The 115,343-nt window shown below is 35.4% G+C and carries 100 protein-coding genes and 1 tRNA gene (2 of these 101 cut by a window edge); 46 read left to right on the top strand and 55 right to left on the bottom strand.

The genetic code is table 11. From position 1 onward, the window contains the following. The 7 genes from ES676_RS05795 to ES676_RS05825 all read right to left on the bottom strand — a co-directional run. A protein-coding gene (locus ES676_RS05795; RefSeq protein WP_148369274.1) for a TQO small subunit DoxD crosses the window boundary here: on the bottom strand, positions 1-984 show its 5' portion. It extends 48 nt beyond the left edge of the window; only the first 984 of its 1,032 coding nucleotides appear in the window; the start codon lies at positions 982-984; its stop codon lies off the left edge, out of view. Positions 985-1,016: 32 nt separating this feature from the next. Further along, positions 1,017-1,418 (bottom strand): hypothetical protein, encoded by a 402-nt coding sequence (locus ES676_RS05800; RefSeq protein ID WP_148369276.1) that lies wholly within the window; start codon positions 1,416-1,418, stop codon positions 1,017-1,019. A 127-nt stretch (positions 1,419-1,545) separates the two neighbouring features. Then, positions 1,546-2,466 (bottom strand): YeiH family protein, encoded by a 921-nt coding sequence (locus tag ES676_RS05805; protein WP_148369277.1) that lies wholly within the window; start codon positions 2,464-2,466, stop codon positions 1,546-1,548. An 81-nt stretch (positions 2,467-2,547) separates the two neighbouring features. After that, positions 2,548-3,429 (bottom strand): LysR family transcriptional regulator, encoded by an 882-nt coding sequence (locus ES676_RS05810; RefSeq protein WP_148369279.1) that lies wholly within the window; start codon positions 3,427-3,429, stop codon positions 2,548-2,550. A 103-nt stretch (positions 3,430-3,532) separates the two neighbouring features. Further along, positions 3,533-4,111, bottom strand: coding sequence for a nicotinate (nicotinamide) nucleotide adenylyltransferase (gene nadD / locus ES676_RS05815; RefSeq protein WP_148369281.1), 579 nt, complete (start codon positions 4,109-4,111; stop codon positions 3,533-3,535). A 12-nt stretch (positions 4,112-4,123) separates the two neighbouring features. Beyond that, positions 4,124-4,720, bottom strand: a complete 597-nt coding sequence (gene gmk / locus ES676_RS05820) for a guanylate kinase (protein WP_148369283.1) — start codon at positions 4,718-4,720, stop codon at positions 4,124-4,126. Positions 4,721-4,746: 26 nt separating this feature from the next. After that, positions 4,747-5,604: a YicC/YloC family endoribonuclease gene (locus tag ES676_RS05825; protein WP_148369285.1), complete on the bottom strand. Its 858-nt coding sequence runs from the start codon at positions 5,602-5,604 to the stop codon at positions 4,747-4,749. Positions 5,605-5,711: 107 nt separating this feature from the next. Here ES676_RS05825 and ES676_RS05830 point away from each other — a divergent pair, with 107 nt between their 5' ends. Beyond that, the gene (locus tag ES676_RS05830) at positions 5,712-6,200 is read left to right on the top strand and encodes an acyl-CoA thioesterase (RefSeq protein ID WP_394348788.1); all 489 of its coding nucleotides are present in this window, start codon (positions 5,712-5,714) and stop codon (positions 6,198-6,200) included. Position 6,201: 1 nt separating this feature from the next. Here the strand turns inward: ES676_RS05830 and ES676_RS05835 are convergent, their stop codons facing one another. Continuing rightward, the gene (locus tag ES676_RS05835) at positions 6,202-7,104 is read right to left on the bottom strand and encodes a DMT family transporter (protein ID WP_148369289.1); all 903 of its coding nucleotides are present in this window, start codon (positions 7,102-7,104) and stop codon (positions 6,202-6,204) included. Beyond that, positions 7,094-7,450 (bottom strand): arsenate reductase family protein, encoded by a 357-nt coding sequence (locus ES676_RS05840; RefSeq protein ID WP_148369291.1) that lies wholly within the window; start codon positions 7,448-7,450, stop codon positions 7,094-7,096. The genes ES676_RS05835 and ES676_RS05840 overlap by 11 nt, the downstream gene beginning before the upstream one ends. Before the next feature lie 74 nt (positions 7,451-7,524). Here ES676_RS05840 and ES676_RS05845 point away from each other — a divergent pair, with 74 nt between their 5' ends. After that, on the top strand, positions 7,525-7,980 hold the full coding sequence (locus ES676_RS05845; RefSeq protein WP_148369293.1) for a DinB family protein: 456 nt from the start codon (positions 7,525-7,527) through the stop codon (positions 7,978-7,980). Here the strand turns inward: ES676_RS05845 and ES676_RS05850 are convergent. Next, positions 7,977-8,720, bottom strand: coding sequence for a PdaC/SigV domain-containing protein (locus ES676_RS05850; protein WP_148369295.1), 744 nt, complete (start codon positions 8,718-8,720; stop codon positions 7,977-7,979). The two genes, ES676_RS05845 and ES676_RS05850, sit on opposite strands and share 4 nt — an antisense overlap. Positions 8,721-9,116: 396 nt before the next feature. Then, the gene (locus ES676_RS05855; protein WP_148369296.1) at positions 9,117-9,926 is read right to left on the bottom strand and encodes a THC0290_0291 family protein; all 810 of its coding nucleotides are present in this window, start codon (positions 9,924-9,926) and stop codon (positions 9,117-9,119) included. Between the two features lie 226 nt (positions 9,927-10,152). Here ES676_RS05855 and gdhA point away from each other — a divergent pair, with 226 nt between their 5' ends. The 4 genes from gdhA to ES676_RS05875 all read left to right on the top strand — a co-directional run bounded on the left by gdhA (position 10,153) and on the right by ES676_RS05875 (position 17,091). Then, complete coding sequence (gdhA, locus tag ES676_RS05860; protein WP_148369299.1) at positions 10,153-11,496, top strand: NADP-specific glutamate dehydrogenase; 1,344 nt, start codon at positions 10,153-10,155, stop codon at positions 11,494-11,496. 108 nt (positions 11,497-11,604) lie between these two features. Further along, complete coding sequence (porZ, locus tag ES676_RS05865; protein ID WP_246130314.1) at positions 11,605-13,956, top strand: type IX secretion system anionic LPS delivery protein PorZ; 2,352 nt, start codon at positions 11,605-11,607, stop codon at positions 13,954-13,956. Further along, positions 13,956-14,675 (top strand): DNA repair protein RecO, encoded by a 720-nt coding sequence (recO, locus tag ES676_RS05870; protein WP_148369303.1) that lies wholly within the window; start codon positions 13,956-13,958, stop codon positions 14,673-14,675. Before porZ ends, recO begins: the two co-directional genes overlap by 1 nt. Further along, on the top strand, positions 14,659-17,091 hold the full coding sequence (locus ES676_RS05875) for a TonB-dependent receptor plug domain-containing protein (protein WP_148369305.1): 2,433 nt from the start codon (positions 14,659-14,661) through the stop codon (positions 17,089-17,091). The genes recO and ES676_RS05875 overlap by 17 nt, the downstream gene beginning before the upstream one ends. Before the next feature lie 33 nt (positions 17,092-17,124). Here ES676_RS05875 and ES676_RS05880 read toward each other — a convergent pair whose 3' ends face one another. Further along, on the bottom strand, positions 17,125-20,343 hold the full coding sequence (locus ES676_RS05880; RefSeq protein WP_148369307.1) for a lamin tail domain-containing protein: 3,219 nt from the start codon (positions 20,341-20,343) through the stop codon (positions 17,125-17,127). Positions 20,344-20,388: 45 nt separating this feature from the next. On the opposite strand from ES676_RS05880, the gene ES676_RS05885 reads away from it, so the two are divergent. Then, positions 20,389-20,865, top strand: a complete 477-nt coding sequence (locus tag ES676_RS05885; protein ID WP_148369309.1) for a regulatory protein RecX — start codon at positions 20,389-20,391, stop codon at positions 20,863-20,865. A gap of 70 nt (positions 20,866-20,935) precedes the next feature. Here ES676_RS05885 and ES676_RS05890 read toward each other — a convergent pair whose 3' ends face one another. From ES676_RS05890 to ES676_RS05905, 4 genes are all read right to left on the bottom strand, one after another. Beyond that, the gene (locus tag ES676_RS05890) at positions 20,936-21,427 is read right to left on the bottom strand and encodes a DUF6646 family protein (RefSeq protein ID WP_148369311.1); all 492 of its coding nucleotides are present in this window, start codon (positions 21,425-21,427) and stop codon (positions 20,936-20,938) included. A 7-nt stretch (positions 21,428-21,434) separates the two neighbouring features. Next, entirely contained in the window at positions 21,435-22,292 is an 858-nt protein-coding gene (locus tag ES676_RS05895) for a cupin-like domain-containing protein (RefSeq protein WP_148369313.1), read from the bottom strand. A gap of 71 nt (positions 22,293-22,363) precedes the next feature. Continuing rightward, positions 22,364-23,458 (bottom strand): biotin synthase BioB, encoded by a 1,095-nt coding sequence (gene bioB / locus ES676_RS05900; RefSeq protein ID WP_148369315.1) that lies wholly within the window; start codon positions 23,456-23,458, stop codon positions 22,364-22,366. A 185-nt stretch (positions 23,459-23,643) separates the two neighbouring features. Continuing rightward, positions 23,644-25,458, bottom strand: a complete 1,815-nt coding sequence (locus ES676_RS05905) for a TonB-dependent receptor (RefSeq protein ID WP_148369317.1) — start codon at positions 25,456-25,458, stop codon at positions 23,644-23,646. Between the two features lie 78 nt (positions 25,459-25,536). On the opposite strand from ES676_RS05905, the gene ES676_RS05910 reads away from it, so the two are divergent. Continuing rightward, positions 25,537-27,036 carry an aminotransferase-like domain-containing protein gene (locus ES676_RS05910; protein ID WP_148369319.1) on the top strand — a complete coding sequence of 500 codons (1,500 nt, stop codon included), beginning with the start codon at positions 25,537-25,539 and terminating at the stop codon, positions 27,034-27,036. Between the two features lie 9 nt (positions 27,037-27,045). Here the strand turns inward: ES676_RS05910 and ES676_RS05915 are convergent, their stop codons facing one another. After that, complete coding sequence (locus ES676_RS05915; protein WP_148369321.1) at positions 27,046-27,459, bottom strand: putative signal transducing protein; 414 nt, start codon at positions 27,457-27,459, stop codon at positions 27,046-27,048. Between the two features lie 377 nt (positions 27,460-27,836). Between ES676_RS05915 and ES676_RS05920 the strand changes: the two genes are divergently transcribed. The 4 genes from ES676_RS05920 to ES676_RS05935 all read left to right on the top strand — a co-directional run bounded on the left by ES676_RS05920 (position 27,837) and on the right by ES676_RS05935 (position 29,624). Next, a complete protein-coding gene (locus tag ES676_RS05920) occupies positions 27,837-28,100 on the top strand; it encodes a hypothetical protein (protein WP_148369323.1) in 264 nt (87 codons plus the stop codon). Between the two features lie 220 nt (positions 28,101-28,320). Next, positions 28,321-28,827, top strand: coding sequence for a DUF2975 domain-containing protein (locus tag ES676_RS05925; protein ID WP_148369325.1), 507 nt, complete (start codon positions 28,321-28,323; stop codon positions 28,825-28,827). A 2-nt stretch (positions 28,828-28,829) separates the two neighbouring features. Then, positions 28,830-29,036, top strand: coding sequence for a helix-turn-helix domain-containing protein (locus ES676_RS05930; protein WP_148369327.1), 207 nt, complete (start codon positions 28,830-28,832; stop codon positions 29,034-29,036). 147 nt (positions 29,037-29,183) lie between these two features. Next, entirely contained in the window at positions 29,184-29,624 is a 441-nt protein-coding gene (locus tag ES676_RS05935) for a LexA family protein (protein ID WP_148369329.1), read from the top strand. A gap of 96 nt (positions 29,625-29,720) precedes the next feature. On the opposite strand, the gene ES676_RS05940 is transcribed toward ES676_RS05935, so the two are convergent. From ES676_RS05940 to ES676_RS05970, 7 genes are all read right to left on the bottom strand, one after another. Next, on the bottom strand, positions 29,721-30,014 hold the full coding sequence (locus ES676_RS05940) for a F0F1 ATP synthase subunit epsilon (protein WP_148369331.1): 294 nt from the start codon (positions 30,012-30,014) through the stop codon (positions 29,721-29,723). Positions 30,015-30,146: 132 nt separating this feature from the next. Next, positions 30,147-31,655 (bottom strand): F0F1 ATP synthase subunit beta, encoded by a 1,509-nt coding sequence (atpD, locus tag ES676_RS05945; protein ID WP_148369332.1) that lies wholly within the window; start codon positions 31,653-31,655, stop codon positions 30,147-30,149. Positions 31,656-31,835: 180 nt separating this feature from the next. Beyond that, positions 31,836-33,317, bottom strand: coding sequence for an SGNH/GDSL hydrolase family protein (locus ES676_RS05950; RefSeq protein ID WP_148369335.1), 1,482 nt, complete (start codon positions 33,315-33,317; stop codon positions 31,836-31,838). 12 nt (positions 33,318-33,329) lie between these two features. Continuing rightward, positions 33,330-36,131, bottom strand: coding sequence for a TonB-dependent receptor (locus ES676_RS05955; protein ID WP_148369337.1), 2,802 nt, complete (start codon positions 36,129-36,131; stop codon positions 33,330-33,332). Between the two features lie 171 nt (positions 36,132-36,302). Next, a complete protein-coding gene (glmS, locus tag ES676_RS05960; protein WP_148369339.1) occupies positions 36,303-38,150 on the bottom strand; it encodes a glutamine--fructose-6-phosphate transaminase (isomerizing) in 1,848 nt (615 codons plus the stop codon). A 12-nt stretch (positions 38,151-38,162) separates the two neighbouring features. Continuing rightward, on the bottom strand, positions 38,163-39,833 hold the full coding sequence (locus ES676_RS05965; RefSeq protein ID WP_148369341.1) for a DUF4270 domain-containing protein: 1,671 nt from the start codon (positions 39,831-39,833) through the stop codon (positions 38,163-38,165). 18 nt (positions 39,834-39,851) lie between these two features. Beyond that, on the bottom strand, positions 39,852-40,661 hold the full coding sequence (locus tag ES676_RS05970) for a glycogen/starch synthase (protein WP_148369343.1): 810 nt from the start codon (positions 40,659-40,661) through the stop codon (positions 39,852-39,854). Between the two features lie 113 nt (positions 40,662-40,774). On the opposite strand from ES676_RS05970, the gene panC reads away from it, so the two are divergent. Genes panC through radA form a run of 5 tightly spaced genes read left to right on the top strand, consistent with a single transcriptional unit; the run spans position 40,775 to position 45,520 of the window. Further along, positions 40,775-41,623: a pantoate--beta-alanine ligase gene (panC, locus tag ES676_RS05975; protein ID WP_148369344.1), complete on the top strand. Its 849-nt coding sequence runs from the start codon at positions 40,775-40,777 to the stop codon at positions 41,621-41,623. A 13-nt stretch (positions 41,624-41,636) separates the two neighbouring features. Further along, a complete protein-coding gene (panD, locus tag ES676_RS05980; protein WP_148369346.1) occupies positions 41,637-41,987 on the top strand; it encodes an aspartate 1-decarboxylase in 351 nt (116 codons plus the stop codon). Between the two features lie 4 nt (positions 41,988-41,991). Then, complete coding sequence (locus ES676_RS05985) at positions 41,992-42,945, top strand: lysylphosphatidylglycerol synthase transmembrane domain-containing protein (protein WP_148369348.1); 954 nt, start codon at positions 41,992-41,994, stop codon at positions 42,943-42,945. Positions 42,946-42,982: 37 nt separating this feature from the next. After that, a complete protein-coding gene (locus ES676_RS05990; RefSeq protein ID WP_148369350.1) occupies positions 42,983-44,128 on the top strand; it encodes an alpha/beta hydrolase in 1,146 nt (381 codons plus the stop codon). 33 nt (positions 44,129-44,161) lie between these two features. After that, on the top strand, positions 44,162-45,520 hold the full coding sequence (radA, locus tag ES676_RS05995; protein ID WP_148369351.1) for a DNA repair protein RadA: 1,359 nt from the start codon (positions 44,162-44,164) through the stop codon (positions 45,518-45,520). A gap of 50 nt (positions 45,521-45,570) precedes the next feature. On the opposite strand, the gene ES676_RS06000 is transcribed toward radA, so the two are convergent. After that, complete coding sequence (locus ES676_RS06000) at positions 45,571-46,503, bottom strand: mechanosensitive ion channel family protein (protein ID WP_246130316.1); 933 nt, start codon at positions 46,501-46,503, stop codon at positions 45,571-45,573. 240 nt (positions 46,504-46,743) lie between these two features. Here ES676_RS06000 and ES676_RS06005 point away from each other — a divergent pair, with 240 nt between their 5' ends. From ES676_RS06005 to ES676_RS06025, 5 genes are all read left to right on the top strand, one after another. Then, positions 46,744-47,205 (top strand): hypothetical protein, encoded by a 462-nt coding sequence (locus ES676_RS06005; RefSeq protein ID WP_148369353.1) that lies wholly within the window; start codon positions 46,744-46,746, stop codon positions 47,203-47,205. 104 nt (positions 47,206-47,309) lie between these two features. Beyond that, on the top strand, positions 47,310-50,714 hold the full coding sequence (gene ileS / locus ES676_RS06010) for an isoleucine--tRNA ligase (RefSeq protein WP_148369354.1): 3,405 nt from the start codon (positions 47,310-47,312) through the stop codon (positions 50,712-50,714). Positions 50,715-50,719: 5 nt separating this feature from the next. Continuing rightward, on the top strand, positions 50,720-51,103 hold the full coding sequence (locus ES676_RS06015) for a TraR/DksA family transcriptional regulator (RefSeq protein WP_148369356.1): 384 nt from the start codon (positions 50,720-50,722) through the stop codon (positions 51,101-51,103). A gap of 104 nt (positions 51,104-51,207) precedes the next feature. Then, the gene (locus ES676_RS06020) at positions 51,208-51,831 is read left to right on the top strand and encodes a DUF4097 family beta strand repeat-containing protein (protein WP_148369358.1); all 624 of its coding nucleotides are present in this window, start codon (positions 51,208-51,210) and stop codon (positions 51,829-51,831) included. Positions 51,832-51,857: 26 nt separating this feature from the next. Next, positions 51,858-52,487 (top strand): lipoprotein signal peptidase, encoded by a 630-nt coding sequence (locus tag ES676_RS06025; RefSeq protein WP_148369360.1) that lies wholly within the window; start codon positions 51,858-51,860, stop codon positions 52,485-52,487. A 62-nt stretch (positions 52,488-52,549) separates the two neighbouring features. Here ES676_RS06025 and ES676_RS06030 read toward each other — a convergent pair whose 3' ends face one another. From ES676_RS06030 to ES676_RS06045, 4 genes are read right to left on the bottom strand one after another with little or no spacing between them, the layout of a single operon-like run. Beyond that, the gene (locus ES676_RS06030) at positions 52,550-53,113 is read right to left on the bottom strand and encodes a 5-formyltetrahydrofolate cyclo-ligase (protein WP_148369361.1); all 564 of its coding nucleotides are present in this window, start codon (positions 53,111-53,113) and stop codon (positions 52,550-52,552) included. Between the two features lie 7 nt (positions 53,114-53,120). Continuing rightward, positions 53,121-54,092: a succinylglutamate desuccinylase/aspartoacylase family protein gene (locus ES676_RS06035; protein ID WP_148369362.1), complete on the bottom strand. Its 972-nt coding sequence runs from the start codon at positions 54,090-54,092 to the stop codon at positions 53,121-53,123. Then, positions 54,093-54,971, bottom strand: a complete 879-nt coding sequence (gene rimK / locus ES676_RS06040) for a 30S ribosomal protein S6--L-glutamate ligase (protein ID WP_148369363.1) — start codon at positions 54,969-54,971, stop codon at positions 54,093-54,095. Continuing rightward, on the bottom strand, positions 54,968-55,393 hold the full coding sequence (locus tag ES676_RS06045) for an ATP-dependent zinc protease family protein (protein WP_148369364.1): 426 nt from the start codon (positions 55,391-55,393) through the stop codon (positions 54,968-54,970). The genes rimK and ES676_RS06045 overlap by 4 nt, the downstream gene beginning before the upstream one ends. A gap of 130 nt (positions 55,394-55,523) precedes the next feature. Here ES676_RS06045 and uvrC point away from each other — a divergent pair, with 130 nt between their 5' ends. The 10 genes from uvrC to ES676_RS06095 all read left to right on the top strand — a co-directional run bounded on the left by uvrC (position 55,524) and on the right by ES676_RS06095 (position 70,379). After that, the gene (gene uvrC / locus ES676_RS06050; RefSeq protein WP_148369365.1) at positions 55,524-57,323 is read left to right on the top strand and encodes an excinuclease ABC subunit UvrC; all 1,800 of its coding nucleotides are present in this window, start codon (positions 55,524-55,526) and stop codon (positions 57,321-57,323) included. A 3-nt stretch (positions 57,324-57,326) separates the two neighbouring features. Next, positions 57,327-59,567, top strand: coding sequence for a patatin-like phospholipase family protein (locus tag ES676_RS06055; RefSeq protein WP_148369366.1), 2,241 nt, complete (start codon positions 57,327-57,329; stop codon positions 59,565-59,567). 275 nt (positions 59,568-59,842) lie between these two features. Beyond that, complete coding sequence (locus ES676_RS06060; protein ID WP_148369368.1) at positions 59,843-61,000, top strand: homogentisate 1,2-dioxygenase; 1,158 nt, start codon at positions 59,843-59,845, stop codon at positions 60,998-61,000. Between the two features lie 187 nt (positions 61,001-61,187). Further along, positions 61,188-62,351: a 4-hydroxyphenylpyruvate dioxygenase gene (hppD, locus tag ES676_RS06065; RefSeq protein ID WP_148369370.1), complete on the top strand. Its 1,164-nt coding sequence runs from the start codon at positions 61,188-61,190 to the stop codon at positions 62,349-62,351. Positions 62,352-62,487: 136 nt separating this feature from the next. Next, positions 62,488-63,267, top strand: coding sequence for a DUF3108 domain-containing protein (locus ES676_RS06070; protein ID WP_148369372.1), 780 nt, complete (start codon positions 62,488-62,490; stop codon positions 63,265-63,267). Next, the gene (locus ES676_RS06075) at positions 63,267-64,190 is read left to right on the top strand and encodes a tryptophan 2,3-dioxygenase family protein (RefSeq protein WP_148369374.1); all 924 of its coding nucleotides are present in this window, start codon (positions 63,267-63,269) and stop codon (positions 64,188-64,190) included. The genes ES676_RS06070 and ES676_RS06075 overlap by 1 nt, the downstream gene beginning before the upstream one ends. After that, positions 64,148-65,479: a peptidoglycan DD-metalloendopeptidase family protein gene (locus ES676_RS06080; protein WP_148369376.1), complete on the top strand. Its 1,332-nt coding sequence runs from the start codon at positions 64,148-64,150 to the stop codon at positions 65,477-65,479. The genes ES676_RS06075 and ES676_RS06080 overlap by 43 nt, the downstream gene beginning before the upstream one ends. A gap of 6 nt (positions 65,480-65,485) precedes the next feature. Further along, positions 65,486-67,129, top strand: coding sequence for a glucose-6-phosphate isomerase (pgi, locus tag ES676_RS06085; protein ID WP_148369378.1), 1,644 nt, complete (start codon positions 65,486-65,488; stop codon positions 67,127-67,129). A 232-nt stretch (positions 67,130-67,361) separates the two neighbouring features. Beyond that, the gene (locus tag ES676_RS06090) at positions 67,362-69,836 is read left to right on the top strand and encodes a TonB-dependent receptor (RefSeq protein ID WP_246130317.1); all 2,475 of its coding nucleotides are present in this window, start codon (positions 67,362-67,364) and stop codon (positions 69,834-69,836) included. A 108-nt stretch (positions 69,837-69,944) separates the two neighbouring features. Next, the gene (locus ES676_RS06095) at positions 69,945-70,379 is read left to right on the top strand and encodes a hypothetical protein (RefSeq protein WP_148369382.1); all 435 of its coding nucleotides are present in this window, start codon (positions 69,945-69,947) and stop codon (positions 70,377-70,379) included. Between the two features lie 75 nt (positions 70,380-70,454). On the opposite strand, the gene ES676_RS06100 is transcribed toward ES676_RS06095, so the two are convergent. Further along, the gene (locus ES676_RS06100; protein WP_148369384.1) at positions 70,455-71,507 is read right to left on the bottom strand and encodes an endonuclease/exonuclease/phosphatase family protein; all 1,053 of its coding nucleotides are present in this window, start codon (positions 71,505-71,507) and stop codon (positions 70,455-70,457) included. 139 nt (positions 71,508-71,646) lie between these two features. Here ES676_RS06100 and ES676_RS06105 point away from each other — a divergent pair, with 139 nt between their 5' ends. The 3 genes from ES676_RS06105 to ES676_RS06115 all read left to right on the top strand — a co-directional run bounded on the left by ES676_RS06105 (position 71,647) and on the right by ES676_RS06115 (position 76,357). Beyond that, positions 71,647-74,469: a TonB-dependent receptor gene (locus tag ES676_RS06105; RefSeq protein ID WP_148369386.1), complete on the top strand. Its 2,823-nt coding sequence runs from the start codon at positions 71,647-71,649 to the stop codon at positions 74,467-74,469. 29 nt (positions 74,470-74,498) lie between these two features. Next, the gene (locus ES676_RS06110) at positions 74,499-75,905 is read left to right on the top strand and encodes a DUF5689 domain-containing protein (RefSeq protein ID WP_148369388.1); all 1,407 of its coding nucleotides are present in this window, start codon (positions 74,499-74,501) and stop codon (positions 75,903-75,905) included. Positions 75,906-75,979: 74 nt separating this feature from the next. After that, entirely contained in the window at positions 75,980-76,357 is a 378-nt protein-coding gene (locus tag ES676_RS06115) for a hypothetical protein (RefSeq protein WP_148369390.1), read from the top strand. A 9-nt stretch (positions 76,358-76,366) separates the two neighbouring features. On the opposite strand, the gene ES676_RS06120 is transcribed toward ES676_RS06115, so the two are convergent. The 5 genes from ES676_RS06120 to metG form a co-directional block, all read right to left on the bottom strand. Next, the gene (locus ES676_RS06120) at positions 76,367-78,490 is read right to left on the bottom strand and encodes a Tex family protein (RefSeq protein WP_148369392.1); all 2,124 of its coding nucleotides are present in this window, start codon (positions 78,488-78,490) and stop codon (positions 76,367-76,369) included. A gap of 85 nt (positions 78,491-78,575) precedes the next feature. Continuing rightward, entirely contained in the window at positions 78,576-79,283 is a 708-nt protein-coding gene (locus ES676_RS06125; RefSeq protein ID WP_148369394.1) for an OmpA family protein, read from the bottom strand. Positions 79,284-79,291: 8 nt separating this feature from the next. Beyond that, a complete protein-coding gene (locus ES676_RS06130) occupies positions 79,292-79,762 on the bottom strand; it encodes a lipocalin family protein (RefSeq protein WP_148369396.1) in 471 nt (156 codons plus the stop codon). A gap of 213 nt (positions 79,763-79,975) precedes the next feature. Continuing rightward, positions 79,976-80,605: a hypothetical protein gene (locus ES676_RS06135; protein ID WP_148369398.1), complete on the bottom strand. Its 630-nt coding sequence runs from the start codon at positions 80,603-80,605 to the stop codon at positions 79,976-79,978. A 17-nt stretch (positions 80,606-80,622) separates the two neighbouring features. After that, a complete protein-coding gene (gene metG, locus ES676_RS06140; protein ID WP_148369400.1) occupies positions 80,623-82,689 on the bottom strand; it encodes a methionine--tRNA ligase in 2,067 nt (688 codons plus the stop codon). Between the two features lie 75 nt (positions 82,690-82,764). Between metG and ES676_RS06145 the strand changes: the two genes are divergently transcribed. Next, positions 82,765-83,784, top strand: coding sequence for a S66 peptidase family protein (locus tag ES676_RS06145; protein ID WP_148369402.1), 1,020 nt, complete (start codon positions 82,765-82,767; stop codon positions 83,782-83,784). 9 nt (positions 83,785-83,793) lie between these two features. On the opposite strand, the gene ES676_RS06150 is transcribed toward ES676_RS06145, so the two are convergent. Beyond that, positions 83,794-84,147 carry a hypothetical protein gene (locus ES676_RS06150; RefSeq protein WP_148369404.1) on the bottom strand — a complete coding sequence of 118 codons (354 nt, stop codon included), beginning with the start codon at positions 84,145-84,147 and terminating at the stop codon, positions 83,794-83,796. After that, on the bottom strand, positions 84,144-84,449 hold the full coding sequence (locus ES676_RS06155; RefSeq protein WP_148369406.1) for a hypothetical protein: 306 nt from the start codon (positions 84,447-84,449) through the stop codon (positions 84,144-84,146). Before ES676_RS06155 ends, ES676_RS06150 begins: the two co-directional genes overlap by 4 nt. A gap of 235 nt (positions 84,450-84,684) precedes the next feature. On the opposite strand from ES676_RS06155, the gene ES676_RS06160 reads away from it, so the two are divergent. Further along, a complete protein-coding gene (locus ES676_RS06160) occupies positions 84,685-85,044 on the top strand; it encodes a YraN family protein (RefSeq protein WP_148369408.1) in 360 nt (119 codons plus the stop codon). A gap of 22 nt (positions 85,045-85,066) precedes the next feature. Here ES676_RS06160 and ES676_RS06165 read toward each other — a convergent pair whose 3' ends face one another. Further along, complete coding sequence (locus tag ES676_RS06165; RefSeq protein ID WP_148369410.1) at positions 85,067-86,404, bottom strand: TlpA family protein disulfide reductase; 1,338 nt, start codon at positions 86,402-86,404, stop codon at positions 85,067-85,069. 95 nt (positions 86,405-86,499) lie between these two features. Then, on the bottom strand, positions 86,500-89,838 hold the full coding sequence (gene mfd, locus ES676_RS06170) for a transcription-repair coupling factor (protein WP_148369412.1): 3,339 nt from the start codon (positions 89,836-89,838) through the stop codon (positions 86,500-86,502). 281 nt (positions 89,839-90,119) lie between these two features. Between mfd and ES676_RS06175 the strand changes: the two genes are divergently transcribed. After that, on the top strand, positions 90,120-90,551 hold the full coding sequence (locus ES676_RS06175; RefSeq protein ID WP_148369414.1) for a TerB family tellurite resistance protein: 432 nt from the start codon (positions 90,120-90,122) through the stop codon (positions 90,549-90,551). A 99-nt stretch (positions 90,552-90,650) separates the two neighbouring features. On the opposite strand, the gene fbp is transcribed toward ES676_RS06175, so the two are convergent. Next, a complete protein-coding gene (gene fbp / locus ES676_RS06180; protein WP_148369416.1) occupies positions 90,651-91,658 on the bottom strand; it encodes a class 1 fructose-bisphosphatase in 1,008 nt (335 codons plus the stop codon). A gap of 123 nt (positions 91,659-91,781) precedes the next feature. On the opposite strand from fbp, the gene ES676_RS06185 reads away from it, so the two are divergent. Genes ES676_RS06185 through ES676_RS06195 form a run of 3 tightly spaced genes read left to right on the top strand, consistent with a single transcriptional unit; the run spans position 91,782 to position 95,365 of the window. After that, complete coding sequence (locus ES676_RS06185; protein ID WP_148369418.1) at positions 91,782-92,261, top strand: GNAT family N-acetyltransferase; 480 nt, start codon at positions 91,782-91,784, stop codon at positions 92,259-92,261. Then, complete coding sequence (locus ES676_RS06190) at positions 92,261-93,511, top strand: aspartate kinase (RefSeq protein ID WP_148369420.1); 1,251 nt, start codon at positions 92,261-92,263, stop codon at positions 93,509-93,511. The genes ES676_RS06185 and ES676_RS06190 overlap by 1 nt, the downstream gene beginning before the upstream one ends. 42 nt (positions 93,512-93,553) lie before the next feature. Then, on the top strand, positions 93,554-95,365 hold the full coding sequence (locus ES676_RS06195) for a GNAT family N-acyltransferase (RefSeq protein WP_148369422.1): 1,812 nt from the start codon (positions 93,554-93,556) through the stop codon (positions 95,363-95,365). 91 nt (positions 95,366-95,456) lie between these two features. Here the strand turns inward: ES676_RS06195 and ES676_RS06200 are convergent, their stop codons facing one another. The 15 genes from ES676_RS06200 to ES676_RS06270 all read right to left on the bottom strand — a co-directional run bounded on the left by ES676_RS06200 (position 95,457) and on the right by ES676_RS06270 (position 110,857). Further along, positions 95,457-95,792: a TM2 domain-containing protein gene (locus tag ES676_RS06200; RefSeq protein WP_148369424.1), complete on the bottom strand. Its 336-nt coding sequence runs from the start codon at positions 95,790-95,792 to the stop codon at positions 95,457-95,459. 72 nt (positions 95,793-95,864) lie between these two features. Then, on the bottom strand, positions 95,865-96,251 hold the full coding sequence (locus tag ES676_RS06205) for a VOC family protein (RefSeq protein WP_148369426.1): 387 nt from the start codon (positions 96,249-96,251) through the stop codon (positions 95,865-95,867). Positions 96,252-96,253: 2 nt separating this feature from the next. After that, positions 96,254-96,712: a DUF1801 domain-containing protein gene (locus ES676_RS06210; protein ID WP_148369428.1), complete on the bottom strand. Its 459-nt coding sequence runs from the start codon at positions 96,710-96,712 to the stop codon at positions 96,254-96,256. A gap of 81 nt (positions 96,713-96,793) precedes the next feature. Next, positions 96,794-97,729 (bottom strand): 2-hydroxyacid dehydrogenase, encoded by a 936-nt coding sequence (locus ES676_RS06215; protein ID WP_148369430.1) that lies wholly within the window; start codon positions 97,727-97,729, stop codon positions 96,794-96,796. A gap of 117 nt (positions 97,730-97,846) precedes the next feature. Next, positions 97,847-99,220 carry a magnesium transporter gene (gene mgtE, locus ES676_RS06220; protein ID WP_148369431.1) on the bottom strand — a complete coding sequence of 458 codons (1,374 nt, stop codon included), beginning with the start codon at positions 99,218-99,220 and terminating at the stop codon, positions 97,847-97,849. Positions 99,221-99,240: 20 nt separating this feature from the next. Continuing rightward, positions 99,241-100,035, bottom strand: coding sequence for a 16S rRNA (adenine(1518)-N(6)/adenine(1519)-N(6))-dimethyltransferase RsmA (rsmA, locus tag ES676_RS06225; protein ID WP_148369433.1), 795 nt, complete (start codon positions 100,033-100,035; stop codon positions 99,241-99,243). 39 nt (positions 100,036-100,074) lie between these two features. Beyond that, complete coding sequence (locus ES676_RS06230) at positions 100,075-100,398, bottom strand: DUF4286 family protein (RefSeq protein ID WP_148369435.1); 324 nt, start codon at positions 100,396-100,398, stop codon at positions 100,075-100,077. 65 nt (positions 100,399-100,463) lie between these two features. Further along, a complete protein-coding gene (locus ES676_RS06235) occupies positions 100,464-102,245 on the bottom strand; it encodes a tetratricopeptide repeat protein (protein ID WP_148369438.1) in 1,782 nt (593 codons plus the stop codon). A 463-nt stretch (positions 102,246-102,708) separates the two neighbouring features. Beyond that, positions 102,709-103,980, bottom strand: coding sequence for a serine--tRNA ligase (gene serS, locus ES676_RS06240; RefSeq protein ID WP_148369440.1), 1,272 nt, complete (start codon positions 103,978-103,980; stop codon positions 102,709-102,711). A gap of 181 nt (positions 103,981-104,161) precedes the next feature. Next, the gene (locus tag ES676_RS06245) at positions 104,162-105,472 is read right to left on the bottom strand and encodes an HTTM domain-containing protein (RefSeq protein ID WP_148369442.1); all 1,311 of its coding nucleotides are present in this window, start codon (positions 105,470-105,472) and stop codon (positions 104,162-104,164) included. Beyond that, positions 105,465-106,382: a bifunctional riboflavin kinase/FAD synthetase gene (locus tag ES676_RS06250; protein WP_148369444.1), complete on the bottom strand. Its 918-nt coding sequence runs from the start codon at positions 106,380-106,382 to the stop codon at positions 105,465-105,467. The genes ES676_RS06245 and ES676_RS06250 overlap by 8 nt, the downstream gene beginning before the upstream one ends. Before the next feature lie 82 nt (positions 106,383-106,464). Beyond that, a complete protein-coding gene (locus ES676_RS06255; protein ID WP_148369446.1) occupies positions 106,465-108,405 on the bottom strand; it encodes a M43 family zinc metalloprotease in 1,941 nt (646 codons plus the stop codon). A gap of 102 nt (positions 108,406-108,507) precedes the next feature. Beyond that, the gene (pth, locus tag ES676_RS06260) at positions 108,508-109,074 is read right to left on the bottom strand and encodes an aminoacyl-tRNA hydrolase (protein WP_246130319.1); all 567 of its coding nucleotides are present in this window, start codon (positions 109,072-109,074) and stop codon (positions 108,508-108,510) included. Positions 109,075-109,224: 150 nt separating this feature from the next. Next, entirely contained in the window at positions 109,225-109,857 is a 633-nt protein-coding gene (locus tag ES676_RS06265) for a 50S ribosomal protein L25/general stress protein Ctc (RefSeq protein ID WP_148369450.1), read from the bottom strand. A gap of 58 nt (positions 109,858-109,915) precedes the next feature. After that, entirely contained in the window at positions 109,916-110,857 is a 942-nt protein-coding gene (locus tag ES676_RS06270; RefSeq protein WP_148369452.1) for a ribose-phosphate pyrophosphokinase, read from the bottom strand. A gap of 143 nt (positions 110,858-111,000) precedes the next feature. Here ES676_RS06270 and ES676_RS06275 point away from each other — a divergent pair. From ES676_RS06275 to ES676_RS06300, 5 genes are all read left to right on the top strand, one after another. Then, positions 111,001-111,082: transfer RNA gene (locus ES676_RS06275), tRNA-Leu, on the top strand. Positions 111,083-111,461: 379 nt separating this feature from the next. Continuing rightward, positions 111,462-112,322, top strand: coding sequence for a hypothetical protein (locus ES676_RS06280; protein ID WP_148369453.1), 861 nt, complete (start codon positions 111,462-111,464; stop codon positions 112,320-112,322). Positions 112,323-113,748: 1,426 nt separating this feature from the next. Then, complete coding sequence (locus ES676_RS06290; protein WP_148369454.1) at positions 113,749-114,387, top strand: HdeD family acid-resistance protein; 639 nt, start codon at positions 113,749-113,751, stop codon at positions 114,385-114,387. A gap of 386 nt (positions 114,388-114,773) precedes the next feature. After that, the gene (locus ES676_RS06295) at positions 114,774-115,235 is read left to right on the top strand and encodes a hypothetical protein (protein ID WP_148369455.1); all 462 of its coding nucleotides are present in this window, start codon (positions 114,774-114,776) and stop codon (positions 115,233-115,235) included. Positions 115,236-115,318: 83 nt separating this feature from the next. After that, a protein-coding gene (locus ES676_RS06300; protein ID WP_148369456.1) for an amidohydrolase crosses the window boundary here: on the top strand, positions 115,319-115,343 show its 5' end (the start). 1,712 nt of this gene lie beyond the right edge of the window; 25 of the gene's 1,737 nt are visible here — the first part of the coding sequence; it begins with the start codon at positions 115,319-115,321; its stop codon lies beyond the right edge, outside the window.

The following is a 115,343-nucleotide window of genomic DNA, read 5'->3' on the forward strand; positions in this document are numbered from 1 at the left end:
GGTAAGGGACACGGTGTAGTCGCCAGACGGTAAATTTGCTAATGCGTTGTCTTTAATAGATAGCGTCGCTTTTGCGCCTAAAGGAATAATCATACTGTGTTTTCCTGGTTTTACTTTGGTAACATAGACGTTATTAATACTTTCTTTAGGGAATTGCGATAAGCCCGCACCATCTAATTTTATAAGTGTTTCGCCAGCCTTATTTTTTAAATCTATTTGAATTAAAAAAGAACCATATACATCTACACCCTCAACTCTAAATACTTGAAAAGATAGCGTGTTGTCGTTTATGACTCCTTGGCTAAGTTCTATTTTAGGCTTAACAGATTTATTGTGTAACGTTCCCCAAACACCGCCGTGAAAATATTGGTTTGTAAATAGTGTAAGACCTAAAATTAAAAACGAGCCTGCAAATACTATTTTATGTAATACGTTCAATTTAATTGGTAAAACTCCAGAGCCTAACCAGTTAAAGGCTTTCGACGTGGTTATTTTAGATTTGTTTTTAAGTAATAAATAATCTAACGAGTACTTACCACTTCCCGAAAGGAAAATAGTAAATCCAGTTGCGATACCTAATACTCCAATTTGCCACTCATCTAAGCACGTGGTACCAATCCAACCGGAGCCTAATAAAATACCCATAGCGAGGCCAAATACGCCAATACTCATAAGGCGTGTAAACAGTCCAAGCATCATACATAGGCCAACGATAGCCTCAACAATAGTAAAACTTGCCATAGCCCACCATAAGGCTTCCGGGTGTGTTACTAAATATTCAATGATAGGTTTTATACCAAGTGCGTTTGGTAAAAAGTGATTAAATTTTTCTCCAATATAACCAGCGGTTTCAGGGTCTAGTTTGTTGTCTAGAATGAGACGACGCCAGAAGGCTGAAAAATAAGTCCATCCTACAACTAAACGTAGGGACATAGTAAAAAGACCAGCCATATTATACGACTGTAGTATTTTTTGATCTTGCATTTTAATAAATTTTATAGTAAAAGAATAGTGCTTTAAACGAAGGTAAAAGCGTCTAAATCGTAAATTTTAAGTCTTTTATATAAAATGTATAGTGGGGGTTCTAGGTTAAGACCAACAGAATGCTCCACCCAAAATGAGGCTTTACGTTTTGTGTTAGTGTTGAATAAACGATGTGAAAAAGATGTAGAAAGAGTTTTTTTAATGTCTTTTTTCGTCGCTTGTTTTGTTTCTGTTTGTGCTTGGTGCTCCCAAATATTACAAATATTTAATTGAGGTGCTGCCGATTTACTTTTGTGAAGTGATTTTGAAACGTCAACTTCTAGAGCATTTTGTAGTGCGCCTTTCACCGAGCAGGGCGAAAGTAATAACAGCAAAGCTAGTAACGGAAGGGCTACTAGTTTTGATTTACTTATTTTTATGCGTTGCGTTTTCATTTTTTAAATCAAAAACACCCTCTTTTACACTTGTATTTTTTGGTGTTTAAATCCGTTGCCGAATCTCGGTTTTTTTTTCGATGTGTCAAAATCAACGCGTGTTAAAAAATGTTTAAATAATAGACCATTAGTTTAGAATGTAAACTAATGAGAAGATTGCAATAAACAGCCATAATGATACGGCCAATACTATGGGTTTAATTCCCGTTGATTTTAAATCTTTAATTGAAATTGTAGAGCCGACTAAAAATAATGTTAGAATTAAAAGACGCTTAGAAATTACAACAATACTGCCAGTGATAGTCTCAGGAAGAATATGGAAGCTGTTAATGACTATAGCTCCAATAAACAGTAAAATAAAATAAGGGATTTTAATTTTTTCGCCTTTGGTTTTAAACATAAACATTGAGAAAATCGATAATGGAATTATCCAAAGTGTTCTCGATAGTTTAATCGTGGTTGCAATACGGAGCGCATCGTCTCCATAACTTAAAGCCGCACCAACTACCGAGCTCGTGTCGTGAATAGCTATAGCGCACCATAAACCAAATTGTTCTTGTGTTAATTGAAATAAATGCCCTAGTGGAGGGAAAACAAGTAAAGCGATAGAGTTTAGCAAGAAAATGATACCTAATGCAATACTAATAATCTCACTTTTTGCTTTTATTACGGGGGCAATCGCTGCAATGGCACTACCACCGCAAATAGAAGTGCCTGAAGTAATTAAATGCCCCAGTTTTTTGTCTATTTTAAAAGCACGCGTTAAGAATATACCTAGGGTTACCGTTAAAACTATAGAGTAAAAAGTAAGCGCTAGTCCGTCTCTACTGGTTTCTATGGTTTCTTTTAAAAACATCCCGAAACCTAAACCTACTACTGCTATTTTTAATAAATAACTTATTACTTTCTGACTTTCAGCTTTAAAAGGATTCTTACAAATTAAGGTGAATACAAATCCTAATAATAAAGCAATTGGGCTCTCTACTAGTCCTGATAATGTTACAATTCCAAGGAGGAAAAAAATAACTTTTGGTATCTGCGTTTTCATAACTGTTGTAATATAGGCGCAAAGTTACGGCAGAGATATAACTGTTAAGCACATTAAAAAGCTATTGTATATAACTAAAAGTTATGAGTAGTTGTTTCTAATAAACTTTTCGACGCTATCCATTACTTTAGATTGATACCCCGTGCGGCATACAAAATGAAACCAGCGCTCCATTGTTAAATCTGAAATATCTATAATTCTAAGCTTGTTGTTTTTTAAGTCTTCAGTTACCGCGTTAATCGATATTAGCGCGTAATTGTCCGAATTATAAAGATAGTTTTTTATAGCCTCCGTACTGTTTAAAGTCACGACCGTATTTAACGCAGTAATCCCTTTTTTATTTAAAAACTCATATATAATATTACGTGTTCCCGAACCAAATTCGCGTTCAATAATTGGTAACTGTTGTAATATTTCTAGAGTAATAACACCGTTTTTAAACGCGGTATTATTAGCATTGGTAACCAATACAATTTCGTCTTTTAGAAACGGTTTAAACTGAAGCTTTTTATGTGATTCTTTGCCTTCTGTAATCCCAAAATCTAAGTTCTGGTTAAGCAGAAGCACTTCAATATCCTCCGAATTGCCGCTTTTTATTTTAAACCGCGTTTCAGGATAGTGTACTCTAAAATTGGCTATAATTTTAGGAATAATATAAGTTGCTAGTGTGCTGCTTACTCCAAAAGTGATGTCTTTAGGAAGCGCCTCTTTTTCATTTAAAAACTGATTATCGATTTCAGAAAAAATGTTTAAAATCTTATTTACGTACTCCAAAAACACTTTTCCGTTATCGGTGAGTTCTATCGAGTTGCGGTGTCTTAGGAAAAACGTAGTTTTGTAATCGTCTTCTAAATTTCTAATGGCTTTAGAAACGGCAGGCTGAGAAATATACAATTGCTCGGCAGCTTTAGTAAAACTTAAATGATAAGCAACGGTTTTAAAAACATATAACTTCGTTCTCATTTTAGATTTAGTTTAAGCGGTTCACGAACTCTTATTATTCGGCTGAAAGATGCCGTTAACATTTCGTCTTAAGTCTTATAAATTATAATAAATAATTCTCAAATTAGCTGTAAAAATGCATATCATCGACGTACTTCCAAACGTGTTCTGGTAATAATGGCCTGATGTTTTTACCTTCTTTAATTGCTTTACGAATATAGGTTGATGACAATTGCATAATGGGAGCTTCAACCTTGTGAATTTGTGGATGATCGCTAAGTGACGTATCAGTAGTGCCTTCGGCAATTCTCGGGTACACATAGATATTATGATGCTCTAAAATAAGTGCGTAGTTTTTCCATTTATGAAACCCTTTTAAATTGTCTTCACCCATAATCAATGAAAACTGATTATTAGGATGTTTTTCTTTTAAATAGGCGAGTGTATTTATGGTGTAATTAGGCTGCGGCAAATTAAACTCGATAGCGCTAGGCATTAAATTATCGTAGTCTTTGGTGGCTAAATGTACCATTTCTAAACGGTCGTAGTTATCCAGAAGTGAAGTTTTCTTTTTAAAGGGACTGTGTGGTGTCACTACAAACCAGACTTGGTCTAAATCGCTGTTTTCTGCCATTTGGTGTGCTATAATTAAATGCCCAACGTGGATGGGGTTAAAAGAACCAAAAAATAGACCTATATTCATAATACTAGCGTGTTAATTATCGGCGTTTAAAAAATTAGCTACCGTATTTTCTGCTTCGGCAAGCGCTTTTTCTAAATTATCATTTTCTATAATAATATCAAACAGTGGGGCAGTGGCTAATTCTGCCGAGGCTTTTGCAACGCGCATATTTATTTTGTCGTCGGTCTCTGTTTTTCTGTTTTTAAGTCTAATTTTTAGCTCGTCGATACTTGGTGGTTTAACAAAAACAGCTAAAGTTTGTTCAGGAAACTTTCGTTTAATACGCAAACCCCCAGACACATCAATATCGAAAAGAACGTGCTTTCCTAACGCCCAAAGCCTGTCGACTTCCGTCTTTAAAGTCCCATAAAAATTATCGCGATACACTTCTTCCCATTCTAAGAATTCATCGCCTTTAATTTTGTTTTTAAATTCTTTAGCTGATAAAAAGTAGTAGTCTTCTAGGTCTATCTCTTCGCCGCGCTTTTCTCGAGAAGTTGCCGAAATTGAAAACGCCAAATTAAGCGCTTCGTTTTTTAATAAATGTCTTACAATGGTTGTTTTTCCTGAGCCGGAAGGTGCAGAAAACACGATAAGTTTACCTTGTTTTTTAGTGGATACTGTGGTCACAAATATATATTTTGGTTACGCGCTAATTACAGTACGTTTAGTAATTGTTCTTTAATTTTTTCTAACTCGTCTTTCATTTGTACGACCAGTTGTTGCATTGGTGCATAGTTGCTTTTAGAGCCTATGGTATTGATTTCTCTTCCCATTTCTTGAGAGATAAAACCTAATTTCTTTCCGTTAGAATCTTCAGAATGTAAAGCGTCTAAAAAGTAATCTAAGTGATTTTTTAAGCGTACTTTCTCTTCGGTGATATCAAATTTTTCAATGTAATAGACGAGTTCTTGCTCAAAACGGTTTTCGTCGTATTTTTCCTTAAGTTCTTCAACCCCCTTTTTTAAACGGTCTTTAACGCCATCAATACGCTCCGGGTCCATTGCGATTATTTGTTCTAGTAAATCACTTATTATAGCAACGCGATTTTTAAAATCGGTTTCCAGTACTTTACCTTCGTCTAATCTGTAGGTTTTAATGCTTTCAATGGCATTTTTAATTTCAGTTTCTATGATTTGCCATTCGTTTTCGTCAATTTCTTCACGCTCTGTATTTAAAGCATCAGGAAAACGCACCGCCATTTTTAACAGTTCTACTTCATCACCATCTACAACCGCCCTTAATTGCTCGATATATTGTTTAACAACGGGAGTGTTAATCTTTGCCGATGTATCTTCAGCAGTCGTTTCAACATAAATTGAGAAATCGACTTTACCGCGATCTAGTTCTTTTGCAATTAATTTGCGAAGCGGTAATTCTTTTTCTCTATAAATAGAAGGCATTCTGGCGTTTAAATCCAGGTTTTTACTATTTAACGATTTTAGTTCTATCGATATCTTTTTTGTTGGTAACTGTACTACAGATTTACCATAACCTGTCATTGAATGTATCATAAGCTTTCTATATAAAGTTGTGCAAAGGTAATGAAAAGCGTGTGTTTAGAAAACCTTTTAATTTTTTATGCGTGCACAACAATATTATGTAATTTTGAAGTAAAACAATTAAGAATATGTACACAAAACAATTTGAAATACGTTGGAGTGATGTCGATGCTAACAGGCATTTAGCGAATTCTGCTTTTACTAATTTTATGAGTCATACGCGTATGGCCTTTTTAATAGAGCAAGGTTTTACTATGAAAGAATTGGCACTGCACAACATTGGCCCGGTAGTCTTTTACGAGCATATGTCTTATTTTAAGGAAGTGTTTATGGGGCAACCCATTACTGTAAGTTTAGAGGTTTCTGGGTTGAGTGAAGAGGGTTCGTTTTTTAAATTCGATCATAATTTCTATAATCATAAAGGTGAAAATCTAGCATTTTGCGAAATGTTTGGCGCTTGGATAGATTTAAAAGAACGCAAAATAACAGCGCTTCCAAAAGAGTTATTAGATATCGCTGATGAATTCCCGAAAACGGAAGACTATAAGGTCTTAACAAAAGAAGACGCACGAGCGAAAGGCCGAAAACCAGTAAATTTAAATCTGTAATTTAAAGCTGTACCTCGGGTGCTTTTGGCTTTTTAGTCACTAAATACACCCCTGTAAATATTAATGCGGAAGCGATAAGTTTTACACTACTTAAACTGTCGCTTCCCATTATAATGGCAAATATTCCTGCAATTACCGGCTGGATATAAATAAAAATACTTACTGTAGATGCTTTTAAATGGCGCAATGCTAAAGGATTTAAAGTATACGTGCCAAACGTAGCGCCAACAATAACAAACGCAATTGAGAAGTAAATATAAGGTGTAAAAGAGGTGTAATCTATAGCGATAAAATCGTTAATGCCAAATGGCGTAACTAAGAATAAGCCGAATAAAAACACCCATTTTATAAACGTAAACGGATGGTATTTATCAGTTAGTTTTTTTAGAATTATAATATAAATACTATAGGAAATGGCGTTAATTAATACTAATAAATTTCCTAAAGGCACATTATCTCCAACGCGTGAAGATTTGCCGTAAAGCGTTAAAACAATCGCGCCAGAAAATGCCAAAACAACACCTACAACTTTAAGTGTTGTAAACCGTTCTTTCAAATAAAAGGTAGAAAGAATAAGCACTATAATAGGAACTATTGTTGTTATTACTGCCGCGTGAATAGGTGAGGTATATTCTAGCCCTTTAAAAAACATAAGCATATTGGTTGCGACTCCAAAAATAGCAGCGAAAAACAGCGTAATAAAATCTTTTGGTGCTATTTTTTCTTGGGGTCCCATACCGCTAAATACCCAAAATAATAACGTCGCACCTGCTACTCTAAAAATTATAAAAGCAAACGGTGTGACAAAACCGCCTGCAATAACATCTTTAGCCAGCGTAAAGTTTAAACCATAGAGTAACTGTACTACAAAAGCAGCAATTAGTGCCCAGATTCTAAACTTCATTTAAGACGTGTTTAACAGCTTCAACGTTTTTCTTAGAATTCCCTATGTAAATGGCCTTATTAATAATAAAGACAGGACGACTTAGAAATGTGTAATGTTCTAAAATATAGTGTTTATAATCTTTTTCGGTAAGTGATTTATTTTTTAAATCCATCGTTTTATATAACGTTGCGCGCTTGCTAAATAAAGCTTCGTAGCTTTCAGATAGCGCCCTCATTTCTTCTAATTGTTGTGGCGTAATAGGATCGCTTTTAATATCCTGTAAAACAACATTTGAAGGCAGATCTAATTCTTTTAAAATTCTAGAACAGGTGCTACACGTTTTTAAATAGTATACTTTAGTCATTTTACAAGAGTTTTGTGATTGCAAAATAAATTTAATTTCGCAAAAAAAGGTTACTTTTATCTAAAATTATATTTATGAATTTCGCCTTCGAAACCACCTTGAAAAATAGGATCTTATTAAAAAGCTTTTTAGAACACTATAGCTTAGAACAGTTAAATAAAGTACCTGAAGGTTTTAGTAACACTATTATATGGAATGTGGCACATACCATCGTTACCCAACAATTACTTGTTTATAATTTATCTGGGATACCAATGAATGTCTCTGATAAAATGGTAGCAAACTATAGAAAAGGAACAAAAGCTGAGCATTTTGTTTCCCAAATAGAAGTAGATGAGGTTAAAGGGTTGCTGTTTTCAACGGTAGAAAAAATGGAAGAAGATTACAATAACAACTTATTTAAAAATTACACAGAATATACGGTAACTACTGGTAATATTTTACGTAATGTGGAGCACGCTATTGCGTTTAATAATTTTCACGAAGGCATTCACTTGGGGTATATTCTAGCGCTTAAAAAATCACTCTAAAATTTTAAATATTTATTTGCAATCGTATAAGAAATTGTGAATTCTAGAGGGTCGTTAGACAAGCTGCTAGAACGGTCGTAAAATATAATAACACCGTCTTCACTAAAACCCAGATTTTCGGGAAATGAAAACGGCGCGTCGTTTGGCTCTAGGTTGCTAGCTTCGTAGCCCGTTTCTAATTCTTTGTCGTAGTGTTTTTTAACAAGGGTTGTAAAAGCTTCGACATCGGTAATTAAATCTTTTGTTTGTAACTCTTCTCCTGTCGTGGCATCAAAGTTGAAGAATTTTATATTAAAAATCCCTTGTGCGCCGCCAGTATTAATACTCGAGTTCATTACAATACAAATTATAGATTCGTTTTGGAATGAAATTTCTCCATCTACTAATGCCTCCCACGACGGTAAATCGGTTAAAAGTGTTTTCCCTATTTCAGTTTTAAAAGTGCTGTAAGACGCATTAAACGCGGTAATGTTGTCTTCGATTGTTGGTTGCATTGTGTTTGCAGAATCTACGGTTAACGCCATATTAGTGTAGTTTTCTAAGGTTCTGTTAATCGCTTGTGCTGCTTCTGTATTGCCTTCGGCTTTAGGGATATTAACTTCCACAACCGTTTCATTGTCTGTAAGAATGGAAGTGGTAGAAAACGTAAGTGTTGTTTCTTTTTTACAACTAAAAACGGTGACTGAAATAACAAGGATTAAAATAGTTTTTAACGCCTTTATGGAGAAACTGTTAAACATAGTTTAAAGTGATGCTTGGATTTGAATAGAGCTAATTAAGCGTTATTTTAGTTCTAATCAAAAAATATTTGGATGAAATTTAATATAAAAATAATTCGCGTTAAACTATTCAGTAACCCGGGGTAGACGACGGGAATGCTACTAAAATATTAAAGTAAGATCCTTGAAAACAACTGCGTTGGACGATACAGTGCAGGACTATTCATAAAGCGGTCATTGAACGCGTTATATGGTATAAAAGTTCTTAACTAGTAGTTAACAAGTAGCAGATGTGTAAAACACAGTGTGACTTTTATATGTTGTTTGACAGCTATTTAAAACAAGCTTTGGGTTGCATGCTAGCGTATAAAGAGCGGTAACTCTTAGTTCTCTTTTTTTAGGTCAAATTTGCAACGATTACTCTAAGTAATAGATATAGCCGAAGTTAAGCCATACCATCCAATCATTATATTTATTATCTGGTAAGCCGTGATTTAATCCGTCTATCCAGTCATTAAAATAGTATTGCCCGCGTAAATCTAGCATTAAGTCCGACATTACATTCAACTTGTATCGCACACCCACACTACTAACTACAGACCACGTTGTTCCTGGGCTTGCATCGATAGGATCTGGTAAATAAGGAGAGGACCAGGGTGTGTAGAAATTATTAAGATTTTTAATATTTCCAGGATCTCCTTCGCCTAAGTACGCGGTGCTTACTTTAGGATTGAACGCTACAAAATGTGCGCCAGCGCTAATAAATGGTGCCCATCGACTTGAGAAATTTTGAAAATCTCTAATACTAAAGGGATAAAATTCAATTTGCATCCCAACATCAAGATTATTAGCTTCTCCCGTATGATCTCTTAACCGTTGAGCTTCATCGCTAGTTCTAGAAGGGTCGACATACTTGCCAAAGTGTTCTAGCTTTGTTTTGTTGTATGATATTTCTGTTCTTAGTTTAAAGTGATCGTAAATAAAGTTATCTATTGAGTACGAATAACGATTAGATCTATAGGCCAGATCTAAAAAATGTACGATACCTATTCCTACTCCAGTATTTCCTGCATTGGTAGTTAAATTAGTTCGTAATCCATAGTCAGATTTAAATGCAACAGGACCTGCAATAATTCCTATTTCGTGAGAAAAGCCCAATTGAGAAAAAGCAGACTTAGAAATAAAAAATATAAAAAACAGTAAGGATAATTGTTTTGCTGTTAGCATAATTAGGACAATTTTAGAGCCTCTCATTCAACAAATATATCAAATCGCGATTAACTATCAAGCAATATATAAAAAATACAGAAAACTTCGTAAAGGTATAATTTTTTATAATAAAAATCATAAATTGCTATGTAGCGAAATGTATCACAAAAAAGTTAATTTTTTATCTATAACGGTCGTGTTGCTAGTAATCTTTAATAATAATGATTTTATCTCTTAGAATGTAATGCAAACCAAAATTGAAGCTTTTTTTAATTCAGTAAAAGAAAAAAACAGCAATGAAAAGGAATTTCTTCAAGCCGTTTACGAAGTAGCAGAAATTATTATTCCTTTTATAGAAGCCCATCCGAAGTATCAAAACAAAATGCTTTTAGAACGTATAGTCGAACCAGAACGAGCTATTATTTTCAGAGTGCCTTGGCTAGACGATTCTGGAAAGGTTCAAGTAAATCGTGGGTTTAGAGTAGAGTTTAATTCTGCAATTGGGCCTTACAAAGGCGGCTTAAGATTTCATCCTTCGGTTAATCTTAGTATTTTAAAGTTTTTAGGATTTGAACAAGTGTTTAAAAATAGCTTAACGACATTGCCTTTGGGTGGTGGTAAAGGGGGTAGCGATTTTAATCCTAAAGGGAAAAGCGATAATGAAGTGATGCGTTTTTGCCAGTCGTTTATGGGAGAGTTATTTAGGCATATTGGTGCAGATACCGATGTTCCTGCGGGAGATATTGGCGTTGGTAGTCGCGAAATAGGCTATTTATTTGGTTATTATAAAAAAATAAAAAATGAATTTACGGGTGTTTTAACTGGTAAAGACTTGTCTTATGGAGGTTCTTTAATTCGCCCTGAGGCTACGGGCTACGGTTGTGTGTATTTTATACAGAGTATGTTAAAGACCAAAAACGATTCCATAAAAAATAAAAAAGTGGTTATTTCTGGATCTGGAAACGTGGCACAATATGCTTGCCAAAAAATAACAGAGTTAGGTGGTAAGGTTGTCGCGATGTCCGATTCTACTGGATATATTTATGATGAGAAGGGAATAGATGCTGAAAAGCTTCAGGTTATTATGACGATTAAAAATGAAAATAGAGGACGCATTCAAGAGTATCTGGATACTTATAAAAATGCACAGTTTTTTGAAGGCCAACGTCCTTGGGGGGTTGCGTGTGATATTGCTATTCCGTGTGCAACTCAAAATGAATTAAATAAAGGAGAAGCAGAAGAATTAGTAAAAAATAAGGTGCTGGTTGTTGCCGAAGGTGCAAATATGCCAACAACACCTAAGGCAATTGAAATTTTGCAACAAGCAAATGTGTTATTTGCTCCGGGGAAAGCCGCGAATGCAGGAGGTGTGGCAACCTCAGGGTTAGAGATGAGCCAAAACGCATTACGATATAGCTGGAAAAAGGAAAAGGTCGATGAAAAATTACGAGAAATAATGTACCATATTCACGCCTCCTGCGAAGCTTATGGAAAGAACGATGCCGGGGAAATTGATTATGTAAAAGGAGCAAACATTGCTGGATTTGTAAAAGTTGCCGATGCGATGCTTGCTCAAGGTGTCGTTTAAGCAAAACCTACATCGCGTAATAAAAAGCTCCTACTTAGGGGCTTTATTGTTTTTTGTATATACTTTTGTAATAATTAACGTTATAAAGAAATATCGAAAATTAAACAAATGAAAATAAAAGCTTTATTTATACTATTACTTTTAATTCCCGTGCTAAACTATGCTCAAGATTTTACAAATTCGTGGCAAGGGTATTTTAGTTATTTAGATATAAAAGATATTTCTCAAGGCACAAATCGAGTGTTTGGTGCGGCAGAGAATGCCGTTTTTATTTACAATGTACAAACGCGAGAAATGGAGAAGCTATCTACCATAAACGGTTTGTCTGGGGAGCCTATTTCTACTATACAATATGATGAAGCAAGTGGCGTGTTATTAATAGGCTTCGATACTGGATTAATGCAAGTATATAGTGAATCGACTAAGAAAATTACAACTGTTGTAGATATCTTAAATAAACCTTCCATTCCTCCGGTAGATAAAAAAATAAATCATTTTATGGTGTCTAACGGTTTTGCGTATATCGCTACAGATTATGGTATTTCGTTATACGATATTCAAAATTTAGAATTTGGAGACACTTATTTTATAGGTTCTGGCGGAGGGCAGTTAAAAGTAAATCAAACTACTATTAACAATGGTTTTATTTACGCAGCGACAACTACAGGAATGCGAAAGGCAGATGCTTCGAGTCCTAACCTTGTGAATTTTCAAGAGTGGCAACTTATTAACGCTTTCAACTGGGTGGGTGTAGAAGCTATAAATAATACGGTGTATGCTTTGCGAAATGTAAATAAATTGTACGAACTGGTAACTACTAATTTTGTAGAGCGTGCGTCTTATAATACCGCATCTGTTCAAATTAAATCAGAAGAAAACCGATTGCAAGTTACAACTTTAAAGCAATTTTTTGTTTACGATGAAAATTTAACATTACTAGCTTCTTCGGGAGTTATAAGCGAATTTAATACAGATTTCACTTCAGGAACCAGTGTAAACGATGCTGTTTATATCGGCACTAAAGGTGATTTTAATAGTGGGCGTATTGGTTTCGGTATTTTAAAAGCACCTTTTGAAGCGCCTTTAGAGTATGAAGAAATCCATCCAGACAGCCCTATCTCTAATACCGCATTTGCTATTGCGGCAGCAGATAAAAACCTGTGGGTAACGTATGGAGATTATTCGGTAACCTTTAACCCTTATCCCTTAAGGCAAAGAGGTTTTAGTCATTTAAAACAAGAGTCTTGGGTGAATGTGCCGTTCGACAGTGTTTTGGGAGCAGTAAATTTGAACACGATAAATGTTAATCCTTTAAATTATAATCAGGTCTTTATCAACTCTTTTTTGCATGGTTTATTAGAGGTTAATAACGACATCCCCGCGGTGCTGTATGGTGTTAATAATAGTAGTTTTCAATCGTCTAGTTCTGCGGGAATCGATATAAGAAATAGTGCTTCTGTAATCGATAATGACGGTGTTTTATGGTGCACAAATGCGAAAACAGCTAGTCCACTAAAATCTTTTAATATTAGTACGGGGGTTTGGGATAGTTATAATTTTAGTGCTATTCTTCCAACTGCAAACTCCGAGTTTGGTTATAGTTCTTTGGCTGTTGATGACAACGGCGTAAAATGGTTGGGAGGCTATAAAAAAGGAATTATTGGTTTTGATAATACAGGACCGGAAACCTTATTAAAAAGTATTTCATCTGACGATTATAATATGCCAATAGCAGCGGTGTACAGTGTGGCTGTAGATAAAAGTAATACAGTATGGATTGGTACAGGTAAAGGGCTGCGCGTAATTTATAGTGGGGCAGAGTTTTTTAGTAATCCCAGCTTTAATGTGTCTTCAATTATTGTTCTAGATAATGGCACGCCAAGTGAATTACTATACCAGCAATTTATTACGAGTATCAATGTCGATGGCTCTAATAATAAATGGATAGCTACTTTAGGAACCGGTGTTTATTATTTTTCATCAGACGGTCAAAAAACGATTTATCATTTTACAATGGATAATTCTCCGCTACCTTCAAATAACGTTGTCGATGTGGCTCTAGATGAGGTTAACGGAATTGTGTATATGGCCACCGATAAAGGCGTGGTTTCATTTAGAAGCGACACGTCGAAAACCCAAGAAAGCTTAGAAGATGCTTACGTGTATCCAAATCCGGTGCGACCATCGTTTAACCTTAATCAAGAAAAAGTAAAAATAAAAGGGCTGACAGAGAATGTAAATATAAAAATCACAGATATCGAAGGTAATTTGGTAACAGAAGCCGAATCGCAAACCAATACAAAATTTAAAGGGTATAATTTAGAGGTCGATGGCGGAACAGCCTTATGGAATGGTAAAAATTTAGCAGGTAGAACGGTGGCGTCTGGGGTGTATTTAATATTATTATCCGATTTAGATAGCTTCGAAACTAAAGTGCTAAAAGTAATGGTGGTACGTTAATGTTTACGGAGACAAAAGCCATAGTGCTTTCTAAAATCAAGTATAGAGACAGCGATTTAATTGTAAAATGCTACACCCAAAATGACGGAATTGTTAGCTATCTTTTGCGTGGTGTATTTAAATCTAGAAAAGCATATTCTAAAGTAGCTTATTTTCAAGAGTTGTCGCAACTTCATTTGGTAACCGATTATAAAGAGAAAAGAGGATTGCAATACATTAAAGAAGTAAAAATTAGTTACCTCTATGCGACCTTACACACCAACGTTTTAAAAAGTGCTGTTGTTATATTTTTAGCTGAAGTACTTTCTAGTGCGCTACAAGAAGAGGAACAAAACGACACGCTTTTTAATTATTTGGAAGCCACATTGCAGTGGTTAGATACCAACGAAACGTACGCGAATTTTCATCTGCTTTTTCTTTTAAATCTTTCGAAACATCTCGGTTTTTATCCCGATAAAACAGAAATTGATGCGCCTTACTTTAACTTAAACGATGGCGAATTTCAATTTGAGAAAGAAAGTAGGTATGCTATTTCATCAGAAAATTTAGTCTTATTAAAACAGCTGTTGGGCACAAATTTTGATACTTTAGAAGCAGTGAAAATAAATGGGACTCAAAGGCAAGCCTTTTTAGGGATTATGTTGTTGTATTTTGAGTTGCATTTAGGAGCCTTTAAAAAACCAAAATCTCTACAAGTCTTTAATGAAGTATTTAACTAATTGTGCGAATAAAGTAATTTTTAGTGTTCTGTTTTTTGCGTTATTTTCTTTTGCATCGAGGGCTCAAACGATTCAAATAGTAGAAGAAGAGTTAAGCGCACCTATTGTTGGCGTTGCTGTGTTTAATAAAGACAAAACGGTAAGCGAGATTAGCGATTTTAATGGAGAAGTAAATTTGAAGCGCTTTCCATTCGATGAAAAAATATATTTTAAACATTTAGCGTTTCAGCTTAAAAAAATAAAGAAATCAGCAATTAAAAACTCGAGAATCGTTCTTAAAGCAAACAATGAAGCATTAGGCGAAATTGTTATTTCTGCTTCACGATTTAAACAAAACAGAAAAGATATTCCTAATAAAATCATCAGTTTTAATGCGAAATCTATAGCCTTTAGCAACCCGCAAACTAGTGCCGATGCTTTAGAGAATACAGGGCAGGTCTTTATTCAGAAAAGTCAGTTAGGTGGAGGAAGTCCTTTAATTAGAGGTTTTTCGACTAATAGATTGTTGATTACTGTAGATGGTGTGCGTATGAATAATGCTATTTTTAGAGGCGGAAACCTTCAAAATGTAATTGCTATCGATCCCTTTTCGATACAAAAAACAGAGGTGACTTTAGGAGCCGGTTCTATTATTTATGGTAGCGATGCTATTGGTGGCGTAATGAGTTTTTACACACAGAAACCTCAGCTTTCTTATTCAGATGTTTTGTACACAAAAGCTCAAGCAGTGGTAAGGTATGCTAGTGCTAATCAAGAAAAAACAGCCCATTTTGATGTGAATTTCGGCTTAGAAAAATGGGCGTTTTTATCGCATGTAACGTATACCTATTTCGACGATTTGCGAATGGGTAAAAATGGCCCGGACGACTATTTACGACCAAATTACGTCGTAACTACTGCGGGCGTCGATGTAATGGTGAAAAATGATAAACCAAAACTCCAAAAGCACACGGGTTACGACCAGATTAATGCGATGCAGAAAGTGCGTTTTGAACCTAAAGAAAATTTAAGTTTCGATCTTGGTTTGTATTACACTACAACTTCTAATACACCACGATACGATCGATTAATTCGCTATGATGACGCTGTTTTAAAATCAGCAGAATGGTATTACGGTCCGCAACGCTGGTTTATGACCAATGTAAATGTAACTAAATTAAGTAGTAGTTCTAATTTATACGATAAGATTCAGGCAACGGTAGCCTTTCAGAATTTTCAAGAAAGTAGAATAGATAGAAATTTTCAGTCCCTCTCACGATCTATAAAAGAAGAGTCTGTCGCGGCAGTGTCTTTTAATTTAGATTTAGAGAAAAAGTTAAGTGATAACACAATCTTTCATTACGGTGCAGAGTACGTTTATAACCATGTGTCGTCTATAGCCAAGAAAGAGAATCGTATTACTGGCGTCACAGAAAATATAGTATCCAGATATCCTAATGGTTCACGATGGCAATCGGCTGCTTTATATTCCAGTATAAAATATAAGCCGAATCAAAAATTTGTTTTTCAAATGGGTTTGCGTTACAATTATATAACCTCTTTTGCCGATTTCGAAGAAAATAATGTTTATTTAGATTTACCATTTACAACGTCTAAAAATACAGCAGATGCCTTAACAGGGTCAGCGGGAATAAGTTGGTTGCCTAATAATATTATTCATTGGCGATTTAATTTGTCAACGGCCTTTAGAGCGCCAAATATTGATGATATAGGTAAGGTTTTTGACTCGGAACCAGGCGCAGTGGTAGTGCCCAATACTAACTTAAAACCGGAATACGCGTACGGGGGAGAGTTGGGTGTGACTTTAAATTTTAATAATACAGTAGTGTTGGACGCGGCCACCTATTACACTTATTTAGATAATGCATTGGTGCGAAAAGATGGCGATTTAAACGGAGAAACGGCGATTATGTATAATGGCGAGTTGAGTACGGTGCAATCGCTTCAAAATGCCTCTGAGGCACGTGTGTATGGTTTCGAGCTGGGAACAGAAATAAAGTTTACCGAAGAATTTAAGCTTACTTCGCAATATTCGGTTATTGGTGGCTCAGAAACTACAAATACTATTGAAGTTCCGGTACGACACGTGGCACCACATTTTGGAAATACGCATTTCATTTGGCAAAATAACAAATTAAGTGCGGACGCTTATTTAAAATACAATAGCGAATTATCTTTTTATAAGTTAGCACCATCCGAAACAAAAAAAGCGTATCTCTACGCTGTAGACGCTAATGGGCAACCTTATTCGCCAGCGTGGAGTACTTTAAATTTTAGAATCCAGTACCAATTTAATAACGCTGTAGTGCTTACATCTAGTTTAGAAAACATAACTGATAGACGTTATAAAACCTACTCTTCTGGTATTGCTGCTCCAGGTAGAAATCTTATTGTGTCTTTAAAATATACGTTGTAGAAAAACATCTTAAAAGCCATTGAATTTAAATTATTATTTCTTTAGTGCTTTTTTTGTAATTATTTGTCCGTTTCGTAGTGTTACTTTGGCAATATACGCAGCACTGTTTACTTGAGATAAATGATATGTTTCAGAATTATTGACACCTTTTAAGTCATATAAAAGGCGGCCGTAGACATCGTAGATTTTAACGCTATCGATGTTGTGGTTATTAGCAACCTTAAATGTGGTCTCGTTATTTCTATCTTCAAAGATGATTAGGAAGTTTTCAGAAACAATAAACGATTCTGTGGCTAGGCTAGGTTGCGTAAAAACAACTTCAAATCTAGTATTGAACTGTCCTTTCTCAGAGTTAAAGGTATAGCTTTCTGTTGTTAAGTCGTGAAAAATATTAAGTTCATTATCTCTTAGATAAATAGCATTGGCTGTTAAAAAGGCGCCTTCAAAATGATCGATTCCAATAGTGTAAGATGTTAACGAATCAATAGCGGTTGTAAAACCTAGTGAAATAACTTCATTCAAATTTAAAGCATTGGTCTGCTTACCTTGAATAGCTAGAGGTTTATTGCTGTTTTCGGCAAAAGAGACCAGCATCGCAGAACTACCGTTAAAATAGCGTGGAGCATCGTAAATAGCACCATCATCGCCATTGGTAGCATTATCGATATACGCTATCGCCGTCTGGCTAAATATAGTAGTATTACTAAGATTTAACCACAGTCTGTTAGCTTGGTTTGTTGAATGTGCTCTATAGAATTGTTCGTTATTTTCGGGTACTCGCATACTGTTTCTAAATATAACATTTCCATTATTTGAGGCCGCATCATCGTCATACAACACAAAAAAGGCTTGCCCAGACGGAATATAATCATTAGGTATGTATTGGACAGAACTGGGGTGGAGTTCTCCTGCAATATGGGCTCCAGAGCCATTGTAAATGGCGTAGTCCATAGTGTCAAAATTTAAAACTTGATTTCCGTTGTTTGTACTCGATGGCGGTGCGTTTTGCGACCAATAATAGATAGCACCTTCTAACACGCCGTTAGGGCCTAATCCATATTGGTTTTCAGCAAAAAATAAATTAATATCGATAGCCGAGGGATAAGGGTTTCCAATAAGGTTCCAGTTATTATCTTCTGTTATCGTATCATTTCTGTTTACGGGAATACCGATGGTTCCTGTGTTTAAGGTGTTTCCTTTAAACGTTTTTAAAATTCCATTGGTGCCACCACTTGGGCCAGTTAAATCTATAGGACTTAAAGTTGCCGCATAACCTTTTCCAGGAATCATAAAGCCTGATGCGTATTCCCAATCGTTTCCATCGTCGTCTACATCGTCTTGTCCTAGAGTGCTTGTGTCGTTATTGTTTAGAGTTTCTGCATAAACGTCTGCAAATGCGCTACCATTAAATTTGAATTTACGAGATGGTGAAGTGTCTGGTAAAAAAGTTTCTAAAGTTTCTTCTGGAACAGGTGAGCTCCAATAGGTGTACTCATACCAATAGTTTACCGGCGCCGTTCGTTTATGTACCATAACCGGAGAGGCGCTGCTGGTATTATTTATAAAAGGTGCCGAGTTGTTTTCTTGTACAAAACTTCCTTTGTTATGAATTACTAAACTCCCTTTATTAATGACCACATTATTAATTTTTACAGAGGTATTATCCTGAATGGTTAAACTTACACCACTACTAATGGTTAATCGGCACGCTGAAAAGCTTGGTTGGCCTGCAATTCCAGTAGTGTAATTTGCATTTAAAATGGCGCTAGTATTACTGTCTGGAGTAATAGACCAATTTAAACCGTCCCAAATAGTGATTCCCGAACACTGACAATCGTTAAAATAATATCCCAAATTGGTAGTATTATTTGAAGGGGAAGAGGTCCAATCTGAAGGAGAATAAGTTGTTGTTGGTGTCTGTATATTTGTATTTCGGGCTAAATCTACGTTTTGCCCAAACATATTATTTACACCTAAATCTCCAACGGTATCTATATTAATTCCAGCACTATTTTGAAGTGTAATTACATCATTACCGTCAAAGTTCATTACTGAGCTTCCTGTACAGTAATCTGGTGTTCCGCTGCCGCAAAGTATAGAGTTGTTTCTAGCGATTAAATAGGTGGTGTAGGGGGCTATGTTTCCGTTTAGTGTTCTTATAAGCGGCGGCGTGTTGGTTAGTCCATTTTTAAAACGAGCGAGTTGATAATTAGTCAGGTCTATACTTGTATTTGTAGGGTTGTAAAGTTCTAAATATTGTTCGTTAGGTGTTCCAGTTGCTGCTTCGTGATATTCTGAAATAAATAATTCCGTACAATCTCCTGACGGTATATACGGGAATACTTCTCCCGAAACACCAACGGTTTTAGTTGGAGCACCAGTACTTGAAATATTTATAATCTCATTGTGTGTTCCAACAACAGCAGAAAAATTTAACTGGGTATAGATTGTGCTTGTAAAAACTTCTCCAGCAGTCGGTATTAAAGTTATGCTAGGTTGATAGGGGCCATTAAATGTGTCTGAAATTAGGAAATTTGCAGGAGCATTAAGAGTGATATCGTTAGTAAGTGCAGAGCCTTGAACGGTAAAGGTTTCATAAGTTAAAGGCACATTACCTTCCACATTTGTTAATCCCGTAACGCTATTAGAATTTGGATTTATGATGATTGTTGGAGACGTTGGGGCTATACCTTCTATAATAATAGTGTCTAGTCGTATGCGCTCATCATTAGCATTAGTTGAAATACTGACGCGTAATTCTAGAGTAGAACCATTTAAAAATGTGTTATGTGATACTGCGGTGTCTACAAAATCATTTTGGATAGAACCATTATTTCCTGCTAGCGTCCATAAGCCGCCATCTAAACTAAATTCGGTAATAAAAGTGTCGTTATTTTCAAGATTATCTTCTGTAGGAGAGCTCTCACTTGCATCTATTGAAAATTGAATATTTGTAAAGTTGCTAATATCAATTATGGGCGAAAACCAAATGGCCGTGCCGTCTAAATCTCTTCCTTCTATAAATTCTGTGTCGTCATTAACTTTAAACCAGTCGCTTGTCTCGTTTAAGCTTATTGCGCTAACATCTATAGACCATGTTACGCCAGAGAGGTCTATTTCGGTTAACCCCGTGGCGGCGTTGTAAGTAGCTCCTTTATTTAGCTGGTTTGTAAAATTTTCAGTGTAGATAGTGGTTTGACTAATACCTAAACAGCTAAAAAGAAGAGTGATAAAAAGTAATTTGATTTTCATAATCGTGCTGTTTATTGTTGTACATTATTTGTTTATTTTTGATCTATGTTTCAAAACGTTAAAGCATTTACAGTAGATGAAGCTAAAAAAAAGCTTGAGTATTACTGTGCCTATCAAGAACGGTGTCACCAAGAGGTGCGACAAAAGTTAAAAAGTATGAATATGATACCTGAAGCATCAGATGTCATTATCGTTCATCTTTTGGAGCATAACTTTCTCAACGAAGAACGTTTTGCCAAAACATTTGTACGTGGTAAGTTCAATATTAAAAAATGGGGCAAGCATCGCTTAACTCGTGAACTTAAGAGAAAGGATATTTCTAAATATAATGTAAATCAAGCACTTATGGAAATTGAAAATGATGAGTACATCGAAGTTTTCAACTATTTAGCCGAAAAAAAAGCGCTTTTATTAAAAGAGGAGGACATTTATAAAAAAAAGAAGAAGTTAATTGATTATTTATTATATCGCGGTTGGGAATCTTATTTGGTGTATGATAAAGTTAACGAGTTGATAAAATAAAACATAAAAAAAAGTCTTTCAGGATTATCTTGAAAGACTTTTTTGTAAAATGTATGTTGCGTGTTTATTTCTATAAGTTGAAAATAGCGCCTACATTTACTGTAAATTGGTTATGGATTTTCTCTGAGGGTGTTAGCCAATCTGAGTTGTATTTTGCTAAAGCGGTTCCAAATTCTGAATAAATTCCGAAGCCATTAGTAAAAAAGTAACGCATACCCAAATGTCCGCCAAAATTCTTTAAACTCACACTTACTCCAGGGTAAATATCGAAGTTTTCGCTTATGTTTACTACATTTCCTAAATTCGCATTAAACCGGGCTTTTAAATCGAAACGATCGGCAAATGCCTTTTCTACGCCGTTATTTACGTTTATAGCATAGGTAGAATTTACACCAATAGAGAAGTTTTCTCCCAATCCGTAATCGTAACCAACATTAAGACCCGAAGCATTGTCTTGAATATTTGCACCTATAAAAAATTTCTGATCACCTTTACCAGAAAACGATTGGCTATTTGCTAAAAAGGCAGATAATAGCACGGCTACTAATAGTAATTTTTTCATATCTAAATTATGTATTTTTTGTTTTAGTTACTGCTTTTTCGTTTTTCCAGTCTATCCATTCCTGACCTTTTAAACGTCTCATAATATTATCAAAATTACGCATTACAATTATATTATATATCGCTTTTCCTAAATTTTTAGGGCGTCTAGCAATAGCTCGTAAACTCATTGAAAAACCAGGGGTAATATAACGCATATAGTGCCAATAGCCTTCTGGCATATATAGCACTTCTCCGTGATTTAATTCGCAATACCACCCTCTTGCTTTTTTTAAATCGGGCCATTTTTCGAAATCTGGATCCGAAAAGTTAATATCCTCTCTAGTAATTAAAGAATGCGGAACTTTATATAAATACTTGTTCTGCGCTTGGTCGAATAGAATAATTTCTTTTTTACCTTCAAAATGAAAATGAAATATGTTAGCCAAATCAATATCGTAATGCATAAATGTATACGCGTCTTTCCCTCCAAAAAAAAGCATTGGTAAGCCCTTCATTAATCGCAAACCAAAGTCTGGATACGAAAAATCTTTTTGGAGTATTGGCACCTCTTTTAAGACATTCCATAAAAAGATTCTAAATTTTGTAGGCTCTCGATTCAATAAATCGATATAATCGTTCATTTTCATTGTAGCGTGTGGCTCGTTAAAACCATCTTTATAGTCTACAGGTCTATCATCGTAAAGTGGCACCGTTTTTTCGCCGGCCACTTTTTTAATATATGCTAAATTCCATTTAGAATAGGCTGGCCAATCCTCTATAAAACGCTCAATAACTACAGGTTTCTGAGGCTTAAAATATTGACGTATAAAGTCTTCTTTCGAAATGGTTTTTACACGGGGTATATTGCTAAGGTTCAGTTTCAAATGGTTTAAGATTTTAGCTTACAAAGTTAAGAAAACGTTAGTAAACTAGAAATCTTATAATAATATTTTAACTATTGTGATAATTTTCTGTTTTGTTTGGCTAATTCATTTCGTTCAATTTTGTGCTCAGGGCGTGTCCATTTTGGTTTTTCTCCTAAAGCTTCAATTTTAGAATCTGCTGCTTCAACTGTTTGTGGTTGCCCCTTTTTTGTAAAGGGCTTTTGGGGATTTAATCCTAAGGTTTCAAACATTTTCAGGTCTTCACTGACCTCTGGGTTGGGTGTGGTTAGTAATTTATCTCCTGCAAAAATAGAGTTTGCACCGGCAAAAAAGCATAGCGCTTGCCCTTCGCGCGTCATTTGTGTTCGTCCGGCACTTAAACGCACTTGTGTTTCTGGCATTACAATTCTAGTCGTTGCGACCATTCTAATCATATCCCAAATCTCAATAGGCTGTTGGTCTTCTAGTGGTGTGCCTTCAACAGCAACCAAAGCATTAATTGGTGTCGATTCTGGTTGCGGATTTAAAGTGGATAAAGCAACGAGCATTCCTGCCCGGTCTTCTACTTTTTCGCCCATACCAATAATACCACCAGAACATACGGTAACATTAGTTTTACGTACGTTATCTATGGTTTTTAAGCGGTCTTCGAAACCGCGAGTAGAAATAACTTTTTTATAATAGTCTTCAGACGAATCTAAGTTGTGGTTGTAGGCATATAAACCTGCTTCGGCTAAACGCTTTGCTTGGTTTTCTGTCACCATTCCTAAGGTGCAACATACTTCCATATCTAGTTTGTTAATGGTACGAACCATTTCTAAAACTTGATCAAATTCTTCACCATCTTTAACATTTCTCCAGGCAGCCCCCATACAAACACGAGAGCTTCCTCCAGATTTTGCCCGTAAAGCTTGTGCTTTCACGTGTTGTACCGTCATTAAGTCATTACCTTCCACATTGGTGTGGTAACGTGCCGCTTGCGGGCAATACCCGCAATCTTCAGAGCAGCCTCCGGTTTTAATAGATAATAATGTGCTTACTTGTACGGTATTCGGGTCGTGATGTAAACGGTGAATGGTGGCCGCTTCGTAAAGCAACTCCATCATAGGTTTCTTATAAATGTTTAGAATCTCTTGTGTTGTCCAATTGTGTTTTATCTCGCTCATAGGAGTTGAAGTATGCTGAGTTTTTGTTATAAGAGAAGTTTTTGTATTTTAAAAGCCCTCTTTTGCGATAGTTTTTACAGGAAGAATGTTTTCAATATTCAGGTTCAATAGCGTTGGTTTTTAAAGTCTACAGTTTCTAAAACGTTGGGGCTTTAAAATTGGTGCTTCAATTAAGAATTTATTTCTTATTTAAATTTATATTTTAGACCAAAGAGTAGGTTTCCTTTTGGCATAGGCACCAAGTTAGTTTCGGTATAGTCCGTATTAAAAATGTTATTGGCAAGTATAGAAAATTCCATAGTTTTTAGTTTGTAATTTACACTAGCATCTACCACAGTATAGCTTTCCCCAGAAGTTCTTTCGGCATATTTATAAATAATATTTTGAGAAAGGTTTTTTAGAAACTGCGTTTGTAAACCTGCTGTTGCGTGGTGTTTTAAGGAATTGATAGAATATTTAGAAAAGTTGCTTACTTCTTTTAAATTATCTTTTAAAAAGGTGTAACCCCCTTTAATATTTTGGTTGAAACCTCCAAGTGTAAAACCATAAGTAGTATTAAATTCAACGCCTTTTGTGTTTAAATCCCTAATATTGGTGGCTACCCATAAATCGGTTTCGTTTTCCTTAACATAGTCTATTAATTTTTTAGAATCTCTATTAAAAAGAGCAAGTGAAGCGTTGAATCTTCCGGTGTTGAATTTTAACCCTAATTCTTCAGCAATAGCTTCTTCTGGATCTAAATCTTCGTTCCCTAATGTGGTAGGATCACTATAATATAAATCGGTGTAAGTTGGAATTCTATAGGTATAACCAATGTTTCCGTAGATTTTTAAATCGTCATTTAATTTATAACCTAAATCTAAACCTGGGAAGGCGTGGAATTTAAAATCAGAAAAATAGTTGACGGCAACCCCAGGAGTAATATCTAATTTATTATTTAATAGCTTGAATCGGTGTTCTAAAAACAGCGTTGTTGTAAACCGGTTTCTATCTCCTAAATTATTACTTGATAAATACACTTTTGCGACATCCACACCAAAACCGGTAACCCCCATTTTAGAGGTATACGAAGCATTTACGGCAGCACCTACGTTATTAGTTTGATGTAGGTTTCTATATATGGAAGGATTTTCTCTTACAAAAACGTAGGTGTCTTGATTTCTTCTCCAATATAGTTTTGGTTTTAGAGTTAGTTTTTCGGTTCTTATTTCAGTCGAAACCCCTACTAAACTCGCTTGGGTTTCTTGGTATTGATTAATAGCAGAGGGGCTTGAATAGAATCCGTTGGCACCAAATTTCCTTTCTTGAAATGAAGCGATCACGTCAATAGGTGTATTTTTTGTGTTAAAGGAACTTTTAATAAAATAATTCTGATTGTCATATTCTGTGTTATATCTGTAACCTTCGGAAGTGTTTCTAGAAACCTGCACAATATGTGAGGAGTTTTCATACTGACTAGCCACTAAAACAGAGCCGTGAAGCTGACCATAAGAACCCGCTTGAGCGTTTATCGACACTTGATCTCCTGTATTCTTTATGGTGACAATATTTACGGCTCCTGTAAAAGCGTTTTGTCCAAAAACTCTAGCGGCAGGGCCTTTAATGATTTCTATGCGCTCAATAAGTTCTATGGGTAAAGCCATATTTAAAGTGTGATGTCCTGTTTGTGCATCATCTACTTTTATACCGTCTATTAATAACAACGTTTGGTCGAAACCACCACCACGAATGTATAAATCTGCTTGCATACCGCTAGCGCCTCTTCGTCTTACATCTACTCCTGCAAATTGTTGTAATAAATCGGCAACATTGTTTGTTGCACTTTTTTTTATATCGTCTTTAGTAATTACTGTAATGGTTCTAGAGTTTTCTGAAAACGGTAAATCAATTCGTGTAGAGGTAATAATTACCGAGTCTAAAACGTGTTCAAGTTCTAAATTCTGTGCTTGTGTTGCCATAGACAAGAGGACAAGCAAAATAAATAAAGGGGTAAATTTCATAATTAAAAGTATTCTTGTTTTTTTGAGCTACAAAATTAGTAACTTTCCGGATCACTAAAGTAGTCCAGTTCTAAAACAATGAATAGTCCGGTTAATGATATGCTGAAAGCACTAATATATTTTGAAAAGTCGCCAAGCACTTCAATTTATATTCAAATAGCCCAACAAATTATCAATGCCATACAGCGTGGTTATTTACCCGAAGGTACAGTGTTACCAGGGACGAGAAAATTTAGTGCTCTACTTTCTATAAATAGAAACACAGCAGTTGCGGTCTATGAAGAACTTGCATCGCAAGGCTGGGTAGATGTTATAGCCAACAAAGGGACTTTTGTTTTAAAACCAGAAAAGAAAACAGCAGCTATAAAAGGGGCGTCGCAAGGTTTAGATAAACTAAATGCGTACCCAAAAACAGCAGGATTTCCGTTTGAGCCCTCTATTAATTTGGCGTCTACTGAAGAATTTTCAGTATGTAAATATGTGATTAACGATGGCCAGCCCGATTTAAGACTCCATCCTACACATCAATTTTCACGATGGTACAGTGCGTCGATGAAACGCGCCTCATTAATTTCTAAATGGAATCAGAGACAAGAGCAATCGTATACCACTTTTAGTACAGCGTTATGTAATTATTTAAATGCTACGCGCGGTTTTCATATAAAGCCGTATAATATTGTAAGTACTCGAAGTACAGAGATGAGTTTATACATCGTGTCGCAGCTTCTCATACAAAAGAATGATGTTGTACTTGTTGGTCATTTAAGTCATTACAAATCTAATATGATTTTTCAACAAGCGGGAGCCAATATCATAACCATTCCAGTGGATACGCAGGGTATTGATGTTGATTTTATTGAACAGAACTTTACAAAACAGAGTATACGTTGTGTGTATGTATGTGCTCACAGGCAATATCCTACAACTGTCACACTTTCAGCCGAAAGGCGATTAAAATTATTGAAACTAGCGAAATCCTACGGTTTTGCCATAATAGAAGATGATTTCGATTACGACTTTCAGTTTGATGGTTCTGCTATGGTACCAATGGCGAGTGCCGACGGTCAGGGTGTTGTTATTTATCTAGGCAGGTTGGGACAGTCTTTTTTTCCTAGTTTTCAAATAGGGTTTGTAGTGGCGCCAGAAAACATTATTAAGGAAGCCAAAAACTATTTACAAATACTGGATAAACAAGGCGATTTAATTCAGAAGCAAATACTTAAAGAGCTTATTTCTGAAGGTGAAATACATCGATTAATTAAAAAAAACAGTACGGTGTATAAGCAAAGACGCGATCTTTTGTGTGCCTGTTTACAGAGGCATTTTAACGCACACGCAACTTGGCAAGTGCCTGTAGGAGGTTTAGCTGTTTGGTTGTGTTTTGAACCTACAATATCACTTATTAAATTGGCAGAAACAACAAAAAAAAACAACTTGTTTTTACCTAAAACGATACTGTACCAAAATAGAGATATTTGTGCAATACGACTGGGGTTTGGTCATTTAAACATAGATGAGATGGAAACCGTTATTAAAATTTTAAAGACCTCCTTTGATGAGGTCTTACAACAGATTTAAAATAGGTGTTCATTTTAAATCGAATTCTGTGTTACAATCTTCACACCTATATTTATGTTTGGTGTAAAATGGAAGGGCTCCAAATAAAAATCCAAAAATGAAATAGAAAAAGGATTTGGCGTCTTTAATAGTCGAAAATAATTCAATATGCCCCCCTTTACAATTGGGACATACAATAGTGTCGCCCTCGTCGTCTATAGAATATTTACATATCGTTTCTAAAATATGTTGCGCCTCGAGTGCTTGCGTGGCGTACACTTTAAGTTTAACACCACCAATAGCGTTACTTACTAGAGGGTCGGTGTCGATAGTTAAACTGTCACTTAAAAATACTTGAATGCCTTCATATTCCAGTCTACCCTTAATAATTTGGGCTTCCGAGGAGTATTGAAAACGTGCTATAGTTTTAAAAAGATCACTCATAATAGATTGTATTTTAGTCTTGTAACACGCTGATTTAGAAAGGTTACTTTGCAAAGGTAGCTAAGAAGGCTATAACTTATTGGTTTTCTGCTTCCTAATTGTAAGTGTGCCAACAAAAATCCAGACGTTCATCGGCTTTTGGAATGGTTGGTAACAAAAGTAAGTTAAATACTAACTCCGTTTTCTTTTCGGTATTTTGTAGCGGCTTTAACGTGTTTGTTTCCTGAAATAACACAGCGATGAAGTGGCGAATCGTTTTTTATAAATAATTGCTGACAACGGTGTGCTTTTATAATACTTAGATTTTGTTTAAAAAATTATTGTTTTTCAATAATTTTTGTATATTTGTTATCGTTAAACAATACTATTAATTCTTTATGAAAAAAATAAAAACACTTCATTGGTTTATTATTTTTTTAATAATCGTTTATATATTTCATTTTATTACAAATATATATCTGATATTTTTTACTCCTGATTTTATGGATTTTTTAGAAGAAGTTTATGAATATTTTATTTTAGGGTATTACACACAGTTTGTTTTCTTGCCTATTTCGTTAATAGTATTTTTAGCTTTGATCTTCTTAAAAAAAGGGTTGCGCTTAACTATAAAAAATGGTTTTTTAATGAAAATAATTTAACGACATTCAAAGTAGCAGGTCTGTTATTTTTATTGACGGGTGGGTTAAGTTTTCTACGGGACATTATTCTACTCATTCATTCTAAGGGTACAATTCATTTGGTGAGTGCTATATGCTCCGACATTTTAATGTTATTGATTGGTTTTGGGCTTCTTATTATGGTCGATTTTATCGCAAATGGAAATACAATTAAACATGAAAACCAACTAACTATATAATTATGAGAAAGCTTGTTATTTTAAAATCTTTAGTAGATTTCATCTGGTATGTGACGTGTTTGCCGTTAATTCCATTAACACTATTTTTTAGTGTGTATATGTTTTTCGATCCGGATATTCTTAAAATTTTTAATGTATTAGAAGAGGGCGTTATAATTACACCGTGGTATTTAAAGGTGGTAACACTTTTAATTGTGGTATTGCTTTCTGTTTTTGTGTATAGTTTTTACTTATTTAGAAAGACCTTACGTTACTTTCAACAAGTAAAGCCCTTCGATGAATTTGTGATTACTAGTTATAAAAAGATTGGTAATATGTTAGTTGTTTCGGGGGTTCTGAGTGCTATACTGTCGTTTTTATTTCATTTGTTGGTTAAGAGTCAGCTCCAATTACAATTTGGATTCACTTCGAATTTATTTATTATTTGCTTGGGCTTATTCTTTTTAGTTTTGAGTGAGCTATTTAAAATCGCAAAAGTAGCAAAGGAGGAAAACCAACTAACAATTTAATTATGTCCATACTCGTAAACTTAAACCTAATGTTGGAAAAACGTAATATGAAGAGCTATGAGTTAGCCGAACGTATTGGGATTACAACGGCAAACCTTTCTATTTTAAAAACAGGTAAAGCGAAAGCCATTCGGTTTTCAACGCTTGAAGCAATCTGTCAATCTTTAGATTGTCAGCCCGGTGATATTTTAGAATTTGAGGCCGATTAATGTCCGTTTAGAACCTTTTATATCTGCTTACAAACCTGTGCACTTTTGGCGTATATTTGTATGCCATTTACTCTATTATATGTAAATGGAGTAAATTTAAAGAGGCGAGAGATCCGCATTTATTATTAAACCTTAACACTTGTTTTTATGATTGTACACAAATCACAATACCTTACTTTTTATGCTCCAGAACATATTGATGGTCACGGTGCTCATTTTGTAGAGACTGGTATTTCCGCGGGTTTCCCGTCGGTGGCAGATGAGTTTGTTGAGAATAGATTATCTCTAGACGATACGCTTGTTAAAAACAAAGAAACCACTTTCTATGCAAAGGTTAGTGGCCAATCTATGGTTGGTGCTGGATTAGACGATAACGATTTGTTGGTTATAGACCGTAGTTTACAGCCCGAAAACAATAAAATTGCGGTATGTTTTCTCGATGGAGAGTTTACGGTAAAGCGTTTGCGTGTAGATAGAGGAGAGGTGTGGTTACAACCAGAAAATCCTAACTATCCCATTATTAAAATTACAGACGATAACGATTTTGTGATTTGGGGAATAGTGACTAATGTAATAAAAAAGGTGTAATCACAAAGTGCACTAGTAATGATAAGAAAAATATAAAGTATAAAAAAACGCGAAGCTTTTAACTTCGCGTTTTTTTATACTTTATAGTGACTATTATTATTCTACTAAAACAATAATCTTGTTGTCTTTCATTTCTAGTGTTCCCGACTGTATAGCTACGGTAAGCACTTTTTTATCGTCGTTATGAGGAATAACAGTAGCGTGCAACTCATCAAATACCAAATGACTTTGAGAGTGCGTACTAATCTTAATTGTTCCTTGAGCTAACAGCGATACGATAGGAACGTGATTATTCAACATCTGAAATTCGCCATCGATACCTGGTACAGTTACAGAATCTACTTCGCTGCTAAATAATGTTGCTTCTGGTGATACAATTTCTAAATACATAGTAAAACTTGTTTTACTACTCCCTAAAAATAGGGAGTCTTATTATTTTAATTGAGTATTGAGCAATTAGTAGTTATTAAATAATAAGAAAATAATTATTCTCATTACGTGGTACTAATTTCTCACTACTATTTATGCTTCAGCTAACATTTTTTCTCCAGCTTCGATAGCTTCTTCAATAGATCCTTTAAGGTTAAACGCTGCTTCTGGTAAGTGATCTAATTCACCATCCATAATCATATTAAATCCTTTAATCGTTTCCTTGATGTCTACTAAAACTCCTGGTATACCAGTAAATTGCTCAGCTACGTGGAATGGTTGTGATAAGAAACGCTGTACACGTCTTGCTCTATTCACAGCTAATTTATCTTCTTCAGATAATTCTTCCATACCTAAGATGGCAATAATATCTTGTAATTCTTTATAACGTTGTAGTAATTCTTTTACACGAGTTGCACAATCGTAATGCTCATTACCTAAAATATCTGCAGATAAAATTCTTGAAGTAGAATCTAACGGATCTACTGCTGGGTAAATACCTAGCTCGGCAATTTTACGATTTAATACGGTTGTGGCATCTAAGTGTGCAAAGGTTGTTGCTGGAGCTGGATCGGTTAAATCATCTGCAGGTACGTAAACCGCTTGCACAGAAGTAATAGATCCTTTTTTAGTTGAAGTAATACGCTCTTGCATTGCTCCCATCTCGGTTGCTAATGTTGGTTGGTAACCTACAGCAGAAGGCATACGTCCTAATAATGCAGAAACTTCAGAACCAGCTTGTGTAAAACGGAAGATATTATCGACGAAGAAAAGAACATCTTTTCCTTGCCCTTTACCTGCGCCATCACGGAAATATTCGGCAATGGTTAAACCAGATAAAGCTACACGTGCACGTGCTCCAGGTGGCTCGTTCATTTGTCCGAATACGAAAGTAGCTTTAGATTCTTTCATGATTGATTTATCAACCTTTTGAAGATCCCATCCGCCTTCTTCCATAGAATGCATAAAGTCGTCACCATACTTGATAATTCCAGACTCTAACATCTCACGAAGTAAATCGTTTCCTTCACGTGTTCTTTCACCTACTCCTGCAAATACAGAAAGTCCTCCGTGTCCTTTTGCAATATTGTTAATCAACTCTTGAATTAACACTGTTTTACCTACACCAGCACCACCAAATAAACCAATTTTACCACCTTTTGAATACGGCTCGATTAAATCGATTACTTTAATACCCGTGAATAAAACTTCAGTAGAAGTTGATAAATCTTCGAATTTTGGTGCTTGTCTGTGAATTGGTAAACCATTATCTCCAGATTTAGGTAAATTACCTAATCCATCAATGGCATCACCAATAACATTAAATAAACGGCCATAAATATCGTCTCCAATTGGCATTTGTATTGGCGCACCTGTTGTATTGACGTCGGTACCTCTACTTAAACCATCTGAAGAGTCCATTGCAATAGTACGTACTGTGTCTTCACCAATGTGAGACTGTACTTCTAGTACTAAAATAGAACCGTCAGGTCTTATAATTTCTAATGAATCGTAAATTTTTGGAAGTTCAGAACCTGCTTCGAATTCAACATCGATAACCGGACCTACTATTTTTGCAACTTTACCTGTAACTTTTGACATTACTTATCTATTTAATATTATGCTGTTTAATTAACAGAAAACACGACTTGTTTTCGCGTGCAAAGATAGTTGTTTTAATTTAAAATTAAAGTGGTTTCTAAACCTTTTTTGAAAGCTAAAAAAGCCTTTAACAGTTTTGTACTATTAAAGGCTTTTAGAATACTGCTAATTTGGTTTAAATTATTGTAATCCAGCAGAATAGTTTGTATTGTAATTGGCAATGTTTACTAAATTTCCAGACGCTTCAAAGTTAGAATTGTACTGCGCATCTATACTTTTTAGAAATTCGTTAGCTATTAAGGCATAGCCCCTAGACGTTGGGTGAACACCATCTAAAGAGAATGCTCCACCGGTTACTAAGTCTGACGTTAAAATATAATCTCCAGAAGAAATTCCAGTGAGTGCTAATTGATTTAATATACGGTTAGTATCTACAAAAGCTAAATTAGAACCAGTGGCTGATGCTTGAATAGTCGCATTAAAACTTGCAGTAGCTACAGCAATCTCAGCTTGTTCTGAAGGGATTAAAACCCACTTGTCTGCTAACGGAATAGCAACGCCATTAACTGTTAAAGGATTTCCTTCAACTGCTTCTGTGCCAATAAAGGAAGACGCTGGTAAAACAAATAAATCGCCAGCAGTAGCTTGTCTATAGTTAGGTATTCCTAAACCAGATAAATCGGTTAAACTTTCATCTTCAATAACTACTGCGTTATTTAGAGAGGCTGCAAAAACAATTGTTCTCGCGGCTCTTTCGTCAGCAGTAATTAGCGCAAAAGACTCTGCCTGTAATAAGCCTCCATTGTAAGTTGCATAAGCATTATTAACGGCGTTAGCCGTAGCTAAATCTAAAGGAATTGGATTGTAAGGTACCGTTGTAAAATGAGGGATAGAGGTTACATCTGGAATATTAGCAATAACGCCTTTTGTTTCTCCTGTTGTTAATGTACCAATTAATGTGGTATATGCAAAATCGAAAGTTACCTGATCGGTAATGGGGTTTGATCCATCTCCGCCAGACAAAGCGTACCCTAAAACATCGTTATTTCCAATCCATAATGAAAAGAAAGAAGGATTTTGTGCCATAGCATCGCTAATTACAGAGGTAGATGGCGAGCTTGCCATTCTTACAAAATAAGGATTAGCTGTTGGTGGTGATGCAAATAAACCTGACAAATCACCATAATTAGGAGCTAACAAATGAAAGCTCTTTGCGCCAGGGACACCCATATTATTAAAAGGGCCTGCAGGATTGTTTAAAATAATATCTGTAGTTGTAGTCGCACCAGGGTTCAAATCTGTTATTGGTACTGGACCTGATCCGTCAAAAACTAATCTTGGACCGAAATTGGGTAGCGGATTTCCTCCGGCCAATAAGCCACCAACGTTATCATTCATTAATGGCTGTGTAAAATCACCGCCACCAACTAATACAAACTGATTAGCTAAAATACGAGGTGTAGAATTCTGTTGGGCTATTTTATATAGCGCACCATCTGAGAAACCTGCAGTAAGAGAGTTTCCTAAAGAAACGAAGTTTGAAAAATCGGCGCTTCCGGCCGTTAATGCCGGTAACGGTTCTGAAAAAGAAGAGTCGTCATCACTCTCACAAGCTGCAAAGCTAATTAAGCCTGCTAGTAACCATATATATTTAGTTTTCATAATCATTTTCTATTATAAGTTATTAATTGTCCAAGACACGTAATACTGAGAACCTATAAAACCTGTTCCGAAAGCCGTGTAGTATTCGTCTCCTAATAAATTGGTTGCACCGGCTTTAAAAGTAGATTTTAAGCTAGGAACTCTGTAGTTGATCTGTGCATCTACGACATGGTATGCAGGAATTTCTCCATCACCAAAAGTGGCTTGCCATAAATAGTTATCACTCCATCTCCAAGCGACGTTAAAACCGAAGTTTTCGAACACGTTTGTATGCCCAAAAGACGCTTTTACTTTATGTTCTGGAGTATTGAAGCTGGTTTCGAAATCTGGAAAGGCGTTTTCATCGAAATCTAATTTTGAATAGGTGTAACTTCCCGATAAATCAAAATCTCCTAAAACTTTAGTCGATAATCCTAGAGATGCTCCGTAAGAGTTAACATCTGCTTTAGAGTTTGTGTAGGTCTGGTAGGCCTTAAAATCTGAGTTTCTTAACGCTTTAAAGGCTAAAGGATCTAAATCTACAGTACCATCTCCGTTTGCATCTACATTACCATATAATGGTGCAACTACGTTTTCACCCGAAATAAAATTCTTGTATTTATTATAATACACACTGAAGTCTACAACAACTCTGTTTAATTTCCCTCTGTATCCTATTTCGATAGACGTTACTTGTTCTGGTTTTACGATGCTTGAATTTCCTACTTTTAAATCGTTAGGATTTTCTGACAAAGCAAATGCTTGAACAGACGCCGCAGAGTATGAGTTTTCGTAGGCAACACGTCCTGTTTGATCAATGCTTGATGGTTGTCCGGCACCACCATTGGCAACCGTCATTTGGCCATCTACACTTACGGGGTACGATCTTGTGTAACGGTCTAAGTTATCTGGTGCCGATCCTACAAGAACTGCTCTACCAACATCTAAACCAATAAATAAATCTTGGGTTGTTGGGTTTCTAAATCCTGTTTGTACCGACGCTCTAATATTGTGATCTCTATTAACAGTTAAACCAGCAGAAAGTCGTGGAGAGAAAAAACCATCAAAAAATTCTGATTTATCATAACGTACAGAACCAGTTAGTTTTAGATCCATAGTTTCATTTAACTCTATGTCTTTCTGAATTTGAGTGTATATACCCGCTTCAGAATAATCTATAGCGCCATCATTATCAGTATAAATGGTTCCGAATGAATTTAGACTGTAACGTCTATATGAACCACCTACTTGAATTTCGGCAAAATCAATGATGTGACTAAAGTTATAATTACCATCTGCATGGTAGTATTTAGATTGATCTTGAAATCGTGATCCCGTTGCTAAATCGGAGTCTGTAATACTTTTGTTAAATGCATTTTTAAATTCTGAAGACCCCGGTAAATAACGACCTGTGTCGGCAACGGCTCTAGCTGCAGCGTGCTTTTGCTGCTCTGTTAACCCTTGAGGGTTTCCACCTAAGTTAATACCGGCGAATGTTGCGATATATTCCTGAAACCAGTTCTTGTCACTTTTCCAAGCACGATTAATATTAATACCCGTAAACACCATATCGTAAGAATCTCCTGCTTTATCTGAAACGACGTAACCTCTAACGGTGAAATTATCATTTTTAATTTCAATTTTGTGTTGTTGCTGCGAGAATCCATCGAGGTTATATCGGTTAGTTCCTTGGTAAATGGTAGAACCAGTACCATACTTGCCTACATAAGAGAGTTCTAGACTATTGTCGGTAATAGGTCTAAAATAAAGACCCCAATCTGCTTTTATGCTCTGAGCGTTGTAATCTGTTAAAGTGTTTTCGTTATATCCTGTTCTTGAGACTTCAACATCGGGAATAATTCCTAAGCCTGAGGCCGAACGAATGTTTGTGGATACTTCATCACCATAGACGTTAATTCCATCATAATTATAAGCGGCTCTCGTTCTTCCTGGGGAAAATTTATCGACTTCACTAGTAGCAGCCCAGTCTGTACCCTTTAAGTAACCAAAGTTTACTTTTACTGCAAATTTATCTGTAAATTTATGTGCCATTCTCATACCTACGTCGGTATATTCATTATCGCCAGCAGCTTCTTGGGAAGTGATTCCTTTTTTTACAAACCCACTAATTCCTTGGTAGTCGAAAGGATTTTTACTTCTCATAAATAAGATACCGTTAAAAGCATTCGCACCATAAAGAGCAGACGATGCGCCGGGAAGGAGTTCTACACTTAAAACATCAGTTTCTATCATACCTACAAGATTTCCAATAGGGAAGTTAAGAGCAGGAGAAGAGTTGTCCATTCCATCTACTAATTGCATAAAACGAGAGTTGGCAAAGGTTGCAAAACCACGAGTGTTAATAGATTTAAATGTTAAACTATTAGTATTAACATCGACACCTTTAAGGTTTTCTAATCCGTCATAGAAATCGGCCGAAGCGGTATTTTTAATTTCTTTTAATCCAAATCTTTCAACGGTGACAGGCGATTCGAAAATACGCTCGGGAGTTCGCGATGCAGAGATTACGACTTCATCTAAAATGCTTCCTTCATTTAAAACAAAGTTTAGTTTTTGATTATTGGAAGTAGCTTCAAGGGTTTCAGTGGAGAAACCAACGCTACTAATTTGAACAGTGAATGGGGGATCTTGACTAACTTTAAGAACAAAGTTACCGTCAAAATCACTGACTGTTCCCACGGAGGTGCCAACGACGATAACATTCGCTCCTGGTATTGGTTGACTGTTATTGTCTGTTACAATTCCAGTAATTGTTACTTGCGAATAGGCGACTCCACAGATAAGCAGCAAAAGAAGTGATAGAAGTGTTTTCATGTTATATATTGAGTTAATTTGTTAGAACAATATACGTTTTTTAACACTATCTTAATAAAAAGTTAATAAAATTATGCATGCATAATACTTGCGAACAAAAAAAACCTATAATCAACAATCTGATAGACAGTTAATTATAGGTTTTTAAAAAAATTACAAATCTTGATATATTTATTCCACGGTAACGGATTTCGCTAAATTTCTAGGTTGGTCTACATTGCGATTTAATAAAACGGCAATGTGATAGGATAGAAGTTGTAACGGAATTGTCGTTAACAAAGGTGATAATGATTCGAGAGTTTCTGGAACCTCAATAACGTGGTCGGCGAGACCTTTAACGGCTTCGTCGCCTTCGGTTACAATACCAATAATTTTTCCTTTTCTAGCTTTTATTTCTTCAATATTACTAACAACTTTTTCGTAATGTCCCTTCTTCGTCGCTATAACGAAAACGGGCATATGCTCGTCGATTAAAGCAATAGGTCCATGTTTCATTTCGGCTGCGGGATACCCTTCAGCGTGAATGTAAGAAATCTCTTTAAGTTTTAAGGCGCCTTCTAAGGCTACAGGAAAGTTATATCCTCTGCCTAAATATAAACAGTTTTTAGCGTCTTTATAAATTTCAGCTATTTTTTTAATGTGTTCATCTTGTTTAAGAGCTTTCTTTACTTTGCCAGGAATTAACTCTAATTCTTGTAAATGATGATGAAACGACGATTTTGAAATGCTTCCTTTTTCTTTAGCTAATTTTAAAGCGATAAGCATTAAAACGGTGATTTGCGTTGTAAATGCTTTTGTAGACGCTACACCAATTTCTGGTCCAGCGTGCGTATAAGCACCAGCGTGCGTTTCTCTTGCGATTGTAGAACCCACCACGTTGCAGACACCAAAAACAAATGCTCCTTTAGATTTTGCCAGTTTAATTGCGGCTAAAGTATCGGCTGTTTCTCCAGATTGCGAGATGGCAATTACGACATCGTTCTCCGTGATAACTGGGTTTCTGTATCTAAATTCTGAAGCATATTCTACTTCAACAGGAATTCGTACTAAGTCTTCAAAAATATACTCGGCAACTAAACCTGCGTGCCAAGAAGTACCGCAAGCAATAATAACAATTCTATTGGCATTCAGAAATTTTTCAATATTATCGTCTATACCAGCCATTCTTATCAGCCCTTCCTTTGCGTTAAGACGGCCGCGATACGTGTCTTTTATAGCATCCGGTTGCTCATGGATTTCTTTAAGCATAAAATGCTCATAGCCACCTTTTACGATTTGCTCAAGATTCATTTGTAATTCTTGAACGTAAGGAGCAACTAAAGAATCGGTTTTAATTTTTCTTATTTTGACACCTTTTTTAAGGCGTACAATAGCCATTTGCTCATCTTCTAAATAAATAGCTTTTTTAGTATATTCTAAAAATGGAGTGGCATCACTAGCAATAAAAAACTCATTGTCACCAACACCAATAGCCAATGGACTACCTAGTTTAGCAACAACTATTTCGTTGGGTTTCTTTTTATCGAAAACAGCAATAGCGTAAGCGCCAACTACTTGGTTTAGCGCGATTTGTACGGCTTTACCAAGTTTTACTTTCTCGTTTATCTGTACGTCTTCAATTAGATTAATTAAGACTTCAGTATCTGTATCTGATTTAAAAGTATACCCTCTAGAAATTAACTCTTTCTTTAAAGAGGCATAATTCTCAATAATACCGTTATGGATAATAACTAAATCACCAGAATTAGAGTAATGCGGATGCGAATTAACATCGTTAGGAACACCGTGAGTTGCCCATCTCGTATGGCCAATTCCAACAGTTCCAGACGTGTTTATTTCGTCTTTAACCTTTTCTTCTAGGTCAGAAACTTTTCCTTTGGTTTTGCAAAGTTCTATGTTTTCGCCGTTATACAATGCAATTCCTGCACTGTCATAACCTCTATATTCTAATCGTTTTAGTCCTTCAAGAACGATAGGGTAGGCTTCGCGATGACCTATATATCCAACTATTCCACACATAATACCGTTGTTTTAATTATTTGATTGGGTGTAATAAATTTCAAATTCTGCACGTTGCCCTTCAGGAATAGTAGATTTACTTCCGTGAAGCACCGTTCCTTTAGGAGATAGTATTGATGTTGATGGTATTTCTGTTAATACAGTTTCATCATCTTCATCGATAACGCTTCCTTGAATTTTAGACGTCTTAATATTGTTAATATTTGAGGCAATGTAGAGCCCTAATTTAACATTAGTAGAATCCTTTAATAAAATGTTATTAACGTAATCTGTTATTCTAAACCTGTACTTAATACCTCTACCGTTACTGTCTCTCTTTAAAATTTGAGAGAAGTTTGTCTTAGAATTAATAGGCGATGTTGTGCTTATTGATCCATCTAAAGAATAATCGATTATAGGTGTATTGGTTTTTAAATTATATAACGTCACCCGGTCTGGCTCGTCACCCGCTACGCCATCACTGTCGTCTTGGTTGACATAAAAGGTTAAATTAACTTCATTAATTAACCATTTGCCTTTTTTGCTTTTAAAATACTCGAAACCAGGCGTTAAATCGCCTTCTTCGTTCTCGGTTAATCCGTTAAATAAATCAACAACAACCATTGCGCCATCACCTCCTTTAAGGTACAAGTTATCACCACCAACGGTTGGGTCTCCATTTAAATTGATAGTGTTATCTTCTGTTTTTAACAGGTTAACACGATTCCCTTTTAGGTTAAAAACTAATTGGGTTAAATTTGTAGTGTCCTCGCTTTCTTCAGCTATTTCTTCATCATTAGTATAATCTACAATAAGTGTTGCTTGATCAAAATTTAATTGTGCTAAGCTACCATTTACGGCAGTAGACTCTGGATCGACTTTAATAACTAAACCTCTAAAATGATTCGTAAAGTTATTTGCGTTGCTAAACTCTGGTTGTCCTTCAATAGCTAAAATGGCATCATTCCAAAAGGTGCTATTGGCACCTGTTGCATTATGAAGTTCTGCTCTAAAAGAAGGCGCAAAGCGCCCAACAACTTCAGTTTCGTTGGTTTCTTCATCTATTTCAGTTATTCTAGTCTCTTCAGCCGATGGAGCGTAAGCACCGTCTTCGAATAATAACGCGCCTTCTTGACTATAAAATAAATCTTCTTGATTAGAATAATAAGCTTGTGGCTCATCAAAATCTGTAGACGGATCTAAGTCTCTCAGTAAATAATTATTTTTATAAACAGCGACTTTAAAGGTTACGTTAGTATCACCAACAACAGAATTTAACTGGTAAGTGCTGTTGCCATCTGCTCCAGTTTCTAAAACTGTAGAAAAGTAAGGAATGTTTAATACCACCGATTCTATAACAGGATTAGTTCCAAAATCAGGATTGAATTGATTTGGAACTATTTGCGCAACCATAGAGGCTGTAGTTTTACCAAATTCAGCTAAGTTAGGATCTGAATACACCCCTAAAAAACCACTAGACAATCCGTTGGTTTGCACGCCAATTAAATCATCAGGTGTAGTCGAGAACGCGGTTGCCGTCTTCGTGTACGTAATTAAAGGGAACTTTTTGCTTAAACCATCAAAGTTTTGAATGCCTTCTAAACCACTCTCTATATTGGTGAAATCTCTATCGCAAGATACAGATATCACTAAGATAAGGCCTAAGAAGGCTATAGATTTTAAGCTTGATTTTGTTTTTTTCATAATGTAATTTAGGTCGAATTAATCTAAAACACTAGTATTATAGAACTCAGTATAAGCTTCTGCAAACTCATCTTTTTCTTTAAAGTCTAATACAGGTTTTTTCGAATCTTTTAAATAGTCTTTTAACTCATCAGGTATAGTTTCCGAGCCAATTATTAAAGCATCAGAATTGTCTATAGCCACTTTCATTAAGTTGTTATACGTTGGTTTTTCAAGAACTTTAATAGCGTCGTCGGCGATATTATCAAATTTAATCTTGTTAATCATATCTACATTTAACGTCTCTTCGAAACTTTGATTGTATACCGAGGTCACAATTTTACTTTCATTAAATAAAGGTTCATCTTTGTAAAATTGTTTTAAATACAAAGGAAGTAGCGACGCTAACCAACCGTGAATGTGAATAATATCGGGAGACCAGTTTAATTTCTTGACAGTTTCGATAACGCCTTTTGCAAAAAATATAGCGCGCTCATCGTTGTCGCTAAATAGCTTTCCGTCTTCGTCTGTTAGCGTTGCTTTTCTTTTAAAATACTCGTCATTATCTATAAAATAAACTTGAATACGTTCTTTTGGAATAGAGGCTACTTTTATAATAAGTGGCATATCAAGATCGTTAATTACTAAGTTTATTCCGGATAAACGGATAACTTCGTGAAGTTGGTGCCTTCTCTCGTTAATGTTACCATAGCGCGGCATAAATATTCGTATCTGTCCCCCTTGCTGGTTTACCATTCTTGGCGTTTCAAACGACATTGAAGAAATCTCTGTTTCAGGTAAATAAGGTACCACTTCAGACGATACATATAATATTCTCTTATCTTTCATAATAATTGTATGGGTTTTTGAGGAATTCAAAATAAAAAACACGCAAAAGTACAAAAATTTATGCAGAGTGCCACTAATATATTAAGTTTGCACCCGTTAATTTTATATTAAAAATGACTGTTTACAACAATAAAGTACAAATACAGAAACATATTAAGAAACTTAAGTCTGAAGGATTTACGTTTGGATTTGTGCCCACAATGGGTGCTTTACACGAGGGGCATTTGGCCTTGGTTAACGAGGCGCTATTACACAACGATTTCGCAGTGGTTAGCATATTTGTAAATCCTACACAATTTGATAACGCTTCAGATTTAAAAAAATACCCTAGAACTTTAGAGCGCGATATTGAATTATTGCAAACCCAATCTGAAGATATTATCGTTTACGCGCCTAGTGTAGATGATATTTATGAAGGCCAAACCACAGCTGAAAGATTCAATTTTGATGGTTTAGAGCACGAAATGGAAGGGCGGTTTCGCGACGGCCATTTTGACGGTGTAGGCACTATTGTAAAGCGATTGTTCGAAATTGTAACACCAAATAGGGCGTATTTTGGCGAGAAAGATTATCAGCAATTAGCTATTATTAAGAAATTGGTCGAAAAGCATAAATTACCAGTAACTATTGTGGGGTGCGCTATTTATCGGGATGCCTTTGGTTTAGCAATGAGTTCTAGAAATGAACGGCTAAAACCAAACTATAAAAAACAAGCCCCATTTATTTATAAAACGCTGCAGGCTGCCAAAGCGCAGTTTGGCATAAAAAATGCTAAAGAAATAGTAGAATGGGTTGAAAACGAGTTCGCTAATCATAAATTATTAAAACTAGAATACTTTATCATAGCCGACGTTAAAACGTTAAAACCTATTACAACTCAACAAAAAAATACTAACTATCGTGCTTTTATTGCCGCTTATGCGGACGACATAAGATTAATAGACAATTTAGCACTTAATTAATTATCTTTGCACTATGCAAATACAAGTAGTCAAATCTAAAATTCACAGAGTAAAAGTTACAGGCGCCGATCTTAACTATATTGGTAGCATCACTATTGATGAAGATTTAATGGAAGCCGCTAATATTATACAAGGTGAGAAAGTTCAAATTGTAAATAATAATAACGGCGCCCGTTTAGAAACCTACGCCATTCCTGGACCAAGAAATTCTGGGGAAATCACTTTAAATGGTGCCGCAGCGCGTTTAGTTTCGCCAGGCGATGTGCTAATTTTAATCACTTATGCTTTTATGGATATTGAAGCCGCTAAAGTGTTTAAACCATCGTTGGTATTTCCAAACGAAAACACCAATTTATTGAACTAAATACGTGAATAAAAGCCTATTAAAAATACTAAAAATCCTACTCCCAATTCTTTTGGGCGTTTTTTTAATAGGGTATTCCTTGTCAAAATTATCTTTTCAAGACCTATTGGGGTATTTTAAAACGGCCGATTATACCTACATTGTATTAGGTTTGTTTTTAGGACTACTAAGTCATATTTCTCGTGCCTATCGTTGGTTGTTTATGCTTGAACCAATGGGCTATAACGTCAAGTTAGCAAATAGTATAATGGCCGTTTTTGCGACGTATTTAATAAATTATACCATTCCTAGAGCGGGTGAAGTCGCCAGAGCAAGTATCTTAACTAATTACGAAAATGTGCCTTTCGATAAGGGTTTCGGGTCTATTGTAGCCGAACGTGTAGCCGATTTAATTGTGTTATTACTTATTATTGCTGTAACACTTTTTATGCAATTCGATTTTATCTATTCCTTTTTTATAGAGAAATTTAATCCTTCAAAATTAATTTTAGGAGCTTCAGTAGTAGTCCTTCTTGTATTACTATTCTTTTTTATAATTAAGCGAAGCAAAGCGGGTATTGGGTTAAAAATCAGGCAATTTGTAAACGGTCTAATGGAAGGCGCGCTTAGCATTTTTAAGATGAAGAAAAAATGGGCGTTTATCTTTCATACCCTCTTTATATGGGTGATGTATTTGTCAATGTTTTACGTGACAAGTTTGTCGGTGTCTGGTTTAAGTGCCGTACCTATTGGGGCCATTTTAGTCGGTTTTATTTTAGCGACGTTTAGTATTGCAGCGACAAATGGAGGTATTGGTTCGTATCCTGAAGCGGTAGTCATTGCTTTTGTTCTGTTTGGTTTATCAGAAGATCCGAGTCGCGCTTTTGGCTGGATTATGTGGACTTCCCAGACCATAATGATTATTATTTTAGGAGGGGCATCGCTATTGTATTTACCTATCTACAACCGAAAGAAATAATTTGTACCTTGCATTCATAATTAAACATTAACTAAAAATGCGAAGACTCATTCTCCTTTTTATAGTTGTATTTTCTTTTCAGCAAATAACAGCTCAAATAAGTTATAAAAACTTCGAATCTCAGATTTTGGGCGAATCAAGACAGCTTAAAATACAATTGCCAAGGGGCTACGATAAAAGCGATAAAAGTTATCCTATAGTGGTTGTTTTCGACGGTGATTATCTGTTCGAAATGGTCGCGGGAAATGTCGACTACTATGCCTATTGGGAAGATATTCCAGAATGTATTGTTATAGGAGTTAATCAATTAGGTAAACGTGAAGACGACACCGCTTTTTCTGAATTAAATTCTTTACCCATAGATAATGGGGATGCCTTTTTTAGATTTGTAGGCGAAGAATTGGTGCCTTACCTTAATAATACGTATAGAACAGAGGCTTTTAAAGTGGCTATTGGTCATGATAAGACGGCCAACTTTATCAATTACTTTTTACTAAAGGAAGCCCCGTTATTTCGAGCATACATTGCCTTAAGTCCGGATTTAGCTCCAGATATGACGACCTTTGTAAGCGAACGTTTAGCGACAGTAGAATCTAAAATATTTTACTATCTGGCAACCGCTTCCAACGATGTAAAAAGTTTAAAAGAAAAAACGGAAGGGTTGCAAACGGCGTTAAATGGTATCGATAACAAAAACGTGTTAAAAGCTTTCGATAACTTTGAAGGACCAACACATTATTCGTTACCAGCGTATGCTATTCCGAAGGCTTTAGAAAGCATCTTTTTCGTGTTTCAGCCAATTTCTAAAGACGAATATAAAAACACATTGTTAAAGTTTGAGGGATCACCAGTTGAATATTTAACTGAAAAGTATGAAACCATCGAAGATTTATTCGGAATAAAAAAACAAATCTCTATTAATGATTTTAGAGCAGTGGCAGCGACCATCAATAAGACTGAAAAATTCGACTATTTCGAAGCGTTAGGGAAATTAGCCAGAAAACAATACCCCGATACACTTTTAGGAAACTACTATTTAGGGCGCTATTATGAAGAAACGGGTAATCCTAAAAAAGCAATGAAAACTTATCAATCGGCTTATATACTTCAAGAAATTGGGGGCATAACTAAAGACCACGTGTTAGAGCTTGCAGAGCAGTTAAAAATAGATTTTGGATTTTAACACAAATAATTATCGGTAAGAGGATAAAAATATATGGCAAAAGTAAAAACAACTTTTTTTTGTCAGAGTTGCGGTACACAATACTCTAAATGGCAAGGGCAATGCTCAGCGTGTAAAGAATGGAACACGGTAGTAGAAGAGGTGCTTCAAGTGCCAGAAAAAAGTGAATGGAAAATAGCAACCAAGACAACAAAACGCGCTTCGAAACCTTTAAGAATTAAAGATATTGATGCATCTCAAGAAGCGCGATTAGATAGTCGCGATGGTGAGTTTAACCGTGTAATGGGTGGCGGAATTGTGCCGGGATCTTTAACGCTTTTGGGGGGTGAACCCGGAATAGGTAAAAGCACGCTATTGTTGCAGATTTCGTTAAAATTACCATATAAAACCTTATATGTTTCAGGTGAAGAAAGTCAGAAACAAATTAAAATGCGTGCCGATCGTATTAACCCAAATAACGAAAGTTGTTACATTTTAACCGAAACTAAAACGCAGAATATCTTTAAACAGATTGAGGCTTTAGAACCCGATATCGTAATTATAGATTCTATACAAACCTTACATAGCGATTATATAGAGTCGTCTAGCGGAAGTATTTCCCAAATAAAAGAATGTACGACCGAGCTAATTAAGTTTGCTAAAGAAACAGCAACGCCGGTTATTTTAATTGGTCATATTACTAAAGACGGAAATATCGCTGGCCCAAAAATATTGGAACATATGGTAGATACTGTGCTTCAGTTTGAAGGCGATCGCAATCACGTTTTTAGAATTTTAAGAGCGCATAAAAACCGCTTCGGTTCGACCAACGAATTGGGAATTTACGAAATGCAAGGTTCGGGTTTACGAGAGGTCTCTAACCCAAGCGAGATCTTAATTTCCAAAAAGGACGAAGAACTTTCTGGTAATGCAGTGGCTGCAACACTTGAAGGAATGCGCCCTTTAATGATTGAAGTACAAGCTTTGGTAAGCACCGCGGTGTATGGTACGCCACAACGTAGTGCAACCGGTTTTAATGCGAAGCGTTTAAACATGTTATTGGCCGTGTTAGAGAAGCGTGCAGGTTTCCGGTTAGGGGCAAAAGATGTTTTTTTAAATATTACAGGAGGTATTACTGTAGACGATCCTGCTATAGATTTGGCAGTAGTCGCCGCCATTTTATCTTCTAATGAAGACGATGCTTTACAAAGCGATTATTGTTTTGCAGGCGAAGTTGGTTTGTCGGGTGAGATTAGGCCAGTTCAGCGTGTGGAACAACGCATCTTAGAAGCCGAAAAATTAGGCTTCTCAAGTATTTTTGTCTCAAAATACAATAAGATTTCACTAAAAAACACGGATATAAAAATACAATTAATTTCTAAGGTTGAAGATTTAGTAGATTTGCTGTCTTAATTCAGTGTTAAAAACACTATTTTAACTTGAGATTTCCTATCAAACACGAGTTATTTATTGCTTTCTTTATTGTCAGGTTCAGGTTTAGAAATACGAATTGGAAAGTCTTTTTCAGCACCATAAATTTTGACCTCTTGTATATCGGCAGGCATATAAAAACCAGCATTTTCAAGAGCTTCTTTTACATTTCTAACAACAGATCCTTTTGTAATTAAAGCCATTTTTCTAAAGTCTTTCGTGTCTACCCAGAAGTAAACTTTTAAATTCACTGTGCTTGTCGCTAATTCGTCTTCAATAACAAAGTTTTGATGGTCGATATCGGCAATAACATTGGGCTCTTTTTCTAAGGTTTCTAAAATAACGTGCTTTGCTTCGTTAATATTGTTTTCGTAAGCAATACCCACAATAAAATCCCAACGAAAAAAACCGTCTTCGGTATAGTTGGTTACAGGTTTAGTTAAAACATCACTATTGGGGATATAGACATCTTTGCCATCAAAGGTTTTTAATTTGGTATATCTAAACTCTAACGCTTTAACTTTTCCAAAATTTTCACCAATTTCAACCGTATCATCAACATCGTACGGTCTGCTAAAAGCTAAAATTATTCCAGCGATAAAATTCTGTCCAATATCCTTAAAAGCAAATCCTAGTACAACAGCACTGGCTCCTGCGGCCGTAAATATTCCGGTTGCAATAGCGCCCAATCCTGCAGCTTTTAAGGCGAGAATAATAGCAATCATTATTAAGGTGTATTTTAAGGCCTTGCTTAAAAACTGACTCATTAAAGGGTCTTTAGTTCTAGAAGCAATCCGTTTTCTGGCAAATTGACCAAGCCAAGTGGCTATTAAAGTGCCAAAGATTACAATTAAAAGCCCCAATCCTATACCGGGAAGCTGCGCCATAAGTTGGTCGTAAAAAGACAGAAAAGAGTCGGTAACTGTTTGATGGGATTCCTGATTAACATCCATAAGTAGGTTCATAAGTAATTTTATTATGTGAGTAAATGCGATTTAATATACTAAATAAGTAAACAATCCGAAACACTTTTTTCAATGTCTTTAAAATGGGATGCTTTAATTATTAATAGGAATACCGAATTAACGGTTCTCCAAAGTTATTTTAAGACTAATTAGTTAACGTGTAGAATCCTTAAGTTTATCTTAATACCAATAAAAAATAATTAAAAAGGTGTTATTTTTAGAGCAAATGAAAAAACAATTATGAAATTGAAAGCTCTCTTATTGCCGGTTATGTCACTGTTTATCGTTGCTTGTGGACCAAAACTAAATAGCGATGCGTTTATAAAAAGTACCGACGCCTACGCTCTAAAGATAAATAAGAATACAGATCTAAAACAGACCTTGACTAGAGGGGCGCTAACTGACGCGTCGGGTTTTAAAGATATTGGCACCTTTACCTATCAAGAAAAATTCAGTCAGGATGAGCATGCGTTATTTCAGATTAAAAACAGTGAAAAAACAGATCAAACGCTAATAGAAAACTACTATTTTAAAGCCGATAACTTGGTTTTAATTACATCTACATCGCCTTCTGGTAATATCAAAAAGCTATATATTAAAAACGGAAAGGTGATTTCAAGAGTCAATATTGGCAAAATTCAAGAAAAAATACTAATCAATAAAGCTAAATTGTTTAAAAAGCAATTTAAATCGGCGCATTAGAGATCTTAAAATTATTTAGGTAATAGGCTGTTTTTAAGTGTGAACACACTTCTTATTTTCTTAAAATTCCCTAATTTCGCAATTCGAATAAGAAATTAGACAAAATGAGCACAGGATTCCCTGAATATAAAGGACTTAACTTACCAAATGTAGCAGAAGAAATTCTAACATACTGGAAGGAAAACAATATTTTTGAAAAGAGTATTACTGCTCGCGAAGGTAACACCCCTTATGTGTTTTTTGAAGGCCCTCCATCTGCAAATGGATTGCCAGGCGTACACCATGTTTTAGCACGTGCTATAAAAGATATTTTTCCGCGTTATAAAACGATGAAAGGGTTTCAAGTAAAGCGTAAAGCCGGTTGGGATACTCACGGTTTACCGATAGAGCTTGGTGTAGAAAAAGAACTAGGAATAACCAAAGAAGATATTGGTAAAACCATTTCTGTGGAAGATTATAATGCGACTTGCCGTAAAGCGGTAATGCGTTATACTGATGTTTGGAATGACCTGACCCAAAAAATGGGGTATTGGGTAGATATGGATAATCCATACGTTACTTACGATCCAAAATATATGGAAACCGTTTGGTGGTTGCTTAAAGAAATTTACAATAAAAACTTAATTTATAAAGGATACACAATACAGCCGTACTCGCCAAAAGCGGGAACAGGTTTAAGTTCTCACGAGTTAAATCAGCCAGGAACGTATCAAGATGTTACAGATACTACAGTTGTGGCTCAGTTTAAAGCGATAGAAAGCACATTGCCAGACTTTTTACAAAATGAAGGAGATATTTTCTTTTTAGCCTGGACAACGACACCGTGGACATTGCCAAGTAATACTGCCTTAACGGTAGGGTTAAAAATAGATTACGTTTTAGTAGAAACGTATAACCAATACACATTTAAACCAATGAATGTGATTTTGGCGAAACCATTGGTTAACAGTCAATTTGATGGTAAATTTAAGCGTGTAGAAACAAAAGCGGAATTGTTAGACTACAAGGAGGGCGATAAGAAAATTCCTTATTTTGTGGTTAAAGATTTTATAGGAAAAGATCTTGTTGGTATCAAGTACGAACAATTATTGCCGTATGCCTTGCCATACGACAACCCAGAAAATGCATTTAGAGTAATCTCCGGAGATTTCGTTACTATTGAAGACGGAACAGGAATTGTACATACAGCCCCTACTTTTGGAGCAGACGATGCCTTAGTTTCAAAACAAGCAATTCCAGAAATTCCACCATTGCTTGTAAAAGATGAAAATGGCAATTTAGTGCCTTTAGTAAATTTGCAGGGAAAATTTAGACCAGAAATGGCAGAATATGCAGGTAAATATGTTAAAAACGAATACTATGAAGAGGGCGAAGCCCCAGAACGTTCGGTAGATGTTGAGCTTGCAATTCAATTGAAAGAAGAAAATAAAGCGTTTAAAGTCGAAAAATACAAGCACAGCTATCCAAACTGTTGGAGAACCGATAAACCCATTTTATACTACCCCTTAGATTCGTGGTTCATAAAAGTAACCGATGTTAAAGACCGTATGCACGAGCTTAATAAAACCATTAATTGGAAGCCTAAATCAACAGGTGAAGGCCGTTTTGGTAATTGGTTAGCTAATGCAAACGATTGGAATTTATCGCGTTCAAGATACTGGGGAGTTCCCTTACCAATTTGGAGGACCGAAGATGGTAAAGAAGAAACCTTTATTGGTTCGGTTGAAGAGTTAAAAGCCGAAATGACCAAAGCGGTTAACGCTGGCGTTTTAGAAAAAGATATTTTTGAAGATTTTCAGGTGGGTGATAACACCGAAGAAAACTATGCGAAATTAGACTTGCATAAAAATATTGTGGATCAAATTACATTAGTTTCGCCATCAGGAAAACCTATGCGTCGCGAAAATGATCTAATAGATGTCTGGTTCGATTCAGGTTCTATGCCTTACGCACAATGGCATTACCCGTTCGAGAACAAAGATAAAATTGATGAAAACAAATCATTTCCAGCCGATTTTATAGCGGAAGGTGTAGACCAAACTCGCGGTTGGTTTTACACGTTGCACGCAATAGCAACAATGGTTTTCGATTCTGTAGCTTACAAAAACGTGGTGTCTAACGGATTAGTATTAGATAAAAACGGACAAAAAATGTCGAAACGTTTAGGTAACGCCACAGATCCTTTCGAAACGTTAAACACCTATGGTGCGGATGCAACGCGTTGGTATATGATTGGAAATGCAAACCCGTGGGATAATTTAAAGTTCGATGTAGATGGTATAGAGGAGGTGAAACGAAAGTTTTTCGGAACGTTATACAATACCTATTCGTTTTTTCAATTGTATACAAACATTGATAAGTTTGCCTACGCCGAAGCCGATGTGTCATTAGAAGAAAGACCAGAAATTGATCGCTGGATTCTTTCAGAGTTACATACGCTTATTAAAAAAGTAGATACTTTTTATGCCGAGTACGAACCTACAAAAGCAGCACGAGCAATATCTAATTTCACTCAAGATTATGTTAGTAACTGGTATGTGCGTTTAAGTAGAAGACGATTTTGGAAAGGCGATTATCAGAAAGATAAGATATCGGCTTACCAAACGTTGTATACCTGTATGTTAACCATTGCGAAATTAGGTGCGCCTATCGCTCCGTTTTTTATGGATAGATTGTACTTAGACTTAACAAATACGACACATTCAGAAGGGTTTGAAAGTGTACATTTGGCACATTTTCCTGAAAGCGATTCAAGTTTTATAGATAAAGCTTTAGAGCGAAAAATGGAAGCAGCACAAACCATATCCTCCTTAGTGTTATCACTGCGAGCGAAAGAAAAAATAAAAGTACGCCAGCCGCTGCAAAAGATTATGATTCCTATTGTTAACGAACAGCAAAGAGAAGAAATTTTAGGGGTTGCGGATTTAATAAAATACGAGGTTAATGTTAAGGAAGTTGTGCTTTTAGACGATGCTTCAGATATTTTAGTTAAGCAGGTGAAACCTAATTTTAAAACTTTAGGACCCCGTTTTGGTAAAGATATGAAGCTGATTGCTAGTGAGATACTTAAAATGACGGCCGAAGATATTAAAAATATTGAGCAAAAAGGACAACATGATGTAAATTGTAACGGAAAAATTATTACTTTAGAGGTCAGTGATGTAGAGATTACCTCACAAGATATAGAAGGTTGGCTAGTCGCAAATGAAGGCGTTTATACAGTAGCTTTAGACGTTACAATATCTAGCGAATTACGTAAAGAAGGCGTTGCAAGAGAGCTCGTAAACCGCATTCAGAATTTAAGAAAAGACTCTGGTTTTGAAGTTACAGATAGAATTAATGTTAAGTTATTAAAAAACGATCAAGTAAACGAAGCGGTTAAAACCAACGAAGCTTATATCAAAGCAGAAACATTAACCAATGAGCTTGAAATTATGGACGAATTAAATAGTGGTATAGATATTGAATTCGATACAGTACAGACCAAGCTATTTATTCAAAAAATTTAAGAATTATGATAACACAAAATACATCAAGATATTCAGATAAAGATTTAGCAGAATTTAAACTATTAATCTTAGATAAAATCCAGAAAGCGAAACGCGATTTAGATCTTATTAAAAGTGCTTACATTAACGATCAAGACAATGGTACCGACGACACGTCGCCAACCTTTAAATCGTTCGATGAGGGTAGTGCCGTAAACAGTAAAGAATCTAATTCGCAATTAGCGATTAGACAGGAAAAGTTTATTCGCGATCTTAAAAATGCGTTAATTAGAATTGAAAATAAAACTTACGGTATTTGCCGTGTAACGGGAAAACTAATTAATAAAAACCGATTGGAGTTAGTGCCACATGCAACGCTTAGTATAGAAGCTAAAAATATGCAGAAGTAAAACACACCATCATTTTTAAATTTATTTATCACAAAACGCTTCAACTTTTATTGAGGCGTTTTGTGTTTCATTATCTTTTTAAAACGTAAATTTCTCATTTAGCAATGAAGCCCGTAATTATCTTATTATTTCTTTTTATCAGTCTTCAACTTTCAGCTCAAAAGAAAGTGGAAGAAACTTTTAGTGCGACAGCAATAAACAATGTAGTAATTAATGGGAATTATATTTTTAAAATTGATTTACAAACGCGACGATCAAATTCCATTCATTTAATTACAAAAATTGAAGGGGAGTATACGCCAGAAATAACTGTAGCGCATGAAATTAAAGATAGCACCTTATATATAGGAAGTGTTTTTAGACCCTCTTTTGCCTTACACAACGACAAGTTAAGCGCTCACAAAGTGGTGTCTATAGAAATTGTATTAGAAATTCCTGAGGGCTTAAAAGTGTATTTAAAAAGCGATATTGGTTCAGCAAAGATTAAAGGGAAATATGCCTTTATTACTGCCGAATTATCTCAAGGCAATTGCTTTTTAAATAATTTTATAGGAAGTGGACTTATTAATACTATTAACGGAAATGTAACTATTGAAACTAATTACGCCCAAGTAAAAGCGCATACAAAATACGGAACGCTAACGAAAGAGTCTTTAATCTATGGAGATAATACGATCGAAATCAATAGTATTAATGGCGATATTAATCTAAAAAAAATCGAAAAATAACGCTATTTTTGCCTCAAATACCTGTTATGACTCTTAAAAAAGCCTCTTTTCTTATAATTATCATCTTGATTATCGATCAAATAAGTAAGGTTTATATAAAAACCCATTTTCAGCTGGGAGAAAGTGTTGCTGTTTTCGATAAATTCAGAATTTATTTTATAGAGAATGATGGTATGGCGTGGGGCACAAAATTAAGCGATATTTTTCCCTTTATAAGTGATCGCGTTGCGAAATTAAGCTTAACCTTATTTAGAATAGCAGCCATTTTTGGTATTGGCTATTGGTTGATTTCAACACTTAAAAAAGAAGGCTCTCGTGTACTTATTATAGCGTTAGCTTTTATTTTCTCGGGGGCATTAGGTAATATTATAGACTCGGTATTCTACGGTGTGTTTTTTGATAATAGCTATGCGCAAGTGGCTACTTTTTTACCGCAAGCAGGCGGCTACGATAGCTTATTTCACGGTAAGGTAGTAGATATGCTGTATTTCCCACTGTGGAAAGGCTATTTACCGGAATGGATTCCTGGCTATGGCGGAGAATTCTTTACTTTTTTCGAACCGGTTTTTAACATCGCCGATGTCGCTATTAGTATTGGTTTTGTGCTTTTAATCTTCTTCAATAAGCAAGCATTTCCTAAGCCAGAGACGGTGTAAGAAACACTTTAAAAATGTATGTCATAAAACATTTAGTGTAGGCTAATGCCTTTAAAATAGTATTAAAAGCGGTACGTTTTGTTTGGCGTTACACAAAAGTCTAAAGGAATATCTCCAGAATACACCTCTTTAATTTCGGGCTCAGCATCAAAAAACGAAAGGCCTATTTTTAAGGTGTCGGGTGTGCAATCCGCTAAAAAAGCATCATAAAAACCTTTGCCATATCCAACCCGGTTACCTTTCTCGTCGAAGGCTAATAGTGGTATAAACACCACATCTATACTATTTGCGGGTATTGGAATGCCACCAATAGGCTCAGGGATATTATGGGCATTTAACGTAATTGTAATACTATCCGTTAACAAAACATTTTCTAAGGTAATCGTATCAAAATTACTTCTAGAAATTACAATATTCTTATCTTTTCCAGCTAAAATATTTAAAATATAATCGGTGTTTATTTCCTTTTGTGTTTCAATCGAAAGAAAAATATGATAGAAGTCCTTTTCCCAAATTGAAAGTGATAACAGATTATTTGCTATCGCTAAGCTGAATTCTTCTTTTAGGTCTTCGGATAAATTTTTGCGAAGTTCTTTATATTTTTTTCTTAATTCGGCTTTTACCATAACCCTCTTATTTATCGTGTTCTATCGAAATATGAAACAATGCATCCCCTTGATAAATTAAAGGCGCATCATTTATATTGATAATATATCCTGCATTTGGCGCTTTTACAAAATGATTAAATTTACCGTAGGGATCTGTGATATGGCCCAAAACCTCTCCTTTTTCTACTAGCTTTTCAATATGTGTTGTAGACTTAAACATCCCAGAAAACGTAGCGCGAATCCATTTACTTTCTTTAACGTATAACGGTTCTTTTTTAGGTTTAGAGACTTTAAAATTACTTCTAAGCATTCCGAAATGATGCAAAACACGTTTTGCGCCATTGACACCGGTGTTCGTAACATTCGCGTCTATATGTAACGATTTCCCTCCTTCGTATAACAAAATAGGTTTGCCCATTTGGTTACACGTGTTTCTAAACGAGCGACTTATGTTTTTTGTATACACTATAAAAGGAGCACCAAATACCTTGGCCATAGCGTCGTAATCGGGGTTTCCTTTAGCAATGCGAATTTGAGGGGCATTAAAACGTAAAGCCCCACCGGTGTGAAAATCTAAAACAAAATCGATGTGGGGTAAAATCTCAGTAATCAATTGGTTGGCCACACGACTTGCTAGCGATCCCGATTTTACACCTGGAAACACGCGGTTTAAATCGCGACCATCGGGAAACGAACGATTCATATTAATAAAGCCGAAAATATTAATAACTGGAATACAAATTATAGTTCCTTTTTTGGGTTTGTTAATACCTTTAGCGATAAGCTGTCGTACTATTTCTACACCATTAACCTCGTCACCATGTATACCTGCAGTAAATAAAATTGTGGGCCCTGGTTTTTTAGAGCGTTCTATAATTACAGGAACATCTACAGGCGTTTGCGTGTGCAGCTTAGCAATGTTAAACGCGGCTTCTCTGCTTTCACCGGGGTAAATAGATTCCCCAAGAATATTTAAAACGGTACCGCTTTCCTTCATTTATTGTATATGATTTTGTTCAATATAGCTAATAATATTTAGAGCGATGTTTTTTTCTGTTGCGGCTTCAATACCTTCTAAGCCAGGGGTAGAATTCACTTCTAATAACAGTGGTCCACGAGCAGATTGTAACATATCGACACCACAAACAGGTAGTTTTAAGGCTTTCGATGCTCTCATAGCCACGGCAATCTCAGCATCATTTAAATTTATAATATTTGCCGATCCACCACGGTGTAAATTAGATCTAAATTCCCCTTCTTTTCCTTGGCGTTTCATAGCGCCTACAACTTGCCCGTCTACGACTAAAGCTCTTAAATCGGCACCTTTTGCTTCTTTTATAAACTCTTGTACAATTACGCGGGCTTGTAAGCCATTAAATGCTTCTAGAACAGATTCGGCAGCATTTTTTGTTTCAGCTAAAACCACACCTAAACCCTGCGTTCCTTCTAATAGCTTTATAATTAAAGGCGTTCCCCCAACATGCGCGACAACTTCTTCAACATCTCTAGAGTAGTTTGTAAACACTGTTTTGGGCATTCCGATTCCTGCTTTACTTAAAATTTGAAGACTTTTTAATTTGTCTCTAGATTTTAAAATAGCCTCTGAAGATGCCGTTGTAAACACATTCATCATTTCAAATTGGCGCACTACAGCGCAACCGTAAAACGTTACCGAAGCTCCAATTCTAGGGATAACAGCATCTACATAATCAAGATATCTGTCTTTATAATAAATACGTGGTCTTTCTTTTTCGATAATGATATCGCAACGCAACGGGTCAATAACCTCTAGCTTATGTCCTCTTTTTTCGCCTTCTTCAATTAATCGTCTTGTAGAGTATAAATGGGCGTTTCTTGATAATATTACTATATTCATTCTAGTGATTTTTTATAGGATAGGTTTTCTTTATCTACATCTATCATAAATTTGCGACTTAAAAATTGTCTTCCAATTAAAACAGGAAACTTCATCTCTGCTCTTGTGCTTAGTGTAAAATTTATTTTATACGTTTTTCCAAAGAGTATAATTTCCGACTTAATTTTATACCTATTCTCTACTTGTCCATTACTACTCTTTACATTTGTAAAAGAATAAGTATCGAAAACAACCTCTTTACCATTAAAATTCGGGTGTCCTTTGCTATAAAAAGTGCATTTTAATTGCTTGTTTTCTTCTTTTATTTTTGAGCAATGTATAGCTGAAGTATAAGCGCCAGAATCCACTTTAACGTTTATACTATATAAATTAAGTTTCGGAAAGTCGACTTTGTCAACGCGACCAATGATTTTTTTTTTCATCTTGATAAGATAATAAAGTGGTGCAATGTAATAAAATAGTTAATGCAGAAAAATGTTATTTTGTAAAAGATTAACGTTTAATGGGATTTACTATACTTTAAAAAAACAGATAAATAATTACCTTTACACAATGAGTGAAACCCCTTTAGATCTGCAGATAAAAACCTTACCCAACTCGCCCGGAGTATATCAATACCTGGACGCCGAGGGCACTATTATTTATGTTGGAAAGGCTAAAAATCTTAAAAAAAGAGTAAGTTCTTACTTTAATAAAACCCACGATAATGGTAAAACTCGTGTGCTAGTTAAAAATATAGAGAGTATAAAACATATTGTTGTTGAAACTGAAACCGATGCGCTTTTACTTGAAAACAACTTAATAAAGAAGTACAAGCCACGGTATAATGTCTTGTTAAAAGACGACAAATCGTATCCGTGGATTTGTATTAAAAATGAACGCTTTCCTAGAATTTTTCCTACCCGTCGTATTATAAAAGATGGGAGCCAGTATTTTGGGCCATATACGAGTATGAAAACGGTATCGGTACTTTTGGATTTAATAAAAGGATTATACCAATTAAGAACGTGTACTTACGATTTGGCTCAAGAGAAAATTGAAGCAGATAAATATAAAGTGTGTTTAGAATACCACATAGGAAATTGCAAAGGCCCTTGTGAAGGTTTAGAAACCGAAGCGCATTACCACGAAAATATAGTGGCGATAAAAGAAATCTTAAAAGGGAATTTTAAAGATTCTATAGATGTGTTTAGAGAGCAAATGAGCATTTTTGCCGAGAATATGCAGTTTGAAGAAGCACAGAAGATTAAAGAAAAAATTGAAGTTTTAGAAAATTATCAAGCAAAATCTACAATTATTAATCCGCGAATTAGTAACGTTGATGTATTCTCCATTGTAAGCGACGACAGCTATGGTTATATTAATTTTCTTCAGATATCTTATGGTTCTATTACGAGGTCACATACCTTAGAAATTAAAAAGAAATTAGACGAGGCGGACAAAGAACTTTTAGAACTCGCAATAATTGAAATTAGACAGCGATTCAACTCTAATTCTAGAGAAATATATGTACCTTTTAAGGTGCATCTTGGCGATGAGCTGAAAGTAACGATTCCGCAATTGGGAGATAAAAAGCATATTCTAGATTTATCTATTCGAAATGCTAAATATTACCGAATGGAACGCTTTAAACAAGTAAGAATTACAGATCCAGATCGCCATGTAAAACGTATAATGGCACAGATGAAAACGGATTTGCGTTTAAGTGTAGAGCCACGGCATATAGAATGTTTCGACAATTCGAACATTCAAGGAACAAATCCGGTAGCGGCTTGTGTAGTTTTTAAAAACGGAAAGCCAAGTAAAAAGGATTATAGAAATTTTAATATTAAAACGGTTGTAGGTGCGGACGATTTTGCTTCTATGGAAGAAGTCGTCTACAGAAGATATAAACGATTGTTAGACGAGAACCAACCGTTACCACAACTAATTATAATTGATGGTGGAAAAGGCCAATTATCATCGGCCTTAAAAAGCTTAGACGATTTAGAATTGAGAGGAAAAATAGCCATTATTGGTATTGCAAAACGCTTAGAGGAGCTGTTTTATCCGGGAGACTCCATACCATTGTATTTAGATAAAAAAAGTGAAACCCTTAAAATAATACAACAATTAAGAAACGAAGCGCACCGTTTCGGAATTGAGCACCACAGGAATAAACGTAGCAAAGCCGCGTTAAATACAGAAATGGAAACAATTCCAGGTATTGGTGAAAAAACAATCGTAGATTTGTTAAAAGCGTTCAAATCGGCGAAACGCGTTGCCTATGCAAAGCTAGACGAGTTAGAGGCTGTGATTGGTGTTTCTAGGGCCGAAAAAATTTATAATTACTACCATAAAAATGAAGACTAATAGATGAAGTACCTAATTATTTTAACGCTATTATTAGTCGTTTTAAGTGGTAATATTTATGCCCAAAATGACGGAAATAAAGAACCGAAAGTGGGTCTGGTTTTAAGTGGTGGAGGTGCAAAAGGATTGGCTCATATTGGTGCCTTGAAAGTAATAGATAGTCTCGGTATTCGTGTCGATTATGTTGCGGGTACAAGTATGGGTGCTATTGTAGGGTCGCTATACGCTTCAGGATACTCCGGAAAACAATTAGATTCTATATTTAAAAGAGTAGATTTTAGTAAAATTATTAACGATAATATTCCGCGAGAAGCAAAAACGTTCTACGAGCGCGAAAACTACGAAAAATATGCGGTGACCTTACCTTTCGACAATTTTTCTCTAAAATTACCATCGGCATTATCTCGTGGACAAAACACGTTCAATTTATTATCACGGTTAACGTTGCACGTTTCCAATACGGACGATTTTAGTAAACTTCCTATTCCTTTTTTCTGTATTGCAACAAATATAGAGAATGGGCAGCCCGTGATATTAGATAAGGGCAATTTGGCATTGGCAGTAAAAGCAAGTGGTGCCTTTCCATCGTTGTTTCAACCCGTACTCATTAATGACGAATTGTTAATAGATGGAGGTGTGGTTAATAATTATCCTATAGACGAACTTCGAGCTAAAGGAATGGATGTTATAATAGGTGTCGATGTGCAAGATGGATTGGCGAAGCGAACAGATTTGTCTTCAGCTGCTGCGATATTATTTCAGATAAATAACTTTCGTACCATTAATGATATGAAAGAGAAGTCTAAAAAAACAGATATTTATATCAAACCAGATATTACAAAATTTACGGTGGTGTCTTTCGATTTAGGTGAGAAAATTATTGAAAACGGAGAAGCTGCGGCTGTTTTAAAAATTCCAGAATTAAAAGTCCTTGCCGGACAACAAATTAAAGAACCCTTAGAAATTACAGAACATAAAGTGCCCGACAGCCTTCAAATTAATGATATTTATTTTGAAGGATTACATAATTATACAATGTCTTACGTATTAGGTAAATTTAAGTTTAAACCCTCTGAGAAAATCACTTACGACGCTTTTGTAAGTGGAACAAACAATTTGGTAGGAACAAATAACTTCGATAGTTTTAATTATAAATTGAAACCTTCGAAAAAAAAGGGTGTAGACGGTTACGATTTGTACACAGAATTGAAGGAGACGAAAAAAACAGCTTCTCTAAAATTAGGACTACATTACGACGGGCTATATAAAAGTGCTCTTTTAGTAAATATTACGAACAAGCAGTTGTTATTTAAAAGTGATGTTTTGTCCTTCGATTTTATCGTGGGGGATAATGTGCGGTATAATTTTGATTATTATATCGATAAAGGACATTATTGGAGTATTGGAGTAAGCTCTGAATACAGTGAATTCCAGGCAAACGTATCGGCATCAGGATTATTAACGCCCGAAGAATTGACGCTTTCAGGAGTCAATAAACTAAATACGCAATTAAGCGATTTAAGCAATCGTTTCTTTGTGCAAACGCAATATAAAAACGATTTTAAAATTACTTTAGGCGCGCAACATCAACGTTTAAAAATAAGTACAGAAACCGTAATTGCCGAGTCTAATAAAGAAACTTATTTCGATAAAAGTGATTATGTAAGTTTATATGGCAATATTACATACGATTCTTTCGATGATAAGTACTATCCTTCAAAAGGATTTTATCTTAATGGCGATTTTAATATTTACTTATATTCGTCAGACTATAATAAGGATTTCTCAGAATTTTCAGTGTTAAGCGGTAAGTTGGGCTACGCACAGAGTTTTAGCGATAAGTTTAGCGCTTCAATTATAAACGAAGCGGGTTTAAGTATTAATTCTAACCAAAGTTCATCTTTCGACTATATTCTTGGCGGTTACGCTAAAAACTTTGTAAATAATCTTAAATCCTTTTATGGTTACGACTTTTTATCTATTCGTGGAAATAGTTATATTAAAGCCACCATTCAAGCCGATTACGAAGTGTTTAAAAAAAACCACATTTTATTAGCAGCAAACTATGCTAATATTGAAAATGATTTATTCGATACTGTAGGTTGGTTTGCGTGGCCAACTTACTCTGGTTATGCTTTAGGTTATGGGGTGGAAACCTTTTTAGGCCCCATCGAAGCACGTTATACGTGGTCTCCAGACACTCAAGAAAGTTACTGGTTTTTTAATTTGGGTTTCTGGTTTTAGTGTTTCTTGCTAAAAAACGGAAGTGACTTCTTTTTTAAATGTGTTATACGTCTCAGGTGAGTTAAAAACAGCCTCAAAATCAGTGGTTTTAAATATTCGCGTTACGAGTTATTCAATTACATTTTATAAACTCCAAAAAATTAACGATATTTGTTGGTAATGAAACACTTTTGGCAAGACTTATTATCGCATTTAAAATTCCTTATAAAGAGGAACCCAGAATGATGCTATATAATTAACAATCAAATTATTGTTTAATTATTAAAAAAATTATTATGCCTTTTTACCATAAATTAGGAAAGATTCCACCAAAGCGCCACACGCAATTTAGAAAACCTGATGGCAGCTTGTATGCCGAACAACTATTTGGTACTATTGGTTTCGATGGGATGTCTACAAATTCGTATCACGAACACAGACCAACCCAAGTTAAAGAAATTAGAAAGCAATATAGTGTTGCACCTAAAATAGCGAAAGAAAACCATATACAATCCTATCGTTTAAGAGGGTTTCAAGTAACACCAGAAAACGATTATTTAGAAAGTCGTAAAACGGTATTAACCAACAGCGATTGTAGTATTATTTTAGCGGCTCCTAAACAGTTGCAAACCGACTATTTTTATAAAAACTCAGACGCAGACGAGCTTATTTTTATTCACAAGGGTACCGGTAAATTACGCACGCATTTAGGTAATTTGGACTTTAAATACGGCGACTATTTATTAGTGCCAAGAGGTGTTATCTATAAAATAGACTTCGATACTGAAGATAACCGCTTGTTTATTGTCGAATCTCGACGCCCTATCTACACACCAAAACGGTACCGTAATTATTTCGGACAATTATTAGAACATTCTCCGTTTTGCGAGCGCGATCTGCGTCAGCCGCAAGAGTTAGAAACACACAACGAAACAGGAGACTTTATTATAAAAGTTAAAAAGCAAGACGATATCTTCGAAATGGTTTACGCAACGCATCCTTTCGATGTTGTGGGCTACGACGGGTATAACTATCCGTACGCCTTTTCAATTCACGATTTCGAACCCATAACAGGGCGTATTCACCAACCGCCACCAGTGCATCAAACTTTCGAAACCGATGCCTTCGTGGTCTGCAGTTTCGTGCCACGACTGTACGATTACCACCCCGACAGTATTCCTGCGCCGTACAACCACAGTAATATAGACAGCGATGAGGTCTTGTATTATGTCGATGGTGATTTTATGAGCCGAAATGATATCGCAGCCGGACACATCTCATTACACCCTGCCGGAATTCCTCACGGTCCACACCCCGGAGCAACCGAGCGCAGTATTGGGAAAGTAAAAACCGATGAACTCGCCGTTATGGTAGACACCTTTAAACCCTTAAAAGTAACCGAAGAAGCACTTAAAATTGCAGACGAAGAGTACTTTAAATCGTGGTTAGAGTAATTTAAAGAAGGAGCTATTTCCTGCTTTCCGCTACATCTTTTTTAAAGAAAAATTAAAAAAGGATACCGCATCAATCAGGGCTAAAAACAAAACAATAACACAATTTTAAGTGAATTATTTAATTAGAAGTCAAACGCCATTTTAAACGGGGCTTTCCAATTAATGCACTATTATAAAAATATATATTATGAGTAAAAAAGACATACAATCAGTAGAGTACGGATTAGAAAAAATATTTGAAGGCGCACAAGATTTTTTGCCACTATTAGGTACCGATTACATAGAGTTTTATGTGGGTAATGCTAAACAAGCCGCACACTTTTATAAAACAGCATTCGGTTTTCAATCTTACGCCTACAAAGGGTTAGAAACAGGGTCTAGAGATTCTGTGAGCTACGTGTTAAAGCAAGATAAAATCCGTTTAGTATTAACAACGCCATTAAACAGTAAATCGCCAATAAACGACCATATTGTAAAACATGGTGATGGTGTAAAAGTTATTGCTTTGTGGGTGGACGATGCTAGAAAAGCGTACGAAGAAACTACAAAACGTGGTGCGAAATCGTATTTGGAGCCAATCGCAGAAAAAGATGAGTTTGGAGAAGTGGTAAAAGCTGGTATTTACACGTATGGCGAAACCGTACATATGTTTGTAGAGCGCAAAAACTACAGCGGTACATTTATGCCAGGATTCGTAGAGTGGAAATCAGATTACAATCCTGAGCCAACCGGTTTAAAATTTATAGACCATATGGTAGGAAACGTAGGATGGAATGAAATGAATACGTGGGTAAAATGGTATGAAGATGTTATGGGTTTTGTGAACTTTTTATCGTTCGATGACAAGCAAATACACACCGAATATTCAGCATTAATGAGTAAGGTGATGAGTAATGGTAACGGACGTATAAAATTTCCAATTAACGAGCCTGCCGAAGGTAAAAAACGCTCTCAAATTGAGGAGTATTTAGACTTTTATGAAGGGTCTGGTGTACAGCACATTGCTGTAGCAACAGACGATATTATAACAACAGTTGCCAAACTAAAATCTCGTGGAATAGAATTTCTGTCTACACCACCAGAAGAATATTATAATGCCGTTCCAGGACGATTAGAGGAGTACAGTCATGAGCTTAGAGAAGATATCGAAGCGCTTAAGAAATTAGGGATTATGATTGATGCTGACGAAGAAGGTTACTTACTTCAAATCTTTACAAAACCATTAGAAGATAGACCAACATTGTTTTTTGAGGTGATTCAGAGAATGGGAGCCAAAGGTTTTGGAGCAGGAAATTTTAAAGCGTTGTTCGAATCTATAGAAAGAGAACAAGCATTAAGAGGAACACTTTAACAAAATTTTATTACAAATAAATTGAAAAATGCTACCGCTTATGTCGGTGGCATTTTTTTGTTTTATATTTTTGGAATAGTAATTGTATTCTATATTACAATAGCTTTAAAGCCGTTATAATAAAATACCTCACAATATGAAAAAAATAGTAGTACTAATCGTTGCCTTCTTTATAGTTCATGTAGCCACTTCTCAAGAAAGCGCTTTTGGAGAAGGAGAGTGGTTTAGATTCAAAATGAGTTATAGCGGCTTTCTCAAAGCTGGAAATGCTACCTTAGCGGTAAACGAAACCTCGCTTAACGGAAACGAAGTCTATCACGTTGTAGGAAAAGGATGGACTACTGGAATGATAAAATGGTTTTTTAAAGTAAAAGATAGGTACGAAAGTTATTTTGATAGACATACAATGTTGCCCTATAAATTTGTTAGAGATATCAACGAGGGTGGACATAAAAAAAATCTAGAAATCAATTTTAATCAAACAAAAAACGAAGCTCTAGTCCATAACAAAAAGCATAATACAAAAAAGTCAATAACCACCAAACCCAATATTCAAGATATGGTGTCTACTTTTTATTATTTGCGTAATAAACTAGATATTTCTACACTTAGAATTGGCGATGAGGTTACACTAGATATGTTCTTTGATGAAGAAAACTATGGTTTTAAATTGAAGTATTTAGGCGAAGAAAGTATAGATACCGATTTTGGTACTGTCGCGTCATTAAAATTTAGACCGTATGTTATGGCAGGTCGTGTTTTTAAAGAAGAAGAAAGTTTAACTCTATGGGTTTCAAAAGACAAAAATAAAGTACCTTTACGCATCAAAGCAGATTTGGCTGTAGGTTCGTTAAGAGCAGATTTAGACGCTTTTAAAGGCCTTAAGCATCCATTCAAAATTATAGTAAACAACTAATGAATACCAAAAAAGATATAACCGACCAACTTAGAGATAAATACGAAGCTATAAATCAAGATGTAGACGTTCATTTGGATGGCTTGTTGCACTCGAAACCTATAAATTATTGGGAGTATATTCAAACCGATGCTTTACTAAGTCTTCAAAATCAACGCACAACGTTACCAGACGAGATGGTGTTTTTAATGTATCACCAAGTCAACGAATTGTTATTTAAAATGATCCTTTGGGAAATTGAGCAAGTCGCAAAGAAAGAAAATATTGACGCGGCGTTTTTCGAAGATAAATTAATGCGTGTTAGTCGTTATTTCGATATGTTAACCTCTTCATTTAACGTTATGCGTGAAGGAATGGATGTCGCACAATACAATAAATTCCGACATACTTTAACACCAGCAAGTGGTTTTCAAAGTGCGCAATACAGAAAGATAGAATTTGCTTCTACCGAGCTAATTAACTTAATAGACAAAAGGTTTAGAGCTACTATAGACCGCAACACCCCTTTCGAGCACGCTTTCGAGCACTTGTATTGGCAAGCAGCAGGAAAAGATTATAAAACTGGAAAAAAAACCTATACATTAACAGTTTTCGAAGAGAAATACAAAGATGAATTTATTAGATTTGTCAAATTCTATAACACGCATAATTTATGGAGCACTTTTAAAGGGTTGCCTAAAGCGGTTAGAGAAAATGAAGACCTAATAAAAGCAATGCGTCACTTAGATTACACGGTCAATATTACGTGGGTTATGGCGCATTACAATACAGCAAACCACTATTTAAAAATTGGTGGAAAAGCAGTAGAGGCAACAGGAGGAAGTGAATGGGTAAAGTATATGCACCCAAAATATCAAAAAAGAATATTTTTTCCAGACTTATGGAGCGAACAAGAGCAAGCAGATTGGGGCAAAGATGTATAATTATAGTTATACTTTTTATAACGTTATATAGTTGTAAGAAAGAAGAGCAACAGATAGACACTTTAGAGACCGTATTAATTGAAGAGCCAGAAGACCTTTTTGAATTTGGCTTTAATCTTAATGACTACGTCGTTAAAAGAGATACGGTAAAAAAAGGAGACAGTTTTGGTGAAATACTAGAACGTAACCAGTTAGGGTATTCTACGATTTTTAAAATTGCAGAACGCGCTAGAGACACCTTCGATATTAGGAAACTTCAGGTGGGAAAACCGTACACCATTCTATGTTCTAACGACTCTTTACAACAACCAAAATGTTTTATTTACCAGCCAAATAAAACAGATTATGTCGTTATAAATTTTCAAGATTCAATTCACGCTTATACCAGTTCGAAACCTATAAAATATGTAGAAAGAGAAATTTCTGGAATTATTACTTCAAATATTTCAGAAGCCTTAAGTCAGCAAGGAAAAAGTATCGCTTTGGCCTATAAAATGGCCGATGTTTACGCTTGGACCATCGATTTTACTAGACTTCAAAAAAACGACAAGTTTAAAGTTATTTATACCGAAAGATATATTGACGATTCAATTTATGCGGGTATTCAAACTATAAAAGCTGCGTATTTTGAGCATAACAAACGTCCGCTTTATGCTTTCCAATTTGAAACCGATAGCCTTAAAGGTATTAAAGATTATTTTAACGATGAAGCTAAAAATTTGCGTCGCGCCTTTTTAAAATCACCGGTTAAATTTCAACGTATTTCGTCGCGGTATAATTTAAACAGACGCATTGCTTTATATGGTAACAGAGTACGCCCTCACAAAGGCACCGATTTCGCCGCCGGCACCGGAACACCCATTATGGCAACGGCAAATGGTACGGTAATCGCATCAGAGAAACGGGGCGGTAACGGTAATTATGTAAAAATTAAACACAATGCGACCTACTCTACGCAATACCTTCATATGAGTAAACGAAAGTCTAAAGTGGGAGACTTCGTGGGGCAAGGTGATGTTATTGGTTGGGTTGGTATGACCGGAAATACCTCAGGGCCACACGTGTGCTACCGTTTCTGGAAAAACGGAAAGCAAGTGGACCCCTTTAAACAAGATTTACCAGACGCTGAGCCTATTTCAGATAAATTAAAAATCAAATATTTAGAGTTTATAAAACCTATAAAGCAACAATTGGATGCTGTCGAATACCAACTTTTTGAAGAATCGGAAGTGATTGAAAATGCACTAACCGAAACTTTAAATAGCGATAACGTTGCCGATATAGACTAAGAAACAATGAATATATCTTCAATAAACCCTACGCAAACTAAATCTTGGAAAGCTCTAGAGCAGCACTTTAATGCTATTAAAGAGGTTGAAATGAGTGCCTTATTTTCAAAAGATTTAGATCGTGCACAGAGATTTACCATTAAGTGGGAAGATTTTTATGTCGATTATTCTAAAAACAGAATAACAGAAGAAACGATGCAACTCCTTTTAAATTTAGCTGATGAGTTAAAGTTAAAAGAAGCAATTTCTTCTTACTTTTCTGGGGAGCCTATAAATCATACAGAAAAGAGAGCTGTTTTACATACCGCTTTAAGAGCAAATGCTACCGATACGGTGTGTGTAAAAGGCAAAAATGTAATTCCTGAGATTAATGAGGTTAAGGAAAAAATTAAAAATTTTACGCATTGCATCGTTAGCGGAAACCAAAAGGGATTCTCCGGAAAAGCGTTTACAGATATTGTAAATATTGGTGTTGGCGGGAGTGATCTGGGACCCGCGATGGTGGTAGATTCTCTTCGTTTTTATAAGAATCATCTTAAAACTCATTTTATAAGTAATATAGATGGTGATCATATTAGTGAAACCTTAGCGCAATTAAACCCAGAAACAACGCTATTTATAATTGTTTCTAAAACCTTTACAACGCAAGAGACGTTAGCAAATGCTAATACCGTAAAGGAGTGGTTTTTAAAAGCAGGCACGCAAAAAGATATAGAAAAACACTTTGTAGCGGTGTCTTCAAATATAAAAAAAGTAACAACTTTTGGCATCCACGAAGACAATATTTTTGCGATTTGGAACTGGGTTGGTGGTCGTTTTTCATTATGGAGTGCTGTAGGCTTAACCATTAGCTTGTCTTTAGGATTTTCAAATTTTGAAAGTCTATTAAAAGGCGCTAATAAAATGGACACCCATTTTAAAACTGAAGATTTTAAAACAAATATTCCTGTTGTTCTGGCCTTGTTAAGTGTTTGGTATAATAATTTTTTTAAGTCGGAAACCGAAGCGGTTATCGCCTATTCTCAATACCTTAATAAACTAACCAGTTATTTGCAGCAAGGTATAATGGAAAGTAATGGTAAAAGTGTCGATAGAAATGGGTTGCCGGTAGACTACCAGACGGGAACCATTGTATGGGGAGAACCAGGCACGAATTCGCAACATGCTTTCTTTCAATTAATACATCAAGGTACAAAGTTAATACCTGTTGATTTTATTGGTTTTGCTGAAAGTTTATTCGGTAACCAATCGCATCATGACAAATTAATCTCTAATTATGTTGCCCAAACGGAAGCTTTATTGCACGGAAAAAAGAGAGAAGATGTTATTAATGACTTGATCTCTAAGAAGGTAACGCAAGACACGATAGATCGCATATTACCATTTAAAGTGTTTGAAGGCAATAAGCCTACAAATTCAATCTTTATTAATAAACTAACACCAGAAAGTTTAGGAGAGTTGCTAGCAATGTATGAGCATAAAATATTTGTTCAAGGCATTATTTGGAATATTTATAGCTACGATCAATACGGTGTAGAGCTCGGTAAACAATTAGCTAATACTATCTTATCTGAGATTAATGAGGAGAAAACTAGCGTTCACGACGCTTCTACACGTAACCTTTTAGCCCATTACAAGTCTTTAAAATAGGGTATTGTTAAAAACTTTGTTGATATTTTTACTTAGTAATCATTTGAAATGTAAGTTGTTATGTTACTTTAGCAATAATAATTAAATGTTAACCTTAAGTTAATGGTAAATATTTAAGATTATCTGTATTTTTGCACAAAATATTAAAAATATCAATAGTTAATTTAACAAGATGAAGAACTCAATCAAATTTTTGTTTTTTGCAGTAACGCTAATGTTGTCTGCTAACACAATGGCTCAGAGCATAGTAACAGGTACTGTGCTGGATCCAGAATCGAACGAGCCTTTACCGGCAGTAAACGTTATTGAAGTAGGTACAACCAATGGTGTTTCTACAGATTTTGACGGTAATTTTAGCCTAAAAACTTCTTCGGAAGCGGGTAAAATCGTTATCTCTTATGTAGGTTACGAGAAGAAGTCGTTATCTTTTAAAGGAAATACTTCTCTGGGTACAATTAAATTATTGTCTGACAACACTTTAGAAGAGGTTGTAATTACAGGTTCTGGTATTATCGATTTAGCAGAAGATAGAAATACGCCAGTGGCTGTATCTACTATTAAAGCAGCAGAAATTCAGGAGAAAGCCGGGAACTGGGATTTACCAGAGATTTTAAAATCTACGCCTTCTGTACAGAACATTAAAGGTGGTGGATTTGGTGAAGGATCAATGTATTTACGTGGTTTTGACCAAACCAATACAGCATTTTTATTAAACGGACAGCCAATTAATGGTATGGAAGACGGTAAAATGTACTGGTCTAACTGGTCTGGTGTATTAGATGTAGCAAACGCAGTACAAGTACAACGTGGTTTAGGATCTTCTAAATTAGCAATTTCTTCTGTAGGTGGTACGGTAAATATCGTAACGAAGTCAATAGATAGAAGAGAAGGTGGTTTTGTGCAGCAAATGGTTGGAAACGACGATTATACAAAAACAACAGCCTACTATTCTACCGGTGTAAACGAAAAAGGATGGTCTTTTGCAAGTTTATTAGGTCACTGGCAAGGTGATGGTTATGTAGATTATACAGGAGGCCAGGGCCAAACTTACTTTTTCTCTGTAGGTTACCAACCTAACGACGACCATACGTTGAACGTATTGTTAACAGGTGCTCCACAATGGCACGCTGCGGCAGGTAGAGGTTCTATAGGAACATTTTTAGAAAACGGAAGACGCTATAACGATTGGAACGAAACAGGTATTGCGAGTCCAAATCTTATCGAAGGTAAATACCCAAGTGGAAGAAATATCTACCATAAACCGGTAGCAAATCTATCCTGGGATTGGACAATTGATGATAATTCTTCATTATCTACAGTGCTTTATGGTTCTTTAGGTCGAGGTGCTTTTGCTTCATTAACTAAAGATGATAATGGTGATTTTTACGCACGTAGCTCGAACAATAATCATAACTGGTTTGGGTTAGTTTCAAATTATACTACAGAGTTAAGCGAAACGTTAACGCTTAATGCTGGAGCGGATGTAAGAACGTATAACGGTATTCACTTTAGAGGCGTAACAGAATTTTTAGGTCAAAACTCTATAAACGAAAGCAGTACATTTTTAGGAGATTATACGATTTCTGAAGAGTACGGTATTAGTCCATGGGGAATGGTATTCAATACGAATACTACTGTTGGTGATCGTTTAGGATATAACTATGAAGAAGTAATCACGTATTATGGTTTATTCGGTCAGTTAGAGTATTCTCAAGATGATATTTCAGCGTTCTTTCAAGGAGCCTTATCAAATCAAGATCATTTAGTTACGAACGAGTTTAACTACGATGATTCTAGAGAATCTGAAAAAGTGTCTAATATTGGGTATAACTTAAAGGCTGGTGCAGCTTACGCTATTAACGACTCTAATAAAGTATTTGTTAATGCGGGTTACTATTCTCGTCAGCCTTTCCATGACAACTTACTAGACAATAATAGAAACAGCGTTGATTTAATTAATCCAGCGGTAGACAATGAAAAAATTACAGGTTTAGAAGCAGGGTATCAATTTGGAGGAGAATTGTTTTCTGCTAACTTTAACATTTATCACACGATTTGGGCTAATAGAACAGATCCAAGTACAAATGGTAAAAACCAAGAATCTGCCGAGTATAGAGCCTTTCAAAATTTAGGGCAAAAACAAGTGCACAGTGGTGTTGAGTTAGAAGTATTCACGCGCCCAATGCAAAACTTAAAAGTAAAAGGGTATTTATCTTTAGGAGATTGGAAATATAAAGGAGAAGTGACAAGAAGAACTTTTGATGCTGATGGTGTTCAAATTGGTGAAGAAGAAAAAATTGATATCGACGATTTAAACGTCGGTGGTGCGGCTAAGGTAACTGGAGGGGTTTCTGCAGATTACGAAATCTTACCAAGATTTAGTTTTGATACCTCATGGAACTGGTATAACGATCAGCATTCGGAAGGGAACTTTAGTAAAGAAGCACCTCCTGTATCTTTACCATCTTACGATACGGTAGATGCTGGTTTATCTTTTAAAGCTTTAGTGGGAAAAGACAAGACAAATTCAATTCAATTTAGAGTAAACATCAACAACGTGTTTGATGAAGTGTATTTAGAGTCTGTATTTGGAACTGATGCAGCGTCAGCAGATCCAACTGAAAACTATAAAGGAATCAATAAAGATAATAATGGACGTTTTGGTTACGGAAGAACTTGGAATACTAGTATCCGTTTTAACTTCTAATTAGAAAAATTAAAATTATATGCAATTTAAACCGCTTCATCGTATTGAAGCGGTTTTTTTATGCTTTATAATTATTACATTTGTTTTAATTAAAAAATATATAAGAATATGTATACAGTAGTAAAAGATCTTCATTCGTATTGGGCCTATTTAGTAGTATTTATGGTGGTTATAGGAGCCTTTAATGCGCTTGTTAAGTTTTTTGGAAAGAAAGAATATGGAAACAATGATTTTAGAATCGCTTTGTTTACTTTAATTGTTACACACATTCAGCTTTTAATTGGCTTAGTGTTATATTTCACCTCGCCTTTAGGCTTAAATAGTATAATAACTAATGGAATGGGAGGCTTAACGTCTTACATGCGTTTATTAGCAGTAGAGCACCCGTTTGTTGCTATTCTAGCAGTTGTCTTTATTACTATTGGATACTCTAAACATAAAAAGAAACTAAGCTCTACAGGGAAGTTTAAACCATTAGCTATATTTTACACTATTGGTATGCTTCTAATTCTATCTAGAATTCCTTGGAGTAACTGGATTTAACAGTTAATTATATTACAACAAAAAGGAGCTTGATTAAATACTTAAGCTCCTTTTTTTTAGTTGTAATAAGTGGGTTTATTCCACTTCCTTTATTAAATAAACATACACTGGAAAGTGATCACTATAACCTTCTGTAAAACTACCATTTCCAAAACTTCTAAAAGGGTATCCTTTATAGCGCCCAGTCGTGTTTATCAAGTAATTTTTATTAAAAATACCTGCTTTATAAAACTTAAACGATTGGTAACCCTCTTCAATAAAGGGCTTTGTTAACATCATTTGGTCAAATAAACTCCAGCTATCTCTATAAGCATTAGAGCCTTGGCCTTTTTTAAAAAGCGTTATCATAGGGTTGTAAATGCCTTTAAGTGCGACCTGTTTCTTTTTTCTTTCGGCTTTTAAAACATCTTTTACACTGGCATTGTTAGGGTTGTCGTTTAAATCTCCCATTATAATAATTTTAGCGTACGGGTCTATAACTTGTAAAGAATCTATAATATGTTTGCTTAGTTTTGCTGCAGCTACGCGTTTCGCTCTACTGCGCTCTTCTCCACCACGACGCGATGGCCAGTGGTTAACAATAAAGTGCATTGTTTCTCCGTCCAGCTTGCCAGTAACAAGAAGTTGATCTCTAGTATAAATACGTTTTCTAGAAGCGTTATCGAAAATTTTTAAGGTGTGCGCACTTTTAGATATTAGTTGAAATAAGTCTTTCTGATACATTAAAGCGACATCAATTCCACGCCTATCTGGAGAATCGAAATGTACAATACCATAATCTTTATTAAGTAATTCAGGGGCATTTGCCAGGTCCTCTATAACGGTTCTGTTTTCCACTTCACAAATGCCTATTACGGCCGGTGAATTACCGGTATCACTTAATCCGATATCAGAAATCACTTTCGCCATATTGCGCACTTTCTTTTTGTAAATGCCTTCTCGATCGGATTTAATTTCCATTATGGGACTCGCTTCATCATTTTTTGACGTGTCATCTACCGCGTCGAATAGATTTTCAAGATTATAAAAGGCCACAGTGTGAATTTTATACTTCTTTTCCTCCTGGGCGTTAACACCTACAAAGGCTATGATTAAAAACGCGGTAAACAGCAATTTAATAGTGTTCATGAATTTAATAGTATGTTAAAGTTGTTGTATGTGATAAAAACATTATTAAAGGTAGATATTTATTATAAATAATGTAAATTTAATTACCTTAAATATCTGATTTTGAAGGTTAAGGCTAATATTACCTATTATTTTTAGTATGAGTAAAAGTATATTTATCATTTTATATGGATTAATTTCATGTGTTTCAGTGCTAGCGCAAGAGACAAATGTTAAAGGGAGTGTTAAGGATGCGGTAACAGGCCAGCCTATTCCAGAAGTAATAATTACAATTGAAGGAACGTTGCTAAAAGAACAAACGAATGGTTTTGGTGAGTTCATTTTTAAGGTAGGTGTTCCGTTGGGTGAACAAATCCTTAAAATTTCGAAAACTGGATTCCTTCCAAAAAGATACCCTATTGTTATAAATGAAGGCAGGACGCTAAACATTCAAGATATGTCGCTTGAGGTGGACAGAGGAAACCAAAATGATTTATTCACCATTACTTTATCTGATGATGAATTAAATGACGACACAGGAGGTTCTGTTAATATTTCAGGATTATTGTCTTCTTCAAAAGATGTTTTCCAGCGTAGTGCAGCATTCGAGTTCAGCCCCTCGTTTTTTAGAGTAAGAGGTTTAGATTCAGATAATGGTACTGTTTTAATAAACGGAATTGAAATGAATAAATTCGATACTGGTCGCCCGCAATGGAGTAACTGGGGCGGATTAAATGACGTCGTTAGAAATCAAGAATTTACTTCTGGCTTAAAGCCATCGACCTATAATTTTGGTGGCGTTTTAGGGGTTACCAATATTATTACGAGAGCGTCTTCATATAGAGCAGGTGGGCGTATTACGTATTCCTCTTCTAATCGTAGTTATACAAATCGTTTATTGGCGAGTTACGCTTCTGGTTTACTTGAGAATGGTTGGGCTTATACACTCATGGCAGGCAGGCGTTGGGGAGACGAAGGGTATCAAGAGGCAACTCTTTACGATTCTAATTCGTTTTTTGGCGCCGTAGAAAAGAAAATTAATGAGAAACACAGTATTAATTTCACCTCCATTTACACGCCCAATAGACGGGGTAAATCTTCTGCGAATACTCAAGAAGTTTACGATTTAAAAGATATTAAATACAATGAATATTGGGGTGATTTAAATGGAAGCAAGAAAAACTCTCGTGTTAAGGAAGTTAAAGAGCCTATTGTAATGCTAAATCATTTTTGGGATCTAACTAGCAAAACAAAATTAAATACCAACATAGGTTATCAATTTGGTAGAATAGGGAACAGTCGTTTAGACTATCCAGGAGGTGCTAATCCAAGCCCAGCATACTACCAGGATTTACCAAGTTACGCTTTAGGCGACACCGATGGGGCCGATTATGCTGGTGCTTATATTGCTGAACAGAATTTTTTGAATAATGGTCAAATTGACTGGAACCGTATTTTCGATGCCAACATAACTAATAATATTAGCGGTAATTATGCGGCGTATTCTTTATACGAAGATAGAACAGACGACAAGCAGTGGACATTCAACTCTATTTTAACCTCCCAAATCAATGAGAATATTATTTTTAATGCAGCGGTTAACTATAAAAAACTGAATTCTGAAAATTTTGCGGAAGTTATTGATTTATTAGGAAGTGCTAATGGAGTGCTTAATGTAGATGCCTTTAGCAATAACCCTTTTGATGAAAATAATCCAAATGCCGTTGCGTTTGAAGGTGATAAATTTAGATATAATTATAATTTGTATGTCAAGGAATTAGCAGGATATGCTCAAGCACAATTTAAATACAATACAATTGATTTTTATGTAGCAGGTAGTATTACTAAAACCGATTATCAAAGGGAGGGCTTATATAGAAACGGAAACCAAACATCCGATGAGAATGGTGTTAAAATAAATAACTCTTTTGGGAAAGGAGACCAGATTGAATTTATAGGTTTTGGTGGTAAAGCCGGTTTTACTTATAAATTATCTGGAAAGCATTTGTTCGATGTAAATGCGGGATACATAACACAAGCACCAAATCTCAGAAACACGTACACTAACTCTAGAGAGAGTCACGATTACGTGGGTGTTATAAATGGTAAGAAAAGTAAGGATGTAAGTATTACAGAGGAGAAAATTAGCACTTTAGATGTTAGTTATATTTTCCGTTCCTCAATCTTAAAAGCTAAATTAACCGGGTTTTATACAAAAATTGAAGCGGCCAACGAGGTGTCTTTCTTCTTTACACAAGGCAGTTCAACAGGATTTATACAAGAAGTATTAGTCGGTGCCAATAAATTACATTTGGGTTTCGAATTAGGTATTGAAGCACAAGTAACTCCTACTATTAAGTTAAAAGGAGCCGCTTCGGTAGGGCAATATACTTACGCCAATAACCCATCGTTGTATATTACGTCTACTTCAGATGATTTTATGGTCAATGACGCTGCTGGAAATCAAACCAATTTATCTGGAACAACCTTAAGAACTTCCAAGATGAAAGATTACAAAGTAGCAGGGGGGCCACAACGTGCTTATTCAATAGGTTTTGAATACAGGGATCCAGAGTATTGGTGGTTTGGTGCAACAACAAACTTTTTTACAAATACCTACGTAGATGTGAGTCCCTTAGCTAGGTCTGAAGCATTTTTTCTAGATACCGATGGTATACCGTATAACGATTACAACGAAAACAGCGCTAAAGACTTATTAAAACAAGAAAAGTTTGACGACTATATGGTTGTAAACTTAGTTGGGGGTAAATCTTGGAAAATAGGAGATAAATACATTGGCTTCTTTGCAAGTGTAGGAAACCTATTAGATAAGAAATATAAAACGGGCGGTTTCGAGCAAGGAAGAACAGCAGATTACAGAGCTTTAAGAGACGATGTTAATAACCCTAAAAGAATTTTCGGATCTAAATACTGGTATGGGCGTGGTACAAATTATTTTGTAAATGTGTCCATCAGGTTCTAGAAAAAACAAGAAATATTAAATAGTATATTATGAAAACAAATAAATTGTTAAATTTAATAATGAGTTTAGTAGCGTTTTTAGCTTTGTCGTCATGTGTTGAAGACGACGATTTTACAATACCCTCTAGCTTAGCCGATGAAGAGAACGCGGCGTTAGTTGCGTTGTTAGAAACAGGTACAGAAGTAGATATGGCTTTTGTACAAGGATTATACACGTCTGGGACCGCTCAATTGGTAACCTCTAACATTTACGTGAAAGGATATGTTTCATCATCGGACGTAACAGGGAATTTTTACAAAGAATTTTATATGCAGGACGCCCCTTCAGCCCCAACCAAAACGTTAAAAGTTGTTTTAAACCAAACAGATAGTTACAACCAATTTAATAAGGGAAGAGCGGTTTACATAAAGCTTAAAGGTTTATATGTTGGCGAAGAAAGAGTAGGAAATGGCGTATACACTATTGGTGGAGATATTGAATATGGTGCATTCGGGACGACCGTGGCGCAATTAATAGACAATCAAATAAAATCAAATATTTTAAGATCGACGATAACGAAAGATATAATTCCGTTGCCCAAAACATTTTCAACAATAGGATCTTCGAATATCGGAATGTTGGTAAGCGTGGACAATGTAGAGTTTGTTAACGATCTAGCAGGGGAGTCTTATCTTGAGACCAATGAAACTTATGACACCCAAAGGGAAATGATATCTTGTGAAGCAGATGGATATGGTAGCTTTCAATTAGAAACGAGCTCTTTTGCGTCTTTTAAACAAGAACCACTTCCAGTAGGGAATGGTACAATTACAGCCGTTGTTGTAAAAACGTATAATGGGAGCCAGTTAGTTTTGGCTTTAAATTCCACAGACGATGTTAACTTTACAAATGCACGCTGTTCACCACCAGACTTAACAGACTCCAATATTGTGTTTTACGAGGATTTTGAAGCGTCTGTAGATGGAACAGATTTAGATTTACCGGGTTGGACTAACTTCTCGGAAGTCGGTTCTCGTGTCTGGAAAGAAGTGTTTTTTGAAGGTAATGGATTAGCGGAATTTGGAAGTTTTAACTCTCAGGATGTTGAAAACATTGCGTGGTTAATAGCGCCCAATATTACTACAGGCTCTCAAAATAATATGTTTTTTAAATTCAGATCAGCACACCACCATTTGGAGTCTAACGATAATACTTTAGAGGTCTATTTGTCTACAGATTTCGATGGGATAGATGTTTTAGGAGCCACTTGGAATCCGCTAAACGTTACTGTTCCTACCACTGCAAATAATTGGTATGAGTTTGTAGATTCTGGTTTAATAGATATTTCTAATTATAGTGGCGGTTTTTTTATTGCTTTTAAAGTTACGGGTTCTGGAACAGAACTAGATTTAGACGGCTCTTATCAAATAGATGATTTTAAAGTGTTCGCAAACTAACATTTTATAAAATAATTTATATACTTTTAAAACCTGCTAGTACATTCTAGTGCTTTTTTATTTTTGATATATATATGACAGTTCTCGAACAGTTTTTCTTTTCCGTATTTAGCCATTTTAAAGGCCAGTTTAAACAAAAAGCAAATACTATAGCGCTAGTCTATATTTCTGCATTAGAAATAGCGATAATGTTTGTTTTAGGCTGCTTTTTCGCCGCATTCTTAAGTCAATTGAATTCAGACGTAATGTCGAGCGATAAGGGATGGACACTTTTTGTTTTAATCGCGATTGGAATTCATTTTAAAAACTGGATAAAATATGGCGGTAAGAAAAGAAAAGTAATGAATGCTAAATTCAACAGAAAGAAAACAGCAGAACATAATATTGTTTTGTTATTGCTGCTTCCTTTTATTTGTTTAGGATTTGGTTTATTGCTACTCCAAGCGGTATAATTCAACGATTTACGTTGTCTGTAGTTTAAGTTGAATACGCTTTCGCGGAATATCAATTTCTAGTACTTTAACTATTATTTGTTGGTGTAAACTTACGTGTGCATTGACATCTTTTACAAAACTTTGGCTTAAATTTGAAACGTGAATTAAGCCACTTTCTTTAATACCGACATCTACAAAACACCCAAAATTGGTAATATTATTAACGATGCCCGGAAGTAATTGGCCTACGTGCAAATCGGTAATCGTTTTTATATCTTGATTGAATGTAAAAACCTTGGCTTGTGCTCTAATATCTAAACCGGGTTTCTCTAATTCCTTTACGATGTCTTCCAAAGTTAAAAGTCCTATAGTCGCGGTCTGGTACTTTTTTAAGTTGAGTTGTTTTAAGACTGCCGAATTGCCAATAAGCTCTTTTATAGTCACTTTTAAATCCTTAGCCATTTCTTTAACGATGGCGTAACTTTCTGGATGTACAGCAGAATCGTCTAAAGGATTTTTAGCATCTTTAATCCTTAAAAAAGGGGCGCCTTGCTCGAAGGCTTTATTTCCTAATCGTGCTACTTTTTTAATGTCTTTTCGCGATGAGAAAGCTCCGATTTCGTGACGATAACTAACAATATTTTCGGCTAATTTGGGGCCGATACCAGACACATAGCTTAGTAAGCTTTTACTGGCCGTATTAATGTTTACGCCGACGGCATTCACACAATTTTCCACCACTATATCCAACGATTTCTGAAGCTTTGTTTGGTCTACATCATGCTGATATTGTCCCACTCCAATAGATTGCGCATCAATTTTAACCAATTCGGCCAAAGGATCTTGCAATCGGCGACCAATAGATACCGAACCCCGAACCGTAACATCATAGTCAGGAAATTCTTCTCGTGCTATTTTAGAAGCCGAGTAAATACTCGCACCAGCTTCGCTAACCACAAAAACTTTAAGATTGTTTTTAAATTGAATATTTCTAATTAATGTCTCGGTTTCGCGCGAAGCAGTTCCATTTCCAATAGCTATAGCTTCAATTTTATAAACATCGGCTAATGATTTTATCTTCTTCATCGCACCAGTGCTATCATTTTGCGGAGCGTGGGGATAGATGTTTTCGTTGTGTTCTAACTGTCCTTGTGCGCTTATGCAAACCACTTTGCAGCCCGATCTAAAGCCTGGGTCTATTGCCAAAACACGCTTTTCTCCTAAAGGTGAACCTAATAATAATTGTTTTAAGTTTTTTGCAAATACAGCAATTGCTGAGGTATCTGCATTATCTTTTGCTACTTGCAAGGCTTCGTTAGAAAGCGATGGAAATAATAAACGTTTATAGGCGTCTTTAATTGCTATTTCAAGCTGTTGGGCACATTCCTTTTGCGAACGAATTATTTGCGATTCTATTTTTTCTAAAGCACGTATATTGTCTATTTCAATTTTAACTCGGATAAAACCTTCTTTTTCAGCTCTTAAAATAGCTAATAAACGATGCGAAGGAATTCGGCTTAGCGCTTCTTCCCAATGGAAATAATCTCTAAATTTTTGCGCTTTCTCGTCGTCCTTTTTCGTTTTGATTACGGCTGTTGCAAGCATTGCGAAACGCTCCAATTGTTTACGAATAATGTTTCTGATATCTGTGCGTTCATTTATCCACTCTGCAATAATATGGCGCGCACCTTCAAAAGCGGCTTCTGTGGAATTAACGGGGCCTTTTACGTAGTTGTGGGCGATTTCCTCCAGATTAGGAGCGTTTTGGCTCATTATAATTTTTGCTAAAGGTTCTAAGCCGTTGTTACGTGCCGTATCGGCTTTTGTTTTTCTTTTCTTTTTAAATGGTAAGAATAAATCTTCAAGGAGGACTAAATTATCGGCGGTTTCAATTTGGTCTTTTAAAGCTTGTGTTAAATCGTTTTGGGTGTCAAGAGTTTTTAGAATGGTTGCTTTACGTTTTTCTAAAGCTTCAAATTGTTCCTTATAATGTACAATATCACCAATTTGTACTTCATCTAAATTACCTGTACGCTCCTTTCTGTATCTTGAAATAAACGGAATAGTACACGCATCGTTGAGTAATTGTATTGTGTTTTTAATACTGCTTTCTGGCAGTTGTGTTTGTGAAATGATGTATTTAATAAGCATAAAAAAAGCCTTATACGTTTTAGTTGTATAAGGCTTGTAATATATCTATCTCGGCGTTATTATCCGAGGAAAAGTTGAAGGAATTCTAGTTTTGACCAGATTCATTCTTCGCATCTTGAATCATTTTTTCGTTGGGTAAAATAGCAACGTTTACACGGCGGTTCTTAGCTCTTCCTTCTGCCGTAGCGTTGTCGTTGGTTGGCTTGTTTTCTCCAAACCAATTGGTTGTAAAACGGCTGCTGCTTAAGCCTTTTCCAGTTAAATAGTTGGTTACCGCATACGCTCTATTTTTAGACAACGTCATATTATACGCCTCCGCACCCGCACTATCTGTATGCCCAACAACTAAAATATTGGTGTCTGGATATTCCTTAAATACACCAGATAACTTGTCTAAAGAGTTTTGAGAGGCTGCGTTAATATTGTATTTTTCAGTAGAAAAATACACACCACTGTTTTCATCGAAGGTAATTACGATACCATCGTCTACACGTTCTACTTGGGCCCCAGGAATTTCGTTTTCAATTTGCTGCGCTTGCTTGTCCATTTTGCTACCAATAAGGACACCGGCACCACCACCAACAACACCACCAATAACAGCACCTAATTCGCCATTACCGCCTTTTCCAATGTTATTTCCTAAAATAGCACCTAAAACAGCACCACCAGCAGCGCCAATAGCACCACCTTTTTGTTTGTTATTTGCGTTTTTGACAGCCGTACAACTTGAAACGCTAAATAGAAGTGACAAAGCGAATACGGCTACAATTGATTTATTAAGTATAGATTTCATAATGTTTTTTAAAGTTTTGTAAAGTTCATATTAATTATAAAAGGACTACCATCTACAGAGACTGTTTGTTGCCATTGCATTACGCTTTCTGATAGTTGAGACAATCGGAATCTAAAACCTGCATTGTTTGCGCTTTTACCTTTAGCATCGGTTGGTTTTAATAGGAAGTGATATAGGCCAGAATTGGCATCGACCTCTTGAATCGTAAAATTGAAATATCGGTCTCCGGTGGCACAATTGGTATTGGCTATACTGTAAATACCCGTATTGTTATTTGGTACAAAAGACCACGTACTTTGCTCGAAACATTCTTTTGAAGCATCGTTTAATAACGTGACTTCGTAAGTTCCTGCGTTGTCATAATTTACTGAGTTTAAAACCCAGTTTCCTTTAATTTCTTTCTTGGATTCACGCACCACTTTTGAGGAGCCACAGCCCACCAAAAAGACGGCTAATAATAAAAATGATAGTTTTTTCATAAGATGTAATGGTTTATCTAAATGTACGAAAATTAACATAACGTGGATGTTTTTTACTTCATAAATAAAAGTTAATAACGTCATAAATGTATTATAAAAAACTAAAATTTAAAGTACATAAAAAAAAGACTTCATAGTGATTATGAAGTCTTTAGGGTGTCTTATAGAATAGCCATTTAAGCAGGGAGTTGTGGTACAGTTTTAGAAATTATTCTACGTATTTGTTATTTTTGAAAATGCCTTCTTGATTCTATTTTTAGTTTTTTGCGTCTCTAAGGGGCTTTCATCATACTCGTATCTATCTACTGATTCTATGGTTTTACTTTCGTTATTAATGATGGAGAAATACATAATAACTTTATTTGAATCCCCATAGACTCCAATCGTTCTAATTAAAACTGTATACTTTTTTTCATCAATAAGAATATCATTTGGAGCGCTAACAATCCAATCTGGATTTTTGTATTTTTCAGAAATTATTCCCTCGAGAACATTATTAACAGAGCGATAATCCTTGGACATAAGAGACAAATCGTAGTAATCAGTTTTATTTAGTTCAGATTTTAAAGTTTCTAATATAAATTTTTTAATTATTTCTCTTTTATCGTATTTGGCGGAACTTTTACGGTTCACATAATGGTATATTTCTATACTAGGTGTGACAATAAATAAACTGTCTTTTGAAACCTTTTTTTTATTTTTATTTAGACTCAAACCATGCACATAATCAGGATAAGACTTCTTTTGGGTCCCACAACTTAAAAGTAGTATGGAAGTTAAAATTAATAAAGCTGTTTTTTTCTTACGTAGCATAATTCCTGTATTAGTTTCTAAATGACGCATTAAACACGTTACAAACCTTAACTAATCTGCAACCCGTTTGTTGCTTTTGCATCATCGGGGTTTACAAACACCAATTTACCTTCAGCTGTTTCCGTCATTAAAATCATTCCTTCACTGTTAACGCCGCGAAGTGCTCGTGGTTCTAAGTTGACTAAAACGGTTACTTGTTTACCAATAATTTCTTCCGGTTTAAAACTTTCTGCAATACCAGAAACAATTGTTCTTATATCTATTCCTGTGTCTACTTTTAAAACTAAAAGTTTTTTAGCTTTCGGCATTTTTTTAGCCTCTACAATGGTGCCGACTCTAAGGTCTAATTTTGTAAAATCGTCAAAAGAAGCAGTCTCTTTTTGTGGCTCGATAACTTTATTGGCTGCTTTATTTGCTCTTTTACTGGCTTCTAATTTTTCTAATTGTACTTCTATTTCGCTGTCTTCAACTTTACTGAATAGCAATTCAGCTTTACCAATGTGATGTCCAGCAGCAATTAAGTCGTTTTTAACCGAAATATCGTCCCAAGAATTATTAATGACAGAATCGCTAGAACCAATATTCAATATCGTTTTAAGTTTTGTAGATGTAAATGGTAAAAAAGGCTCGCTTAAAGTTGCTAGAGCAGAAGCAATTTGCAAGGCTACAAACATTATTGTTTTTACGCGCTCTTCCTCTGTTTTAATCAGTTTCCAAGGCTCTTCATCGGCTAGATATTTATTACCTAATCGTGCTAAATTCATTAATTCTTGACTCGCTTCTCTAAAACGATAACGCTCGATAGAGCTAGAAATAACCGACGGATAGGCTTTTATAGCAGCTAATGTTTCCTCGTCTATTGTAGTAAAATCATTTGGAGCAGGAATTATTCCGTCATAATATTTGTTCGTTAATACCACCACTCGGTTTATAAAGTTACCAAAAATAGCGACAAGCTCGTTATTATTTCTCGCTTGGAAATCTTTCCAAGTAAAGTCATTATCCTTAGTTTCCGGAGCATTGGCTGTTAATGCATAACGCAATACATCTTGCTTATCAGGGAAATCTTTTAAATACTCTGGTAACCAAACCGCCCAATTTTTTGAGGTCGATAATTTTTTGCCTTCTAAATTTAAAAACTCGTTTGCTGGTACGTTGTCTGGTAAAATATAACTGCCTTCCGCTTTAAGCATGGCCGGGAAAATAATACAGTGAAACACTATATTATCTTTACCTATAAAGTGTACTAATTTCGTGTTCTCGTCTTTCCAGTACGGTGTCCAATCTTTTCCTACACGCTCTGCCCATTCTTTGGTTGCAGAGATGTAGCCTATAGGAGCATCAAACCAAACATAAAGCACTTTGCCTTCTGCACCTTTTAACGGTACAGGGATTCCCCAATCTAAATCCCTGGTTACGGCACGCGGACGTAAACCGTCGTCGATCCATGATTTTACTTGTCCGTAAACATTAGGTTTCCAGTCTTTTTTATGGCCTTCAATAATCCACTCTTTTAAAAAGGCTTCGTGTTTATTTAATGGTAAAAACCAGTGTTTCGTTTCTTTTAATGAAGGAACATTTCCTGTTATAGCCGATTTCGGGTTAATAAGATCGGTAGCGTTTAAGCTGGTTCCACAACTTTCACATTGATCGCCGTAAGCTTCTTCGTTGCCACATTTAGGACACGTTCCTGTTACAAAACGGTCTGCCAAAAACTGATTGGCGTCTGCATCGTATAATTGCGCTGTCGTTTCTTCAACAAATTCATTTTTATCATATAATGTGGTGAAAAATTCGGAGGCTGTATCGTGGTGTATTTTGGCCGAGGTACGCGAATAATTATCAAAAGAAATACCAAACTCTTCAAAAGATTTTTTAATATTTACGTGGTATTTATCTACAATATCTTGTGGTGAAACCCCTTCTTTTTTAGCTTTTATAGTTATGGGTACACCGTGCTCATCGCTTCCACAAATAAAAGCGACGTCGTTACCCGTTAACCGTTTAAAACGTGCATAAATATCTGCAGGCACATAAACACCGGCAAGATGTCCTATATGAATAGGGCCATTGGTATAAGGTAAAGCTGCAGTAATAGTATATCTTTTTGACATTTTGAAATCTTTATTTTAAAGGTGTAAAAGTACGCATTTTGATAGGGATTTGGAAAAAAAATGTACATTTACGGTATGTCAAAATTTACATTCATTTTTAGTCTCTGCTGTCTCTTTTTCTTCATCGGAAAAACGACCGTTTCAGCTCAAGATATTACAACCCCTATAACCACTCAAAAATTGATACAGCCACCCTATTTAAAAGTTGGAGACTCTGTGGCTATTGTGGCCCCTTCAGGAATTTTACAAAATAGAAAACAAGAGGTTGCTACCGCAAAAGAGCTTTTAGAAAGTTGGGGATTAAAAGTTATGATTGGGAAACACGTATTTAGTCAAGCCCATCATTTTGCTGGTACAGACAACGAGCGTTGTGAAGATTTCCAAAAGGCATTAGATAATTCTAATATTAAGGCCATTTGGGCTGCTCGCGGAGGATATGGTACCGTGCGTATTTTAGATAAATTGGATTATTCTACATTTTTAAAACACCCAAAATGGGTGATTGGTTACAGTGATATTACCGCCTTACACAACCAAATTAATACGATAGGAGTAGAGAGTTTACACGCGTTAATGGCAGTGAGTTTGGGTGACGCATCCAGTGCCATTAAAGCATCTATCTCCACCTTTAAATCCACACTTTTTGGTAAATCGTTACAATATGATTTAACAGGCTCAAAGTATAATAAAATAGGTGAGACTTCGGGGCAACTTGTGGGAGGGAATTTAACTATTTTACATACTATGCTAGGCTCAAATACAAGTTTAGATATGACTGGTAAAATACTTTTTATTGAAGAGATTGGAGAGTATGCGTATCATATCGATCGTATGCTGCAAAGCTTAAAACGTGCGGGATATTTTGAAAATTGTAAAGGTATTATAGTGGGTGATATGAGCAAAGTGAGAAAAAACACTACGCCGTGGGGAAAACCTATTCAGCAACTTATTTTGGACGTAGTAGCCGATTATAATTTTCCGGTTGCTTTTAATATGCCGGCAGGTCACGAAAACGATAACCGCGCTTTAATTTTAGGGCGAACAATTCAATTAAAGGTGGCAAAAGACGCAACTACAATCCGTTTTAATGAATAATCTACCGTTTTAATACAAGCGTTTCTGAAAGGTATAAAACAGACCAGATCCTATAACATACAAGCCAACATCTATAATATCTGCGGTATAACGGCTATTGTAGTGTGGTAAAAGCCATTCAAAATACAGAGCATAATAAATTGTTAGTGCCATAATTGCTCCCAACGGAATAGAGATTAAGTTGTTTTGCTTCGCGATGCGAACGGTAGCCAAACAGGCGCTCAATACAATAGGCATACACAATACATCACTGAGATAGAAAGCCACCCAATTAGGTAATGGTACGGCGGCCATTTTAGCAAAATAAATAGCTAAAGTAAGCGCGGAAACAACTAAAAACAAAGGGTGTTTTAAAATACTCATGCTGCAATAGCCGCAATTAGCCAAGCGATAAATATACCAACGGCCATTACAGCCATACAAATCGATTTAATCACTTTTACAAAAGCGCGTACCATCCAAAAACGATGTGCTGCATATTTTTCAAAAAACGAAGGATTGTTTTTTTTCTCAAGACGCCGACGATCTAATCGTGCTTCTTGTTCTTTTTTGTAGGCCAGTTCACGTCGTTTTTTATACGATAATAAAGTGTTACACTCCGAGCAATAATCCCTATTCGTATTATAGACACCACAATTAGGGCACTTAATATTTCGACTCACCATAGCAACTCTTTAACGTTAACTGTAAAGGTATTACTATTTATAGAACTTTCCTTAACTCTAGTTTAGTGTAAATTGTATTATATTTAAAAGGAATACATTTATAGGGTGACAATGGAAAGCACTATTTTCTATGTCTATGTCTATGTTTTTAGTGTGATAGTATTGATATAGAATTAAATACTATAGGCTTAAGTTTAATTATCTTATAGAGCGTATATCCCTAACATTACAATTTATGGCTCAGCACAACGAACTCGGAAAAGAAGGTGAGAAAATGGCAGTAGCGTATCTTCAAAAAAAAGGATATGCTATTCTAGAACGTAATTACCGTTTTCAAAAAGCGGAAGTCGATATTATCGCCCAATTAAAAGATATATTGGCTATTGTGGAGGTAAAAACGCGATCTACAGCCGATTTTGGAAACCCACAGGACTTTGTGAAACCAAAGCAAATTCAACGCTTAGTGAGCGCGGTACACGAATATGTGACCGATAATAAATTAGACGTTGAGGTGCGTTTTGATATTATAGCCATTATAAAAGAAAATAAAACGGTAAAACTAGAACATTTAGAAAATGCGTTTTATCATTTCTAATGGTATTTCTTAAAGAGCGTTACTATTCTTTAGAAGTTTTAACCTGTCGCGAATCGAAATAATTCTTTACCGAAGTGATATCATAAGGTTTAGCCACAATTTCCTTGTTGCTATTCAGTATAAAATAAGATGGTGTGCCGCTAATATTATAATTGTCGCCTATTTCGTTATTCCATTTACCCTCGCCAAATACGTGTATAAATTCAGGAAAATCAGTAATCATTTCGTCCCAGCGTGCTTTATCATTTTCTAAAGCTATGGCAATCACCAGGATTTTTTCTTTAGCTATCGGTTTTATGTAATCTTCTAATTGCGGTACCTCCTCTAAACAATGTGAGCAATTTGTACTCCAAAATACTAAAATATAGTTCTCAGAGCTATCTAAGGCGCTCAATTTGGTACTTTCATTAATGTTTAATGTGATATCGAAGTCTGGAGCGACTTTACCTAAAGAAATATTTTTAAACGGCACAATCGCATCCATTATTTTTCTGTCTTGGTCTGCTTTTGCAAGGTCTAATAAATAGTTGTCTGTGATATAATTTGCTATAGATTCATTGCCTGTTTCCGCAAACTTGCGCCACATAATATCCAAAATCGTTTTCTTAACTTTAGGATTGTTTCCTATCGCTTTCACCGCTACATCTATATTTTCTTTGTAAGATGCATTAAGGACATTGCGATCTACAAAACCGTATACATAGCTAGTTGCATTTTTAATTAAAAAATTAGAGTTTTGGAGTGCGTCATCGCTAAAATCGATATTTGTAAAATAATAGTTTTTTATGTTGTTCGAAAATGTCGTTACATCTTCGTGTACTGAAGGAATATAAGGTCTACACGCTTTTATAAAATGATTAACAAGCATTCCTTTTGAAGCCTTTTCAAACTCATTCTGTGTTTTACTTAAAATGGCGAAAATACTTTTATAGCCGTCTTTATCTACTTTCTGAGAACCATAATAGTTGCGAATACTTTGGTTGATTAAAGCAATACTTTTATTGTAAGAGGCGTACATTTTATTCTCTGAAGAAGTGGTGAACTTCACACCGTCGTTTTTATTAAAATCGAAAGCAATGTCTTCTTTTCCGTTATAAATAAAGTCGAAATAATTATCCTCTTGTGGTTGTGCGTACACCAATCTAAATGTTCCAGACACTATGCTTTTATCTAAAGCCATTTTAAAAGTGCCATCGCTACTAACATCGGCATTGGTTATAAACGTTGCGGCATTTGGTGTTACGCGGTATAAAAAAGCAAATTTATACTCTTTTGCAGGCGAAAATGAGCCCGATATAGTGTGCTGAGCTAGCAAAAGAGTAGGTAGAAAAGTGAGTATAAATAGAAAGTTTTTTTTCATTGTATTAGGTTTTATTCAGTTAAAACAAAAGTTAAGCCAGTTCGTGTCTCAAAAGCATTAAAGCATTAAAAAAGATTAACGTCGTCTTAAAAGTATTAATTTAAAATCGGTTTTAAAGCAGAAAGTGCCTGATTTACCGATTTAATTTTATCGAAAGTAATAATGAGTCGTAAGCCATTTCGCGTTTCTTTTTCTTTCATCTTACACGATTGTGGGTGCTTTTGAACGTATTGAATTACTAAATTAAAATTCTGACTTTGATAAAATTTGCTCTGTTGGTCGTTAACAAAATAGCAAATTAATTTACCTTTTTTCATTATAGCTTTTTCAATGCCTAATTTAGTAGCTATCCATTTTAAGCGCACGCTATTAAATAAATCTACCACTTGCACAGGTAATTCCCCGAAGCGGTCTACAACATCCAATTCAAATTTTTGAAGTTCCTCTTCTGTTTTAAACGTATTTAATTGCGTGTAAAAATTTAAGCGTTCTGCAATATTATTCACATAATCATCAGGAAATAGTAATTCGAAATCGGTATCGATGGTCATATCCTTCACATATTCTTTATCTTGAATCTCATCGGGATATAAATCGGCAAACTCGTTTTGCTTTAATTCTTCAATCGCTTCATTTAATATTTTCTGATAGGTATCGAATCCTATTTCATTAATAAATCCACTTTGTTCACCACCTAATAAATCACCGGCACCACGAATCTCTAAATCCTTCATTGCGATATTAAAACCACTACCTAAAGCCGTAAATTGCTCTAATGCCTGAATACGTTTACGCGCGTCATCGGTCATTGCAGAATATTCTGGTGTAATAAAATAACAAAAGGCTTTTTTATTGCTTCGTCCTACACGACCACGCATTTGGTGTAAATCACTCAAGCCAAAATTATTCGCATTATTTATAAAAATAGTGTTCGCATTGGGTACATCTAGACCGCTTTCAATAATGGTAGTACTTACTAAAACATCAAATTCACCGTTTATAAACGATAGCATTAAAGATTCCAGTTTTTTACCTTCCATTTGGCCGTGACCAATCCCAATTTTAGCATCGGGAACCAACCGCTGAATCATTCCCGCGACTTCTTTTATGTTTTCAATTCTATTATGGATAAAGAAAATTTGCCCGCCACGTTGAATTTCATAACTCACCGCATCGCGAATAGTTTCTTCGTTAAAACGCGTTACATTACTTTCTATAGGATGTCTATTTGGCGGGGCAGTTGTAATTACCGATAAATCGCGAGCTGCCATTAAACTAAACTGAAGCGTTCTAGGTATTGGTGTCGCCGTTAGCGTTAATACGTCGACATTTTCTTTTAGTGTTTTAAGCTTTTCTTTTACGGCAACACCAAATTTCTGCTCTTCATCGACGATTAGTAAGCCTAAGTTTTTAAATTTTATGTTTTTATTGACGAGCGTGTGGGTGCCTATAATAATATCGACGTGTCCTTTTTCTAATTTTTCTAAGGTTTCTTTTTTTTGCTTAGGTGTTCTAAAACGGTTTAAATAATCTACGGTTACAGGAAATTCCTTAAGTCGTTCTGAAAACGTTTTATGGTGTTGAAATGCTAAAATGGTAGTCGGTACTAAAACGGCAACTTGTTTTCCATTATCTACCGCTTTAAAAGCCGCACGAATGGCCACTTCGGTTTTACCGAAACCAACATCTCCACAAATTAGACGATCCATTGGGCGCTCACTTTCCATATCTGCTTTAATATCTCCAGTGGCTGTGCTTTGGTCTGGCGTATCTTCGTATATAAACGACGCTTCTAATTCGTGCTGTAAATAAGTATCTGGGCTATACTGGTATCCTTTTTCTAATTTCCGTTTGGCGTATAGTTTTATTAAATTGAAAGCAACGTGTTTTACACGGGCTTTTGTTTTCTCTTTAAGTGTTTTCCAAGCTTTACTACCTAATTTATAAACTTTTGGAGGCTTGCCATCTTTACCGTTAAACTTGGTTATTTTATGTAACGAATGGATACTTAAATATAAAATATCGCGCTCGCCGTACACCAATTTAATTGCTTCTTGTTTATTGCCTTCAACATCAATTTTTTTAAGTCCGCCAAAACGTCCAATACCGTGATCGATATGAGTTACATAATCACCAATATCTAAATTGGTTAATTCTTTTAAAGTGATGGCTTGCTTTTTTGCATACCCATTTTTAAGATGAAACTTATGGTAGCGTTCAAAAATTTGATGATCGGTGTAGCACACAATTTTGTTATCGTGATCTACAAAACCTTGAAATAACGATAACGTGAGGGTTGTATAACTTACCTCTTGCTCTACATCGTTAAATATATCGTGAAAACGCTTAGCTTGTTGCTCGCTAATGCAAGCGATATAATTAGTAAACCCTTTGTTATGGTTGCTATTTAAATTATCTATTAATAAATTAAATTGCTTATTAAAAGCGGGTTGAGGTGTCGTGTTATATGTTATTACCGTCGAGCTGTTTAACCAAGAGTGGCTGCCAAACTCTACTAAGGTAAACTCTAATAGCTGTTTTTTTAACACCGTAGAATTACAAAACAAAGCGGTAGGCTCTGCGTGTTTAATCTCAGACGATAAGCTTTGAAATGCAGCTTCCGCTTTGCCAAAGAAATCGTCGATTCTTGAAAATAGTAGATCAAGATTTTTAGTATAAATAATTGTTTTTTGAGCAATATATTTTAAAAAACTAGCTCTTGTTTCCTCTAAAAGTTTGTTTTCGACATTTGGAATAATGCCAATTTTTTTTATCTGCTCGTTAGACAATTGGGTTTCTACATCGAAGGTTCTAATGCTATCCACATCGTCACCGAAAAATTCAATTCTAAACGGCTCATCGTGCGAAAAGGAAAAGACATCTACAATACCGCCACGAACAGAAAACTCGCCAGGTTCGGTAACAAAATCAACGCGTTTAAATTTGTATTCAAATAAGATTTCGTTGACAAAATCTATGGATAAATTATCGCCAACGTTAATTTTTAGGGTGTTGCGTTCTAGTTCTTTTCTAGTCACTACTTTTTCGAAAAGCGCATCGGGATACGTGACAATTACGGCGGGTTTTTTTTGCGAATTAATCCGGTTTAAAACTTCCGATCGCAGTAAAACATTAGCATTGTCGGTGCCTTCAATTTGGTAAGGCCTACGGTAGCTGCCGGGGTAAAACAAAACATCTTTAGGGTTAAGAAGTTGTTCTAAATCGTTTAAGTAAAAAGCAGCTTCTTCTTTATCGTTTAAAATAATAAGAAAAGGTTTATCTGCAGTTTTAAAAGTTTCGCTTAAAACGAAGGATAATGAGGAGCCCACAAGTCCTTTTAAATGGGTCTTACTTTCAGGTTGGGCAATAGCAGTTTGCAGTTTTTGCAGTTGCAAAGACTTTGAATAGACTTGCGAGATTATAGATTTGCTCACGAATTTTAATTTTGTACAAAGATAGGTTTTACTTGTCTAATTTTAAATACCGAATTTTTAATAGTGTATTATGGGTCGTGCTATCTGAGTATTGAAGGTTACACAGTGCTAATTACCTTTAAAAAAAGGTTATATATTTTTATTAAACAGACCTGTTAGAAGTTATAAATTAGTTTTTTAATCTGTTTTTAGTTCAAAAATGACTCTGTTAAAAAAAGAAAGTTTTAATTTTAAAAGGATTTAACTTTAGTTATATTTGCAGCAGATAAAACAATACATATATGTCATTTTCAGATTTATTCGATAGTGGATTTAAAAAGCGTAATGAAGATCATTTTGCTTCGATTGTAAGAGTTGCAATGGATGATGGAATTATTAGTACTGAAGAGAAAGCCTTTTTAGACCGATTGGCTCGTAATTTAGATATTAGTGAAGGCGATTATGAAATAATCTTGAAAGATTACCAATCGCATCCCATTAATCCACCAACAACTTACGATAGACGTTTAGAGCGATTGTACGATTTATCTCGTATGGTTTATGTAGATCATATTAAAGGGGATACCGAAGAAATTTTACTTCGCAAAATCGCGGTAGGTTTAGGATTTTCTCACGAAAATGTGGCTTATGTCGTAGACAAAGCATTAACCTTAGTCAGTGATGGTGTAGATGTCGATACCTTTATCGATGAAATTAAGCAAATGAATAGATAATACGCTATTTAAAAATTAGTATAATAAAAAGCGAGCTCATAATTTTATGAGCTCGCTTTTTTTCTTTGTTAATTACGTTACCTTTTGTATTAGTTTTATCTATTTCCCTTTTTGAATAAAGTCTTCTAGAGTATTCATCATTGTTTTGCTTCCGCAGAAAAACGGAACACGCTCATGAAGCTCGGTTGGTTTAATATCTAATATTCTTGTAACCCCGTCGCTAGCTTTACCATTGGCTTGTTCAGCAATAAAAGCCATAGGATTACATTCGTATAATAAACGCAACTTTCCGTTCGTCGCTTTAGAGCTTTTAGGGTACATATAGATACCTCCTTTTATCATATTTCTATGGAAATCGGAGACTAACGATCCTATATAACGCGCCGTGTATGGTCTGTTATCTTCTTCCATTTGGCAATATTTAATATAGTCTTTTACACCTTGTGGAAAATGAATGTAATTTCCTTCGTTAACCGAGTATATGTTTCCATTTTCTGGGAATTCCATAGTTGGGTGCGATAAATAAAACGTACCAATTGCTGGGTTTAACGTAAAACCATTGACACCTGCGCCCGTAGTGTAAACTAACATTGTAGAAGTGCCGTAAACCACATAACCGGCAGCGACTTGTTGGTTTCCTTCCTGTAAAAAGTCGTCTATAGTAACAGGGGTTCCAATAGGTGTAACACGTCTGTAAATAGAAAAAATAGTACCTACCGATACATTAACATCGATGTTTGAAGAACCATCTAAAGGATCTATTAAAACCACATATTTATTCTGGTTGTTTTCATCCTGACTGTTTATTGTAATAAAATCGTCCTCTTCTTCACTTGCAATACCACAGACGATATTTCTATTTTTAAGCGTTTGTATAAATTTATCGTTGGCATACACATCCAATTTTTGTTGGTCTTCACCTTGAATGTTTACATCTCCAGCGGCACCAATAATATCAACTAACCCAGCTTTGTTTACTTCGTGACTTACCACCTTCGCAGCGAGTCTAATTGAGTTAATTAATCGGGATAATTCTCCAGATGTGTATTTAAAAGACGACTGGTTTTCAATAATGAATTCGCCTAAGGTTTGATTTTTTCGAGACATAAGTATTGTGTAGTGTTGTTTTTGCAAATATCGTATTTTTTAACACATTAGATAGGTTTCAATACAGATAAATCTTTTAGACCTATTAACTTTAAACTATATTTGCCCACTAAATTAGAGAGTATGAGTTACAACATTCGTTTAGCTGAAAAAAAGGATATGACCGCCGTTTTAAACTTAATCAATGAGTTGGCCGTTTATGAAAAAGAGCCTGATGCAGTAGAAGTTACGGTTAAAGATTTAGAAATTGATGGGTTTGGAGCGCATCCAAAATTCACCTGTTTCGTTGCCGAAACTGAAGCTAATGTCGTGGGAATTGCATTGGTGTATATGCGATTTTCGACTTGGAAAGGCGCTGTTTTACATTTAGAAGATTTAATTGTTAGTGAGAAAATGCGCGGTACAGGTTTAGGAACCGCATTACTTAATACGGTTGTAAAATATGGCGACCAATTGGGCGTTAAGCGTATTAGCTGGGAAGTGTTAGACTGGAACGCACCTGCCATTAATTTTTACGAAAAAAAAGGCGCTAATGTTATGCGCGATTGGGATGTCGTTCACCTTAACGAAAAAGCCATAAAAGGATATCTTAAGACTATTTAATGAGAGTTTTTAAATTTGGAGGCGCTTCAATTCAAGATGCCAACGGCGTAAAAAATGTCGTGCATGTTCTCAATACAGTTGGGTATTCGCGCACGCTATTGGTGGTGTCTGCAATGGGAAAGATGACCAATGCTATTGAACGCGTAATTCATCAATATTTTAATAATCCTAAGGGATTGATAAATGAAATTGATACTGTAAAAATATATCATTTAACTATTGTTGAAGCCCTTTTTGAGAATAAAAATCACTCTGTATACACATCAGTATCACTGCTTTTTGAAGAATTAACATTGTTCTTTAAAACCAATAAATCACCCGATTATAATTTTGTTTACGATCAAGTTATAGGCTATGGCGAGTTACTTTCTACAACTATTGTAAGCGCGTATTTAAATGAGCAATCCATTAAAAATACGTGGCTCGATGTAAGAACGTGCATAAAAACCGATAGTTTTTACAGACGCGCTAATGTGAATTGGGAGCAAACTCAAAAAAACATTTCAGAAGTCGTAGAGGCTTCAACTTTATATATCACACAAGGATTTATAGCCAGCAATCCTAACAACTTTACAACCACTTTAGGTCGCGAAGGAAGTGATTATTCGGCTGCAATTTTTGGGTATTGTTTAAATGCCACCGATGTTACGATCTGGAAAGATGTGCCCGGAGTGCTCAATGCAGATCCTAGGCACTTTAAAAACACGGTTTTACTAAATACTATTTCTTATACAGAAGCTATTGAGTTGGCTTTTTATGGCGCCTCGGTAATACATCCAAAAACACTGCAGCCATTACAAAGAAAAGAAATACCTTTGCATGTAAAATCGTTTATTAATCCTGAAAATCCAGGTACAATAGTCAGAAAGTCCGATGGAATACAACCAAATACACCGTGTTTTATATTAAAACAGAATCAAATATTACTGTCGCTTTCAACGTTAGACTTTTCGTATGTTGTTGAAGAAAATATAAGCGACATCTTTAATTTACTAGCGTTGCATAAAATGAAGGTTGATGTTATTCAAAATTCGGCAATAAGTTTTTCGGTTTGTTTTGACGACGCATACAATAACTTAGAAAAGTTATTATTACATTTAAAAGCTAAGTTTAAAGTAACGTGTAAGGAAAACGTGTCATTATATACTATTCGGCATTATGACGACGGTGCTATAAAAGCCTTAGAAAACGGTAAAGACGTTTTGTTAAAACAGATGTTTCAGCAAACCGTACAAATAGTAACTAAATAAAGTATTGCTTACATTTGTAAGTGTTAACTTCTAAAATATACAATGGGATTAGTAACAGCAAAGGAGGTATCAAAAGCGATACACCTTGATAAATACGGGGTTTTTGGTACTTTTAGTGGCTGGGTGCTAATGAAAGTTCTTAAAATTTCTACGCTTAATAAAGTCTACGATCGTAATAAACATTTATCAGAAATCGAGTTTTTAGATGCTATCTTAAATGAATTTCAAATTAAATTTGAAATTCCTGAAGAAGATTTAAAACGACTCCCAAAGGAAGGGGCTTATATCACTGTTTCTAATCATCCATTAGGGGGGATTGATGGTATTTTATTATTAAAATTAATGCTAGAAGAGCGTTCGGATTTTAAAATAATAGGTAATTTTTTACTCCATCGTATCGCGCCAATGGCGCCATACATAATGCCAGTTAATCCTTTTGAAGATAGGAAAGATGCTAAGTCCAGCATTGCCGGTTTTAAAAGTGCTATTGCGCATTTACGCGACGGACATCCTCTTGGGATCTTTCCTGCAGGCGAAGTCTCTACTTATAGGGATGGTAAATTGGTGGTCGACAAACCTTGGGAAGAAGCAGCGATGAAATTAGCGCAAAAAGCAAATGTACCTATTGTGCCTATTTACTTTCACGCTAAAAACAGCAAGTTGTTTTATAAATTGTCTAAAATTAGCGATACGTTTAGAACAGCAAAATTACCATCGGAAGTGTTAACCCAGAAACGCCGAACTATTAAAGTGCGCGTGGGAAAACCGATTTCTGTAAACGACCAAAACGAACATAAAGATCTACAAAGTTTTACCGATTTTATTCGCCGTAAAACATATATGTTATCGAACACTTTCGAACCGAAAGAGAAAATTATAAATACTATTTCTTCTTCTTTAAAAGGGTTTAAAATTCCTAAAAAAATTGTAACACCTGTGGCGGCAGATATTATGATTAAAGAAGTTGAAGCGCTTTTAGAAAACGATAAGCGTCTATTAGTGAGTAAAAATTACGAAGTGTATTTGGCACCTGCTAAGGACATTCCTAATATTATTAGAGAAATTGGGCGTTTGCGTGAGATTACTTTTAGAGAAGTAGGAGAAGGTACCAATGAAGCCATAGATTTAGACAGTTTTGACACCTATTATCACCATATGTTTTTATGGGATAGTGATTCCAAAATAATTGTTGGCGCCTACCGAATGGGCTTGGGTTCTAAGATATTTGCCAAACACGGAATCGATGGCTTCTATTTACAAGATTTGTTTCGTTTTGAGCCCGAATTATATAAAATGATGGGCGAATCCATAGAGCTGGGCCGTGCATTTATTATTAAAAGCTATCAGCAAAAACCAATGCCTTTATTTTTATTATGGAAAGGAATTGTGCATACCACATTGCGTTTCCCGGAGCATAAATATTTAATTGGAGGGGTTAGTATTAGTAATCAGTTTTCTAATTTCTCGAAATCGCTAATGATCGAGTTTATGAAATCGCACTATTACGATCCTTATGTGGCGCAATACGTGCACCCGAAAAAAGAATTTAAAGTGAAGCTTAAAGACGCTGATAAAGATTTTGTTTTTGATGCCACCGAAGCCGATTTGAATAAGTTTGATAAGATTATCGATGAAATTGAGCCGGGTGCATTACGATTACCGGTATTGCTTAAAAAATACATTAAACAAAACGCACGATTGGTCGCTTTTAATGTTGACCCTTTATTTAATAATGCGGTAGACGGATTAATGTATATTAAAATTGCCGATTTACCGGAGAGTACCGTAAGACCTGTAATGGAAGAATTTCAGGCGGAATTAGAAAGTAAGGTTTCAAATAACGGGGATAAATAACGCGGATAAGTAAACGTGGGTATTGCGTAAAATTGAGATAAACGAGATATAAAAAAGGCTAAATACTGTGTGTTTAGCCTTTTTTTAGGTTTTAGAACCATCCCTTTTTACCTAATTGGTAAGTGTTGTAGAATTCTTCATCGGTTTTTGTAAGGTATATTATGCCTTCAATAAAAGGAATAATTCCAGCAATCCCACAAGTTACTATAGAGGCAATGAGTTGAATAATACCTTCTTTGTTGTAACCTAAAATAAATTTATGTACGCCTAAATAACCAAGAAATAAGGCTAATATTCCAACTAAGATTTTCTTGTTTTCAACATTTTTATTATTTCCAAAAGTATCTCTAGCGTTATTAGAGAATTCGTTAGCTGTTTTTTTAGCTTCTGAAGCGAATTCGTTTGCGTCGTCTTTGATAGTATTCATGGTGTCTTTTTTGAGGTTAGTATTTTTTTGCTATACTGTTAAGATATAAAAGTACTAAAAAAAAGGGGCGTTTTACTTAAAAGCATCGTCAATGGGTTCCCAAAGTTCAATTTTATTACCATCGTTATCTAAAATCCAACCAAATTTACCATAGTCATATTCTTCCATTGTACCTACAATAGTAACGCCTTCACTTTTTAACGCTGCTAAAAGCTCTTTTAAGTTTTCTACGCGATAGTTGAACATAAAATCCTTTTTCGAGGGTTCGAAATGCTCGGTATCGGTTTTAAAGGGGCTCCATTGTGTAGAGGATTCATTATCTTCTTTATCTTTCCACCAAAAAGTAGCCCCGTACTCGTCGGTATTAAAACCTAAATGTTTTTTATACCAATCTTTAGTTGCTTTTGGGTCTTCGGTTTTAAAAAAAAGACCGCCAATACCTGTCACGCGTTTTTTCATAATTATTTATTTTTAATTGCGGTTTCGTAAATTGTTATCCATTCTTTAGTACTCATTTTTGCGGCGAGCTCACCGATAAGATCGAAAGGAATAGCTTCGATGTTTTTAAAGCGGATACAGCTTTTTCCCATATCTAACTTTTGTTTACAACGTTTTGCGTACTCGGAAGTAAACCAATCGCGTACCTCTGTATGCGCATGCAATCCCAAGTGGTAAATGGCTATATGATTTTTTTGTGACGCCAAATTGATAAATGGCAGTGGTGTTTTAGGATCACAATGGTAGTCATCGGGATAAACAGAATGCGGTATCACATAACCTAACATACCGTAGCTAACAACTTCTTCCATTTCTTTGGGAAGATTAGCAAGAAAGGTTTGTCGAAGTTTATTTATGGATTCTCTACGGTTTTCTGGAAGTTGATTACTATACTCTTCTGGCGTATCGGCTTTGTATTGCATTTATAATCGTCTTTAAATATTAAGGACTTTAAAGATATAATAAATGCATTGAAAAGGTAAAAGGAAAGGTGTAAATGCCAATTAACAGAACTTAGCTTTTATTTTATTGACTATGGTTTGAGCAAGTTTTTCTTTACTTTCTATAGTCCATCCGGCAACGTGGGGTGAGAGTAGTACGTTTTTTGAGTTTATTAAATATTTGAAAGCTTCTGGCAGTTCGTTGGAAAATAAGTTTTCGAAAGAAGCTTTTTCATATTCTAAAACATCTAAGCCGGCGCCTAAAATAGTTCCCGATTTTAAAGCCGAAACCAGGTTGGAGGTTACGACGCTTTTACCGCGCGCGGTATTTATAAGCCAAAATGGTTTTGCAAACCCGTTTATAAATTCGGTATTTACCATATTTGTGGTTAATGGCGTTTCTGGAGTATGTAAACTTACGACATCACTACGTTGTTGTAGTTCTTGCAACGAGACTTGCGTCGCGTTATCATCGTCCATTTGGGGTTTAATATCGTAACATAAGGTTGTAACCTCAAAACCACGTAGCTTTTTGGCAAACGATTTCCCCATATTGCCGTACCCAATAAGGCCTACGGTTTTCCCATCGAGTTCTAATCCGCGATTATTTTCTCGTAACCATTTGCCGCTACGAACTTCCCGGTCTGCTGTATTGAGTTTATTGAATAGAGAGAGCAGCATTGCTAAGCTGTGTTCTCCTACGGCGTTACAATTGCCTTCTGGGGCCGCTATAAGGGTGATGCCCTTTTGGTGGGCATAAGCACAGTCTATATTTTCTAATCCGGCACCAACACGAGCAATAAATTTTAATTTTGTGGCTTTGTCTAAAAAATCGGCATCTATTTTAAATCGGCTGCGGATGATAAAACCGTCGTAATTATGAATTATTTTTTCAATCCCTTCCTTTGAAGTGCTGTAATCTTCGTCGTTGGTAAACCCTAAAGCGTTTAATTGTTGTATTAAAAGCGGGTGATTGGAATCGAGGTTGAGAATGTTCATAATAGATACTTATTTTAAAAGTGTGGTTTTTTGCGTTAGCGATTGCAGTGTAAATCCTTTTGCTTTTTCGGCAAAAGATTGCAATGGAAAGCGCGACCTTTTAGGTAACGCCCAACTTTAAAAACCGAGTATAAGTTTTGCAATTAAAAAATAGGTTAATATACCAAAGACATCGTTACTGGTGGTTATAAAAGGCCCTGTTGCAACCGCGGGATCTATACCTCTTTTATCTAAAAAGAAAGGGATAAATGTACCAATTAGTGCGGCCATAATAATGACTGATATTAATGCAATACCAATGGTAATTGATACAATATAAGGCGTGCCGAACACAAAATGCGTAATGAATAAAGCGACAGTGGCAATGGCGAAACCGTTAACAATAGCAAGAAAAAACTCTTTTAGAAGCCGTTTTACTATATTGCTATCTACACTGTCGTTTGCCAAACCTTGCACTACAATGGCCGAGGATTGCACACCGACGTTTCCTGCGGTGGCTTGTATAAGCGGTACAAAACTAAGCAGGACGATAAATGAGCCCATAGCTTCGTTAAAATATTCGATAATGCTGGCAGCACCAAGGCCGCCAAATACACCTATTAAAAGCCATGGTAAACGGGCTTTTGTAAGTTTCCAAATGCTATCGTCGGCCTCTACGCCTTGCGAGATACCGGCTGCCATTTGGTAATCTCTGTCGGCTTCCTCACGGATAACATCTACAATATCGTCGATAGTTATACGGCCTAAAAGTGTTTGGTTATCGTTAACGACAGGGATGGCTTCCAGGTCGTATTTTTGCATAATTTTTGCGACTTCTTCAGCACCTTCTTCTACGTTTACATAATCTACACTTTTGATGTAGATGTCTGCAATTTTCTGATCGCTTTTTGCCACAATTAAATCTTTTAGCGATAAACGCCCAATAAGTTTATTTTGGCGGTCTACAACATAGATAGAATGTACTCTTTTAACATCTTTGGCCTGGCCTCTAATACGGCGTAAACACCCGGCAACCGTCCAGTTTTCATAGACTTTTACAAGCTCTTTACCCATTAAACCTCCAGCGGTATCTTGATCGTAGGCTAAAAGTTCTTTAATTTCTGCTTTATGAGCCGCGTTTTCAATATTAGAAATAACTTCTAATTGACGACTTTCGGGAAGCTCGGAAATAATATCTGCCGCATCATCGGTGTCTAGCTCTTCAACTTCTTCGGCAATTTCTTTGGCAGATAGTGTTTTTAATATTTTCTCACGGTTATCCTCGTTCAGTTCCATTAATATTTCGGAAGTGGTCTCTGAGTCTAACAGTTTTATAACGTAAGTAGCGTCTTCTAAGCCGACTTCGTCAAGAATTTCGGCAATATCTGCGTGGTGAAATTCATTTAAAAGGGTATGTAGTTCTGTATCGCTTTGTGAAGCGATAAGTTGTTCTACCAGTGCTACAAGTTCGTCTGTAAGTTCGAATTGTGTGTTTTCGTTTTGCTCAATCAAACAATAATAATTTAAAGGGTTTATTTATCGTTTTCAATCATCATCGTTAACTCTATAAAGGCTTGAACGCTTAATTGTTCTGGCCGTTTGCCAAAGATAGTGTCTTCTCGCAAATTATCGCTTAATTCTAGCGTTTTTAAACTGTTACGAAGTGTTTTGCGGCGTTGTTGGAACGCTTGTTTCACAACTCTAAAAAAGAGTTTGTCGTCGCACGGTAAGCTAAAGTCTTCTTTTCGTTTTAAAACGAGAACGCCAGACTCTACTTTTGGTGGTGGGGTAAACGCCGTTGGGGGGACGGTAAAGAGGTACTCGGCGTCGTAAAAAGCTTGAGTTAAAACCGATAAAATACCGTACACTTTACTGCCTTCCTTAGAGCAAATACGTTGCGCCACTTCTTTTTGAAACATTCCTGAAAATTCCGGAATCTGATCTCTTAACGCTAAGGTTTTAAATACAATTTGCGTAGATATATTATACGGAAAATTACCAATTATAGCGAAGGGTTCTTTATTAAAGGTTTCGCTAACGTCGTATTTTAAAAAATCTTGTTCTATAATTCTTGGCGCAAGATTCAAGTAGTTGTTTTTTAAATACGCTACACTTTCTGTGTCTATTTCTATAGCATAAAGCGTACACTCTTTTTTTAATAAATACTTAGTGAGAACGCCCATTCCTGGCCCAATTTCTAATACTTTATTATACCCCTTAAAGCTGATGCTGTTGGCAATACGTTCGGCTACAGTTTCGTCTTCTAAAAAATGCTGACCTAAGAATTTTTTTGCTTTTACTTGATGATTGTTCCCTTTGTAAGCCATTTTTTTATGTTGAAGCGTTGCTATTTATACTGGTGGATATTATTTAAAATTAACAGAATATACATCTATTATCTCAAGTTCTGTTCTAAAAGCGAGCATTTTATCGGCGAATTTTTCAAGGCCTTCAATCTGAAGTTTATCGGCGTCTTCTTTGTAGTACGCGTCTAGTGCTGCACGCGAATAAGAGCGGTACTGAATAGAGTAGGTTTGGCCGCCCATTTCTTCTTCTATTAATACTTTTGTAAAACGCGCTTCAGAGAATTTACCTGTAGCTAAAACTTGCGGAATATGTTCTTTTATCCACTTTAGCCACTCGTCGTGAACGCTATTATCGATGTTTATGGTAACGTTATAAATGTACATAAATCTATATTTTTTTGCAAATAACAGTAGTTCTGAGTTATATACAAAGCGAAATGACTTTTAATTTATTGAATAGAATCGCCGCGCAGTGCTCTAAATCGTTTACGGGCTTCCACAAAAAAGATGCTGTCTTGGTGGTTAAAAAGAATTGTTTCGTAAAACGGTTTCGCTTTTTCGGGCTGCTCCAGTTGTTTATCGTACAACAGCGCAATACCATAAATAGCATCGTCTACTAAAATACCATCGTTATAATTAGCAATTATTTGTTGGTAGTTTACAATGGCTTTATCGTATTGTTTTTTAATTTCGAAAAGCTGTGCTTGCTTTAAAAGCGTTTGCGGAATAATCGCTTCGGAAGAATGCGTAATTAAAATACCATCTAGTAAAGCAATGGCTTCTTCATTTTTATTCTGAAAATGTAATAAATCGGCCTTGGCATAACTCTTTAGAGCGACGTGTAATGAATCTTCCAACTTATTATCGGTAATAAGGAGTTTTAAATCTAAAGCGTCGTTTGCAGTTAGTTGCGATGTGGATGCTTTTAAAATTTTAAGCTGGGATTCCGCCCATTTAAAATCACCCTTATAATAACTAGTTTTTGCTACTTTAAAACGTGCTTCTTGAGAAATGGTGCTGTTTTTAAGGCTGCGTTGTATTTGAGTGTAATAAATTAAGGCTTCGTTAAACTTTTCCTCTAACACTAAGATGTCCCCTAACTCTAATTTAATTTCCGCAATCTTTTGTTGCGAAGCATCGGCTTTAAGTGCTTCCTTTAAAAAGTGAATTGCCTTGTCGGTTTGTTTTAAATAGAACGCTAAAAAGTGTCCATAAGCTATTTTTAAATCTATGGCACTCATTAATCCGCCATACTCTGCTAGAACGTCTAGATATTCTTTATTAATGGTCTCATAATCTTCTGGAGACGCTATACTCGTTTTAATTTTTAGAATATTGTAATACGCATTAATTTTAGAATCTAGATTCTGAGTGTTTTCTACAATATAGGTAAAGATAGACGTGGCAATCTCGTTGTCTTTTTGGTTGTGCGCTATGTTGGCAAGCTCTTCTATGCGATCTAGCGATGCCATTTCTCTTTTGTAAATGGCCTTTTCTTGTGCAAATGCTTTATTATATTCTTTTTGCTGGATAAATAACCAGCTCAACATTTCATTCCACAAGATATCTGGGGAGTCTTGGATCTTTTTAAGTAGTATTAATCGTAAAATTTTGTTGTTTTGATGGTCTTTATTTTCACTTATAAAGGTGTTAAGCTCTCTCTTAATCGTATTTAAATACGAGGTGTTATCGGCTCCAAACTCTATGTATTTGGTAAACATTTTTTTTACATCACCTTGTTCTCCATAAATTCTGGCCAATTGCATATCGAAATTAAACTCCGTATTACTCTCCATCGCTTTAGTATATGTAGCGATAGCCTGGTTTAATAGCGATAGGTTGTGAAAAGATTGACCAACAGCAAACGCAGAACTGGGGTTATTGGTAACCGAATTGATGACGTTATTATAATACGTATTCGCTGTAATAGTATCGTTTTGAAGCGCGTAATTATAGCCTAATTCTATTGTAAAAGGCGGATAGTTTTTAATTTCAATAAGAGTTTTTAAAAAGGTATCAACTTCTTTATATTGCTGTAATTGTTGGTGTGTTCTAACCAACTTGTAAATATAGTCTAGACTGCTGCTATTGTTCTTGTATAGCTTTTGGTAGCTAATAAGCGCTTTTTCAAATTCACCATTTTTAAAATAGTCTTCAGCTAGGGCAGAGTTTTCACTTTGAGAAAAAACGAGGCTATAAGAAAAAAGGCATAAAATAAATAAAAATCGCATAAATATACTTTAGGTAAATATAGCAAATGTAATTGCAAAAGTCGTGCTAAAATTACGATCTAAATAAACGCATAATTACATAACAAAAAAAAGCCCGATGTAAACATCAGGCTTTGCCAATCTAAATAAATGTGCTATTAATCATATATTTAAGATGATTCAATTACTCGATCGGAAATATTTTAAAGGGTGTTTATTTTTATTATTAAAACGCGCAACCATTTTTTACTACTTTGGTATCCTCTACAGGCTATGTTATAAATATTTGATAGCTAAAAAAATGAGTGTTGCAAGTAGTAGTAGGCGTTTTATATTTTTCATTTTAAAATCTTATCTGGTAAATATGCTAATTAAAAATGGAACTGACAAGGCATAACCGAAAAAAATCGTTAAACAGCGTCTTTTATTAACAGTTTAACGATTTAATTATTAAATATATAGGAAAAATACTACTATAAAGTTATTAATCAATAATTGAGAACCCTGTGTAGGGTATTAAAACCTCAGGAATTTCAATCCCTTTCTCTGTTTGATAATTCTCTAAAATCCCGGCCAAAACACGTGGTAATGCTAAAGAGCTTCCGTTTAAGGTATGCGCCAATTCGTTTTTACCATCACTATTTTTAAAACGTAATTTTAAACGGTTGGCTTGAAAAGTTTCAAAATTAGAAATACTAGAAATTTCTAACCAACGATCTTGCGCTGTAGAAAAGACTTCAAAATCGAAGGTAAGTGCCGATGTAAAACCCAAATCACCACCACAAAGTCGTAAAATTCTATACGGTAATTTTAATTCTTGTAGTAAGTCTTTTACGTGTTCTACCATTCCGTCTAGTGCTTTATAGGAGTTGTCGGGGTGCTCTACGCGCAAAATTTCCACTTTGTCAAACTGGTGTAATCTATTTAAACCTCTTACATGCGCACCATAACTACCTGCTTCTCGTCTAAAACACGGTGTATATCCCGTAATCCCAACAGGTAACTCATCGGCATTTAAAACCACATCTCTAAAAATGTTAGTTCCAGGAACTTCGGCTGTTGGAATTAAATACAGATTATCTTCGGTAACGTGGTACATTTGCCCTTCTTTATCGGGTAATTGTCCAGTACCAAAGGCAGAAGCCTCGTTTACTAAATGAGGCAGTTGATACTCTGTATAACCGGCCGCCGTATTTTTATCTAAAAAATAAGCGATAAGTGCACGTTGCAAACGCGCCCCTTTCCCTTTATAAACAGGAAAACCAGCACCCGCAATTTTAGTTCCTAATTCGAAATCAATAAGGTCATATTTTTTTGCCAATTCCCAATGTGGTAACGCGCCATCAAATAAAGTAGGAATAGCACCTTCTCTAAAAATTTCCACATTGTCTTCGTCAGTATTTCCAGCAGGCACCGTTGCATTGGGTACATTTGGCAAGGTGTAAAGCAAGGCGTTTAACGCCTCGATTTTTGCGTTAAGGGCCTCGTTTAGTGTTTTTGTAGTCTCTTTAAATTCGCTAGTTTTTGCTTTTAGTCCCTTTGCTTTTTCCGCTTGTCCGGACGTATATAAAACACCAATTTCTTTAGATATCGCGTTCGATTCTGCTAGGGTGTTATCTAACTCGGTTTGTAAAGCACGGCGCTCTTCATCTAGCACAATTACAGCGTTTACCGTTTCTGTAGCATCAATATTTCGTTTTGCTAAACGCGAAATTACAAGCGCTTTGTTTTCTCTAATATAAGGTATTTGTAACATATTTTTTTGTTTGGGCGTTACTTTACTTCGCTTTTAGTAGCGTCGTAAAGTCAGGCTTTCCGCTATATCTTTTTTGTGAAAAACAAAAAAGGATACCGCATCAATCCTTAACGCAATTATAGTAACAATTCTAAAACGTAAAAGTAATACGTTTTTAGATGCCGAAAAATATTTTATCCGCCTATTTTGATGGCAAAAGCCATTCGTTATGCTTAAACCAGTGCCATTTTACGCTTCCCATATCTATAGCTGGGTTTATTAACGTTTGGTATGGTTTTCTGTTTACGCTCACTTTGCAGTCAACAAACACAGAAACGTCTTGGCCTTTGGCTTTAAAGTCTTCTTTTAAATGTTGAGAAAACTGCCATATAGCATCCGGTTTACTACTCGCTAATCGGGTTTGTTTTGCCGTTAAATAATCGCTTAGATGTATTGCGGTTGTTTCCCCTGTTTTTTTATCAATCACTCTGTAGCTGGTCATTCCGCTTTTACTTCTTAGCATCATACGCCACGACATTCTGTGGCCTTCTTCTGTCCAGAGGACATCGTCTTGAATAAAGTGATGTCTAATGGGTAATAGCACCTGGACTACAAAATAAACACTACCAATGGCAAGCAGAATGGGTTTGTAATGAGGTACTATAATTTCGGCTTTAGTATACGCAGGTTTCTTTTTAAGAAATAGGCGGCGCACCACTTCGGGTTCGAAAAAGAACAATGAAAAGGCTAGCGATAAATACGGAAACACACCAACCTGAAAAACTATAGAATTGAATAAGTGAAAGAATATAGACGCAAAAAACGCATATTTTCTAGTCTTTTTAAAGAGCAATAAAGGTATAATTAAACCGTCGAATAAAATACCGCCATAAGCTATTAAGTACGGTACAAAGTCGTGTTGTAAGTAAGCGCCAATAATGGGGTAGTTTTTCTTGCCTTCCATTAAAAGGGTTGGCAATGTTAAATCTAACCAATCCGGATACAGTTTTGCAATAGCGGCGTAGGTGTAGAGAATAAGTAATTGTAAAACAAAGACCCATTTACACCAACTTGGCATCGCGAGTTGTTTTAAACTAGGATTTAATTTCACATCTATAGAGGCATATCTATTTGCTGGTAGTGTACACATTATAGCACTCAATAAAATAAGCAAATAGTAGTGGTTATTGTAAGACGATTTTTGCATAAAATACACCCCACACCAAAGCAATGTAAAGCTTATCATGCTCATTCGGTATTTATAGCCTACCATTATTAACAGGCCTAAAAGACCCATTACAAGATAATACACATACATCCAGTTTCCTGGTAAAGGTTGTAGCCATTCGAAACCTATAAACGAAAAGGTGAACTCAGGTTCTACCAATGTACGGGTTATCCAACCGGTAAAAATAGAACCGACAGATTCTAAGAAAACGAGTAAACCAAAAATAATTCGGAAAACAACTAATGCCGAATTATCTATATATTTAAAAAGAAAAGCGTTAAGCATTTTTGGCTATAAAGTCTAGTGTGTGTTGTTTGTCGCGGTGTAATTGTTCTTTTAAATCTTCCACTGAATTGAATTTAATTTCGTCTCGTAATCGGTGTAAGAGTTCTACTTTTAAATGCGCACCGTACAGCGATTCATCTAAATCTAAAAAATGAACCTCTATAGTTTGCTTGTCGCCATTTACGGTAGGGTTGTTGCCAATATTCATCATTCCAAAAACGGTTTCCGAATTAATGGTGCTTTGTACAATATAGACCCCTTTTTTAGGGATGAGTTTATAATTTTCTAATACCTCTAAATTTGCTGTGGGATAATTAATGGTGCGACCTAACCCTTTACCTATAACCACGGTTCCGGTAAGAAAAAAATTATAACCTAAATAAGTGTTCGCCATAGTAATAGCGCCATCTAGTAACGCTTTTCTTATTTTGGTAGAGCTAACAGCGACATCGTTTATGTCTTGTTTAGTAATTTCTTCCACTTCAAAACCATAAATCTTACCAAACGCTTTTAAATCGTTAATGTCGGCGGTTCTGTTTCTTCCAAAATGATGATCGTATCCTATTATAATATGTTTGGCTTTTAATTCTTTCACTAGAATTTTTTCTACAAAGTCTTCCGCTGTTAATCTAGAGAACTCTTTAGTGAATTCTTTAACCACTAATCTGCTAATACCAAATTGTTTTAAGATCGCGGTTTTTTCGGAAATAGAATTAATAAGTTTTAGTCCGGCATCTTTTTGCAATACCATTCTAGGATGCGGAAAAAAGGTTAATACGGTAGGCTCTAAATTTTTAATACCACCTATTTTTAAAAGGCGCTGTAAAATTTTCTGATGCCCGATATGTACACCATCAAAAGTGCCAATGGTGATAACGGTATTATTTTTTAGTGTTTTTAAAGCTTCCAAACGTATAACATTTAATTACAAAAATATAAAAAGCCAATTGAATTTACTTCAATTGGCTTTTTATTATATATAAATTATGAAATTACTTTTTTATAAAAGGCAAAGTCACAGAATTATTGTCTTTATTAATTTTTATAAAGTACATACCGTTACTATAAGAAGCAGTATTTACCTTTAAATCGTTAATACTGTTAATAGTTGCTTCTTTTACTAATTGACCTAACATATTATAGATTTTAAAACCATCAGGTAATGCATTTGTATTTGCTACTTTAATGTTTAAAACATTTTGTGTTGGGTTAGGGTAAAGGCTAATAGTGTTGCTTTTAGCAAAGTCGTCTGTACTTAATGAGTTAACAGAAAATTTAGTAGTTTCTGAACTCGCAAAAGAACCACCAGTAAAAATAATTGCTCCTCCAGAAGCCGCATCTGTTTTTAATTCGTAAGAACCATTACCATAGTTACAACATATACCATCATTATATTGATCATAAATGACAAAAGTGTAGCACTCATTGTTAACGTTAAATGTTTCAACAATAGGTGTAGAGTCATTATCTGCGTATGGACCACCGCTATAAACTACGTTATTAGATCCGTCTGTAAGCGACCAGGTTGTTTCACTTCCGTAATTATCTGGGACTATTGTAAGTTCTACAGTAATAGCATCTACAATAGAAGTAAGTGTTAAACACGCTTCCGAAACATCGTTACACGCACGTGCATCTGTTGCTCCGTTAGGATTTGAAATAACAGTGTTAAACGTATGCTCTCCTCCAGTACTTGTTACCGTTGGTAAAGTCACAACTTCCGATTGTCCTTCCGCTAACGATCCTGTCCAGTTGTAAACCTGCGTTCCTGCAACATCTACATCGTAAGTTAAGGTTGCAGAAGTCATTGTAGTAGTACCATAGTTGTACACTCTAACTTCTGGAGTAAAGTCTGCACCACATGAATTAACATTTAAGTTTTCTATTGTAGCACTTGCATCGTTAGTGACTGGAGAAGGTACTGTTAAGGCATTGTTGGTTCCTGCTACTAATCCAGATCTTGGACCAGTAATCACTGCTGTTACTCTTGCTTTTTGATCAATAGTGTAAATATTCATACATAAATCGTCTGTGTAATCCATATAATTTTCAACCATATCTAAAGTACCGTTATTACAAGAATCGATTCCTGTAGGACAGCCATAATTTGGCGCCGCTACAGGAGGTGTATCAGATACTTCGTCTCCTACACCATTACAGCCACCTTGAAACGTGTGGTAAAGACCTAAGTAATGCCCTACTTCGTGCGTCATGGTACGGCCTTTATCGTAAGGCGCATTCAATGCAAAATCGTTATTAGTATCGTAATCTGAACTTCCAAAAGTAGTATAGTTGGCACTAACACCATCTGTAGTTGGGTTTCCGCCTGGAAACTGAGCAAAACCTAGAATGCCGCCTAAAGCCCCCACGTATTTTGAAGACCACATATTCATATAGCGTGAAGAATCCCAAATGGTTTGCGTTTTATAGCTGTCCATTTCGGCAAAGCTAGAAACACCATCTTGACAAATATTAACACGGTTTATTCCGTCTGTTGGGCAACCGTCTTCCGTTTGTTTTGCTAATTCGAATTCGACTTCTACATCGGCACCAACAGCATTTGTATTATAACCAGGTGTACCGGCCATACGTCGAAAATCTTGATTCATTACCGTAATTTGAGAAAGTACTTGTGCGTCGGAAATATTAGCGCCAACACCTTCAGCTTCTCCATTGTGAAGTACGTGAACCACTAAAGGAATAGTGACCACAGCCATTGACGTTTTGCTAAAGTCTGTATTATTAATGCGTTCTTGCACCATAGCTTCAAATGCTGGGCTTCCCATCATATTAGGGAACTGTGCAAGTTGTTGTGCGTTAAATTTATCGGTTGCGCATTTTTCGACAACGGTGGACGCTTTCTCTTGTGAAAAGACTAATAAGGGCAAACAGAATACACAGAAAAGAAAGAAAGTGAGGGTAGTTTTCTTCATAATATCAATTTATTGAATATGTTAATATATTAAATTTTTCGTAAAAATACGAATAATAAATCAGTGTTACCTCTTTTTTTTATATGTTATATAGCGTTTTTGTTACTTTTTATTAAAGGCGTTCATTGTATTATTGATGCCTGCGAGACCAAAAGACTTTATAATTTCAATTGATTTTTCTAATCGTTCTTCTAGTTTGGTATTTTCTTCATCGGTCCATTCTCCTAATACATAATCGATTTGTCTTCCTTTAGAAAACGCATCGCTAATACCAAATCTAAAACGGTTATAACTAGTAGTGTTTAAAGTGTGCTGCGTGTCTTTAAGTCCGTTGTGTCCGCCATCGCTACCTTTAGTTTTAATACGTATGCTACCAAAAGGAAGGTTTAAATCGTCGGTAATTACCAATAGATTTTCTAACGGAATTTTTTCTTTTTCTAACCAGTAATGAATAGCTTTTCCGCTTAAATTCATAAACGTACTGGGTTTTAATAAAATAAACGTCCGTCCTTTTAATTTATAGGTAGTAAGGTCTCCCAGACGCTGAGTGGTAAAAGTAAGCGCTTCCTGTTTAGCAAAAGCATCTAGTATTTTAAAGCCAATGTTATGTCGGGTGTGATGGTATTTAGGACCAATGTTTCCTAGGCCCACAATAAGAAATTTTTTCATAGGATCTTGTTCTTCTACCAGAGGTTTAGATTTCTTAGTTTTAAAAAGAGTCGAAATGTAAGTAAGCATAGAAGATGATTAGTTTGGTGTAAAAATAAAAAAGCATCCTGAATTAACAGAATGCTTTTAATAAAATTAAGAGTTGATGGCTTATTCTTGACCTTCAGCTGCTGGAGTTGCTGTTGCGTCGTCGTCCTCATCTTCAGCTTCTACATCTTCATCATCCTCTGAAACTGCTGCTCTAGAGCGCATTACAAAGCATACCACCGTGTTTTCTGGGTGCATTAGGGTGAAATCTTCATTTTCTAAAGATGTAACGTATAATTTATGTCCGATTTTAAGTTCAGTAGTATTAGCTTCTAAGAAATCTGGTAAGTTTCCAGGTAAGGCTTTTACTCTTAAGCTACGTTTGCTTTTACGAAAAACACCACCGTTTTTTACACCTCTTGGGTTACCAGTAAAGCGTACAGGAATAGTCATAGTGATCTCTTTATCTTCAAATACTTGATAGAAATCTATGTGTAAAATTCTGTCTGTTACAGGGTGAAATTGAATGTCTTGTAGAACAGCATTAAAGCTAGAACCACCTTCTATTTCTATTACAACTGTATGCGCATAAGGTGTGTACACCAATTTAGAGAATGCTAATTCAGCTGCTGAGAAATGAACTGTTTTGTCTCCTCCGTATAATACGCAAGGAACCTGACCAGCATTACGTAAGGCTTTTGTTACTTTTTTACCTACGCTTTCTCTTGGAGATCCGTTAATTGTAATTGATTTCATTGTTTTTATTTATAGTTAATATTTATTATTCGGTGTCAAGTTGATGTAAGTGGTGCTGTTACATCAAAAAATTTGAGCTTATCGATCTATTATAGTGTACGTTTTGCATAACATCAGCAAATAGATTTGCACAGCTAATTACTTTAATTTTCTTACTTTCTTGTTTTAAAGGAATAGAATCAGTTACGATTAATTCTTCAAGTTTAGAGTTTTCAATACGCTCGTAAGCACTACCCGATAAAATAGGATGTGTACAAATAGCTCTTACACTAAGTGCGCCACGCTCCATCATTAAATCGGCTGCTTTAGTTAAGGTTCCTGCAGTATCTACCATATCGTCTACCAATACCACGTTTTTACCAGTAACATCCCCAATTAATTCCATATGAGAAATTACATTAGCTTTAGTTCTTTGCTTATAACAAATAACCACATCGCTTTCTAGAGCTTTAGAATAGGCATAGGCTCTTTTAGAACCGCCCATATCTGGTGAAGCGATCGTTAAATTGTCTAGGTTTAAACTTTTTAGGTACGGTAAAAATACCGTTGAAGCAAATAAATGATCTACAGGCTTTTCAAAAAATCCTTGAATTTGATCGGCGTGTAAGTCCATTGTAATAATTCTAGTCGCTCCAGCTGTTTCCAGCATTTTCGCTACTAATTTTGCAGCGATAGGCACTCTAGGTTTGTCTTTTCTGTCTTGTCTTGCCCAACCAAAATAAGGAAGAACAGCGGTAATGTGGCGTGCCGAAGCGCGTTTGGCAGCATCAATCATTAACAACATTTCCATTAAGTTTTCTGAGCTAGGATTAGTAGACCCGATAATAAAAATACGCGTTCCACGAATCGATTCTTCATAAGACGGTTGAAACTCTCCATCGCTGTATGTTGAAGTGATTACTTTTCCTAGGCTAACGCCATAAGCAGCTGCAATTTTTTCGGCTAAATGTTTACTTTGCGTTATCGAAAAAATCTTCGCGTCTGGCTTTGTGTTTGGCATTGCTAATGTGTTGTTTAACAGTGTGTAAGACTGTATGGTTTTTAATGAGGTGCAAATTTATGATTTTTTTTGTACTAAAACGCATAATAGCTGCGATTTTTAAGAGATTTAAATAAAAAATATTTATTTTTGTGGCTCCATTAGCTCAAGTGGCGGAATTGGTAGACGCGTCGGATTCAAAATCCGATTTCGAAAGAAGTGTGGGTTCGATTCCCATCTTGAGTACATTATAAAACCGTAATAATTTTATTTTCAAATTATTACGGTTTTTTTTACGCGGTAATGATCTGTTGTTATCCCGAAAAAATTGTCGGTTTATGTTTTATTAAGATAACAGTAACCGGTGTACTTTTAACCTATACCTGGTGTTTCGTTGCCCTTTAACGCGCCTATCTAACTACAGCTTATTTAACATCAGCCTTCTAGGCAAGCACTCAGCGAAATGTTCAATCTTTAAATTTAATATATGTCGAGTTACTATTTTTTTTTTAAAAATAGTATTTCACGGTTTTCCTTGGTTTTATTATATAATGTTTTCTTATATTAGTGGGCTAATAAATTAATCACTAACCTCACAGAGTAAGATGTGTTTAAGTACATAACAATGAGAAAAAAAATGGTATTATTAGGTTTGCTTTTTACCTTTGCAGGCTTATTTGCTCAAGTTGGTATTGGAACGATACATCCAAAAGCGACATTAGATATTCATGGAAGTCCTTCTAAAACGGCAATAACTGATGGGCTATTGCCGCCACGATTATTACGGTCAGAACTTATCAGTAAAACGGGCTACACGGCTAGCCAGACGGGAGCAATAATTTACATAACCGATTTAAGTGGCGAAAATAATACCCAAACAGTAAATGTTACCGCGGTGGGTTATTTTTATTTTGATGGAAGCGCTTGGCATAGAATAATTTATGATAATGAATTTGGAGACATAAAGCAAAGTCTTAAAAACACCGACCACAGCGGATGGATTCACCTAAACGGAAGAACTATTTCATCGCTATCTATAACACAAGAAATGCAAGCAATTGCGTTGGGATTTACTGGTAATTTGCCAAACGCAAACGATGCCTTTTTAGTTCAAAATAATAATCCGTTAGGCAGTGTAACAAGTAGTAACCATAAAACAATTTCACAAGCTAATTTGCCGGATATAGAATTTAAGGGGGATACAAATCTTACGAGTACAGGGGATCAATGGTTAAGTAAGGTTCAGAATTTTCCTGGGGAATCTGGTTATAATTCTGTAACTATCACAAAAACTAGGGGTTCTAGTGGTTTGTTTAGCTCAAAAATAACAAATGGTTATGACGATGACCCAAATGAAATGACCTCGACGTATACAGAAACAGACCATTCTCATGCTATTAGCATTAATAGTGGTGGTGGTAATGTGGCTCTTAATGTTACACCAAAAAGTTTGAGTGTAAACACTTTTATTTATCTAGGAAATTAAAATAATCGGCTGCAATCTTTAGACATCCTCACAGGTGTTTCAGTGTCTTGAGAAGGTGAATTTTAGTATGGTTTGCGTAAAAAGAAAGTTTAAAAACGGTGTTAAGCATACAGCAATAGGCCTGAGTAAAATTTAAAATAAACAGATAAAAATAAGTTTGATAGCTAGACTTGCTGTATTGTGTTTTGTAGTCTAGCTGAAGCGTTTAAAATGGTTTCAATGGTTTCAATGGTTTCAAAATAATGAGCTTAAATAAAATTGAAGAACAATTAAAGCTTGAGCAATTCTTTTTTTATGCGCTATCCATATACGGTCAATAGAGTCTGTAATTTAGTAATGATCGGGTTTTAGAGATTTGCCTATAACAGTATATTGAGCTAAAAGAGGTCAATTATATGTAAATTACAACGGGTTATAATCTCCAATTATCTTAAGTGATACTTAAGTGTTTTCTTTTCATCTACCCAAGTAGAAATATATTTACAACTATAAGTACTGCCATTGAAACAAGATAGTTAATCTTTAGAAATGCAATGTTTGTTTCGAATCATTTTTGTGTTATATAGATTATATATTCTCAGATAGTTATAACTTACCGTTGACGGAAAGAAGAGCAAAAGGTACCAGAGGTTAATAAGTCAAGGTATTTCTATAGAAATAAGTGAGAGCGCTCAAGTTTTTGGAGAGACGCAACTCATTAATAAATGTTCAAATGGCGTGCCGTGTTCAGAAACAGAACATCAAATGAATAGAAGATCAGAATTTATAATTGTTAAAATGTAATGATTCATTAAGAGTGTCAATTTCTTACTGTCTTTGGTCTGTTTTAAAAGGTGCTAAAACTAATGAGAATATGTTTTAATGTACTAACACTGCGCTACACATAGGCATAGGTCGCCAAAAGGTTATCACCCTTGATTTTATAACCCCTCCCCTTTTAACTCTAGTTATATAGGGGGCTTCTTTTTTGAAGATTTAAGGTTTGTAGAGGCCTTCTTTTTAGTAAAACCGCAGGACGTTTATTTCTTGTAACGAGCACTCTAAATTTGATAAACTGAAAGTGTTCTATAATTCTCTGCTGTCAAAATTTACTAAAAAAGCTATCTGGTTTTAAAGGAGAGAATGTTTTAGGTTCAAATTTTAAAGGCTCACTCTTTAAGTGATATATAATATACCGAAGTTAGTAATTAGCAGATTTTATTACAGTAAAAATATAAACTTCACAACTTGTATAGAGCTATCAACAAGACCTTTTTCGTAATGCGTCTTAACACGTTAATAATTTGTCGCTTTGGAGTTTTTGTGATTTAACAATATTTTAATTCATTTAGTTCGTAACATTTCGAACAAATTGCTATATTTGTGATATGATGGTGCAGCATCATAAAATTAAATCATTTTAACCACCACTTAAAAATTTATAATTATGCAAACATTATTTTTAAAATCGGTAAACGAGGTTATTAAACAGTGGTATATTCCTTTACTCGTGGGTGTTTTCTTTATAGTCGTAAGCATTGTCGCTTTTACCTCTCCATTAGGGTCGTTAATAACACTTTCTATTTTATTTGCGTTGTCCTTTGTCTTTGGCGGACTTTCAGAAGCCGTATTTTCTATAATTAACAGAAAGCGCTTAGATAATTGGGGTTGGACATTAGCGTTCGGGATTGTAACCTTCGTTGTAGGGGTTCTTTTGCTTTCGAACCCAGGGTTATCTATAGCAACGCTCGCCTTCTATATTGGTTTTGTACTATTATTTCGTTCCATTTCGGCAATTGGCTTTGCAATGGATATTAAAAAGTACGGAAGTAAAAACTGGGGAGGTCTCTTAATACTGGGTGTTTTAGGGGCTATTTTCTCGTTCGTGCTAATATGGAATCCCGTATTCGCAGGATTAAGCGTAGTTATGTTAGTCGCATTAAGTTTTTTAACCGCCGGATTGTTTAGTGTGTTTTTAGCGTTCCAGCTAAGAAAATTACACCAATCGTCTAAGGAATTATCTACCGAATTACAGCAACGTTACGACGTTTTAGCTCAAGATATTCGCGCTGAATGGGACGACTAATAGTTTATACGTTTAAATAAATTTTTAGACTAATTTTTAAAATATTAAATAGATTCTGTATCTTTTTAGGCAGAAAGCGTCATTGGGTGATGATTAGGTAACTATTTTGTTAGCCAATTAACTTAAAAACAGTGTAGGCTTGCCGCCAATAATAATAGTTTGTAATAAATCCTTAGGCTGAGAGCTCATTAGCGGTAAAGGGCTCGCTAAACGCATATATGACGCTTTTAGGAGTCGTGTTTAATAGAGTTCTAAGGTAAAATATTACGGTTGTCTTCTTAGAATGTATTCCCAATGGACTTGCAATGGAAGGCGTTATTTTTATTAATTTATAGCGTGTTAAATTCATAACAAACCCGTTATAAACTAGTCTTAAAAATCAAAATATGAGCACTCCCAACCACCCCGATTTACTTAAAGCCGCGTTAATTACAGGTGTAATTAACGCACTAATTAATGGCGGTATTCAGTATTTTTTCTTAAAAGATGAAGAGGTGATTCTCGTTTCTGTAGATTCTATAACCAACAACGCGCTAACGGTTTTAGGTACAGCCGTAACTTTAGCGATTACTTTATCTATGATTTTAACCGTAGTGGCTTACTTTGGTATAAAAGGAGAAAAAGCACCGTTCTTCCCAACGGCGTTTTGGCTGACCATTAAGCACGGCTTTTTTACGTTTGGAGTAGTTACTTCTTTATCTGTGTTATGGCAAAAATATATGGGAACCGTTGCGGTTTCTTTAATCTCAGCTTTAATCATTATTGGTATAATAGCAGGTATTGTCTCGGCTATCGTTAACTATTTAACGCTAAAAGAATGTGTTATCATTCCTAAAATTAAGGCGTAATCTATGTAAAAGTAATGCTATACTCTCGGTTTTTAGTTTAAAAACCTTAAAAATGATATATTATACTATTAAAAAACAAACCAATGAAACACATATTCTATCTCTTAT

It is taken from the genome of Bizionia saleffrena, from assembly GCF_008086175.1.
In the GTDB taxonomy this organism is placed as follows: Bacteria; Bacteroidota; Bacteroidia; order Flavobacteriales; family Flavobacteriaceae; genus Bizionia; species Bizionia saleffrena.

Bases quoted from the DNA above. Each gene is read 5' to 3' on its own strand.
- ES676_RS05800 (WP_148369276.1), bottom strand. From the start codon at position 1,418: ATGAAAACGCAACGCATAAAAATAAGTAAATCAAAACTAGTAGCCCTT.
- ES676_RS05805 (WP_148369277.1), bottom strand. From the start codon at position 2,466: ATGAAAACGCAGATACCAAAAGTTATTTTTTTCCTCCTTGGAATTGTA.
- ES676_RS05810 (WP_148369279.1), bottom strand. From the start codon at position 3,429: ATGAGAACGAAGTTATATGTTTTTAAAACCGTTGCTTATCATTTAAGT.
- nadD (WP_148369281.1), bottom strand. From the start codon at position 4,111: ATGAATATAGGTCTATTTTTTGGTTCTTTTAACCCCATCCACGTTGGG.
- ES676_RS05825 (WP_148369285.1), bottom strand. From the start codon at position 5,604: ATGATACATTCAATGACAGGTTATGGTAAATCTGTAGTACAGTTACCA.
- ES676_RS05835 (WP_148369289.1), bottom strand. From the start codon at position 7,104: ATGAAGTTTAGAATCTGGGCACTAATTGCTGCTTTTGTAGTACAGTTA.
- ES676_RS05840 (WP_148369291.1), bottom strand. From the start codon at position 7,450: ATGACTAAAGTATACTATTTAAAAACGTGTAGCACCTGTTCTAGAATT.
- ES676_RS05845 (WP_148369293.1), top strand. From the start codon at position 7,525: ATGAATTTCGCCTTCGAAACCACCTTGAAAAATAGGATCTTATTAAAA.
- ES676_RS05850 (WP_148369295.1), bottom strand. From the start codon at position 8,720: ATGTTTAACAGTTTCTCCATAAAGGCGTTAAAAACTATTTTAATCCTT.
- ES676_RS05855 (WP_148369296.1), bottom strand. From the start codon at position 9,926: ATGCTAACAGCAAAACAATTATCCTTACTGTTTTTTATATTTTTTATT.
- gdhA (WP_148369299.1), top strand. From the start codon at position 10,153: ATGCAAACCAAAATTGAAGCTTTTTTTAATTCAGTAAAAGAAAAAAAC.
- porZ (WP_246130314.1), top strand. From the start codon at position 11,605: ATGAAAATAAAAGCTTTATTTATACTATTACTTTTAATTCCCGTGCTA.
- recO (WP_148369303.1), top strand. From the start codon at position 13,956: ATGTTTACGGAGACAAAAGCCATAGTGCTTTCTAAAATCAAGTATAGA.
- ES676_RS05875 (WP_148369305.1), top strand. From the start codon at position 14,659: ATGAAGTATTTAACTAATTGTGCGAATAAAGTAATTTTTAGTGTTCTG.
- ES676_RS05880 (WP_148369307.1), bottom strand. From the start codon at position 20,343: ATGAAAATCAAATTACTTTTTATCACTCTTCTTTTTAGCTGTTTAGGT.
- ES676_RS05885 (WP_148369309.1), top strand. From the start codon at position 20,389: ATGTTTCAAAACGTTAAAGCATTTACAGTAGATGAAGCTAAAAAAAAG.
- ES676_RS05890 (WP_148369311.1), bottom strand. From the start codon at position 21,427: ATGAAAAAATTACTATTAGTAGCCGTGCTATTATCTGCCTTTTTAGCA.
- bioB (WP_148369315.1), bottom strand. From the start codon at position 23,458: ATGAGCGAGATAAAACACAATTGGACAACACAAGAGATTCTAAACATT.
- ES676_RS05905 (WP_148369317.1), bottom strand. From the start codon at position 25,458: ATGAAATTTACCCCTTTATTTATTTTGCTTGTCCTCTTGTCTATGGCA.
- ES676_RS05910 (WP_148369319.1), top strand. From the start codon at position 25,537: ATGAATAGTCCGGTTAATGATATGCTGAAAGCACTAATATATTTTGAA.
- ES676_RS05915 (WP_148369321.1), bottom strand. From the start codon at position 27,459: ATGAGTGATCTTTTTAAAACTATAGCACGTTTTCAATACTCCTCGGAA.
- ES676_RS05920 (WP_148369323.1), top strand. From the start codon at position 27,837: ATGAAAAAAATAAAAACACTTCATTGGTTTATTATTTTTTTAATAATC.
- ES676_RS05925 (WP_148369325.1), top strand. From the start codon at position 28,321: ATGAGAAAGCTTGTTATTTTAAAATCTTTAGTAGATTTCATCTGGTAT.
- ES676_RS05930 (WP_148369327.1), top strand. From the start codon at position 28,830: ATGTCCATACTCGTAAACTTAAACCTAATGTTGGAAAAACGTAATATG.
- ES676_RS05935 (WP_148369329.1), top strand. From the start codon at position 29,184: ATGATTGTACACAAATCACAATACCTTACTTTTTATGCTCCAGAACAT.
- ES676_RS05940 (WP_148369331.1), bottom strand. From the start codon at position 30,014: ATGTATTTAGAAATTGTATCACCAGAAGCAACATTATTTAGCAGCGAA.
- atpD (WP_148369332.1), bottom strand. From the start codon at position 31,655: ATGTCAAAAGTTACAGGTAAAGTTGCAAAAATAGTAGGTCCGGTTATC.
- ES676_RS05950 (WP_148369335.1), bottom strand. From the start codon at position 33,317: ATGAAAACTAAATATATATGGTTACTAGCAGGCTTAATTAGCTTTGCA.
- ES676_RS05955 (WP_148369337.1), bottom strand. From the start codon at position 36,131: ATGAAAACACTTCTATCACTTCTTTTGCTGCTTATCTGTGGAGTCGCC.
- glmS (WP_148369339.1), bottom strand. From the start codon at position 38,150: ATGTGTGGAATAGTTGGATATATAGGTCATCGCGAAGCCTACCCTATC.
- ES676_RS05965 (WP_148369341.1), bottom strand. From the start codon at position 39,833: ATGAAAAAAACAAAATCAAGCTTAAAATCTATAGCCTTCTTAGGCCTT.
- ES676_RS05970 (WP_148369343.1), bottom strand. From the start codon at position 40,661: ATGAAAGATAAGAGAATATTATATGTATCGTCTGAAGTGGTACCTTAT.
- panC (WP_148369344.1), top strand. From the start codon at position 40,775: ATGACTGTTTACAACAATAAAGTACAAATACAGAAACATATTAAGAAA.
- panD (WP_148369346.1), top strand. From the start codon at position 41,637: ATGCAAATACAAGTAGTCAAATCTAAAATTCACAGAGTAAAAGTTACA.
- ES676_RS05990 (WP_148369350.1), top strand. From the start codon at position 42,983: ATGCGAAGACTCATTCTCCTTTTTATAGTTGTATTTTCTTTTCAGCAA.
- radA (WP_148369351.1), top strand. From the start codon at position 44,162: ATGGCAAAAGTAAAAACAACTTTTTTTTGTCAGAGTTGCGGTACACAA.
- ES676_RS06000 (WP_246130316.1), bottom strand. From the start codon at position 46,503: ATGAACCTACTTATGGATGTTAATCAGGAATCCCATCAAACAGTTACC.
- ES676_RS06005 (WP_148369353.1), top strand. From the start codon at position 46,744: ATGAAATTGAAAGCTCTCTTATTGCCGGTTATGTCACTGTTTATCGTT.
- ileS (WP_148369354.1), top strand. From the start codon at position 47,310: ATGAGCACAGGATTCCCTGAATATAAAGGACTTAACTTACCAAATGTA.
- ES676_RS06015 (WP_148369356.1), top strand. From the start codon at position 50,720: ATGATAACACAAAATACATCAAGATATTCAGATAAAGATTTAGCAGAA.
- ES676_RS06020 (WP_148369358.1), top strand. From the start codon at position 51,208: ATGAAGCCCGTAATTATCTTATTATTTCTTTTTATCAGTCTTCAACTT.
- ES676_RS06025 (WP_148369360.1), top strand. From the start codon at position 51,858: ATGACTCTTAAAAAAGCCTCTTTTCTTATAATTATCATCTTGATTATC.
- ES676_RS06030 (WP_148369361.1), bottom strand. From the start codon at position 53,113: ATGGTAAAAGCCGAATTAAGAAAAAAATATAAAGAACTTCGCAAAAAT.
- ES676_RS06035 (WP_148369362.1), bottom strand. From the start codon at position 54,092: ATGAAGGAAAGCGGTACCGTTTTAAATATTCTTGGGGAATCTATTTAC.
- rimK (WP_148369363.1), bottom strand. From the start codon at position 54,971: ATGAATATAGTAATATTATCAAGAAACGCCCATTTATACTCTACAAGA.
- ES676_RS06045 (WP_148369364.1), bottom strand. From the start codon at position 55,393: ATGAAAAAAAAAATCATTGGTCGCGTTGACAAAGTCGACTTTCCGAAA.
- uvrC (WP_148369365.1), top strand. From the start codon at position 55,524: ATGAGTGAAACCCCTTTAGATCTGCAGATAAAAACCTTACCCAACTCG.
- ES676_RS06055 (WP_148369366.1), top strand. From the start codon at position 57,327: ATGAAGTACCTAATTATTTTAACGCTATTATTAGTCGTTTTAAGTGGT.
- ES676_RS06060 (WP_148369368.1), top strand. From the start codon at position 59,843: ATGCCTTTTTACCATAAATTAGGAAAGATTCCACCAAAGCGCCACACG.
- hppD (WP_148369370.1), top strand. From the start codon at position 61,188: ATGAGTAAAAAAGACATACAATCAGTAGAGTACGGATTAGAAAAAATA.
- ES676_RS06070 (WP_148369372.1), top strand. From the start codon at position 62,488: ATGAAAAAAATAGTAGTACTAATCGTTGCCTTCTTTATAGTTCATGTA.
- ES676_RS06075 (WP_148369374.1), top strand. From the start codon at position 63,267: ATGAATACCAAAAAAGATATAACCGACCAACTTAGAGATAAATACGAA.
- ES676_RS06080 (WP_148369376.1), top strand. From the start codon at position 64,148: ATGGAGCGAACAAGAGCAAGCAGATTGGGGCAAAGATGTATAATTATA.
- pgi (WP_148369378.1), top strand. From the start codon at position 65,486: ATGAATATATCTTCAATAAACCCTACGCAAACTAAATCTTGGAAAGCT.
- ES676_RS06090 (WP_246130317.1), top strand. From the start codon at position 67,362: ATGGCTCAGAGCATAGTAACAGGTACTGTGCTGGATCCAGAATCGAAC.
- ES676_RS06095 (WP_148369382.1), top strand. From the start codon at position 69,945: ATGTATACAGTAGTAAAAGATCTTCATTCGTATTGGGCCTATTTAGTA.
- ES676_RS06100 (WP_148369384.1), bottom strand. From the start codon at position 71,507: ATGAACACTATTAAATTGCTGTTTACCGCGTTTTTAATCATAGCCTTT.
- ES676_RS06105 (WP_148369386.1), top strand. From the start codon at position 71,647: ATGAGTAAAAGTATATTTATCATTTTATATGGATTAATTTCATGTGTT.
- ES676_RS06110 (WP_148369388.1), top strand. From the start codon at position 74,499: ATGAAAACAAATAAATTGTTAAATTTAATAATGAGTTTAGTAGCGTTT.
- ES676_RS06115 (WP_148369390.1), top strand. From the start codon at position 75,980: ATGACAGTTCTCGAACAGTTTTTCTTTTCCGTATTTAGCCATTTTAAA.
- ES676_RS06120 (WP_148369392.1), bottom strand. From the start codon at position 78,490: ATGCTTATTAAATACATCATTTCACAAACACAACTGCCAGAAAGCAGT.
- ES676_RS06125 (WP_148369394.1), bottom strand. From the start codon at position 79,283: ATGAAATCTATACTTAATAAATCAATTGTAGCCGTATTCGCTTTGTCA.
- ES676_RS06130 (WP_148369396.1), bottom strand. From the start codon at position 79,762: ATGAAAAAACTATCATTTTTATTATTAGCCGTCTTTTTGGTGGGCTGT.
- ES676_RS06135 (WP_148369398.1), bottom strand. From the start codon at position 80,605: ATGCGTCATTTAGAAACTAATACAGGAATTATGCTACGTAAGAAAAAA.
- metG (WP_148369400.1), bottom strand. From the start codon at position 82,689: ATGTCAAAAAGATATACTATTACTGCAGCTTTACCTTATACCAATGGC.
- ES676_RS06145 (WP_148369402.1), top strand. From the start codon at position 82,765: ATGTCAAAATTTACATTCATTTTTAGTCTCTGCTGTCTCTTTTTCTTC.
- ES676_RS06150 (WP_148369404.1), bottom strand. From the start codon at position 84,147: ATGAGTATTTTAAAACACCCTTTGTTTTTAGTTGTTTCCGCGCTTACT.
- ES676_RS06155 (WP_148369406.1), bottom strand. From the start codon at position 84,449: ATGGTGAGTCGAAATATTAAGTGCCCTAATTGTGGTGTCTATAATACG.
- ES676_RS06160 (WP_148369408.1), top strand. From the start codon at position 84,685: ATGGCTCAGCACAACGAACTCGGAAAAGAAGGTGAGAAAATGGCAGTA.
- ES676_RS06165 (WP_148369410.1), bottom strand. From the start codon at position 86,404: ATGAAAAAAAACTTTCTATTTATACTCACTTTTCTACCTACTCTTTTG.
- ES676_RS06175 (WP_148369414.1), top strand. From the start codon at position 90,120: ATGTCATTTTCAGATTTATTCGATAGTGGATTTAAAAAGCGTAATGAA.
- fbp (WP_148369416.1), bottom strand. From the start codon at position 91,658: ATGTCTCGAAAAAATCAAACCTTAGGCGAATTCATTATTGAAAACCAG.
- ES676_RS06185 (WP_148369418.1), top strand. From the start codon at position 91,782: ATGAGTTACAACATTCGTTTAGCTGAAAAAAAGGATATGACCGCCGTT.
- ES676_RS06190 (WP_148369420.1), top strand. From the start codon at position 92,261: ATGAGAGTTTTTAAATTTGGAGGCGCTTCAATTCAAGATGCCAACGGC.
- ES676_RS06195 (WP_148369422.1), top strand. From the start codon at position 93,554: ATGGGATTAGTAACAGCAAAGGAGGTATCAAAAGCGATACACCTTGAT.
- ES676_RS06200 (WP_148369424.1), bottom strand. From the start codon at position 95,792: ATGAATACTATCAAAGACGACGCAAACGAATTCGCTTCAGAAGCTAAA.
- ES676_RS06205 (WP_148369426.1), bottom strand. From the start codon at position 96,251: ATGAAAAAACGCGTGACAGGTATTGGCGGTCTTTTTTTTAAAACCGAA.
- ES676_RS06210 (WP_148369428.1), bottom strand. From the start codon at position 96,712: ATGCAATACAAAGCCGATACGCCAGAAGAGTATAGTAATCAACTTCCA.
- ES676_RS06215 (WP_148369430.1), bottom strand. From the start codon at position 97,729: ATGAACATTCTCAACCTCGATTCCAATCACCCGCTTTTAATACAACAA.
- rsmA (WP_148369433.1), bottom strand. From the start codon at position 100,035: ATGGCTTACAAAGGGAACAATCATCAAGTAAAAGCAAAAAAATTCTTA.
- ES676_RS06230 (WP_148369435.1), bottom strand. From the start codon at position 100,398: ATGTACATTTATAACGTTACCATAAACATCGATAATAGCGTTCACGAC.
- ES676_RS06235 (WP_148369438.1), bottom strand. From the start codon at position 102,245: ATGCGATTTTTATTTATTTTATGCCTTTTTTCTTATAGCCTCGTTTTT.
- serS (WP_148369440.1), bottom strand. From the start codon at position 103,980: ATGTTACAAATACCTTATATTAGAGAAAACAAAGCGCTTGTAATTTCG.
- ES676_RS06245 (WP_148369442.1), bottom strand. From the start codon at position 105,472: ATGCTTAACGCTTTTCTTTTTAAATATATAGATAATTCGGCATTAGTT.
- ES676_RS06255 (WP_148369446.1), bottom strand. From the start codon at position 108,405: ATGAAGAAAACTACCCTCACTTTCTTTCTTTTCTGTGTATTCTGTTTG.
- pth (WP_246130319.1), bottom strand. From the start codon at position 109,074: ATGAAAAAATTTCTTATTGTGGGCCTAGGAAACATTGGTCCTAAATAC.
- ES676_RS06265 (WP_148369450.1), bottom strand. From the start codon at position 109,857: ATGAAATCAATTACAATTAACGGATCTCCAAGAGAAAGCGTAGGTAAA.
- ES676_RS06270 (WP_148369452.1), bottom strand. From the start codon at position 110,857: ATGCCAAACACAAAGCCAGACGCGAAGATTTTTTCGATAACGCAAAGT.
- ES676_RS06280 (WP_148369453.1), top strand. From the start codon at position 111,462: ATGAGAAAAAAAATGGTATTATTAGGTTTGCTTTTTACCTTTGCAGGC.
- ES676_RS06290 (WP_148369454.1), top strand. From the start codon at position 113,749: ATGCAAACATTATTTTTAAAATCGGTAAACGAGGTTATTAAACAGTGG.
- ES676_RS06295 (WP_148369455.1), top strand. From the start codon at position 114,774: ATGAGCACTCCCAACCACCCCGATTTACTTAAAGCCGCGTTAATTACA.